This window comes from Paenibacillus sp. EKM212P (genome assembly GCF_011066115.1).
In the GTDB taxonomy this organism is placed as follows: Bacteria; Bacillota; Bacilli; order Paenibacillales; family Paenibacillaceae; genus Paenibacillus; species Paenibacillus polymyxa_B.
This window is the reverse complement of record NZ_JAAMNR010000002.1, coordinates 1-115,343: the sequence shown is the minus strand read 5'-3', so window position 1 is coordinate 115,343 and position 115,343 is coordinate 1. Positions and strand designations below refer to the sequence as shown.

At 44.3% G+C, this 115,343-nt stretch carries 103 protein-coding genes and 7 pseudogenes (1 of these 110 running past the window's edge); 59 read left to right on the top strand and 51 right to left on the bottom strand.

Annotation, left to right across the window (positions count from 1 at the left end):
* Window positions 1-1,084, bottom strand: the 5' portion of a protein-coding gene (locus G9G54_RS06645) for an aminopeptidase (protein ID WP_165176911.1). The gene continues 149 nt to the left of window position 1, outside the view; the window shows 1,084 of its 1,233 coding nt (coding positions 1-1,084); its start codon is at window positions 1,082-1,084; its stop codon lies off the left edge, out of view.
* Window positions 1,085-1,246: 162 nt separating this feature from the next.
* Here G9G54_RS06645 and G9G54_RS06640 point away from each other — a divergent pair, with 162 nt between their 5' ends.
* From G9G54_RS06640 to G9G54_RS06600, 9 genes are all read left to right on the top strand, one after another.
* Complete coding sequence (locus G9G54_RS06640) at window positions 1,247-1,543, top strand: hypothetical protein (RefSeq protein ID WP_061828288.1); 297 nt, start codon at window positions 1,247-1,249, stop codon at window positions 1,541-1,543.
* Between the two features lie 126 nt (window positions 1,544-1,669).
* Window positions 1,670-2,473 (top strand): MBL fold metallo-hydrolase, encoded by an 804-nt coding sequence (locus G9G54_RS06635; RefSeq protein WP_165176909.1) that lies wholly within the window; start codon window positions 1,670-1,672, stop codon window positions 2,471-2,473.
* A gap of 137 nt (window positions 2,474-2,610) precedes the next feature.
* The gene (locus tag G9G54_RS06630; protein ID WP_013310435.1) at window positions 2,611-3,630 is read left to right on the top strand and encodes an aldose 1-epimerase; all 1,020 of its coding nucleotides are present in this window, start codon (window positions 2,611-2,613) and stop codon (window positions 3,628-3,630) included.
* 155 nt (window positions 3,631-3,785) lie between these two features.
* Window positions 3,786-4,487 carry a FadR/GntR family transcriptional regulator gene (locus tag G9G54_RS06625; RefSeq protein WP_023988876.1) on the top strand — a complete coding sequence of 234 codons (702 nt, stop codon included), beginning with the start codon at window positions 3,786-3,788 and terminating at the stop codon, window positions 4,485-4,487.
* Between the two features lie 101 nt (window positions 4,488-4,588).
* Window positions 4,589-6,133, top strand: a complete 1,545-nt coding sequence (locus G9G54_RS06620; RefSeq protein WP_165176907.1) for a 2-isopropylmalate synthase — start codon at window positions 4,589-4,591, stop codon at window positions 6,131-6,133.
* A 164-nt stretch (window positions 6,134-6,297) separates the two neighbouring features.
* A complete protein-coding gene (gene fumC / locus G9G54_RS06615) occupies window positions 6,298-7,686 on the top strand; it encodes a class II fumarate hydratase (RefSeq protein WP_025722755.1) in 1,389 nt (462 codons plus the stop codon).
* A gap of 200 nt (window positions 7,687-7,886) precedes the next feature.
* Window positions 7,887-9,353 (top strand): potassium/proton antiporter, encoded by a 1,467-nt coding sequence (locus tag G9G54_RS06610; RefSeq protein ID WP_061828294.1) that lies wholly within the window; start codon window positions 7,887-7,889, stop codon window positions 9,351-9,353.
* Between the two features lie 221 nt (window positions 9,354-9,574).
* The gene (locus G9G54_RS06605; protein ID WP_165176905.1) at window positions 9,575-10,696 is read left to right on the top strand and encodes a phosphodiester glycosidase family protein; all 1,122 of its coding nucleotides are present in this window, start codon (window positions 9,575-9,577) and stop codon (window positions 10,694-10,696) included.
* Window positions 10,697-10,737: 41 nt separating this feature from the next.
* Window positions 10,738-11,742, top strand: a complete 1,005-nt coding sequence (locus tag G9G54_RS06600) for a copper amine oxidase N-terminal domain-containing protein (protein WP_165176903.1) — start codon at window positions 10,738-10,740, stop codon at window positions 11,740-11,742.
* Window positions 11,743-11,867: 125 nt separating this feature from the next.
* Here the strand turns inward: G9G54_RS06600 and G9G54_RS06595 are convergent, their stop codons facing one another.
* A complete protein-coding gene (locus tag G9G54_RS06595; protein ID WP_165176901.1) occupies window positions 11,868-12,407 on the bottom strand; it encodes a helix-turn-helix domain-containing protein in 540 nt (179 codons plus the stop codon).
* 271 nt (window positions 12,408-12,678) lie between these two features.
* Here G9G54_RS06595 and G9G54_RS06590 point away from each other — a divergent pair, with 271 nt between their 5' ends.
* Window positions 12,679-13,092 (top strand): DoxX family protein, encoded by a 414-nt coding sequence (locus G9G54_RS06590; protein WP_165176899.1) that lies wholly within the window; start codon window positions 12,679-12,681, stop codon window positions 13,090-13,092.
* Window positions 13,093-13,141: 49 nt separating this feature from the next.
* Window positions 13,142-14,008, top strand: a complete 867-nt coding sequence (locus G9G54_RS06585; protein ID WP_165176897.1) for a VOC family protein — start codon at window positions 13,142-13,144, stop codon at window positions 14,006-14,008.
* Window positions 14,009-14,081: 73 nt separating this feature from the next.
* On the opposite strand, the gene glsA is transcribed toward G9G54_RS06585, so the two are convergent.
* Window positions 14,082-15,020: a glutaminase A gene (glsA, locus tag G9G54_RS06580; protein ID WP_061828299.1), complete on the bottom strand. Its 939-nt coding sequence runs from the start codon at window positions 15,018-15,020 to the stop codon at window positions 14,082-14,084.
* Between the two features lie 135 nt (window positions 15,021-15,155).
* On the opposite strand from glsA, the gene G9G54_RS06575 reads away from it, so the two are divergent.
* Window positions 15,156-16,214 (top strand): DUF1835 domain-containing protein, encoded by a 1,059-nt coding sequence (locus tag G9G54_RS06575; protein ID WP_165176895.1) that lies wholly within the window; start codon window positions 15,156-15,158, stop codon window positions 16,212-16,214.
* 107 nt (window positions 16,215-16,321) lie between these two features.
* On the opposite strand, the gene G9G54_RS06570 is transcribed toward G9G54_RS06575, so the two are convergent.
* Window positions 16,322-16,624, bottom strand: a complete 303-nt coding sequence (locus G9G54_RS06570) for a hypothetical protein (protein WP_180984610.1) — start codon at window positions 16,622-16,624, stop codon at window positions 16,322-16,324.
* 292 nt (window positions 16,625-16,916) lie between these two features.
* Here G9G54_RS06570 and G9G54_RS06565 point away from each other — a divergent pair, with 292 nt between their 5' ends.
* The 5 genes and pseudogenes from G9G54_RS06565 to katA all read left to right on the top strand — a co-directional run bounded on the left by G9G54_RS06565 (window position 16,917) and on the right by katA (window position 21,609).
* The gene (locus G9G54_RS06565) at window positions 16,917-17,822 is read left to right on the top strand and encodes an NUDIX hydrolase (protein WP_165176893.1); all 906 of its coding nucleotides are present in this window, start codon (window positions 16,917-16,919) and stop codon (window positions 17,820-17,822) included.
* A gap of 28 nt (window positions 17,823-17,850) precedes the next feature.
* On the top strand, window positions 17,851-18,333 hold the full coding sequence (locus G9G54_RS06560; RefSeq protein WP_023988856.1) for an NADAR family protein: 483 nt from the start codon (window positions 17,851-17,853) through the stop codon (window positions 18,331-18,333).
* A gap of 5 nt (window positions 18,334-18,338) precedes the next feature.
* Window positions 18,339-19,197: pseudogene (locus G9G54_RS06555) on the top strand (TIGR02452 family protein).
* Window positions 19,198-19,258: 61 nt separating this feature from the next.
* On the top strand, window positions 19,259-19,861 hold the full coding sequence (gene cysC, locus G9G54_RS06550) for an adenylyl-sulfate kinase (protein ID WP_165176891.1): 603 nt from the start codon (window positions 19,259-19,261) through the stop codon (window positions 19,859-19,861).
* Window positions 19,862-20,151: 290 nt separating this feature from the next.
* Complete coding sequence (gene katA / locus G9G54_RS06545) at window positions 20,152-21,609, top strand: catalase KatA (protein WP_165176889.1); 1,458 nt, start codon at window positions 20,152-20,154, stop codon at window positions 21,607-21,609.
* A gap of 119 nt (window positions 21,610-21,728) precedes the next feature.
* Here the strand turns inward: katA and G9G54_RS06540 are convergent, their stop codons facing one another.
* The 7 genes from G9G54_RS06540 to G9G54_RS06510 all read right to left on the bottom strand — a co-directional run bounded on the left by G9G54_RS06540 (window position 21,729) and on the right by G9G54_RS06510 (window position 29,699).
* Entirely contained in the window at window positions 21,729-23,039 is a 1,311-nt protein-coding gene (locus G9G54_RS06540) for an MATE family efflux transporter (protein ID WP_165176887.1), read from the bottom strand.
* A complete protein-coding gene (locus tag G9G54_RS06535; RefSeq protein WP_165176885.1) occupies window positions 23,006-23,848 on the bottom strand; it encodes an ABC transporter ATP-binding protein in 843 nt (280 codons plus the stop codon). Before G9G54_RS06535 ends, G9G54_RS06540 begins: the two co-directional genes overlap by 34 nt.
* Window positions 23,841-24,677, bottom strand: coding sequence for an ABC transporter ATP-binding protein (locus G9G54_RS06530; RefSeq protein WP_165176883.1), 837 nt, complete (start codon window positions 24,675-24,677; stop codon window positions 23,841-23,843). Before G9G54_RS06530 ends, G9G54_RS06535 begins: the two co-directional genes overlap by 8 nt.
* A gap of 8 nt (window positions 24,678-24,685) precedes the next feature.
* Window positions 24,686-25,540 (bottom strand): nickel transporter permease, encoded by an 855-nt coding sequence (gene nikC, locus G9G54_RS06525; protein WP_165176881.1) that lies wholly within the window; start codon window positions 25,538-25,540, stop codon window positions 24,686-24,688.
* A complete protein-coding gene (gene nikB, locus G9G54_RS06520; protein WP_165176879.1) occupies window positions 25,537-26,481 on the bottom strand; it encodes a nickel ABC transporter permease in 945 nt (314 codons plus the stop codon). Before nikB ends, nikC begins: the two co-directional genes overlap by 4 nt.
* A 1-nt stretch (window position 26,482) precedes the next feature.
* Window positions 26,483-28,018 (bottom strand): nickel ABC transporter substrate-binding protein, encoded by a 1,536-nt coding sequence (nikA, locus tag G9G54_RS06515; protein WP_165176877.1) that lies wholly within the window; start codon window positions 28,016-28,018, stop codon window positions 26,483-26,485.
* Between the two features lie 208 nt (window positions 28,019-28,226).
* Window positions 28,227-29,699 (bottom strand): DHA2 family efflux MFS transporter permease subunit, encoded by a 1,473-nt coding sequence (locus tag G9G54_RS06510; RefSeq protein WP_165176875.1) that lies wholly within the window; start codon window positions 29,697-29,699, stop codon window positions 28,227-28,229.
* Window positions 29,700-29,827: 128 nt separating this feature from the next.
* Between G9G54_RS06510 and G9G54_RS06505 the strand changes: the two genes are divergently transcribed.
* On the top strand, window positions 29,828-30,397 hold the full coding sequence (locus tag G9G54_RS06505; protein ID WP_165176873.1) for a TetR/AcrR family transcriptional regulator: 570 nt from the start codon (window positions 29,828-29,830) through the stop codon (window positions 30,395-30,397).
* Between the two features lie 201 nt (window positions 30,398-30,598).
* Complete coding sequence (locus tag G9G54_RS06500) at window positions 30,599-30,850, top strand: YolD-like family protein (RefSeq protein ID WP_061828313.1); 252 nt, start codon at window positions 30,599-30,601, stop codon at window positions 30,848-30,850.
* Window positions 30,851-31,056: 206 nt separating this feature from the next.
* Here G9G54_RS06500 and G9G54_RS06495 read toward each other — a convergent pair whose 3' ends face one another.
* Window positions 31,057-31,386: a DUF3817 domain-containing protein gene (locus G9G54_RS06495; protein ID WP_165176871.1), complete on the bottom strand. Its 330-nt coding sequence runs from the start codon at window positions 31,384-31,386 to the stop codon at window positions 31,057-31,059.
* Window positions 31,387-31,894: 508 nt separating this feature from the next.
* On the opposite strand from G9G54_RS06495, the gene G9G54_RS06490 reads away from it, so the two are divergent.
* Window positions 31,895-33,949: a stalk domain-containing protein gene (locus tag G9G54_RS06490; protein WP_165176869.1), complete on the top strand. Its 2,055-nt coding sequence runs from the start codon at window positions 31,895-31,897 to the stop codon at window positions 33,947-33,949.
* 87 nt (window positions 33,950-34,036) lie between these two features.
* Here the strand turns inward: G9G54_RS06490 and G9G54_RS06485 are convergent.
* The 6 genes and pseudogenes from G9G54_RS06485 to G9G54_RS06460 form a co-directional block, all read right to left on the bottom strand.
* Window positions 34,037-35,001 (bottom strand): annotated as a pseudogene (locus G9G54_RS06485) (aldo/keto reductase).
* 493 nt (window positions 35,002-35,494) lie between these two features.
* A complete protein-coding gene (locus G9G54_RS06480; protein ID WP_165176867.1) occupies window positions 35,495-36,892 on the bottom strand; it encodes a HAMP domain-containing sensor histidine kinase in 1,398 nt (465 codons plus the stop codon).
* Window positions 36,883-37,542, bottom strand: a complete 660-nt coding sequence (locus G9G54_RS06475) for a response regulator transcription factor (protein WP_068938789.1) — start codon at window positions 37,540-37,542, stop codon at window positions 36,883-36,885. The genes G9G54_RS06480 and G9G54_RS06475 overlap by 10 nt, the downstream gene beginning before the upstream one ends.
* Before the next feature lie 37 nt (window positions 37,543-37,579).
* A complete protein-coding gene (locus tag G9G54_RS06470; protein ID WP_165176865.1) occupies window positions 37,580-38,338 on the bottom strand; it encodes a lantibiotic immunity ABC transporter MutG family permease subunit in 759 nt (252 codons plus the stop codon).
* 1 nt (window position 38,339) lies between these two features.
* The gene (locus G9G54_RS06465) at window positions 38,340-39,071 is read right to left on the bottom strand and encodes a lantibiotic immunity ABC transporter MutE/EpiE family permease subunit (RefSeq protein ID WP_165176863.1); all 732 of its coding nucleotides are present in this window, start codon (window positions 39,069-39,071) and stop codon (window positions 38,340-38,342) included.
* Between the two features lies 1 nt (window position 39,072).
* Window positions 39,073-39,780 (bottom strand): lantibiotic protection ABC transporter ATP-binding protein, encoded by a 708-nt coding sequence (locus G9G54_RS06460; protein ID WP_165176861.1) that lies wholly within the window; start codon window positions 39,778-39,780, stop codon window positions 39,073-39,075.
* 149 nt (window positions 39,781-39,929) lie between these two features.
* On the opposite strand from G9G54_RS06460, the gene G9G54_RS06455 reads away from it, so the two are divergent.
* On the top strand, window positions 39,930-41,057 hold the full coding sequence (locus G9G54_RS06455; RefSeq protein ID WP_165176859.1) for an NAD(P)/FAD-dependent oxidoreductase: 1,128 nt from the start codon (window positions 39,930-39,932) through the stop codon (window positions 41,055-41,057).
* A gap of 77 nt (window positions 41,058-41,134) precedes the next feature.
* On the opposite strand, the gene G9G54_RS06450 is transcribed toward G9G54_RS06455, so the two are convergent.
* Window positions 41,135-42,001, bottom strand: coding sequence for a MurR/RpiR family transcriptional regulator (locus tag G9G54_RS06450; RefSeq protein WP_165176857.1), 867 nt, complete (start codon window positions 41,999-42,001; stop codon window positions 41,135-41,137).
* Between the two features lie 182 nt (window positions 42,002-42,183).
* Here G9G54_RS06450 and G9G54_RS06445 point away from each other — a divergent pair, with 182 nt between their 5' ends.
* The 3 genes from G9G54_RS06445 to G9G54_RS25975 are packed head-to-tail and all read left to right on the top strand — an operon-like array spanning window position 42,184 to window position 44,377.
* Window positions 42,184-43,203, top strand: a complete 1,020-nt coding sequence (locus tag G9G54_RS06445) for a Gfo/Idh/MocA family oxidoreductase (protein ID WP_165176855.1) — start codon at window positions 42,184-42,186, stop codon at window positions 43,201-43,203.
* Window position 43,204: 1 nt separating this feature from the next.
* Window positions 43,205-44,230: a Gfo/Idh/MocA family protein gene (locus G9G54_RS06440; protein ID WP_165176853.1), complete on the top strand. Its 1,026-nt coding sequence runs from the start codon at window positions 43,205-43,207 to the stop codon at window positions 44,228-44,230.
* Window positions 44,231-44,254: 24 nt separating this feature from the next.
* The gene (locus G9G54_RS25975) at window positions 44,255-44,377 is read left to right on the top strand and encodes a hypothetical protein (RefSeq protein WP_274597335.1); all 123 of its coding nucleotides are present in this window, start codon (window positions 44,255-44,257) and stop codon (window positions 44,375-44,377) included.
* 257 nt (window positions 44,378-44,634) lie between these two features.
* Here the strand turns inward: G9G54_RS25975 and G9G54_RS06435 are convergent.
* Window positions 44,635-45,033, bottom strand: a pseudogene (locus tag G9G54_RS06435) (helix-turn-helix domain-containing protein); the annotation flags it as partial.
* A gap of 48 nt (window positions 45,034-45,081) precedes the next feature.
* Entirely contained in the window at window positions 45,082-47,316 is a 2,235-nt protein-coding gene (locus G9G54_RS06430) for an alpha-galactosidase (RefSeq protein ID WP_165176851.1), read from the bottom strand.
* A 243-nt stretch (window positions 47,317-47,559) separates the two neighbouring features.
* On the opposite strand from G9G54_RS06430, the gene G9G54_RS06425 reads away from it, so the two are divergent.
* From G9G54_RS06425 to G9G54_RS06375, 11 genes are all read left to right on the top strand, one after another.
* Window positions 47,560-48,399: an AraC family transcriptional regulator gene (locus G9G54_RS06425; protein WP_165176849.1), complete on the top strand. Its 840-nt coding sequence runs from the start codon at window positions 47,560-47,562 to the stop codon at window positions 48,397-48,399.
* Between the two features lie 137 nt (window positions 48,400-48,536).
* Window positions 48,537-49,394: a GRP family sugar transporter gene (locus G9G54_RS06420; RefSeq protein ID WP_165176847.1), complete on the top strand. Its 858-nt coding sequence runs from the start codon at window positions 48,537-48,539 to the stop codon at window positions 49,392-49,394.
* Between the two features lie 119 nt (window positions 49,395-49,513).
* Window positions 49,514-50,569, top strand: a complete 1,056-nt coding sequence (locus tag G9G54_RS06415) for a LacI family DNA-binding transcriptional regulator (protein WP_185156279.1) — start codon at window positions 49,514-49,516, stop codon at window positions 50,567-50,569.
* A gap of 52 nt (window positions 50,570-50,621) precedes the next feature.
* Window positions 50,622-51,794 (top strand): Gfo/Idh/MocA family protein, encoded by a 1,173-nt coding sequence (locus G9G54_RS06410; protein WP_165176844.1) that lies wholly within the window; start codon window positions 50,622-50,624, stop codon window positions 51,792-51,794.
* A 36-nt stretch (window positions 51,795-51,830) separates the two neighbouring features.
* Complete coding sequence (locus G9G54_RS06405; RefSeq protein ID WP_165176842.1) at window positions 51,831-52,559, top strand: ThuA domain-containing protein; 729 nt, start codon at window positions 51,831-51,833, stop codon at window positions 52,557-52,559.
* A gap of 49 nt (window positions 52,560-52,608) precedes the next feature.
* On the top strand, window positions 52,609-53,715 hold the full coding sequence (locus G9G54_RS06400; RefSeq protein ID WP_165176840.1) for a Gfo/Idh/MocA family protein: 1,107 nt from the start codon (window positions 52,609-52,611) through the stop codon (window positions 53,713-53,715).
* Window positions 53,716-54,014: 299 nt separating this feature from the next.
* Window positions 54,015-55,052 (top strand): aldo/keto reductase, encoded by a 1,038-nt coding sequence (locus G9G54_RS06395; RefSeq protein ID WP_165176838.1) that lies wholly within the window; start codon window positions 54,015-54,017, stop codon window positions 55,050-55,052.
* A gap of 101 nt (window positions 55,053-55,153) precedes the next feature.
* Entirely contained in the window at window positions 55,154-55,726 is a 573-nt protein-coding gene (locus tag G9G54_RS06390) for a TetR/AcrR family transcriptional regulator (RefSeq protein ID WP_165176836.1), read from the top strand.
* 308 nt (window positions 55,727-56,034) lie between these two features.
* Window positions 56,035-56,787 carry an SDR family NAD(P)-dependent oxidoreductase gene (locus G9G54_RS06385; protein WP_165176834.1) on the top strand — a complete coding sequence of 251 codons (753 nt, stop codon included), beginning with the start codon at window positions 56,035-56,037 and terminating at the stop codon, window positions 56,785-56,787.
* Between the two features lie 47 nt (window positions 56,788-56,834).
* Window positions 56,835-57,917 carry an alkene reductase gene (locus G9G54_RS06380; RefSeq protein WP_185156278.1) on the top strand — a complete coding sequence of 361 codons (1,083 nt, stop codon included), beginning with the start codon at window positions 56,835-56,837 and terminating at the stop codon, window positions 57,915-57,917.
* A gap of 179 nt (window positions 57,918-58,096) precedes the next feature.
* On the top strand, window positions 58,097-59,095 hold the full coding sequence (locus tag G9G54_RS06375; RefSeq protein ID WP_165176832.1) for an NADP-dependent oxidoreductase: 999 nt from the start codon (window positions 58,097-58,099) through the stop codon (window positions 59,093-59,095).
* 253 nt (window positions 59,096-59,348) lie between these two features.
* Here the strand turns inward: G9G54_RS06375 and G9G54_RS06370 are convergent, their stop codons facing one another.
* Window positions 59,349-60,956: a mannitol dehydrogenase family protein gene (locus G9G54_RS06370; protein ID WP_165176830.1), complete on the bottom strand. Its 1,608-nt coding sequence runs from the start codon at window positions 60,954-60,956 to the stop codon at window positions 59,349-59,351.
* A complete protein-coding gene (gene uxuA / locus G9G54_RS06365; RefSeq protein ID WP_165176828.1) occupies window positions 60,957-62,033 on the bottom strand; it encodes a mannonate dehydratase in 1,077 nt (358 codons plus the stop codon). It abuts the gene before it with no gap.
* A gap of 162 nt (window positions 62,034-62,195) precedes the next feature.
* On the opposite strand from uxuA, the gene G9G54_RS06360 reads away from it, so the two are divergent.
* From G9G54_RS06360 to ppsA, 3 genes are all read left to right on the top strand, one after another.
* The gene (locus tag G9G54_RS06360) at window positions 62,196-62,849 is read left to right on the top strand and encodes a GntR family transcriptional regulator (protein WP_165176826.1); all 654 of its coding nucleotides are present in this window, start codon (window positions 62,196-62,198) and stop codon (window positions 62,847-62,849) included.
* A gap of 612 nt (window positions 62,850-63,461) precedes the next feature.
* Window positions 63,462-63,833: a hypothetical protein gene (locus tag G9G54_RS06355; protein ID WP_165176824.1), complete on the top strand. Its 372-nt coding sequence runs from the start codon at window positions 63,462-63,464 to the stop codon at window positions 63,831-63,833.
* A gap of 466 nt (window positions 63,834-64,299) precedes the next feature.
* A complete protein-coding gene (ppsA, locus tag G9G54_RS06350; RefSeq protein WP_165176822.1) occupies window positions 64,300-66,912 on the top strand; it encodes a phosphoenolpyruvate synthase in 2,613 nt (870 codons plus the stop codon).
* Between the two features lie 323 nt (window positions 66,913-67,235).
* Here the strand turns inward: ppsA and G9G54_RS06345 are convergent, their stop codons facing one another.
* Complete coding sequence (locus G9G54_RS06345) at window positions 67,236-69,389, bottom strand: amidase (protein WP_165176820.1); 2,154 nt, start codon at window positions 69,387-69,389, stop codon at window positions 67,236-67,238.
* Window positions 69,390-69,681: 292 nt separating this feature from the next.
* Between G9G54_RS06345 and G9G54_RS25495 the strand changes: the two genes are divergently transcribed.
* A complete protein-coding gene (locus tag G9G54_RS25495) occupies window positions 69,682-69,819 on the top strand; it encodes a hypothetical protein (protein WP_155765218.1) in 138 nt (45 codons plus the stop codon).
* A gap of 8 nt (window positions 69,820-69,827) precedes the next feature.
* Window positions 69,828-70,196, top strand: coding sequence for a monooxygenase family protein (locus G9G54_RS26130; protein WP_185156283.1), 369 nt, complete (start codon window positions 69,828-69,830; stop codon window positions 70,194-70,196).
* Window positions 70,197-70,443: 247 nt separating this feature from the next.
* Here G9G54_RS26130 and G9G54_RS06335 read toward each other — a convergent pair whose 3' ends face one another.
* Entirely contained in the window at window positions 70,444-70,665 is a 222-nt protein-coding gene (locus G9G54_RS06335) for a hypothetical protein (RefSeq protein ID WP_155765217.1), read from the bottom strand.
* Window positions 70,666-70,713: 48 nt separating this feature from the next.
* On the bottom strand, window positions 70,714-71,712 hold the full coding sequence (locus tag G9G54_RS06330) for a methyltransferase domain-containing protein (protein ID WP_061828343.1): 999 nt from the start codon (window positions 71,710-71,712) through the stop codon (window positions 70,714-70,716).
* 486 nt (window positions 71,713-72,198) lie between these two features.
* On the opposite strand from G9G54_RS06330, the gene G9G54_RS25485 reads away from it, so the two are divergent.
* The 5 genes from G9G54_RS25485 (at window position 72,199) to G9G54_RS25480 (ending at window position 76,923) form a co-directional block, all read left to right on the top strand.
* Window positions 72,199-72,366, top strand: coding sequence for a hypothetical protein (locus G9G54_RS25485; RefSeq protein WP_238807816.1), 168 nt, complete (start codon window positions 72,199-72,201; stop codon window positions 72,364-72,366).
* A 10-nt stretch (window positions 72,367-72,376) separates the two neighbouring features.
* Entirely contained in the window at window positions 72,377-72,841 is a 465-nt protein-coding gene (locus G9G54_RS06325) for an IS110 family transposase (RefSeq protein WP_165176814.1), read from the top strand.
* Window positions 72,842-72,976: 135 nt separating this feature from the next.
* A protein-coding gene (locus G9G54_RS06320; protein WP_238807814.1) for an IS3 family transposase occupies window positions 72,977-74,274 on the top strand; the annotation gives its coding sequence in 2 pieces (ribosomal slippage) (window positions 72,977-73,250 and window positions 73,250-74,274; 1,299 coding nt in all).
* Window positions 74,275-75,631: 1,357 nt separating this feature from the next.
* Window positions 75,632-76,654, top strand: a complete 1,023-nt coding sequence (locus G9G54_RS06315) for a hypothetical protein (RefSeq protein ID WP_165176812.1) — start codon at window positions 75,632-75,634, stop codon at window positions 76,652-76,654.
* A 2-nt stretch (window positions 76,655-76,656) separates the two neighbouring features.
* Window positions 76,657-76,923, top strand: a complete 267-nt coding sequence (locus G9G54_RS25480) for an acyl carrier protein (RefSeq protein ID WP_238807812.1) — start codon at window positions 76,657-76,659, stop codon at window positions 76,921-76,923.
* Here G9G54_RS25480 and G9G54_RS06305 read toward each other — a convergent pair.
* Window positions 76,898-77,743 (bottom strand): PIG-L deacetylase family protein, encoded by an 846-nt coding sequence (locus tag G9G54_RS06305; protein WP_165176810.1) that lies wholly within the window; start codon window positions 77,741-77,743, stop codon window positions 76,898-76,900. The two genes, G9G54_RS25480 and G9G54_RS06305, sit on opposite strands and share 26 nt — an antisense overlap.
* A 114-nt stretch (window positions 77,744-77,857) precedes the next feature.
* On the opposite strand from G9G54_RS06305, the gene G9G54_RS06300 reads away from it, so the two are divergent.
* The 10 genes from G9G54_RS06300 to G9G54_RS06255 are packed head-to-tail and all read left to right on the top strand — an operon-like array spanning window position 77,858 to window position 86,848.
* Window positions 77,858-78,106 (top strand): acyl carrier protein, encoded by a 249-nt coding sequence (locus G9G54_RS06300; protein ID WP_061828348.1) that lies wholly within the window; start codon window positions 77,858-77,860, stop codon window positions 78,104-78,106.
* 1 nt (window position 78,107) lies between these two features.
* Window positions 78,108-79,424 carry a hypothetical protein gene (locus G9G54_RS06295; RefSeq protein ID WP_165176808.1) on the top strand — a complete coding sequence of 439 codons (1,317 nt, stop codon included), beginning with the start codon at window positions 78,108-78,110 and terminating at the stop codon, window positions 79,422-79,424.
* On the top strand, window positions 79,417-80,526 hold the full coding sequence (locus tag G9G54_RS06290; protein ID WP_165176806.1) for a hypothetical protein: 1,110 nt from the start codon (window positions 79,417-79,419) through the stop codon (window positions 80,524-80,526). Before G9G54_RS06295 ends, G9G54_RS06290 begins: the two co-directional genes overlap by 8 nt.
* Window positions 80,498-81,667: a radical SAM protein gene (locus G9G54_RS06285; RefSeq protein WP_165176804.1), complete on the top strand. Its 1,170-nt coding sequence runs from the start codon at window positions 80,498-80,500 to the stop codon at window positions 81,665-81,667. Before G9G54_RS06290 ends, G9G54_RS06285 begins: the two co-directional genes overlap by 29 nt.
* Window positions 81,668-81,717: 50 nt before the next feature.
* Window positions 81,718-82,707, top strand: coding sequence for an ABC transporter ATP-binding protein (locus G9G54_RS06280; RefSeq protein WP_165176802.1), 990 nt, complete (start codon window positions 81,718-81,720; stop codon window positions 82,705-82,707).
* Window positions 82,704-83,513, top strand: coding sequence for an ABC transporter permease (locus G9G54_RS06275; protein ID WP_165176800.1), 810 nt, complete (start codon window positions 82,704-82,706; stop codon window positions 83,511-83,513). Before G9G54_RS06280 ends, G9G54_RS06275 begins: the two co-directional genes overlap by 4 nt.
* Before the next feature lie 3 nt (window positions 83,514-83,516).
* Window positions 83,517-84,329: an ABC transporter permease gene (locus tag G9G54_RS06270; protein WP_231109362.1), complete on the top strand. Its 813-nt coding sequence runs from the start codon at window positions 83,517-83,519 to the stop codon at window positions 84,327-84,329.
* 35 nt (window positions 84,330-84,364) lie between these two features.
* Window positions 84,365-85,315 (top strand): methyltransferase domain-containing protein, encoded by a 951-nt coding sequence (locus tag G9G54_RS06265; RefSeq protein WP_165176798.1) that lies wholly within the window; start codon window positions 84,365-84,367, stop codon window positions 85,313-85,315.
* The gene (locus tag G9G54_RS06260; protein WP_165176796.1) at window positions 85,308-86,279 is read left to right on the top strand and encodes a 3-oxoacyl-[acyl-carrier-protein] synthase III C-terminal domain-containing protein; all 972 of its coding nucleotides are present in this window, start codon (window positions 85,308-85,310) and stop codon (window positions 86,277-86,279) included. The genes G9G54_RS06265 and G9G54_RS06260 overlap by 8 nt, the downstream gene beginning before the upstream one ends.
* On the top strand, window positions 86,270-86,848 hold the full coding sequence (locus G9G54_RS06255) for a hypothetical protein (RefSeq protein ID WP_069291976.1): 579 nt from the start codon (window positions 86,270-86,272) through the stop codon (window positions 86,846-86,848). Before G9G54_RS06260 ends, G9G54_RS06255 begins: the two co-directional genes overlap by 10 nt.
* An 863-nt stretch (window positions 86,849-87,711) precedes the next feature.
* Here G9G54_RS06255 and xerS read toward each other — a convergent pair.
* The 3 genes and pseudogenes from xerS to G9G54_RS06240 all read right to left on the bottom strand — a co-directional run bounded on the left by xerS (window position 87,712) and on the right by G9G54_RS06240 (window position 90,664).
* The gene (gene xerS, locus G9G54_RS06250; protein WP_165176794.1) at window positions 87,712-88,782 is read right to left on the bottom strand and encodes a tyrosine recombinase XerS; all 1,071 of its coding nucleotides are present in this window, start codon (window positions 88,780-88,782) and stop codon (window positions 87,712-87,714) included.
* Window positions 88,783-89,068: 286 nt separating this feature from the next.
* Window positions 89,069-89,355 (bottom strand): annotated as a pseudogene (locus G9G54_RS06245) (immunity 53 family protein).
* A gap of 340 nt (window positions 89,356-89,695) precedes the next feature.
* On the bottom strand, window positions 89,696-90,664 hold the full coding sequence (locus G9G54_RS06240; protein WP_165176792.1) for an NAD(P)H-dependent flavin oxidoreductase: 969 nt from the start codon (window positions 90,662-90,664) through the stop codon (window positions 89,696-89,698).
* 207 nt (window positions 90,665-90,871) lie between these two features.
* On the opposite strand from G9G54_RS06240, the pseudogene G9G54_RS06235 reads away from it, so the two are divergent.
* A pseudogene (locus tag G9G54_RS06235) lies at window positions 90,872-91,240 on the top strand (winged helix-turn-helix transcriptional regulator).
* Between the two features lie 732 nt (window positions 91,241-91,972).
* Here G9G54_RS06235 and G9G54_RS06230 read toward each other — a convergent pair.
* The 10 genes from G9G54_RS06230 to G9G54_RS06185 form a co-directional block, all read right to left on the bottom strand.
* Complete coding sequence (locus G9G54_RS06230; RefSeq protein WP_165176790.1) at window positions 91,973-92,146, bottom strand: hypothetical protein; 174 nt, start codon at window positions 92,144-92,146, stop codon at window positions 91,973-91,975.
* A gap of 182 nt (window positions 92,147-92,328) precedes the next feature.
* A complete protein-coding gene (locus G9G54_RS25475) occupies window positions 92,329-92,640 on the bottom strand; it encodes an SDR family NAD(P)-dependent oxidoreductase (protein WP_235309795.1) in 312 nt (103 codons plus the stop codon).
* A 494-nt stretch (window positions 92,641-93,134) separates the two neighbouring features.
* On the bottom strand, window positions 93,135-97,136 hold the full coding sequence (locus tag G9G54_RS06220; protein WP_165176788.1) for a GH32 C-terminal domain-containing protein: 4,002 nt from the start codon (window positions 97,134-97,136) through the stop codon (window positions 93,135-93,137).
* A 190-nt stretch (window positions 97,137-97,326) separates the two neighbouring features.
* A complete protein-coding gene (locus G9G54_RS06215; protein WP_165176786.1) occupies window positions 97,327-99,600 on the bottom strand; it encodes a GH32 C-terminal domain-containing protein in 2,274 nt (757 codons plus the stop codon).
* Window positions 99,597-101,474, bottom strand: a complete 1,878-nt coding sequence (locus tag G9G54_RS06210; RefSeq protein WP_238807810.1) for a PfkB family carbohydrate kinase — start codon at window positions 101,472-101,474, stop codon at window positions 99,597-99,599. Before G9G54_RS06210 ends, G9G54_RS06215 begins: the two co-directional genes overlap by 4 nt.
* A complete protein-coding gene (locus G9G54_RS25470; RefSeq protein ID WP_165176770.1) occupies window positions 101,452-101,832 on the bottom strand; it encodes a PfkB family carbohydrate kinase in 381 nt (126 codons plus the stop codon). Before G9G54_RS25470 ends, G9G54_RS06210 begins: the two co-directional genes overlap by 23 nt.
* A gap of 24 nt (window positions 101,833-101,856) precedes the next feature.
* Complete coding sequence (locus G9G54_RS06200) at window positions 101,857-103,482, bottom strand: ABC transporter substrate-binding protein (protein ID WP_165176784.1); 1,626 nt, start codon at window positions 103,480-103,482, stop codon at window positions 101,857-101,859.
* A gap of 125 nt (window positions 103,483-103,607) precedes the next feature.
* Window positions 103,608-104,504: a carbohydrate ABC transporter permease gene (locus G9G54_RS06195; protein WP_061828394.1), complete on the bottom strand. Its 897-nt coding sequence runs from the start codon at window positions 104,502-104,504 to the stop codon at window positions 103,608-103,610.
* 13 nt (window positions 104,505-104,517) lie between these two features.
* Window positions 104,518-105,471, bottom strand: a complete 954-nt coding sequence (locus G9G54_RS06190; protein ID WP_238807802.1) for an ABC transporter permease — start codon at window positions 105,469-105,471, stop codon at window positions 104,518-104,520.
* A 304-nt stretch (window positions 105,472-105,775) separates the two neighbouring features.
* A complete protein-coding gene (locus tag G9G54_RS06185) occupies window positions 105,776-106,744 on the bottom strand; it encodes a LacI family DNA-binding transcriptional regulator (RefSeq protein ID WP_165176780.1) in 969 nt (322 codons plus the stop codon).
* 407 nt (window positions 106,745-107,151) lie between these two features.
* Between G9G54_RS06185 and G9G54_RS06180 the strand changes: the two are divergent.
* Window positions 107,152-107,463, top strand: a pseudogene (locus G9G54_RS06180) (Tn3 family transposase); the annotation flags it as partial.
* A gap of 289 nt (window positions 107,464-107,752) precedes the next feature.
* On the opposite strand, the gene G9G54_RS06175 reads toward G9G54_RS06180, so the two are convergent.
* Window positions 107,753-108,874 carry an NADH-dependent flavin oxidoreductase gene (locus G9G54_RS06175; RefSeq protein ID WP_076295893.1) on the bottom strand — a complete coding sequence of 374 codons (1,122 nt, stop codon included), beginning with the start codon at window positions 108,872-108,874 and terminating at the stop codon, window positions 107,753-107,755.
* 169 nt (window positions 108,875-109,043) lie between these two features.
* On the opposite strand from G9G54_RS06175, the gene G9G54_RS06170 reads away from it, so the two are divergent.
* Window positions 109,044-109,472 (top strand): MerR family transcriptional regulator, encoded by a 429-nt coding sequence (locus G9G54_RS06170; RefSeq protein ID WP_061828399.1) that lies wholly within the window; start codon window positions 109,044-109,046, stop codon window positions 109,470-109,472.
* Window positions 109,473-109,821: 349 nt separating this feature from the next.
* Here the strand turns inward: G9G54_RS06170 and G9G54_RS06165 are convergent, their stop codons facing one another.
* The 7 genes from G9G54_RS06165 to G9G54_RS25450 form a co-directional block, all read right to left on the bottom strand.
* A complete protein-coding gene (locus G9G54_RS06165; protein ID WP_160790819.1) occupies window positions 109,822-110,247 on the bottom strand; it encodes a MarR family winged helix-turn-helix transcriptional regulator in 426 nt (141 codons plus the stop codon).
* A gap of 119 nt (window positions 110,248-110,366) precedes the next feature.
* A complete protein-coding gene (gene nfsA / locus G9G54_RS06160; RefSeq protein ID WP_165176778.1) occupies window positions 110,367-111,107 on the bottom strand; it encodes an oxygen-insensitive NADPH nitroreductase in 741 nt (246 codons plus the stop codon).
* A gap of 112 nt (window positions 111,108-111,219) precedes the next feature.
* Complete coding sequence (locus tag G9G54_RS25970; RefSeq protein WP_165176777.1) at window positions 111,220-111,498, bottom strand: SDR family oxidoreductase; 279 nt, start codon at window positions 111,496-111,498, stop codon at window positions 111,220-111,222.
* Window positions 111,473-112,438: an NAD(P)H-dependent flavin oxidoreductase gene (locus G9G54_RS06150; RefSeq protein WP_165176775.1), complete on the bottom strand. Its 966-nt coding sequence runs from the start codon at window positions 112,436-112,438 to the stop codon at window positions 111,473-111,475. The genes G9G54_RS25970 and G9G54_RS06150 overlap by 26 nt, the downstream gene beginning before the upstream one ends.
* Window positions 112,439-112,476: 38 nt before the next feature.
* Window positions 112,477-112,719 (bottom strand): hypothetical protein, encoded by a 243-nt coding sequence (locus G9G54_RS25460; RefSeq protein ID WP_238807798.1) that lies wholly within the window; start codon window positions 112,717-112,719, stop codon window positions 112,477-112,479.
* Between the two features lie 95 nt (window positions 112,720-112,814).
* On the bottom strand, window positions 112,815-113,195 hold the full coding sequence (locus G9G54_RS25455; protein ID WP_238807871.1) for an LLM class flavin-dependent oxidoreductase: 381 nt from the start codon (window positions 113,193-113,195) through the stop codon (window positions 112,815-112,817).
* A gap of 14 nt (window positions 113,196-113,209) precedes the next feature.
* A complete protein-coding gene (locus G9G54_RS25450) occupies window positions 113,210-113,383 on the bottom strand; it encodes a hypothetical protein (RefSeq protein WP_238807797.1) in 174 nt (57 codons plus the stop codon).
* Window positions 113,384-113,867: 484 nt separating this feature from the next.
* On the opposite strand from G9G54_RS25450, the gene G9G54_RS06140 reads away from it, so the two are divergent.
* Entirely contained in the window at window positions 113,868-114,221 is a 354-nt protein-coding gene (locus tag G9G54_RS06140; protein WP_061828404.1) for a winged helix-turn-helix transcriptional regulator, read from the top strand.
* A gap of 58 nt (window positions 114,222-114,279) precedes the next feature.
* Here the strand turns inward: G9G54_RS06140 and G9G54_RS06135 are convergent, their stop codons facing one another.
* The 3 genes and pseudogenes from G9G54_RS06135 to G9G54_RS25440 form a co-directional block, all read right to left on the bottom strand.
* Complete coding sequence (locus G9G54_RS06135) at window positions 114,280-114,573, bottom strand: hypothetical protein (protein WP_165176773.1); 294 nt, start codon at window positions 114,571-114,573, stop codon at window positions 114,280-114,282.
* A 194-nt stretch (window positions 114,574-114,767) separates the two neighbouring features.
* Window positions 114,768-115,091, bottom strand: coding sequence for a hypothetical protein (locus tag G9G54_RS25445; RefSeq protein WP_238807795.1), 324 nt, complete (start codon window positions 115,089-115,091; stop codon window positions 114,768-114,770).
* Between the two features lie 18 nt (window positions 115,092-115,109).
* Window positions 115,110-115,343: pseudogene (locus G9G54_RS25440) on the bottom strand (hypothetical protein); the annotation flags it as partial.

Below are 115,343 nucleotides of genomic sequence, written 5' to 3'. Positions count from 1 at the left end.
TATCCTTGCCGCCTTTAAGGTTAAATGCATAAGCATTACCGATGGCCAAATGGTTAGAGGCATTTTCATCAAACAACGTATTATAAAATAAAATATTTTTATCAGAGATAGGTGACTTATGAGGTACGAGAGCAACCTCACCCAGATAGTGTGAACCTTCATCCAATTCTACGAGATGCTGAAGAGTTTCCAAACCGGTCTCTGCCTGTACATCGACAATACGTCCATTTTCAAAAGTCAGTGAAAAGTTGTCGATGATATTTCCGCTGTAGCTAAGTGGCTTGGTGCTGCTGACCTTACCGTTCACTCCCGTTTTGAGCGGAGCTGTAAACACTTCCTCGGTAGGCATATTGGCTACAAAAGTATGTCCCTGTTGGTTGACGCTTTCGGCTGCTACCCATAGATGATCTTTTGCCAACTCGATGGTGAGGTCTGTGCCTGGAGCCAGATAATGCAGCTTTTTATAGCGTTTGGCATTTAAAATATCAGCTTTGCTGGAAAGGGTTTTCAAATGCTCTTTCCACGCCTCCACAGGGTTATCCAGATCCACACGCACGGTGCTGAAAATGGCATCCCACAGTTTATCCATTTGCTCTGAAGCTGGCAGATCAGGGAATACTTTGGCAGCCCACTCTGCTGAAGGATAAGCAATCAGAGACCAACTGAATTTGTCGGCCATTTGATACTCACGATATTGACGTAATTCATGTGACCGCACACGCTGGGCAGCAGTAATTCGGCTGGACGGAATTCCCTGAAGCAAATCCGGATTTTCTGCAATGACATGCAGTACAGCTGCGCCATTTTCGACCTCTTCAGTCATTTCGGCTGCGTACCATTTGGGAGCAATATTAAAAGTTTCATCAGGAGCTAGTTCATACTGTAATCGAGTAATAGTCTCATCACTCCATTTTACTGTAACCAGCTTGGCCCCAGCAGTATACGCTGATTTGACGATAAGTCTCACGAGTTCGGCGGACAAAATTGGTGCATGAACGATGAGTGTCTGCCCAGGATGGACATTGGCGCCGACCCGAACGGCTAACTCGGCATATTTTTTCAATTTTTGTTGAAAATCTGACATGTAACTTTCCTCCATTTCACGAAAAGCCTTAAACAAGGCTTGGGTAACTTGCACAGTTTTTTTGCAAATTCCACACATAGCTTATATATTGTACAATGTAACGAAAAGGTTCACAAATCAGTTTTGGTACTATTTAGTGAAAATGAAAGGGCGGATAGATGAATGACAGAGCAAAATTCACCTCAGGAAGTGAAAGAAGTACATATTCAACAGGCACAAATGACAAAAGATGAGAATGGTGCTTATCTGGGCCAAGTGGTATTTAAAGTAGAGGGACAGAGTTCTGTATATGAAATCACATTCCACAGCAAAAGGGGAAAGGAATGGGATTACAGTCTCCATTTTGCGGGAGAGCCACGGGTGGAGGAAGAGATGCTGCAAATGGATAGCTGGATTGAAGAGAACGATGATTTGTTCGACTATTTGCTAGATACGGCATGGAGCAAATTACCTGAGTAATGTAAACATGGTCTATTTTCGTGACAAGCGGATTATATTTAGCAGTGTCCGCATAATCTGCTGACATGGGGGAAGCCTAAAGGTCGATATTAACAGGAAATTCCATGTGAATAGGAGGGTGAAGCTTTGGCAAATCATCTGTTCACCGAAGGAATGACGGCAAATGAAGAGGCTGCTCCCGATCTCCTGAGCTTACGGACGCTGTTTGTAAATATGTGTTTTATTGGGGAGCCGGGAAGCCGTTCCTGGGTGCTGGTGGATACGGGGATGACAGGATTTACAGACTCGATCATACGCCTGGCAGAGGAACGGTTCACTGGCCCTCCGATCGCTATTGTGCTTACACATGGTCATTTTGATCATGTAGGATCGGTTATTGAGTTGGTACAGCATTGGGGTACACCTGTTTATGCACATCCTTTGGAATTACCTTATTTGACGGGAATGAAGGATTATCAAAAACCTGACCCTAGTGTAGGGGGAGGTTTAATGTCGGGCATTTCCTTCTTATACCCTAATGATGCTATAGATCTCGATGATCGCATCACATCACTGCCCCCAGATGGCAGTGTCCCCGGTGCCCCTGGTTGGAAGTGGCTGCATACGCCAGGACATACACCTGGTCATGTATCGCTTTTTCATGAGCGAAGAAGGTTAATGGTGGCCGGTGACGCTTTTATTACGGTGAAACAGGAATCGGCACTGGCCGTTATTTTACAGGAAAAAGAAATACATGGGCCTCCTGCGTATTTTACGACAGATTGGCAAGCTGCGCAGCGTTCGGTGGTAATGCTAGCCAAGTTAAAGCCTGAGATTGCAGTCACAGGACATGGTCATTACATGCATGGTGCTGAGCTGACAGATCAGCTGGAGCGACTGGCGGGAGATTTTGAGCACATGGCTGTACCCAAACAGGGCCGTTATGTGTAATGATGTGTGAAGGACGATGCCTTGCGGGGCATCGTTTTTTGTGTGGACGTGGAATTTTTTTGCTCAGCATGGTATAGTCAAGCCAAAAGCTAAACGCTTTCATTAAACATCGTCATTTCATCAAGGAGGATTTTTTGATGACACAACAACATGCTGCAATTGGTGATCTTTATTATGGAATACCGGCGATTCGTCTTAAATTTGGACGATATGAAGCAGTTGCCCTGCCGGGAAACGGCGCAAATCTGATTTCTTTTCGTGACAATGAAACGGGATATTCTTTTCTGCGTGAGCCAGATGCTGAGAGCATAGAGGCTTTTAAGCAAAGCCCGTCCGTTTACGGAATTCCTTTCCTGTTTCCTCCGAATCGGTATGAGGATGGAAAATTCCTGTGGAATGGTGTTACATATGAGCTGCCGATAAATGAAGAGGCGACCCACAACCATCTGCATGGCTTTTTACACACTGTTCGGTGGGAGGTTGAGGACTACGGTTCTGGGGAGCAAGGTAGCTATGTGGTAATGAATCAGCATGTAAGGGAAGGACATCCCATGTTCCGCTATTTACCCTTCACCTTTACCATGAAGTTAACGTACAGCCTGGACGAATTTGGCCTGCATCAGCGTTATGTGATCCATAACGAGGGCGATCAACCGATCCCCAACTTATTTGCCTTTCACACAGCGATTCGCGTTCCGTTCGTACCCGATAGCTCGCCTGAGGATTACAAGATTAAGGTCACAATCGGTGAGCGTCGTGAGCTGACGGAACGGTTGTTGGCCACAGGTCAGTTCCAGCCTTTATCTCCGGAAGAGGAACTGCTGAAGACGACGGGAGTTAGTCCTTATTTTGCCTCTATGGATAATCATTACACGGCAGCTCCGCAAAATGGACGCAACTACATGGAACTGACACACAGTAAGACAGGTGCTACCCTCGTATACGATGTAGGCACAGCTTATAAGCATTGGATGATCTGGAATAACAAAGCGAACAAGGAATTCATCTGTCCTGAGCCGCAAATGAACATGATCAATGCACCGAATCGTCCGGACCTGCCAGCAGAGGAGATCGGATTGATTGCACTGGCTCCAGGCCATATTTTTGAAGCAACCAGCCGTTTGTATTGTATTACACCTAATAAATCGAAATCCTAACATTTAAATTTATCCTTATAGGCCTGTATCGTGTCCAACGGTGCAGGCTTTATTTGGGTATGTAAAGCATAGGTAAGGACCAATGGGGAAGGAGGACGAAAAAGGTTGCAGAATGACAAGCAGTCGTAGTATGATACGAAACAGGAGATGATCAGATGAATTTTCCTTTTCAAGCCGTCAAACGCAAGCAAATCGCCGATGAAGTGGCTGAACAGCTGCAACGAAAAATTGCTGCTGGTGAATGGAATGTGGGCACTAAGATTCCAACCGAGCCTGAGCTCATGAAGCTATTCGGAGTTGGGCGATCTACAGTACGTGAAGCGGTTAGCGTTCTGGTACATGCCGGTCTATTAGAGAAAAAGCAAGGACACGGAACTTTTGTCTGCCAACCGACAACTTCTCAAGAGCCATTGGATTACCGTCTAAGCCGTGCTGAAATTATTGAGGTTTATGAAGTGCGGAGTGTGTTGGAACTAGAGATTGCCAGATTGGCTGCATTACGTCGTAATGACGAGGATTTACACTTAATGCGTGCGGCGCTGGACCGTCGTGCTGCAACTTTGGCCGCTGGAGATTTGTCTGGGTACTTAGATGCGGATATCACTTTTCACTTGGCTGTTGCCGGAGCTACACGCAATAAGGTGCTTACAGACGTATATGGCAGCTTTGTAGAGGCCATTCGCAAGGCGTTGAACAATCTCATTACCGATCCAGCGATGCAAAATCATTTTACTTTGCAGCATGAAAAAATATATGAAGCAATCCGGGATCAGGATGGCAAGGCTGCCGAGCTGTATAGCATTCAACATTTGGACGGCACCAAGCTGGAGCTGCAAAAGCATATGGGAAGTTCATAATTTTTTTATCCTTAAACATCAGATGATCAGATGAATGATAAAACGGATTTTAAGCCTTCTACTCGAACATCTCCTAAAATCAATCAAAAGGTGGTATCTGTATGCGTAAAATATGGGTGTTGGACACAACGTTAAGAGATGGAGAGCAATCACCAGGAGTTAGCTTAACCAGCACAGAAAAGGTGGAAATTGCTCTTCAGCTGCAAAAATTAGGCGTAGATCGGATTGAGACTGGCTTTCCAGCAACCTCGCCTGGTGAGATTATCAGCATGCAGGAGATTGCCAAACAGGTTACCCAAGCAACACTGGTTGGTTTTGCACGCTCGAAGGAACAGGATATTGATGCAGTCAGAGAGGCGCTACAAGGAGCTGAGGATGCCTGTCTTCATTTGTTCCTGGCTACCTCGCCCATTCACCGCCAACATAAGCTGCGAATGGATAAAGCGAAAGTATTAGAGACCGCTGCAGCTGCCATTCGTTATGGACGCAAGTATTTCAGCAAGGTAGAATTTTCAGCAGAGGACGCCAGTCGTACCGAGCTGGACTTTATTTGTGAGGTCGTGGATATGGCGATTCGTGCTGGAGCGACAGTCGTCAATTTACCGGATACGGTGGGATATGCCTCGCCGGATCAGTTCGGTGAAATGTTTAGAATTGTAAAGCAACAAGTGCCCGGTATCGAAAAAATACAACTTAGCACACATTGTCATGATGATCTTGGCATGGCAACAGCTAACACGCTGGCGGCCATCCGTAATGGTGTAGATCAATTTGAAGGTACCATCAATGGAATCGGTGAGCGAGCCGGAAATACACCTATCGAGGAAGTTGCACTGGCCCTTGATACCAGAACCGAGCTTTATGGTGCACAAACGAGTCTGGTTTTGGAGGAGCTGTATGCCACCAGTCGCCTAGTGAGCAAACGTACGGGGATGTCGGTACCGGGAAACAAGGCCATTGTTGGAGCCAATGCGTTTGCTCACGAGTCCGGTATACACCAGGACGGAATGCTTAAAGAGCGTACAACGTATGAAATCGTGTCCCCTGAGCGTATTGGTCTGAAGACGAGTAAACTTGTGTTGGGCAAGCACTCGGGTCGACATGCATTTAAAGAAAAACTGGCGGATATGGGGTTTGATGCTTTGACGGAAGAACAGCTGCAAGAGGCGTTCCGCAAATTCAAGGCCTTGACGGATAAGAAAAAACAGGTGCTAGATGAAGATTTGCACGTCCTGATGGACGAAAGCCGCAATGCCTCACCTCAAATGTACACACTGGATTCCATTCAGGTGTCTTATGGCAATCAGTCGGTTCCAGTCGCATCCATTCGGTTGAGTAAACAAGATGGGACAGCAATTGATGAAGTAGCAATGGGTAACGGTTCTGTAGATGCGATTTTCCATGCTATAGACAAGGCCAGTGGTGAAGAGGTGGAGTTGGAGGATTATTCGATCCAATCTGTAACATATGGCAAAGATGCGTTGGGGGAAGTACACGCTATTTTGAGGCAAGGTGAGTACACCGCTCTGGGAAGAGGCACAAGTACTGATATTTTGGAAGCTAGCGCCAAAGCTTACATCGATGCGCTGAACAAGCTACTGGGCAGAAAAGAAGTCCATGGCAAAAGCAATATCACCATTAGTTGAACCTAGTAGCCATGCTTGTAAATGAAATTTCCTTTCGCCTCCTCTGGCCGCATCGTAAAAAAGCGCTTGCAAAATAAATGATAACATTTGAAATTTAATGTATAATAGGCAAGAGAGAGCACCATATTTTGTCTGAATTACATAGGCCAAGAGGGGGAAATGAGTTGAACTACCGCATCGAAAAGGATACGTTGGGCGAAATCAAGGTACCGGCAGACCGTTTGTGGGGAGCGCAAACACAGCGCAGCAAGGAAAATTTCCCGATTGGCTCGGAGAAAATGCCATTAGAGGTCATACAGGCGTTTGCGGTGCTTAAAAAAAGCGCGGCGATCAGTAACTATAAGCTGGGTAAGCTATCACAGGAGAAGCAGGACGCCATTATTTATGCAGCGGACGAAATTCTCGCAGGGCGGGTTGATGACCATTTCCCGTTGGTTGTATGGCAGACAGGAAGCGGTACGCAGTCCAATATGAATGTAAATGAAGTGATTGCTCATCTGGGAAGCCAATGGTTACAAGAGCAGGGAAAAGATACGAAGCTGCATCCCAATGACGATGTAAACATGTCGCAAAGCTCAAATGATACGTTTCCTACGGCGCTTCATGTAGCGGGTGTCATTGCAGTGGAGGACCGTTTGTTGCCTGCCATTGATAAGCTGAAGGAGACTTTTCAACAGAAGTCAGAGCAATTCAAGGATATTATAAAAATTGGGCGAACCCATTTACAAGATGCGACACCGCTTACGCTGGGTCAGGAAATAAGCGGCTGGTATGCCATGCTGGACAAGAGCAAGCGAATTATCATTGACACGGTGCAATACATGAAGGAGCTGGCGATTGGCGGAACCGCGGTAGGGACAGGAATTAACGCTCATCCAGAGTTCGGCTCCCGAACCTCTGCGGAAATTTCCAGTTTCACTGGCAAAACGTTCACTTCCGCACCCAATAAATTTCATGCACTGACCAGCCACGATGAAGTGGTGGCCGTACATGGAGCAGTCAAAGCGCTCGCGGCTGATTTGATGAAAATCGCCAATGATGTTCGCTGGCTGGCAAGTGGTCCGCGTAGCGGCTTGGGCGAAATCACGATTCCTGCTAACGAGCCAGGTAGCTCCATTATGCCAGGTAAGGTGAATCCGACTCAAAGTGAAGCACTGACGATGGTCGTTACGCAAGTAATGGGTAATGATGCAGCTATCGGCTTTGCTGCGAGTCAGGGTAATTTTGAACTGAACGTGTTTAAGCCAGTAATCATCTACAATTTTTTGCAATCTGTTCATCTGCTGGCCGATTCCATGATTGCTTTTAACGACAACTGTGCGATTGGCATCGAGCCTGATCTCGCTAAAATTGAGCACAATTTGAATAATTCGCTGATGCTGGTGACGGCATTGAATCCACATATCGGATATGAAAATGCCGCTAAAATCGCCAAACTTGCACATGCAGAAGGGCTGTCCCTAAAAGAAGCGGCACTCCGCAGCGGGCTGTTGACTGAAGAACAGTTCGATCAATATGTTGTACCTGCGCATATGATTCATCCTAAAGCCTAAAGCACGACGATAGTCTCTGCTTAAGCCTTATAAAAAATATACAAACCAGCTCATGGAGTGCGATTTAGCACAAACCATGAGCTGGATTTTTTGATTTTATTATATAATTTTTTATTTAGGATTAGTATTCTGTGTGATTTGAGGGTATATAGATAGAAGGCGAAAAATTGAACATCTATTTTCAAGATAGGAGAAGCCGTATGGAACAGACAACCGTTATTAATTTGATTGTACTTTTGCTGTCCGGCTTGCTGCTGGTTGGCGTGCTGACTACCAAATTTTCCAGCCGTTTCGGTATGCCTGCGCTCGTTTTGTTTATTGCCGTAGGTATGGTGCTCAGTCAGTTTATTTATTTTGATAATGCCTTTATCACACAGCTGGTGGGCATTCTCGCGCTCATTGTAATCTTGTTTGAAGGCGGGATGCAGACAAAGTTTGCAGATGTTAAGCCGGTTATTCGACCTGCAATGTCATTATCAACGTTAGGGGTCATCATTACGACCGTAGTTATTGGCGTATGCGCCAAGTTTATTTTAGGCGTAAGCTGGATGGAATCCATGCTGTTTGGCGCTATTGTCGGATCGACCGATGCGGCGGCCGTGTTTTCCGTTCTAGGAGGTAAAAACATCAAAAAACGAATTACCTCAACGCTCGAAGCGGAATCCGGCAGTAATGACCCGATGGCTGTATTTCTCACAGTAACATTGATTGAGCTGATACATCACCCTGAGCAATCCATTTGGATACATATCTTGTTATTTTTATGGGAAATGGGTTTCGGTTTAGTCGTTGGTTTTGTACTCGGACGCATAGGTGTATATGCGATTAATAAAATGAATTTTGATTCATCCGGTTTGTATCCTGTGATGGCGCTGGCATTTGCGGTCTTGACGTATGCGGCGGCATCGTTACTGGAGGCAAGCGGATTGCTGGCGGTTTATGTCATGGCCATTGTCTTGGGAAATTCCGACTTGACCTACAAGCGATCCATTATCCATTTTAACAATGGTTTCGCCTGGATGGTACAGATTATGATGTTTGTCCTGCTCGGGCTATTGGTCTTTCCCGATCAATTGCTGGGCATTGCGTGGCAAAGCTTGGCGCTCTCCTTCATCCTCATGCTCGTGGCTCGTCCAATAGGCGTATTCCTAAGCTTACTTTTTTCCAGGTACTCTGTGCGCGAGAAGACACTGTTATCCTGGGCAGGACTGCGGGGGGCAGTACCTATTGTACTAGCAACCTATCCTTTGCTGGATGAGATGGATGTAGGACCCTTGTTTTTTAATGTTGTATTTTTCGTCGTGCTCACTTCTGCGATTATTCAAGGTACCACTATTTCGTGGCTAGCGGTGAAGCTTGGCTTGATGGACCCTAACGAGACGTCATCTCCTTCACTGCTGGAATTAGTTTCTCTGGGAAAAACCACTTCGGAAATCAACCACATTCAGGTACAAAAAGGGATGTCGATTGCGGGCAAAGCGATTCAGGATATACAGTTGCCTGAAGATATTTTATTCACAGCCATAATTCGGAACGAGCAAATTATTGCCCCGAGAGGCACGACGGTGATTGAACCGGGCGATACATTGTATGTGCTTAGTCCCAAACTCAAGCGACAGCAGATGAAAGAACTGTTCATGCTGCTCGAACCAGAGGCTGCTCCGTAAAAAGCGTAGAGTACCCTTAATTACAGTCCTTCACATTCATGTGGAGGACTTTTTCCTGTGTTTTTTTCAGAGTGGATGAATCTGTTAAAAAATTGACACTATCATTCTACAAAATTAGTTTATGATATTGTCGTTAGATGTCGCTGCCTATCGTTACGGATCATTTGATGGGCCATAGTGATGAATAAAATAGAAGTCACTAATAACAGGAGAGATGATGAATGAAACCGGAAGTCTTGCCACAGCGTGCAGCAGCTCGCAGGCAGAAAAATAGAAAAAAGAAACGAAAAGGAAAATTCGGTCGCTTTATGCTGCGACTTTTTATTGTATTCCTGTTAGCAGGAATAGGGGGTGGTGCGTGGTTGTTCTTAACGTCATCTGGCAAGGACATGCGCTATTTGGCTGCGGATACGCTGATCACCACCCAACATCGTCACTGGGCGAAGTACTTTATCGGTGAAGCAGAGGCGAAAAAACGTGTGGCTGAATATTCGGCCCGTTTTGAAGCGATGGGTGAGGAGAAGGACAGACACACAATCAATTTGCCTGATCTGATACCGACCAAAGTACAACAAACGCCGCTGGTTGAAGTGGAAGAGGTATCGGGCCGTAACTATCATGGCTATGTTATGACGGTTCATGACCCCACTAAAATTCGGCTCGGGGTTCCTGCCAAGGTCGGCCGGGGAGAAAGGGTATCTAGTATGGTCGAGCGTTTAGGGGCTGTTGCTGGCGTAAATGGCGGTGGCTTTGCCGATCCCAACTGGAATGGGAATGGTTTTAAACCGATTGGCGTTGTCATTTCCCAGGGAGAGATATACTACAATGATATGGGCAAAAATGCCTCTGTTCAAATCGTAGGTATTGATAAACAGGGAAAAATGATAGCCGGTCACTATTCGTTGTCCGAGTTGTCCAAAATGAATGTGCAAGAAGCGGTTACTTTTCAACCACGCCTAATCGTGAATGGGAAAGGTTTGATTCGCAATGCAAGCGAGGGGTGGGGAATCGCTCCCCGTACCGCAATGGGGCAAAGAGCAGACGGGGCCATTATATTCGTGACCATCGACGGTCGTCAGCCTGGGTACAGCATTGGTGCCAACTTGTATGATATGCAAAATATTTTGCTTAAACATGGAGCGGTTATCGGTGCTAATCTGGATGGAGGTTCTTCAACGGTGCTCGTCAAGGATAATGCCATTGTAAACAAGCCTTCTTCTGAATACGGAGAGCGGTATTTGCCGACTGCGTTTCTCGTATTTGAGCATCCAGAGACCGTTAGTATCCCGAACATATGGGAAGGTTTGAATCCTGGAGACATTGACGCAGCCAAAAAGAGATAGATCAGGAATGAACAAGTTCATTAAGTGAACGGAGACTGATGATGAAGCTAAAACGAGCAGAATTTCAGCGATTGTTTGTCGCCTTGTTAATGCTATCCTTACTCTCGACCACAATGCATCAAGCGGTTGCCGAAGCTGCTGAACAGGGTGCCATAGCGTCTCAATCAACGCAGTTCATAGATATTGTTATAAACGGTCAACCTATAGACAGCAAGGCTAAGCTTCTACTGATCGACGGAAAGCTCATGGTTCCGCTTAAACCTTTCGCCGAAGCTGTGGGTGCAACCTACCATTGGGATGTCAAAAAGAAGCAGGTCACGCTACAAAAGTGGGCAGAACCCTTGGTTCTTAAGGAGCGATCACGTAAGAACCAGCAGCAACTTACCTTTGAAGTTGTAAGTAAAGAAGTATATATACCTCTGAGAGATGTTTCGCTTGATTTAGGTTATACGTTGGAGAAGACAAATACACAGATTCAGATTCAGCCTCCGATTCACGGTAAACTAAAAGAACAAATATATGAGGGAGATCTCGTGGCAGCACGCGAAGCGTTAATCCGCATAAACAGAAGTTCTGTCCATCCTTATATAGAAGCACACCGTCCTAACACTGAGCTTCTGTCCAGTGTTTACATGTTCCCCCAAGGTGAAGCATTACGGTATTTTACAGTGAACGGGGATGTGCTGAGTCTGGTTGAAGTGAAGGACGGTTTTCCGATTGTCACCTATCAAGGGTATGTGGGAGCTCCCTTTGATAAAGAATTTACAATGGAATACGACCCGCTGGGGCGTTTTTTGGAGAATAAAGCCAAAAATCAGTGGGGAACTTATCCGAAAATAAATAAGCCGCTGATCTACGAGTTCACTACAGGATGGGGAGACAGCAGTACCACTTTCTATGGGCGTATTACTACGGATAAAAAAGAAGAACTGCTGGGTACTACTGGTGATCCGATAACTGGACTCCCGGCCGATACCAAACAAATTATGAAAACCTTCAAGCTACCGTGGGAATCGCGTACAGATGTCCAGCAGGCGATGGAATAAGTTAAGAGCAGCAATAGCAAATGAAAATATAAGAAGCGCGGATCGTTGAAGTAAAGATACTTCCGGTACGCGCTTTTTTCGATAGGATTTGTATTTTTGTTGCTTCGTGCTTGCGTAAATATCGATTAAGCGTCATTATCTGCTTCGAGAAACACGGAGATCAGAATTCGTGCGTTGTTTTCTCCTACGTTTTTGGCATAGTGGGGGATAGCTGCTCTCCAGCTAAAGGAATCCCCTGCTTCCAGAGTAGCCGAATCCTCGCCTTGCTCCACGTATACCGTGCCCTCCAAGATAAAATGAATCTCATCCCCCCCATGAGCATGCTCCTCTTCTGTAGACGAGCCTGGCGGCATGTCCACCAGCATCATTTTAACGTTTCCTTGCCCTCCCAAATGATCAACCTGGAGGTTGTTTTTACCATATAAGGTTTTACGACGCTCGTCCTTGCGAATCACTTGCATCCGTTCCTCTTCTTTAAGAAGCAGAAAAGCAAGGGGAACCTTAAGCGCATTTGCGATACTGTCCAATGTTGCGATGGAAGGGGAGGTTTTATTATTTTCTACTTGACTCATAAACCCTTGCGATAGTCCGGTTCGTTCACATATTTGCTGGATGGATAAATTTTTACGTTTACGAGCGGCGCGTATGTTGCATCCTATACCCATAGAGCGTTCCTCCTTTAAGGGAATATAATGTATACTAATTTAATATTTATCATACCAAATAATTTGTTGACAGACTACAGTTTCTTATGATAAATTCACATTACAAAATAATTATTCCTATTACTAATAATTTGAGTTTGATTCATCCAAATGTGTTGCAGCTTAGATCGGGACGGTATTATTTTTTTAACCAAATTATTAGTAATATAAATTAATTATTCATATGCACTTGTATGAGTGTAATAAACAAACAGAATGGAGAGAGATAAACATGAGTTCAGCAAGCAAAAACATTTCTACAATTATGCGGGTGGCGCTGGGAATTTTGTTTTTGGCACACGGAATTGCTAAATTCCAAATGGGGTTGGGTAATGTGGCAGGCTGGTTTTCCAGTATTGGCGTTCCAGGATTTTTAGGTTATGTCGTTGCGGTGATTGAGTTGGTCGGCGGGATTGCATTGATTCTTGGATTGCTTACCCGCTATGTATCTGGGCTATTTGTAATTGTTTTGATCGGTGCCATTTTTACAGCAAAATTGTCCGGCGGATTGATGGGGAATGATCAAGGCGCTGGCTATGAGCTGGATATTGCTTTTATTCTGGTAGCTCTTCATCTGGTATTTGCACCAACGACTCGCTTGTCTCTGGATTCTTTGTTCAGCCGTCGTGAGTCAACCAAACAATAATTTTTGATTAGCTTTAGTCCTCCAATCCATGTAGAAAGAGGGAAATCTCATGACAGCACATATTCATGACAACACCAAAATCGGGCAGGTTTCATTAAAGGTTAGTAACTTGGAGCGTTCTATTCAATTTTATACAGAGGTCGTTGGTTTTCAGCTGCTGCGTCAAACGGCGGAAACCGCTGAATTGACTGTCGATGGGAAGCATGCGCTACTGATCCTTAACTATATTGAAAATGCAGTTATTCTGCCGCGTCAATCTGCTGCCGGGTTATATCACTTTGCTATTCTTGTCCCAAACCGTGTAGCTCTGGGCCTGTCTTTGCGTAATCTGCTGGCTCATGAGATTGAAATCGGACAGGGAGACCATGATGTAAGTGAAGCCCTATATATCCATGATCCCGATAATAACGGAATTGAAATCTATGCAGATCGTCCCCGTGATCAGTGGAAAAAGGATGCAAATGGATTTTACATTATGGGAACAGATCCCGTGGATGCAGAAGACTTGGTTGCGATTTCCGAAAATCTACCTTGGCAGGGACTACCGCAGGGAACGGTAATCGGGCACGTCCACTTCCATGTGTCTAATTTGCTCAAAGCACAGCAATTTTATTGCGATGTGCTTGGCTTTGATATTACTTGCCGGTATGGCTCTTCAGCCTTGTTCGTTTCCGCAGGTGGTTACCACCACCATATGGGCTTGAACATATGGGCAGGTGAAGGAGCACCACCAGCTCCTGAGCACGCTGCCGGATTGGATTATTTTGAATTGATCGTACCAGATCAGAAGGAATTGGATGCCATTGTCGCTCGTTTAGAGGCAGCAGGCTATGGAGTGCAAGAACGCGAGGGCGCCAAGTATGTAGCTGATCCGTTCCGCATTCAAATTAAACTGATTAACGGTCAAATCTCGTAACAAAGAAGGCACGTAACAAAAAAGGGTATTCCTATTAAGCCGTAAAGGCTGGGAATACCCTTTTTTCGTATACTTAGAACAAGCTCCAGTCCAAATCCCGAGACATCTTCTCCAGCAAGTGTACACCAGCTGTACTGTTGCCCATACGGTTCAGAGAAGGTCCAACCAGTCCAATGCCATATCGTCCGGGTACCATCGTCATAATACTGCCTGATACGCCGCTTTTGGCAGGTAGTCCGACTTGAATGGCGAATTCCCCTGAGGCGTCATACATGCCGCATGTCGTCATAAATGTTTTGGCGATCTGTACATAGCGGCGGGGAATCAGCGGTATACCTGTCACTGGATCTCGACCATTGTAAGCTAATACAAGTCCCATACGAGCTAAATCAGTACAGTTCAATTTGACAGCACAATGTCTGAAATAAACTTCAAGCACATCCTCCACATGACCTCTTAAAATTCCTTTTTCCATTAGAAAATAAGCAAGGGAACGGTTCAAATGGCCTGTAGCTGATTCTGAATCGTAGACATCCTGATCATATTCCAATGTGTCATTGTGGGTAAGCAGGCGGAAAAATTGGAGAACACGGGCAAATCTCTCTTCTGGACTGTTCCCGCGAATCAGAGAGGAGACTGCGATTGCTCCGGCGTTAATCAGTGGGTTAAATGGAATGCCCGGCTCAACTAGTTCTAGCTTTAGCATGGAATTAAAACGGTCTCCGGTAGGCTCCATACCCACCTTAGAGAAGACAACGTCCTCTCCATTATCCATCAAGGCCAGAATGAGCGTAAATACCTTTGAGATACTTTGCATCGTAAATTGGATTTCCGTATCCCCGGCTACCACGGTCTCGCCCGCACCGTTCATTACAACAACACCCAGCGCGTCGGCTGGTGCTTTGGACAGCTCGGGAATATATGCTGCTACCTTGCCATGAATATACTCATGACGGCTTTGTTCTACCCATTCCGGCAGTTTGGTCTGTAATCTCTGCCACTCCGATGTCATTTAGTTTCCTCCAGTCGAGTAACCAATCTGTGGTATTTTATTGTAGAGTAAGAAGTGATAGCTATACGCCTATTCTAAAGATATTTCTGGTCGAAAGACAAGTTTCAATTGAATTTGATAAGAGGAGGTAGTGATTTGTTGTTATCTCATAATGAACCGAATTTTGATGAAGACTATGATGAGGTTTTTAAGGGTCGAAGACTTAGAGGTTTTGTACGTAGTGTACTGGAGCAGGCTGCAGCCTTATCAGACAAAAATCCTGAATGGGCTAACCCCATATTGAAACAGTGGGCAAATGATGTGGAAACGAGCCGAAATGAGCGTCTGGAGCATGAACGCACCCGGGAGAGGCATGTGCATCTATTGTTTTCTCAGTCTGCCGCAGGCTCGATGAAGGTAGGACTTTCCGGTGCAGGATTGCGGCTTGAGAGTATCGTTCTGTCTTTTAATGATCAGTTTTCCATAGGACCATTGTGGAGGTTGGAAACATCAGAAGGACAAGAAAACCGTCACAGCTGGTTGGCTGAACGGATGATGCATTATGAGTTTTTTCATTACGCCAATTGGGAGCAGCGTATTAAACAGATGATGGTTACCCTTAGTGAAATTCCGGATGATAAGTCGATCACAATCTGGTGTGGATCTAATGCTGACGAGCAGGTTGGATTACGCTTTGCATTATATCTCTTGCGCAACAGAGCTACACCTATTCGGGTCATTAATGTCACGGATACCTTGGAGCGGGAACCGGATGATTATTTATATAATGAGAGTCCATTCCCTTTATCCATGGGCGTGGTGCATTCGAAAGAAATCGAACGGTTCATTAAGCGAAGTGAAGATGAACTTTATGTGGTGTGTATGGAAGACCGACGTCGATACGAACGGGAGTGGTTGGAGCTTAGCGAGCAAGATAGTGTCCTGAGATTATGGAACAATGACCGTATTGTTCATGTGCCGGAGGATTATTTGGATCAGGCCTTGCTGGATATGATTAGCCAGATACAGTTAGCTGATAATCTGGAATTTGTGAACACCGGAAAAATAATAGGTCAAGCTTTAACGCAGTGGTCGCAGCCAAGAAGCGATACTTTTTTGGAATACCGGATTCAACAGTTGATCGCTTATGGCAAACTTGATTTTCAGGGGATGCCGGGAATGATGAATCGTTATGCTGTGAAAATAAAAGAGTAAAGCGAAAAGAAATCAAATAAAACTGCCGACGAGATCGGCAGTTTAGTTTAAAGATCTTCTGATGATCAGGTTATTCATCGGAAGGTTATTTTGCTATGTAATTAGAATCAATAGTAGCTGCTTGAATTCAATGAACTTATGATAGCAGGCAACAGAGCAACAGCCATAATGATATAGATCACAATTACAATAGCTGCCCAAAGAAGGCCTGCTTTAGCATAGTTAGCTTTGCTCGGATTAGTCGAGCCGCTAAATGCCCACACAAACAGCATAATAAGTCCAACTACCGGTATAGCCATCAGAAGTAAACTGATCATCCACTCCTTGAATGATACAGGAGGCGGGTAAACAGGGGCTGGTCTCGATGGTGCTCCTTGCTGATTGTATTGCGGATTAAACTGGTTAGACAATTAGATCTTCTCCCTACGTGATTAGTATGTTGTGTTTCCTATATTGACCAAAACATCATACATGATATGACAATAAGCAACAAGTAAAATTCAGTAAACAGTCTAATAGTACTATCAAACGGTTAAAAATAGGTCTATACACCCTATTGACGAAGCACTTTTTATATATTATTGTATTGATATTAACATTTTGTTTTTATCAATTGATTCAAATTAAAAGTTACATAAAGCATTCGTCACTTTTGAATTAAAAGCGACAAATGAACCATATATGAACAGGTAGGTGACGCAAGTGATAGATGGATCGAAACATAATCACAGCGGCTTGACGGAAGAGGAATTTTTGGCCCTGTATGATGCGAATGAATATGAGCGCCCATCCGTAACGGTAGATATGCTGCTATTTACGGTAATGGATCAGCTCCAACAAAATTACCGGAAGCTGCCGGAGAAGACCCTTCAGCTTCTTTTGATCCAAAGAGGGGAGCATCCCTATATAGGGCAATGGGCGTTGCCGGGTGGTTTTGTAGGTATAGATGAAAGTCTGGAAGAGGCTGCACGACGCGAGCTTAAAACGGAAACGAATGTGGATCAGATTTATATGGAGCAGCTATATACTTGGGGAGATGTGGCACGTGATCCTCGTATGCGGGTAATCAGCTGCGCTTACATGGCATTGGTGGATCACGATTCCTTGGAGGTACAGGCGGGGGATGATGCCGATGATGCCCAGTGGTTTGAGCTGGATTACAGCGTAGCTCAGGAAACGCGGACGAAGCAGCCGGAAGGTTACACATGGGAACAAGACATTGATATCACATTGAAGCATGGGGACATCCATCTATCAGCCAAAGTAAAAATAACTGAAATTCTTAAGGGAAGAACCATTGAAATCAAGCGAGAGGTGCTGGAGTCACAAGGAATTGCTTTTGATCATGCCAAAATTATTGCGTACGGTATAGAGCGTCTGCGCAGCAAAATAGAATACACAGATATCGCGTTTCACCTGATGCCAGCTCTAATTACACTGAGTGAGCTTCAGCAGGTGTATGAAATTATTCTAGGTAAGGAGCTGTTGGCCGCAGCTTTTCGTCGCAAAATAGCTGATCTCGTGGAAGAAACCAATGAGTATAGAAAGGCGGCTGGACATCGTCCGTCCAAGTTATACCGATTTAAGCCTCGGTCGCGTTTTATGTAGCATAAGGAATATGAAATGAGGAATCTTCATGGAAAAGTTTACATTTTTTTATCGCAGTCATTCGCCATTTTCGCAATGGTATCCTTCTGATTTTGTCGTGGATGGATTGGAGTTTAACTGTGCCGAGCAATATATGATGTTGAAAAAAGCACAGCTTTTTGGGGATGAAGAGGCGGCCTTGAAAATTATGCAAGCACCTACCCCAAGGGAGCAAAAAGCCCGGGGCCGCAGTGTGCGCGGATTTGACCAATCCTTGTGGGAGGCCAATTGCCGGCAATTTGTATATGACGGTAATTATGCTAAGTTTACACAAAATCCGAATTTGCTCAAGCACCTGCTTAAAACGAAAGGAACCACTCTGGTTGAGGCTAGTCCAACCGACACCATTTGGGGTGTAGGCTTAGCTGAGAGCGATGCTCGTATACGGAACCGCAAGCTATGGCGTGGCACGAACTGGCTTGGGGAAATATTGACGAATTTACGTGAGGATGTATTGCAAAAGGAGGAATAGTCACCATGATAAATACAATGAATTCCCGGAGTAGCCGGGATGCACGATCACATATGGCGCAGGAGACACTATCCATTTTGGAGAATGGATATTACACGAATATCAAACCGGTTCAAGTAAATATGACAAAAGAGATAGGAAATGCGGTCACAGGCTCGAAGTTATATACACCTTCTCAACTGGTAGCTGTAAAGCAAGAAACAGAGCAAAGAATAAAAAGTATATGGGGGCCTTCTTCCCGCATAGAAGAACAGACGATTATTGCAAAATTGGAAATTACGGGAGAAAGCACGTTACAGGCGGCATACAGACTCCAGGTAGAGGAGAAGCTGACCCATGTGGCGTGTTTGAATTTTGCATCAGCTAAAAACCCGGGAGGTGGATTTCTCGGAGGCAGCCAGGCTCAAGAAGAAAGCTTGGCTCGTTCGTCAGCATTATATCCTTGCATTTCACAAATGGAAGAGATGTATGGACATAATCGGAAGCTGCGGAGCTGTTTTTATTCAGATTATATGATTTATTCGCCTGAAGTTCCGGTATTTCGGGATGATCAGGGAACATTGTTGGAGAAGCCATATCAAGTCGACTTCCTGACCGCACCTGCTGTAAATGCTGGAGTTGTGCGAGCTGGAGCGGATCCGTTACGTTCTTGGAATGGCTAAGCAAAACGGCGTAGAACATCTTGTGCTGGGAGCCTATGGTTGCGGAGTATTTCGCAATAAGCCAGAAGAGGTTGCCCTCTGGTTCAAGCAAGTGCTTGTAGATGAAGGATATGGTTTGCTGTTTGACCAGATTGTTTTTGCAGTGTTGGATCACAAAGCAGACCAACATACTTTAAACAGCTTTAAAAATGTTCTTTCTTGAAGTGAAGGCAGTGCATAAAAACTGTTTTACTATAATATCTCATGAAAAAGGAAGGTGCTGAATGAATCCATCTTCGAATATAACCTGGCATGTGTCCGATATTGATAAGCAAGCGCGTCAGCTTTTGAATGGACATAAAAGTCCGGTGCTTTGGTTTACAGGGCTGTCTGGCTCGGGAAAATCAACGGTATCCTCCACACTTGAAAAAGCGTTATACGCACGAGGCATACACACGTTTATTTTGGATGGAGATAATGTTCGGCACGGTTTAAATCAGAATCTAGGTTTCCTGCCCGCTGACCGTAAAGAAAATATCCGCCGTATTGCTGAAGTTGCAAAGCTAATGGCACATGCGGGTGTTCTAACGATTTGTGCCACCATTTCCCCATATTGTGAAGATCGTGAAATGGTAAAGGAGATTTTACAGCAGGAAGGTTGCTATGAGATTTATATACAGTGCAGCCTGGAGGAATGTGAGCGACGCGATCCAAAAGGAATGTACAAGAAAGCGCGTGCCGGAGAAATTCATCATTTTACGGGGGTTGATGCTCCCTATGAAGCACCGCTGGAACCTGATCTAATCGTATCTACTGAAGGTCGAGAGGTAATCCAGTCGGTTCAGGATATCTTGGATTTTCTTGATAGGAAGCAGCTGCTAATATGATTTTATGATGAATTCTACATGAATATTGTCTGAAAGCCTCAATTGCAAAACTTCGAGAAGTGATCAAAGTAATCATCACAGAACGTAAAAATTGAAGCGTACTTATTGGTAAATTAATACAGTACTGCATATACGGCAAGCCTTGTGAGGCTTGCTTTTTTATTTATGATTTTAAACTAATTCTAAATCCTAGATTATAATAATTATAAAAAAGTATTGATTTTTGTTTGTGCACAATTTATAGTGAAAGGCACATAGTTAACCAATTCATTCAAGAGGTGATTTCAATCATGAGTAACCAACCAACGAACCTGACTACAAGCTGGGGCGCTCCTGTTGGAGATAATCAAAATTCGATCACAGCAGGCTCACGGGGTCCCACACTAATTCAGGATGTGCATCTGCTGGAGAAATTGGCGCATTTTAACCGGGAGCGTGTGCCGGAACGTGTCGTTCATGCAAAAGGTGCAGGGGCGCACGGATATTTTGAAGTCACTAATGATTTGTCTGCATATACAAAAGCAAGCTTCTTGTCTGAAGTGGGCAAGCGTACACCGATGTTTATCCGTTTTTCTACTGTGGCGGGTGAGCTGGGCTCGTCCGATACTGTACGCGACCCACGTGGTTTTGCGGTGAAGTTTTATACAGAAGAAGGTAACTATGATCTCGTGGGCAATAATACCCCTGTGTTTTTTATTCGGGATGCCATTAAATTTCCTGACTTTATTCATACGCAAAAACGTCATCCCCAAACCCATCTGAAAAACCCGAATGCGGTCTGGGATTTCTGGTCCTTATCTCCTGAATCGCTGCATCAGGTAAGTATCCTTATGTCTGACCGCGGTATTCCAGCTACACTTAGACATATGCATGGTTTCGGTAGTCACACGTTCAAGTGGGTCAACGCCGAAGGACAGGCAGTATGGGTGAAATATCATTTTAAAACGGAGCAAGGTGTGCAAAATCTTGATGTGGATTTGGCTGCGAAAATTGCCGGTGAAAATCCGGATTATCATACAGAAGACTTGTTTAATGCCATCAAAAAAGGTGATTTTCCTGCATGGAAACTTCATGTGCAGATTATGCCGGTAGAAGATGCAGATACGTACCGCTTTGATCCATTTGATGTGACAAAAGTATGGTCTCAAAAGGATTATCCGCTGATTGAGGTTGGGCGCATGGTGCTGAATCGGAATCCTGAGAACTACTTTGCTGAGGTAGAGCAGGCGACATTCTCTCCGGGTTCATTTGTTCCTGGAATTGAAGCATCCCCGGATAAAATGCTGCAAGGACGCCTGTTTGCCTACGGCGACGCACATCGCTACCGTGTAGGTGCAAATCATAATTCGTTGCCGATCAACCGTCCGCATGCAGAAGTACACAACTACCAACGCGATGGTGCATTACGCAGTGACAGCAATGGCGGAGGATCTGTTTATTACGAGCCTAATAGTCTCGGTGGACCCAAAGAATCACCTGCGCACAAAATTGCTCCTTTTGAAGTGTCTGGCGAAGCGCAAAGTGTAGCCTACGATCATCATGATCACTACACACAGCCAGGCGACCTGTACCGCTTGCTCAGTGAAGAAGAGCGTGCACGTCTGGTCCGAAACATCGTAAATGCGATGAAGCCCGTAGAAAGTGATGAAATCAAACTGCGTCAGATCGGTCATTTTTATAAAGCTGATCCTGAATATGGACGTCGTGTAGCCGAAGGTTTGGGCTTGACCGTTCCTCAAGGCGAGTAGAGGTATCTGCAAACTCTAACCTGAAAGCCGTATGAATATATAATAAAAGGATGTCCCAACACCACGTACATGGTGGATGGGACATCCTTTGTTTTGAGAGCGATGTAAATCAGGTGCTGCTATATCCTCTGCAAGCGAGGTAAATAGATTACAAGAAACAGCGACCGTCCTAGGGCAAATACAATAAAGGACAGCCAAAGTCCGTGATTCCCATAATGGGGAACGCACCAGAAGAGAGCGATCAAAAAGCAGAGCAATGAGATCAGCATCGAATTACGGATCGGATACGTTACCGTCATCCCCGTAAACACACCGTAGAATACCAGTCCCAGTCCGGCTGCCAGCGGAAAGACCACAAGCCATCCATTATAAGGGCCTGTAAGACTAATCACTGTGGCATTATCCGTAAATAGTGAGATAAGCGGCTCTTTCAGTGCGAAATACAATCCTCCCGTCACTACGCTGGTCACCAGTGTCCAGAACCAGGACAAGTGAATAACTTTTTGTAGCATTTTACGATCCCCGGCACCCCGAGCCTGACCCGTCATGATGCTACTGGCGTTGGCGAACCCATCAAAAAAGTAAGCCATAATATAATGGATCTGCAACAAAATAGCGTTCGCCGCCAACTGATCGGTTCCAAAGCTCGCACTGCGCGCCGTAAACAGATTAAACATCGTCAGCAGACAGGCTGTACGGATCATAAGATCAAGGTTTGTTGCCATGACACTTTTCAACTCTGAAGCTCCAAACCAACCTCGCCAATTCATCTGTCCGCTTTGCTTCCATTCTTTCCAAATCGATGAGCGGAACACCAGGACCAGACCCAATACACATGCAAGAATTTCTGCAATCAGAGTAGCGCTTGCCACACCAGTGACATTCCAATGCATGATCTGTGTAAATACAATAGCTAATACCATATTGATCACATTCATCGAAATTTGCAAAAACAATGTAGCCTTCACGCGGGACAAACCCATCAGCCAGCCTAGCAGCACATAGTTCACCAATGTAAGAGGGGCTCCCCAAATACGAATGTTAAAATAAATTGCTGCCTGCGCCGCCACATCCTGAGCCGGATGGATTAGCTGAAGAGAAGCTAGCAGAATTGGCTTTTGTAATACAATGAATACCGCACCAATGAGTAAAGCAATGGCCAGTGGGCGCATGAGAGCAGCTATGCTCTGGTCGTTATTTTGTGCCCCCGCGGCTTGTGCCGTGAAAGCTGATGTGCTGACTCGCAGGAAGCCAAACAGCCAATATAAAGTATTGAAAATAAGAGTGCCCACCGCTACACCGCCTAAATACGCGGAATGGCTCAAATGACCGATTACAGCTGTATCCACCGCACCGAGCAGCGGGGTTGTAATCGTCGAAATAATTAAAGGGATAGCTAAAGCAAGATAGGCTCGGTGGGAAGGCAACATGTTGAAAAAACCTCCAGTAATGATTGTGTATAGGGATGGCGATCCGAGTGAAATAATGATTCCTTGGGAAAGTGCTCAAGCACACTGCCTTCTTTCATGACCATGATTCGATCACTCATAAAGTGCACAGCCGCCAGATCATGTGAGATAAACAGATAAGCCAGTCCTAGCTCATCCTGCAAATCCTTGAGCAGATTTAAAACGGTGGCTTGTGTAGTCACATCCAAACTAGCCGTTGGCTCGTCCAATACGATAAAATCCGGCTCTGTGCTGATGGCACGTGCGATGGTTACACGCTGCTTTTCCCCACCACTGAGCTGATGTGGAAACTTGTCCAGATAGCTGGCTGGAAGCTTTACCATATCAAGCAAATGTTCTGCTATATCCCGACGTTCTGAGGACATACCCGCCATAAAGGAAGGAACATAGTACTTAAGCTGGTCCAGTGGCTCCAGCAGGGAGTGCAGGATGGTTAGTCTGGGGTTCAAAGCCGCAGATGGATGTTGAAATACTGCACCCAGCCTGCTGCGAATCCGTTTTAATTCGCTCCGCTTTAGCCCACGGATAGACTGTCCATCCAGTCTAAGCTCACCTTGATCAAATGGGTCCAGTGTCAAAATACAGCGAGCGAGTGTACTTTTCCCACTGCCGCTTTCCCCGACGATGCCCAGACATTCTCGGGGGGAGATCGTCAGAGCAACATCTTGCAGCACCGTTTTGCCTCCAGCGTAAGCCTTCGTCAAACCGGAGACGGTCACGACAGGATTAGACGTGTCTTGCCGCTGAGCGCAGGCGGCTTGATTATTCATGTAAAGCGCTCCTTTCCATTGCGTTCTGTTCTTCAGTGCTGTTGTAAGGTAAACGTGCTGGAGCGCCCGGAGACAGCGGCGGAATAGCCGCCAATAGACGACGAGTATACGGGTGGGCCGGATGATTCAGCACCGCTTGCGTTTCACCAGTTTCAACCAGTGAACCTTTGCGCATCACTGCGATTCGATCTGCATACTTGCGTACATGACGCAGATCGTGAGTGATCCACAGGACGGAAATACCCGTTTCCGTCCGGATTTGGTCAATGAGCTGGAGCACCCGATGAGCTGTGAGCGTATCCAGCGCGGTTGTAGGCTCGTCGGCAATAAGCAACTTCGGCTCCAGTAGCAGTGCAGCCGCAATAGCTGCCCGTTGCAATTGACCGCCGCTGAGCTGAAACGGATAGCTGCGGTACACGCGCTCGGCGGGAAGCTGTACGCGCTCCAGCACCTCGATACAGCGTTGTTTGCGCGCCTTGCGATCTTGTTTGCCATGGGCGCGCATAAGCTCGTCCAGTTGGCTGCCCACACGCAGAAAGGGGGTGAAAGCCCCGTGGTAGTCTTGAAAAATGTAAGATATTTCACTACCAAGCAAAGAACGTCGTTGTTTAGCGGATAGGGCTAGCAAATTATTGTCCTTCCACGCAATGATTCCTTCCGCTGTAACAGAAGAGGGGAGAAGGCCGCCGATAGCGAACGCCGTCATGCTTTTGCCGCTACCGCTTTCGCCGGCTAGAGCACACCATTCCCCCGGACGAATGGCAAGCTCCAGTTGCTCTACAATCGTTTTTACATTTGTCCGAATCGCTAAGCCTTCAATAGTCAGCATGTGCCAGTTCACTCCTCTGTCCGGGTTTTAACATCATAACGGTCGCGCAGTTTGTCTCCCAATACGTTCGCCAGTAGCACTGTTAGCACGACAGCTATCCCTGGAACCAGCATCAGGTGGGGAGCCATTTGAAAATACGCTCGTCCTTCATTCAACATACTACCCCATTCGGGAATTGGCGGCTGTGGACCTAAGCCCAAAAAAGATAGGGAGGCAATCATTAAAATGATTTTGCCGATATCCAGCGTAGCCAGCACAAGAACATTCCCAATTGCATGGGGGAGAATATGCCGCATGACAATCCGCAGGGAGGAGGTACCCGCCAGTATGGATAACGAAATGTAATCCTTTTGCTTTTCTGCCAGAACGGTACTACGCACCAGCCGTGCATAACCTACCCATTTTACCGCAGTCACCGCGAAAATAAGATTTACTAAGCCTGGTCCGAGCAAACCGCTTAGTACAATGGCAAAAATATAATCAGGTAATGTCATGAAGGCATCGACCACCCGTTTGAATACACGATCCATCCAGCCTCCAATAAATCCTGAAAGCAGACCAAGAGGGACCCCGACAACCAGCGAAACGGCCAAAATCAACAAACTGGTTCCGACAGTCGTCCGAAGCCCAGCTATCACTCTCGATAGTACATCTCTGCCCAAATGATCCGTTCCCAGCCAGTGCGTAGCGCTGATCGATTGTAGTCGATTCCCCATCTGGATACGATACGGATCTTGCGGTGCAAGAAACGGAACGACTGTAATTGCTGCAAGAATGAGCAGGATGGAGAGCGACACGATCCAAGTTTTGGACAATCGTGTTCTAGTGAGCTGCCCGTTTTCCGCATGTACGGATTTTATCATGATAAACGTTTCTCCTTCAAAGCGATTTCAGGATTGACCCAACGGTAGGACAGCTCTACCAAGATGTTGATACATACAATGAATGCAGCCATAAATACGGTATAGCCCTGAATAATGGGGTAATCCCTTGCAGCAATGGCATCCACAATCCATTTGCCCAGCCCCGGATAGGCGAATAGTACTTCAATTACGACTGTGCCTCCCAGTAGGCTGCCTATACTCTCACTGAATACCGTAATGAGCGGAACTAGACTGTGACGAAGCATGTGCCTGAAAAAAATGCGGATGGGGCTGATTCCACGCGCTTGCGCCGCTTTGATAAAATCTTGCCCCGAGCTTTCAATCAGACTTGCCCGGATCATTCGTACATAAACGGCCGCCATTGCCAATCCCAAGGTAAGAGAAGGGAGTACCAAATGAAAAGCGGTTCCTTCACCCATAGACGGCAAAATGCGCAATTTAACTGCAAACCATTCGATAAACAAAAGCCCCAGCCAAAAGCTGGGAATTGAGGAGCCGATTAAGGCAAACACACGACTGGCTCTGTCAATCCAGCGGTTACGGTATAGCGCTGCCATCGTTCCCAATGGGAGAGCTATCAGCAACATAATGAATAGGGAGCCTCCGGTCAGCAGTAGCGTATAGGGCAGTTTTTCCATAAACTCTGTGAATACCGGACGATGGGTTAAATAAGATTGTCCAAAATCAAACTGAAGCAACTGAAGCAGCCACTTACCATATTGCACAGGCAATGGTTGATCCAGCCCCAGTTGACTGCGCATATCCATAATTTGCTGATTGGACACAGCTACATCATCGACTCGGAGAATGCTCCGGACGGGATCGCCCGGAACAAGCTTAAGCAGACAGAAGCTCACAAAGGAAAGAATAAGAAAGAACAAAACCAGTTCAAGAAACTTTTTGACGATAGATTTGAACATGCTAGTTTACATCCAGGTTCTGGGTCAGCAAGTAGTATTCACTTTGACTAGTTTCCCAGTTATGTACGTAATCGCGATAGGCCACTACGTTGTTTGGATGAACCAGAAAGGATTGCAGATTTTCTTGGTCAATCAGCGTGACAGCCTTCAGCGCCAGCTTGTTGCGTTGTTCCTCATTCACGGTTGTGTTCAGCTGTGAAATCATACCCGTGAGTTCCGGTACATGCACACGCCCATAATTCAGTGCTCCTTCAGGCATGTAAGCCGCATTCAGAAAATAGCTTGCATCGCCGCGCGGGGCTGTAATGCTACTATAAGTCGCTAAATCCCAATCTTGATGAGCGGCAAGATATTCGTCAATATTATCAACCTGACGGATATCAATCGTAATGCCAAGTTCTTTAGCGTTAGCCTGAATAAGCTGAGAGATGAGTGGAAGCTCCGCTCTCGACTGGTAAGTTAGCAATGTAAGATGAAGCGGCTTGCCGTCGGGGTTCGCAACTTTTCCGTTCTGTACTGTATATCCAGCTTGCTTGAAGCCTTCTCGGGCAGCATTCAAATCAAACTGTTTCGTAATATATTCCGGTGAAAAAGGAAAGTTGGGCAAGAACGGGCCTTGAGCAGGGGTTCCCTGACCAGACATGATACCACTGGCGATCTCATCCCGGTTAATCAGGTTATCAAATGCTTTACGTACAGCCGTCTTTTTCAGATCGTTATTGTTCATATTGTAAATAAGCTGATGTGTTCGCAAACTAGGAAGCGAGTCAACCTTAACGGTAGAATCAGCTTTCAATAGCTCCAGGCTTTCAATTGGCGGGCGATACACAATATCAGCAGTTTTGGCTTGAAAAGCAAGCTGACGTGCATTGGCGTCTTCGTTAAACATGAATTTGGCATGTTTCAACTTTACTTCACCGTTCCAATATTGTTCATTGCGATCTAAATTCAGTTCACTTCCAGCACGGAAGCTGGCAACCTTGAACGGTCCCGTCCCTGATGGGAAGCCATCTGTAGCTGTGGTGTCTATAATAGCGGTATTCGGATGAACCAGCTCAGACACAAATTCTGGGAAAGGCTTGTCTGTCGTAATGGTCAAAATCTGTCCATCCGCATGAATATCACGGATATGTAGCGCATTTTTGACCGATGGATTGAGCTTTAGCGCTCTTTCCAAAGAGGCTTTGACAGCAGCGGCATTGACGGCTTTACCGCTGTGGAAGTTCACACCTGGTCGGATGTTGAAGGTCCAGTGCTGTCCGTCCTTGCTGTCCCATTTCTCTGCAAGCCAAGCTTCCAGCTTGAGATCCTTGTTCACTTTGATCAGTGTTTCACTTACTCCAGCACGAACAGCTGTGTAATTTACATCTGAATGAGGATCTATAGAAGGGCTTTGCACGTTAAACAATAAGGTGACACTTTTATCTTGTGGTGCAGCAGATGGAGAGGGTGAAGCTGACGGAGATGAAGCACAGGCTGCCATCATCACTGCCATTACCGCAGGTATAAATAGTTTAAAATACGAACGCTTAAACAACAGGGAGTCCTCCTTAATAGTAATCGTAATTTTTACGCTTTAATTCATAAATCATATCGTAACCAAATGAAGGAGCTTTGTAAATATGTAATTGATGAATGTGTATGTAAATCCATATAAAAAAGGCTGCATAACCAATAGTGAGATGGTTAGCAGCCTTTAAGTATATTTAGATATGTTTAATTTGGAATGGCAAAAATTTTATGAATTAATGCATGGGTGCTTTGGCAGTGCCATGTTCAACATGAACTCTGCGGATGAAAAACGCAAGGATCAACCCGATCACACTGATGATCATCGCAAAGAAAAATGAATTTTGTGATCCGATTGCCATGGCATTGGCCATTTCATTTACGGATTCAGGCATACTGGATTGGCTCAAATAGCTGTCCATGCCTTTCGAGAGAATGCTTACCGCTACGGCTGTACCGATAGCACCAGCAACTTGTTGGAGCGTGCTCATAATGGCCGTTCCGTCTGGGTATAGATCCATAGGGAGCTGGTTAAGTCCATTTGTCTGAGCTGGCATCATAATCATGGAAATGCCGATCATCAAGCAACTATGAAGCACAATAATGAGTACGAGAGTTGAAGTTGTTGTAATGCCGGACATGAAAAACAAAACAGCGGCCACAATCACAAGGCCTGGAATAACAAGCCATTTGGGACCAAACTTATCGAATAGGGAGCCCATAATGGGAGACAAGAGACCGTTGATAATCCCACCAGGCAGAAGTACCAAACCTGCTGTTAGAGCAGACAGAGCCAGCCCTTTTTGCAAAAAGAGTGGAAGAATCAGCATCGTAGAAAGGATCGTCATCATACATAAGAACACCATAATAACGCCGATCACGAACATAGGATATTTAAACACACGCAAGTTCAACATAGGCTGCTTCATCTTCAACTGACGTACAGAGAACAGTATCAACGATACCAGACCGACAATCACAGGAAGCAGAACCATCAGGCTAGCCCAACCTTCGCCACCTTCTCCAGATTTACTGAAACCAAACACAACACCGCCGAAGCCAATGGAAGACAGGAGGATAGATAAAAGATCAATTTTAGGCTTGGTCGTTTTTGAAACGTTTTGCATAAATAAAATACCGCAAATCAGCGAGAGAACCAAGAACGGAAGAGAAATCCAGAAGATCCAGTGCCAAGACAGATTTTGCAGTACCAGTCCTGCAATGGTAGGTCCCACCGCAGGTGCAAACATAATGACCAATCCGATGATCCCCATAGCCGCGCCTCTCTTTTCAGCCGGGAAAATGATCAAGATGGTGTTAAACATCAACGGCAATAACAGCGCTGTACCAATGGCCTGAAGAATACGAGCGATCAATAGCACTGAAAAAGTAGGTGAAAGTGCAGCAACGAGGCAACCAGCTATTGAGAACAGCAACGACGTAACAAACAGCTGTCTTGTCGTAAAGGTTTGAATCAGCAATCCCGATACAGGTACTAAAATACCGAGTGTCAGCAGATAAGCGGTAGTCAGCCATTGGGCTGTTGCAGTTGTAATATGCAAAATCTGCATCAAATCATTCAGTGCAATGTTAAGTGCCGTTTCACTGAACATTCCAATAAAGCCACTAAGGAGCAGGGCAATCATAATAGGTAGCACCTTGAACGTTTTGGGTTCAGAGGGTGAACTTGTTTGACTCTTTGTACTCATGTTGTTTTTGTTCCTCCAATAAATTAATGGGTATTGAATTATAACGATCGGTCTATATATAATAAACATGTTGTTATTTTTTTGTCAAAGTATAAGTTATAACTACTATATAATGAAGGATGCTGTATATGGCTGCTAAACCCGAATCATACGAGAATATCGTACAAACCGCATCGAAGCTCTTTTTTCATCAGGGATATCACGCGACCGGACTGAATCAGATTCTTGCGGAGAGTGGATCACCGAAGGGCTCACTTTATTATTATTTTCCGCGTGGTAAAGAAGAATTGGCTTTGGAGTGCATAAAAAGAGGGAATGAGTTTATAAAGCAAAAATTAAAACAGACACTGGACGGGAATGATAATCCAGTATTAGCCATTCAGGATTTTATTCGTAATACAGCTGAGGAGGCAGACCGTACCGGCTTTAACGACTTCATGCCGATTGGTTTCTGGGCTGCTGCGGAAACTTCCTGTATTAGTGAATCGCTACGTCATGCCTGTGTGAATACGTTTACAGATTGGCAGCACATCTATATGGAGCGCCTTCAGGATTCGGGCTGGGAAGAGGAAAAGGCACACAGTCTGGCGGTACTTATCATTTCGATGCTCGAAGGTGCATTGATTTTGGCCGTTACGCAACAGAGCAGTGCTCCTATTTATAATATCGTGGATTACATTCCACAGTTGGTCAAATAATCCTGTCTCTTCGATTTTCAATCTCTCCTAATGAGCTCCAACAAGCAACTTTAGAGAGCCGATGTTCTCGTTTTTGAGAACTCGGCTTTTTTGTGGTTTTGGGACGTAATTTTACTCACATTACCAGCACCAAATGATGAAAAGTATGGTAAAATAGAATGAATTTGATTTTGATTTTGCACGAAGGAAGGGTGATAGCAAGTGGCAAAAGCGAAGGTACCCAAACGGCCTACTCGGGATGAATTTGTACTGGAGGAAATCGGGAATCAGCTTGTAGAAGCACAACGAGAGCAATCCGAAGTTGTATTGACCGTATGGGGACGCGAAGAAACAACCCGTGGACAAATTGTTAAAATGGACCCGAGAACAGGAAAGGTTCATGTAGAGAGTAATGGAGAAACGGATAAAGTTCCTTTTATGGATATTATGAGTGTAAATTACCCGAGAGATTAGTTGTTGTGATTACATAAATATAGCAGATAGGGAAGAAAAGAATGACAAAGTTAGAGTCTCCCTTACTGCGTGGGAAAGTAACAATTTACAATTCGCGTATACAAAAACAACCGAGTGGTTTAGCGCCATCGGTTGTTTTTGTATACTGCTGCATGAGTGGGAAGAGAAAGCAACGTTATTGTGTTGGCACTTTCCCTTGTACATGCTTATGTAGCTTTTATCGGGCTGGTATGACTGGAACGTGCTTCGGCTTTCTTAAGCACCTTACGATCAAAAATGAAGGGACCAAACGGCAACAGCGAGGCAATCAAGGCTGCAAGACCTTGTAGTAGCGTTATTTTTCGCAGAATCAGCATGACCACAGTCGCTAGAACATAGGCCACGAACAGTACCCCATGGATCATACCCACCCAGCTTACCATTTGTGGCATTCCAGCTGCGTATTTAAGTGGCATAGCGATACACACAAGCAGCAGATATGAAATCGCTTCAATATTACCAATAACACCAAACATCTTAAAGGCATTTTTGAACATAATACACCTCCTTCTCCTATTGCTTAAAATTTAATATATCCTATAATGCAATGTTATTAAACGGTAGAAAGTTACGATATATCGAATATTTATAGCTGAATCCAAAGGTTATGTCAGAGCTTTCACATGATTGAAGTATCTCCCGCCAATGCTTCATTTCGCTGATTCCAACGTCCCACAGCTTAGCGTCCCCGGAAACGATAATCGTAATTTCGTTTAAATTGTTGAAACAAACAATGGGGCTTAGAAAGATGGCTTGGAGTAAGAAAAAACACTAAGCTGGTGTAGTTCGAAGGCTTAGAATATATTGTTTGCGCGACCCCTATCTGTAAAAAAGCTAGTGTGAAGCCTAAACATTTTGTATGGAAATTCCGATAACAGTTAAATGAATGTCTGTTCATTATAGTGTTAATTTTAAAAGCTGGATTGCAGCAGAAGGGTTTGTAAGCTTGACTTATTAGTTTTGACAAATAAAATTTCCATACTGGTATCAAGGAGAGCTTAGATCATGAATAAAAAACGTTTGCGTCAATGGATGGCTCCGTTCGCAACGGCTACACTGATTTTGAATACGGGATATGGCATTTTGGCACCCGATGCAGTGGCTAGCGCGTTGCCGACTGAGAGGCATAACTCAAATCTGACAGGACTGAATACAGCACAGTTACATACCAAATTAGCAACCGCTCAAGGTCGTCATGTGCCGGTTACTTCAGGCACGAAAGTGACTACGTTAACAAAAGGTTATGGTCAGAACACCTATCTCAACCAAATGCTAAAAGTAATGTCGAGCCAAATGGTTACTGCGAATATCGCGCCGGCAGAGGTAAGCAATCTGACAGCGGTTCCTACAGAAACAACAAAAGTAAATTTGTCCTGGACCAATCCGTCGGACCTTAATTTCGACCATGTAAAAGTGGTTGGTGTCACTAACGATGTGTATGTAGATAATATTAGAAGTAACTCTTATATGTTGAGCGGTTTACAGCCGAATACGACCTATACCTTTCGAGTGAAGACGGTGAATAAGAGCGGAGATGAATCACAAGGTACGACAGTACAGGCCAAAACGGCTTCCATTGATGTCCCTGTAGATAAGACACCTCCAGGAGAGGTAAGCGGGCTTACAGCGACGAATGTCGGATATAACGCTTTTACCGTAAATTACATATTGCCTAAGGATGCTGACCTGAGCCAAGCGATCATCTATTTAAATGGTAAGGAAGTGCAGCGAACTACAGGGACGTCCTATACGTTCAGTGGATTGATTGCCTCCACAAATTATACAGTTCTGGTCAAGACTATTGATAAATCCGGCAACATCTCTGGAGGAATCAGTATTCCGGTTACGACCTCAGCGCTCAGCGTTGATACCGTGCCCGAAGTGACAGGAGCTTCAGTGACATCAGTTAATAACTATAGCGTCACTGTTTCCTGGACGAGACCCAGCGGAATTAGTACAGTCAGTCTGTATAAGGACGGGCAACTGGTAACCGATTCATCAGGATCATCCTATACATTCAACAATCTTTCTTCAGGGCAGGCCTATTCGTTCACGATTAGGTCCAAGCGAAGCACAGGTGCATTGTCCTCCGGTGTGAGACTGACTGCCACAACGGACAGTACGTCCTCCAATTCGTCAGAAGTGTCCAATCTTGAAGTAGATAGCAAAAGTGACACCTGGATCAAAATCACCTACGATATGCCGAGTAAAGCCGACAAGGTGAAGATATATGTTGATGGAGATTATGAGGGAACTACAAGCTCTGAGTCCTATAAAATCACGGATTTGCGAGAAGGACGCTGGTATGAGATTAAGGTCGTGACTGTCAATAGTAATGGAAGAGAATCTAGCGGTGTAAAGATATCAGAACGCACGGATTCGGATGGTTACTATTCTTCTTCTTCATCTAGTTCATCGAATTATGAGAAAGCGAGAGATTTGATGCGAATTGCAGAAAACAGTCTGAATGCCTCGGACTGGCGTTCTGCCAGAGATGCAATCAGTGATCTGCCGAGCGGAACCCGTAAAAGCGATTTGCTGGATCGGTTAGAAGCTATTCGCAATAGAGCGATTGGTACTAGTAGTTCATCATCCGGGACGAGTTCTACTACAACAACAACTTCTGGTACAACGTCCTCATACCCTAACAATGCGGTTTCCTCATATTCAACTTCGTTCACCCTGACACCAGGAGCTAAATCAGCTTATGTCGATGGTCGTGCTACGACGATGGCTCAGGCCCCGCGAATCATAAATGGGGCGACGATGGTTCCGCTGCGCTTTATCAGTGAACGGATAGGTTACGAGGTAAATTATGAAAAGGCGACCAAAAAGATCATTCTGACTCGACCTACAGACGGCAAACAAGTAGTGCTTCAAGTCAAGAATTCTACCCTTGCTGTGTATGAGTTGAACAACTCCCGGAGTTATTCGACGAATATCACAGCTCCGGTTATTGTTAACGGCTACACGCTGGTTCCATTACGAGTGATTAGCGAGCTTTCGGGGTATCAGGTGAACTATAATACTGCATCCAAACAAATTACGATTACAAAATAAATACTTCTACACAAAAAGGGTTCTAGAGTTTTCACTTTAGAACCCTTTTTGTGTATTAGGAAGTGTATGTAGAACAATGACAATCTGTTACTCTGTAAACAAGTTATCTTGATTGAAAAGAATATCGAGTTGCTTAAGCTCGTCACTTGTTAGTCGAACACCCAGAGTTTGAAGATTGGACTCGATTTGATCAGGCTTGGTTGCACCTGGAATAATTAGATCAACGGCTGGACGCGTTAATAGCCAAGCTAGCGCAATCTGTGCAGGATCTGCACCCTTGTCTTTCGCGAATGCTTTGAATCGATCCACGCGTTCCAAATTTGCTAGAAATGCTTCTTTTTGAAATAAAGGATTATTCATTCGTGAAGTGTCATTAAAAACATCATCCTTGTTATATTTACCGGCCAACAGACCTGATGCGAGCGGGAAAAAAGGAATCAGTGAAATTTCGTGCTCTGAACAATAAGGAATAACGTCGGCTTCTGCATGACGGACCAGTAGTGAGTATTCAGCTTGAAGAACATCCAAGTGTTTATCAGCATTAAAAGCCTTAAGCTGCTCAAAACTTAAATTTGAAGCGCCAATGGCTTTGATTTTCCCTGACTTTTTCAGCTCTGCAAGTGTGTCAGCAGCTTCAGCCAGCGGGGTACGGCTGTCGGGAAAATGAAGAAAGAAAATATCAACATAGTCTGTCTGTAATCTCATCAGGCTATCATCCACAGCCTTACGTAATGCAGCTGGGACTGTTGTCGACTTCCAGATGGCCTTGATTAAATTGCGGGTTAGAAGAAGCTTTAGTAGAGAATTACAAGATGTTCACGGCCACCATGTTCACGGATGGCTTAACCGTTTAACTCCTCAGAGTGGCCCATTCCATACAAAAATGCGGTATCAATGAAATTGATTCCTTTTGCAAGGACAGTTCTAATTAATTGTTGGCTTAGAGTATCATCGACTTTTGGATACATCATTGAATTACCTACCACACCTGCTCCAAAACCAAGTTTAAATGCTTTTAATCCTGTTTTTCCTATTGCTATTGTATTGTTCATGTTTATAAACTCCCTTTTGTATGATGTGGAATCCTTGGAGGGACTCTAATGCACATCTTACAACCTGGTGTAAACACTAGGTCAAGCAGAACAATCCAATTTTAAAATAGATTAAGTTTGGGTCTTAAGTGGCAAAAAGTTATGACCAAATTTTTGCCCGGTTTGCAGTTTCAATTCAATCATATCCTTAATTTCCTGAAGTTCTTGCAGCTACTGATCTATCTTTTTTTGGTAATCGTAAAGCCTATCATACCATTCATTATTTGATATGTTGCTCTCATCTAATTGAAGCTGGATAATAGGTTTTAACTCCTTCACCGACATTGGTTGTGTCAGGAGTGTCTTCATTCCGATGCAAAATGATAAAACGCTACTGATATATAAATGTCAGTAGCGTTTTATATCGTTTAAGCATAGAACAAGGAAGAGGCGTATGCCTGATGAAATCGAACTAACCTAGATAGTAGATGATCTTTTTTTAAAAATTTGACGATCATATCGGTAATGACCTGAGTGGAATTTTAATACTTACCTGTCCGCCGCCTGTCTGGGTGGAGTTGGTGATGATCAGCTTTCCACCATGTAGGTTGACAATGTATTTTGTTATATACAGGCCCATCCCGTAATGCCCGCTTAATCTTCTGGACGAGTCACCCATATAGAACTGCTCGGCGGCCTGTTTGAGGCCTTCTGGAGAGAAGCCTGGGCCTTCGTCTAAGATGCTGAACCGAATGCAGTCTTCCACAGACTCTACGGTCAGCTGGATCTCGCTATATTCAGGCGCCTGATCTACCGCATTAGAAGCAACATTCATAATGGCTCGCTCAAGTAGAACTGGGTCTGCATACAGCGTCTTAGGGAGGTTATATGCAGCGAATGCTACAGATATTTTTTTGACAGCAGCCAAGGCTATTATCTGATCTTTCACTTTCGTTAAATAGAAGTCAGCATCCATCGTTTCCGCCCGCAGGGTGACAAGCGTTTCCGCTTTTGAAATTTCAATAAGAGTCTTAATATACTGCTCCATCTGTCTGGTGCTTTCCGATATATAATCCGTATAGTTCTTTTGCTCTTCGGACTGATCGGTCTCGGACAGCAGCTCTACGTTTCCACGAACGATAGTGAGTGGTGTTTTGACATCGTGTGCCAGGGCGGATATTTGCTCGCGACGTGATCTTTCCAGATTCCACTGTTTGTGAAGCGAAGTCTTTAACGTTTCTTTCATTTTATCCATGGAATGCAGCACCTGATCGATCTCCATCACGCCACTGAATTCGATTGAGAAGTCCAGATCCTGTGCTTGAATTTGCTTGGTGGCCTGCTGCAACCCACTCATCTTACGTGCCAGCTTTCGTCCGAAGGAGGAAGCCAGCAAGGCACCTCCCCCCAGAAAGGCGATACAGAACACGGCAAAAAAGGACAATTCCGCGTTCGGCAGGTATTGACGCAGGATAGGAAGTTCAAACTGAGCCGAGACAGAATAGCGCATCACAGTAACTTTATCATTATGTGAGACTTTTACATAGTTATAGGGAAATTGATAAGCAGTATCGTTCTGCTGCGTAACACTCCAAGCAGTTTGAGCCTGCTTTTCAGAAAGGTTTCCCTCATTGAGGCGGCCTTCCGAAGTGAATGATGCGTATTTATACAGTTTCTGCCGAGAATCCGGCTGTAGGGTCTTGCCAGCTTCAATGATTGTCTTGTCCTCCCGCACCTGATTCTCAGCATAGTTCGCGGGGAGAATGGTCCCACAAGACATCAGGACATAGAAGATGAGAACCAGGAACAGAGCGAGCGCAATCGTCCCGATACAGAACATAACTAAATAACCCAGAAAAATGGTTCGTAGTTTGGTTGTCTTGCATGTTTGCTGTACTTTGGTTACTTCCATCGGTACCCGATCCCCCAAACCGTCTCCACTGGCGAAACCTCTACTTTGCCAAGCTTAGCTCGGATATTTTTAATATGCTCCACGATGGTGGCGGAATCGCTGTCCCCATCCAAGCCGAAGACAGCTTCGTAAATCTGCTCTTTAGGGAACACCTGTCCCCAGTTCAGGGCTAGAAACTTACATATCTCATATTCGCTTTTGGTAAACGGGACTACAACATTCTGAACGGTGATTTCCTTGCCGGACAGATTGAAATGAACTTCCCCGATGCAGAATACATTACGCCGTTCACGATTCTCCCGTCTGAGATGGGCGTTGATTCTTGCACGCAACTCTCCAGCACCAAACGGCTTGACAATATAATCGTCCGCCCCTTCCCCAAGCCCTAACATCACATCGTTCTCCATGGATTTTGCGGTGAGGAACAGGATCGGGCAGTCTATTTTGCTGCGAATTTCCCGACAGAGTGTGAACCCGTCCATGGTAGGCATCATCACGTCAAGCAGGATGAGGTCAAAGGCTCCAAGCTGCATGGTGAGAACCTGTGGGGAGTCGGAGACCACCGTGACAACATGGCCATCTTTCTGCAAAATATTTTGAAGGAGTGCCAAAACGGCGGGTTCATCATCAACGGCCAACAAGTTTGCCATGCTTAATTCACTTCCCTTGCTTTCTTTACTCTAGTCTTTATTCCGACGAATTGTGTCCTTCCCAACGACAAATCCATAATCCTAATAATACCATGATGACTACGGTCCCTACTACGCAATATCTGACTCCCGAATTAAGCCGTATAGCTTCAGGAATAGATACTGCTGGGTTTATACCGTATTGCACCCAGATCGTGATGAACCGGGCAGCCCAAGCAGAAGGGATGAATATCCAATTATGATCCCCCAGCCCTGTAAGAAGCAAAGCGGACAATAGACTCTCCATAATGCCTAGACCGATGGAAGCTCCCTTGCCGAACCGCAAACTAATGAAAAAATGCAGAAAATAGAGGAATACACTGGACATAAACAGAATGCAGGCAGCCAACACATAAAACTTCAAGCCATACGGTGACTCTCTCATAAGATATATATAGCCAGCCCCAAAGCCACCGGAGGCAAGCAGCACACTGCCAAATCCCAAGATCAGGAGCAGGCTGAGCTTGCTCAGGAAAGGTAGCAGCTTCACTGGCGAGATCAATAGCTGCTGGAAATTGCCAGCGACTGCCTCCTGCTCAACAGCAATGGAGCAGACAATACCAATCATGGTAGGAAGAACTACGGCCAAGACCTGCAAATAGCCGTCCACCTTTGAAATCGGTGAATATGGAGTAAAGGAATAGTAGGCTAGAAAGATTGCTATGCCTAAAAGCGGCACAAACAGTTGCACAAGCAGTAAGGGCTGCCTTCTAAGTTTAAGCACATCGGATTTCAGATAGCGGAAAAAAGAAATCATCTTATTTAGCCTCCCGCTTGCGGAAGGACATCGCCGTCAGTATCGACAGAATTATAAACAGGCAGATTGTGATCACTAGGCCGGGCACAATCACGCCTTTATCCAAAAGCGGATCTCCTGAAGGAACGGTAAGCCCATTAGGTAGCACTTTAATGACGGCGCACATTAATCGGGCTGGAATAGCATAAGGGACCGCCCACCACACAGAGGACGTAGCGAACAAAATGGTGCAAGATACGTTGCCCAGCATGTTAATAATTAGAGTGGCAAACATGCCTATTCGGTCCGTCAGGAACAGGCAAAGTGGAACTTGCCACAAAAAGGTGATGAAGAGGATTAGAGTTGCAGCAACGCTTCCTGCTAGTGTCACGGAAGTTGAGAATACGAATCCGCCAAGAGTTATCCCTATAAATAGGACAATAAAGGAAACCATTAAGAGTCTTACGCAACCCCCGATTTTACCGTACCATACCTGAGCCAAATCTACAGCCATGCCGAGGACAGCACGGTATTTCAGCTTCTTGCCATCCTTTTGGATCACTCCTGAGCACATTAAGGTGAGAGTACCTGGCAGCAGCATGAAATACCACCAATTGTAGCTGGCGCTTTGGAGCATACGTCCCCCCATGAGTACGGTACACAGAAGAAGAGTAGCGATGGGGGCAAGCCAGACCAACTTTTTTGTGAAGGTACGCTTTAATTTTAGATGTTCGGCGGCTATATATTGCTGCATCCTACTCATCCCCTTTTCGGTATTCCTGTGCAATCTGCATGAACAACGATTCCAGGTTTTGCCCTGGAGTGACCGCCTCTTGATAAGCTAATACGCCACCGGCAATGATACCGACATGGTCAACGATTTGTTCGACTTCGGATAAAATATGGCTGGAAAGAATTACGGTAATTCCTTGCTTCGGGAAGGAGCGAACCAACTCGCGTTGCTCCTGAATACCAATGGGGTCTAGTCCGTTGGTTGGCTCATCTAAGATCAATAGCTTGGGATGATTGAGGAGAGCAATGGCAATGCCCAGCCGCTGTTTCATACCCATCGAGAACTGGCCCGAGCGCTTTTTCCCGGTATGGGTCAAATCAACAATGTTCAGCACTTCATCAATCTGCGAATCAGGCAATCCCAGCAACGTTGTACGAACTTTGAGGTTCTCTCTAGCTGTCAAATTCTCATAGAGTGGAGGGGATTCGATCAGTGCGCCGATCTGAGCAAGATCTTTTCGGGACCAGGGTTTTCCTTGAAATAAAATCTCACCGGATGTCGGGCGTAGCATACCGGTTAACATTTTCAAGGTGGTTGATTTTCCAGCCCCATTTGGACCAAGTAGTCCATAGACGGAATTCTCCTGAATAGACAGTGTGACGTTGTTCACCGCCTGTTGTCGTCCGAAGGTTTTGCAGAGATTTTTAGTCTGTAAAATAATGTTATCCATATCAGTTCATCCTTTTCATTTGTTCTGACAACTACTTTAAAGATCAATTCTAAGAACTTTATAAGGATTTAAAATATTAATTTCAAACTTTATGCATTCATGCACTATTCGCTATAATGGATACAGTGATGTAGGAAAGGGATGTAATCATGAAGAAGGTCATCGTAATCGGATCAGGAATTCTGGGGGCATCGACAGCATACCATCTAGCAAAAATGGGTGCTAATGTCATTATTGTAGATCGTAAAGATAAAGGACAGGCTACTGATGCCGCTGCTGGCATTATCTGTCCCTGGCTATCACAGCGACGCAATCAGGCTTGGTACCAGCTAGCCAAAGCGGGAGCACGTTTTTACCCTGGGTTGATTGAAGAACTCAAAAGCGAGGGAGAAACAGAAACTGGCTATGCTCAAGTGGGGGCTCTCAGTATTCATGATGATTTGGAGAAAATCAAAAAAATGGAGAAGCGGGCACACTTACGACAAGCGGATGCACCGGAAATCGGTGAAATTACCCGGCTAAATGAAAAAGAAACCCATGAACGGTTTCCTTTGTTAGTAGAAGGTTATCATTCTGTTCATATTAGCGGTGCCGCCCGAATAGATGGGCGTGCGCTGCGGGATGCGTTGGTCCGATCAGCACAAAAAAACGGGGCGGTCCTTATACAAGGAAATGCTACGCTTCAATATGAGTCTGACCATGTAACGGGAGTAGTGGTCGGTGCACGAAGCTTCTCGTCTGACAAGGTCATTGTTTGTGCAGGTGCATGGGCAAATCAACTACTGTTGCCCTTGGGCATTCATTTTAAGGTTAGTTATCAAAAAGCACAAATTATGCATTTGCAGGTTCCTAATAGGCAAGACACAGGCACTTGGCCTGTAGTCATACCGCCTTCTGATCAATATCTGCTGGCTTTTGATAAACAGAAGATCGTAATAGGGGCGACTCACGAAAATGAAATCGAAGGTTACGATACGAGAGAAACAGCAGGGGGGATGCAGGAAATTCTGGATAAAGGTTTAGAATTGGCCCCTGATTTAGCAAACAGCACTTTTCAGGAGGTAAGAGTTGGTTTCCGTCCTTTTACACCCGGTTTTCTACCGGTGATCGGAGCTGTTCCAGGCTGGGGTGGTCTTATAGCGGCAAATGGGCTTGGAGCATCCGGGTTGACCATGGGCCCCTTTATTGGAAATCAGCTGGCAAAGTTGGCACTTGGAATGAATTTAGATATCGATATCAATGATTATGATATTCGAAAAGCAATAGATGAAAGTTGATTCTTGACTGAGGAGAACAATATATATACTGAAAAAGTCGCCATATTGGCGACTTTTTGTTTTAGTGCATATTCATTTTATACGTCATTCATCATGTCATTGAGATGCGAATTCTCCAACGATTGTGTTAGGGTTTGCATGTTTTTCAAGTAGTCGATTTTATAGATACAGGAATAGATCACATTTAATACATAGTCAAAAGCAATTTGCGACGAAAATGTACCAATCTTGGCATGTTTTACTTCATCATTAGGCACCCGGATACAGATATTAGAGAGTTTGGCCAATTCACTTTGATTGGTTGCTGTAATTGTGATAAAAGGGATATTTTCATGTGCGAAATGCCGTGCTGCTTTTAAAAAAATCGGCGACTTTCCGTGATAAGTTAAAAACACAGCGCAGTCCTGTGTCGTAAGATTAGCCGTATGGTAAGCCCATTCAGACAGCTCCGTAGCTATAACCACATACTTGTTTATTTTTACCAATTTATTTTGAAAACTTTTCGCACGGATTTGTGAATCGCCCAACGCATATATAAAGATCCTTTTCGCTTGATCCAGCAATAGGGCTGTTTGCGACAATGAATCATCATCCATGAATGTAAAGTTTTTTTCAATCGTTTCTTTCATTAATTCTGCAATTTCTTTCGCCACTTGAAGTGGGGATTCATCATAACCGAAGGGATAGTTGGGGTCTACATTGGAAATGTTCTGGGTGTTCTGCTGAAACTCCCGAGCAAGTTTGATTATAAACTCCTTGAAGCCTGATAGCCCAAGTTTATGTGTTAATCGATTAATTGCGGAATGCGAAGTATACGTTGCCTTTGCAAGCTCCTGAATATTTAAGTGCAGGATACTTTCCTTATGAAGCAAAATATAGGATGCAATGCTTTTTTCGTTTGGTGTAAAGTTTTGCATTTCTGATAATTGTATTAGTATTTTCAACAGGTTCACCCCGGCTCAATTGAATAAAACGTTCGAAAAATAATATGAAATAAACATTTTGTTTAAAAATAAACAACCATTTTTAAAAATAATCGGTTGAATGTACCATTTTGGTGGCGAATCCTTTACGATCAACGTTCTTCTTTTATAATAAATGAAAAAGAGCCTAAGGGGGAAATAATATGCTTACCATTGGTTATATTGGAAATGGGAAAAGCACGAACCGTTATCATCTTCCTTTTTCATTGAACAGAGCTGAATTGAAAGTGAAGACGATATATGCCCGTAATCTAGATAAAAGGGAGTGGAAAAAAATCCCTGAAGTGCTGTATACAGATAATATAGAATCTTTAATGAACGATAAGGAGATTCAGTTGATTGTTATCTGTACACCTGTAGAATCCCACTACTCTTATGCGAAAATGGCGCTAGACCACGGGAAAAATGTACTTGTTGAGAAACCTTTTATGTTAACCAAAGAAGAAGCCGTGTCGATCTTCCAATATGCTAAAGAGAAAAATCTGGTTATACAATGCTATCAGAATAGACGTTACGATTCGGATTTCCTCACTACCCAGAAGGTTATTGAATCAGGAAAGCTTGGAGATTTACTGGAGGTGGAGATGCATTACGATTATTATCGCCCTGAGATCCCGAACTCCACTTCTCATTTTTCCAGATATAACAGTTACCTATATGGACATGGCGTTCATACCATTGACCAGGTTCTTTCCTATTTTGGAAAGCCGGACACAATCCATTATGATGTTCGTCAATTGCTGGGTACTGGGAGAATGAATGATTACTTTGATCTGGATTTTTATTATCCCTCGCTCAAGGTATCCATCAAATCCAGCTTTTTTCGCTTAAAAGAGCGGCCGGGTTTTGTTGTATACGGCAAAAAAGGCGTTTTTTTAAAGCAAACGAAGGATCGTCAGGAGGAGCATCTGAAATTATACTATCTGCCTAAGGGACACTCCGATTTCGGCATCGACCAGCCCGAGCATTACGGCATCTTAACATATCTGGATGATAAAGGCGAGTATCATGAAGAAAAAGTCGTTTCTGAAAAGGGAGACTATGCTCGAGTATATGACGATATCTATCAGTCGATCGTACTTGGTAAAGAAAAAGTGATTAAAGACGAAGAGACGATAATTTGTATGGAAATACTTGAAAAAGGTATAGAGGAGTGCAACTAAAATGAAGTTGGGAATTGTCGGAGCAGGGATGATCGTAGGGGATCTATTGAGCTTTATTCAGGATATCCCGACTATTTTATTAAAGGCAATTTGTTCTAGACCTAGTCATGAGGAAAAATTACTGGATTGGCAACATAGATATGGAATCTCTCAGATTTATTCGGATTACAGCGAGATGCTGATGAATCGTGAAGTGGATACAGTTTATATCGGGCTGCCTAATCATCTTCATTATTCATATGCCAAAGAAGCATTATTGAGTGGCAAACATGTCATTTGTGAGAAGCCGTTTACTTCCAATTTGCAAGAATTCCTAGAGCTAAAAGAAATTGCTCAGCAAAGAAAACTGATATTGGTGGAAGCCATAACAAATCAATATTTGAAAAATTATTTGTCCATGAAGGAGTATCTACCTAAACTGGGTGAGATCAAAATCGTTGAATGCAACTATTCTCAATACTCATCTCGGTATGAAGCCTTCAAAGCGGGGATAATCCAGCCTGCGTTTAATCCAGAAATGTCTGGTGGAGCCTTGATGGATATTAATTTATATAATATTCATTTTGTTGTTGGATTCTTCGGGAGCCCTAAGAAAGTGGAGTATTGGGCGAACATGGAGCGTGGAATTGATACTTCAGGAATGCTGCTGCTTGATTACGGTGATTTCAAGTGTGTCTGCATAGGTTCAAAAGATAGTACGGCCCCCAATGCCGTGAACATTCAAGGCAATAAGGGCCATATACACATGGCAAGTTCAGCTAATATATGCGACTACTTTGATTACACTGCGAATAAGGAAACGCCAATTCGGGTGGACTTTAAAGATCATTCGCATCGAATGTATGACGAATTCGTTGAATTTGACCGTATCATCCGAGAAAACGATTTGGAAAAAGTTTCGGATATGCTTGAACATAGTGAAAAGGTCATGAAGGTCATCGAGGAGGCCAAGCAGTCCGCCAATCTTGTATTTGGCCCTGATCCACTTTCACTGTGTTCAACCCCTAAATTTCTAAATGATAATTGAATGTTTTAACTTATATGTCTATTAATGAAGAAATCAAGCATATTTATCAATGGCAAGCATTCTGTATCAGCCATCTCTGCCAAGGAGGAGCGGGTACGCTTTGAATTGATCCAGCTGATGCACAACCTGGTCAAACGTCAGGTGTGAGGTAGAAATCCTGCCTTTTGCTGCTTCCGAGTAGATCGGGGCCATTTCGTACAGCCCTCTCCCGCGCCTGCTACAGACCGGGGTGAGACGCTGCTGCCGAATTGGGCTTGAAGACCGAAGACCGCCTAAATAATGTTGGGGAATTCGTCGGCGTTCCAGGTTTAATAGGAAACTCGCTGCGAAGTTAAACGAAGCATACCGAAAAAGGGACGGCCCAAGGCCGTCCTTTTTTCTTCTTCACCGATCGGTCCAGATACTCAGTCATTCATGACCTGGTCGTATTTTTCTTTCAATCGCTTAATGTCCGCTCTTGGAGGAGCCCCAAACATTCGGGAGTATTCGCGGCTGAATTGGGAGGAACTCTCGTATCCGACCCTGAAAGCGACGTCTGCGGCGTCCGCCGATTCAGCTAATAAGAGACGGCGGGCTTCCTGGAGTCTCAGCTGTTTTTGGAACTGAATTGGGCTCATGGCGGTTACCTCTTTAAAATGCCGATGGAACGAAGAAACACTCATGCTGGCGGTGTCTGCAAGATCTTCGATCCGAAAAGACTGGTCCCAATTCCGGACGATATAGTCAATAGCATCTCGGATTCGATAGGTGCTGCTTCCTTCGACTGCAATCTGAGCCAATTCGACGCCATAAGGTCCCTGCACTGGAGAAAAGAACGGGTCTTTGATCTAATTCTTCAAGTCATAATCCAATCATGAGGAAATCTCTTTTGTTAAAGTAAATAATTGAGATGAGAAATCGTATTTCTCCGCAATATTAAAATCCTGTCCCGCCTTATAAGGCGGGGTGAGTATAAGTCCAATGTTCATTAACTCGCTGCCGGTAAAACGTTGGCCCAGCTCTTCCACAAAATATACTGCCATTTCGTCCAGCCCGACTAGCTTTAGTCGTAAAAAAGCTTGATTCGGACGCGAGAGCACCTGGTACCAACCGACGAGAGCATGCTCACATTCTGCATCAATGACCATCCAGGCAGTCTCATTTTTTTCAAAGGGACTTAGCAGACGATAAAAGGTTCCCTGTGTAATTAATCGTCGGTGACGTTTATACACTTGTATTTGTTTTTTAATTACATCGCATTCTTCTTCGGACAAAGCCAATGGGTCAAGTTCATAACCGAATATACCAAAGTAGGCGACATTGGATCTGGTTTGCAGCGGTGCGGTTCTGCCTACCTGGTGGTTCGGGATGGTTGACACATGAGCTCCCATACTGCTAAGCGGATAGGCCATGGATGTACCATACTGAATCTTCAGACGTTCTATAGCCTCACTATCGTCGCTTGTCCATGTTTGCGGGGCATAATAAAGCATCCCAGGATCAAACCGTCCTCCACCGGAAGCACAGGACTCAAACAAAATCTCAGGATGTTCGGTAATCAGCCTCTCATATAAAGCATATACACCCAAGACATAGCGGTGAAAAAATTCGCCCTGTCTTTCCTTGCCCAGAGATAACGAATAGGCTTCTGAAATACAGCGATTCATATCCCATTTTACGTATTCGATCCGAGCAGAAGAGAGCACGTCATCCATTAACTTAAACAGGTAATCCACAACAGGCGGTTGGGAATAATCAAGAACATATTGATGGCGTCCATGCTTGCGTTGACGGCCGGGTGTTCCCACAACCCAGTCTGGATGCTCCCTCATAATATGAGAGTCGGAGTTAACCATTTCCGGCTCAAACCAAAGACCGAATTTCATCCCGAGCGCATTGATCTTCTTTGCCAAATTCGAGATCCCGTTCGGTAGCTTTTCAGGATTTTCAAACCAGTCACCGAGGGAAGAGGTATCATTGTTTCTTCGACCGAACCAGCCGTCATCCAAGACAAAGAGTTCAATCCCCAGTTCACCTGCTTTTTTTGCCATATCAACTATTTTCTGCTCAGTAAAATCAAAATAGGTCCCCTCCCAGTTATTGATCAATACAGGTCGTTCCCGCTCGGTCCAACTACTGCGAATTAAGTGTTTATTGTACAGGCTATGGTATGCTTGGCTCATGCCATTTAAACCGCTCTCAGAATAGACCAGAACTGCTTCAGGCGAATAAAAACATTCTCCTGGCTTCAGGGTCCAGCAGAATTTGTCAGGATGAATGCCGATCATCAATCGGGTAGTTGAATAGCTGTCCACTTCCGCCTGAGCAAGAAAGTTCCCGCTGTAAACGAGATTAACCGCATACACTTCTCCTTGGTGTTCCTGTGATCCGGGTTTGGCAAGCGCCAGAAATGGGTTGTGAACATGACTACTAATTCCTCGAGTGCTCCCAATCGACTGTAGCCCAGGTCTCAATGGTGTACGCTCCACATGACGTTCCCTACCCCAAGCCCCTGATAAATGAATAATTTCATATTCGGAGTCAGGGAGATCAAGACTCAGGCTCATTAGACGGTTGACTCTCAGTGGATTATTCCCGGAATTCATTATGGATACGGATCTCGTGATCACGGGCAGTTCGCTGAAGATGGTGTAAGCAAGCACGGCCACCGCTCCTGTAAGAGAATCGGTCAGCGTTATGAGGAGTGTCGCTGCTTCATGCGCTTCCTTACAAAACGTAGCTGGAAGATGGGGGATTTTAGGCTTCTCAGCGATTATCTCGTAACGGTCATAAGTGAACTCCATTATATGAGATCCATCCTCCTGTATGATCTCAATTGCTGGCTCTCGAAAGTCTCCACTTCCCGCAGAAGGAAATTCCTGCTTAATACTTTCCAACGATGTCACCAAGTCACTATCAAACTCACCGACAGACACGGGACGGTAGCTTCGCTCGATAAAACGGTCATATTGACCCAGGTACTCTATTTTTTTGCCGTAATATAAATGCTCCAATTGCCCGTTCTCCATGACACGGAAAAGATAACTGCAGTATTTGTTCGTTAAGTGAAATGTCCGTTCCTTTTGGTTAACTTGTAGACTAGCCATGTACATAGCCCCTTTCAAAATATGTCGAACCACTTGAAAGCGTTATTATTGAATCAGCATAACAAAGGTAGTGATAGAAAATACATGACTTTTTTTAAGTCGAATATAGGAAAAACAAAGAATCTTACAAAAAACTATAGTTTAGAGCTAAACCTTTTCTGGATATTTGTCATCCTTAACTTATGCTATACTGATAAATTAACAAGCATAGGTTCTTTATTTGGGAAAATGGGGAGGATGCCAATGGGCGAGAATATGATTCAATATGTTGATACGTATACCAGTTCAGAGCATAAAAATATATCAGATTTGATTTTATATAACTGTGGCACAGAGCTCTGCTTATCCAATCAGGATTTTGGACCCATCGCCCGCGATTTTAATCTGGTTCATTTTGTGCTAAAAGGACGAGGTAAGTTGGTGATTGACAACAAAAATTACGATATAGGAGAAGGACAGGCTTTTTTAATTCCGGCCAATAGGGTAGCTTATTACCAGGCGGATGAAGCCGAGCCTTGGGAGTACTGTTGGGTCGGCTTTATGGGCATTAAATCCGACATCTACCTGCAGAACATATCACTTCCAAGCCAGAACCCTTATGTAATCGATATTGAAGATATTACGTTCTTTCATTCCACGATTCTTGAGATGTTGCGGATCGGAGATAACACACTTTCTTCATCGTTGGCTATACAGGGGTATTTATTCCATATTCTCGCCAAACTTGTGCACGACTTGGGAGAAACGATGTCGGTAAAGAAGCAGCTTCCTTATTCGGTTCAAGCGATAAACTTTATTGAGAAAAACTACATCAGCGGCATCCAGATTAGTGAAGTAGCGGAGTACCTCGGTCTACATCAGAATTATCTGACCTCCGTTTTCAAACTTGAGACTGGTGAAACGCCTAAACAATATCTGATAGACCTCAGGATTAAAAAAGCGTGCGAACTGCTGCAACATACAGACTATTCGATTCAGGTCATATCAAATTCGGTCGGCTATACCGATCAATTGACCTTTTCACGAGCTTTTAGAAATGTAATGAGTATATCTCCCAGTGCGTATAGAAAACAATTTCTTTGATTTTGCTATATTAATCTATAAAAATATTTGTATTTAGAAGCGGTTTTTTTTGCTATCGTAAAACTGTAGATTTTTTCCTGCATGGCATATTTAACAATTGTAGGAAGAGTACTTTTTACGGGAGGAGAATTCCGCACGTGGATTTCATTATTGCTTTTATTCCAGCCGTTGGCTGGGGAGTTATGCCGATATTGGCACATATAACAAAAGCCAGTCCCCGAGAACAGCTGACAGGTACCGTGATTGGTGCTGTGCTGTTTGCCCTGTGCTTGTATATCATTCACCCTACCTCATTAGCACCGATTCATTTTGTGGTAAGTTTTATATCTGGTATTTTCTGGGCTGCTGGACAATTGCTTCAGTTTCAAGCTTTTCAAAAAGTAAGCGTATCGATCGCCATTCCTGTGATTTGTGGTCTGCAGTTGATAGGGACGACGCTATTTGCCGCACTTATTTTGGGTGAATGGATAACAGGGTACCAATATGGGATAGGCGTTGGTTCTCTTCTGTGTATATTGGCAGGGGTTCTGTTAACCAGCTATCAGGGCAAGTCTGCTGGGTTGTCCAAGCCTTTGCCGGTACCCATTATCATAATGTTGGTTTGCTCGGGGTTAGCTTTAAGTAGTTATGTCGTTATTAATCAGTTCTTTCATATATCGGGACTATCCGTCATTCTGCCGCAATCGCTCGGTATGCTATGCTCAGCCATGGTCATGAACCTGAAGGGCAAAAAGCGGCTACGATTCTCTCTGGTGGTTCGCAATTTACCTACAGGATTGGTTTGGAGCATCGCGAATCTAGCATTATTTATTTCCAACGGGCTGATCGGCATGGCGGCTAGTTTTCCGATCTCTCAAGCGAGCATTGCGATTGCTTGTGTTGGCAGCATTTTAATATTTAAGGAAAAGAAGAGTTTAAAGCAATGGATAGGGATACTTGCGGGAATTACAGTACTTATGATTGGAGTAGGAATGATTAGCTTGCTTAAGCCTTAAGGAATCGAGACCCTGTCCTTTGAGTAACGAAAAGAGCTTATCCATCTATGGGGTACGCTTTTTGGGGATTGACAGAGGTATGGCTGCATGAGAAAATGTACGCGCGTACATAAAATGATTTGGAGGTGGGTAATATCGTTTCGCGCAAGGAAGTAGCAGAACTTTCCGGCGTGTCTGAAGCGACGGTATCTCGGGTCTTGAATGCAGTAGGTCCTATCAAAGAGGATACGCGGAGAAGGGTTCTGGACGCAGCTAATCAGCTTGGATATGTACCCAGTGCGCTGGCTCGTAACTTTGCCCGAAGTAAGAGTGGCCATCTTGGTGTAGTTATGCCTTATGTCCCGAAGGCGCACCTGTTCTCAGCCTATTTTTTCTCTGAGATGCTGAGCGGTATCGGAAACAAGGCCAGAGACAGCGGGCTCGATCTGCTTCTATTGTTCCGAAAGCCGGGGGAACGTATTGATTACAGTAGTCTTTTCCGCCAGCAAAGAATCGATACCTGTATCATCCTTGGAGCCAGGGATGACCACGATGAGGAGGAAGCTCTAAAGAGACTTCAGGAAGAAGGACGTCCGTTCTGCGTCATGAATCACCATTTTGAAGGGCAATCGTTCTGTGAAGTGGATGCAGACCATGTAGAAGGCAGCCGGGCGGCTGTAAGTCACCTCATCGAGCAGGGATACAAGCGGATTGCCTTTCTCAACGGCCCGGACATCTATTCCAACAGTACTGAGCGATTGAAGGGTTACCGTACCGCGCTTCAGGAGGCCGGTATTGAATATGACCACGATCTGCTTCTGGAAGGTAATTACAGCCGTCGAAGCGGGCTCGAAGCCTCAGCTATAATCGCAGACAAATTGAATGATATTGATGCTGTATTTGCGGCGAACGACCGGATGGCCCTCGGGGTAATGCAGGGTCTCCGTGAGCGCGGACTGGCAGCTGACCGGTTTCCGGCGTTTGTAGGCTATGACGATTCGGATGCGGCTGAGATGGCTGTTCCGCCGCTAAGCAGTGTCCGCGTACCTTTTTATGAGATGGGGGAGCTTGCAGCCTCGAAGCTTATACCCGATTCTCTGAATCTTATTCCAGCCTTGGAACTAACCGGGCGCGACTCGATAAGAGAACTCCTGTCCACAGAGCTGATTATCAGGGCGTCATCCATTCGTCCATAACACCATTCGTCAAAAATTCGTTGAAACTCAGACCCATAAGGAGGATCACGACATGTCTAATCGTCTTCGTATCGGAATGGTTGGCTACAAATTTATGGGCAAGGCTCACAGCAACGCTTACCGTAGTCTACCCATGTTCTTCCCAGATGCCCCGCTGCAGCCAGAGATGTCTGTTATCTGTGGACGCAACGAGCAGGGGGTTCAGGCAGCTGCCCGCCAGTACGGCTGGACCGAAAGTGTTACGGATTGGCGTGATCTAGTTAAACGTAACGATATTGACCTCATTGACATTAACGCCCCGAGTAATGCCCATAAGGAAATTGTCGTTGAGGCAGCCCTTCATGGCAAGCATCTATTCTGTGAGAAGCCACTTGCGCTCTCGCTGGCGGATTCACGTGACATGCTGCAGGTAGCAGAGGAAGCAGGGGTCAGACATATGGTAGGCTTCAACTACCGTTTTTCTCCGGCTGTCCAGCTGGCTAAGCAGCTAGTCGAGAGCGGACGCCTAGGCAAAATTTATCATTTCCGTGCCTTCTTCCTTCAAGACTGGATCATGGACCCGTCCTTCCCCCTGGTATGGCGGCTGCAAAAAGAAGTGGCCGGTTCTGGCTCTCATGGTGATCTTGGCGCCCATCTGATTGATCTCGCTCGCTTCTTGGTCGGCGAGTTCCATGAAGTGATCGGCATGAGCGAGACATTCATCAAACAGCGCCCGTTGGCTTTGGAGATGAGCGGGTTGAGCTCCAAAAGGAGTACTGAAGCAAATGCTCCGATGGGAGAAGTGACAATCGATGATGCCACGTTGTTCCTGGCACGCTTCGCCGGAGGTGCGCTGGGCAGCTTCGAGGCCACACGTTTTGCTGCCGGACATCGGAGCACAAATTCATTCGAGATCAACGGTAGCCTAGGCAGTGTGCGGTTTGACTTTGAACGAATGAACGAACTGGAAGTGTATTTCACACAGGATGAGGAGGACGTTCAGGGCTTTCGCCGCGTACTCGCCACCGATCCGGCACACAAGTACTCCGAAGCCTGGTGGCCTCCAGGACATACGATTGGATTCGAACATACCTTCACCCATGAGATGCTTGAGATGTTGAGTGCCATCTCTGAAGGACGGCAACCGTCGCCGAACTTCCACGACGGTGTTGCTTGTCAGGCTGTGCTTGAAGCGGTAGAACGATCCATAGAGGAACGCCGCTGGGTATCCATTGAAGAAATGTAGTATAACAATACATTCCGAAAGGTGAGTGGATTACAGATGCGCAAGGCACTGATTGTATGGGGTGGATGGAACGGACATGAGCCGGAGCAGGTGGCGGCCATTTTTGAACGCATTTTGAAGGAAGAGCAGTTCGAGGTGGAAGTGTCTAATACCCTGGAAGCCTACCAAGATGCTGAGAAACTGCTTGACCTGGACCTGATCGTTCCAATGTGGACCATGGGACAGATTGAGCAGGAACTGGTCAATTATGTTTCAGCTGCGGTTCAAAGCGGCGTAGGTCTCACAGGCTGCCATGGCGGCATGTGTGATGCCTTCCGGAACAATGTGGACTGGCAGTTTATGACAGGCGGGCAATGGGTTGCGCATCCCGGCAATGACGGCGTAGAGTACATGGTGAACATGAAGCGCGGCTCCAGCCCACTTCTAGACCATATTGAGGATTTTCAGGTCAAAAGCGAGCAGTATTACCTCCACGTAGACCCGGCAGTTGAAGTGCTGGCAACCACACGCTTTCCGATCGTACCAGGCCCTCATTCAGCCAATGGGCCAGTGGATATGCCCGTTGTATGGACGAAGCGCTGGGGGAACGGCCGCGTCTTCTACAATTCGCTGGGCCATCACGCAGATATCATAGATATGCCTCAAGTGACCGAGATGATGCGCAGCGGGTTTCTGTGGGCAGCAGCAGGCAAACAGGCGGTGGCCAGCCGGGGCAGCTCTCTGGCAGAGGCTTATACAGGCATGACAGACAACCAACAGCGGTAATAAAAGAATGCCATTATCCATTTTTTCTGAAGAAGAAGGGAGTCTAGGCATGAACAAAATGAAAGTAGGCATTATCGGGTGTGGTAAAATTAGCGGAATTTACATGGAAAATTGCCATCGTTTCGACATTCTGGAGCTGTACGCAGTAGCGGATCTGGACCAAGGTCGGGCAGAGGAGCAGGCGGTAGCGTTCAACGTTCCGCATGTATATTCGGTAGATGAGATTTTGGCTGATCCGGAGATCGAACTCATCATTAATTTGACCCTTCCGGGCGTTCACGCCGACGTATGTCTCAGAGCTCTTGAGGCAGGCAAGCATGTCTATGTGGAGAAGCCACTTGCCGTCACCCGTGAGCAGGGGCAGGCTGTCTTGGTTCTTGCTCATCAAAAGGGACTGCTTGTCGGTTGCGCACCAGAGACCTTCTTCGGTTCCGGTATACAGACATCATTGAAGCTGATTGAAGACGGAGTCATTGGGAGTCCGGTAGCCGCTACGGCTTTCATGATGAGCCGTGGACATGAACATTGGCATCCTGATCCTGAATTTTATTATGAAGTCGGCGGCGGTCCAATGTTTGATATGGGCCCTTATTATTTGACGGCTCTGGTGCAATTGCTGGGTCCGATTGCTGCCATTTCGGGCATGACAGGCAAGGCGCTGGATCAGCGAACGATTACGAGCGAGAAAAAGAGAGGCCAGACCATCCCGGTCGATATACCCACCCATGTGGCCGGATTGCTGCGCTTCAAGCAGGGGGCTGTCGGCACGCTCATTACCAGCTTTGACATCTTTGGTGGAAGCACTCTGCCACCGATCGAGGTATACGGCACTCAGGGCACGCTACAAGTGCCTGACCCGAACACGTTCGGAGGGCCAGTTCGCTACAGGCTGCTGGGCGAGCAAGAATGGACAGAGGTACCGCTGCTGCCGGGCTACCAGGAGAATACACGGGGCATCGGTGTTGCCGATATGGCCTACGCTATCCGCAGCGGACGGCCTCACCGCGCCAGTGGTGAATTGGCTTATCATGTGCTGGAGGCGATGTGGGCGTTCCACGATTCCTCCGATCAGCAGACCTTCTATCCAATGCAGAGCACATGTCTGCGCCCGGCGGCTTTACCGGAAAACCTGCCCTTGTATACGTTAGATGCGTAAACTAATGTAAATTTTACATCCCGCTTTGAACGTTCATTACTACTGAAAAGAAGACTTCAGCTCCGTTTTGACCGCGGCTTTGGAGTCTTCTTAGTTCATTTTCAGGAAGGATCTTAATTTCGGGCATAAAATCATTCTTTACCGATCATTCTAAATATGTTATATTGTTGGCGTAGGAGGAATACACGGATAAGAAGCCAAGAGTTATGAGGAGTGGTGTGAGATCTTGCCGTGAACTCTTCTACGAATATTAGAACCATCATTCTAATTATAGCAGATGGAGAAGGGATGGATTGAACATGGAATATCGTGTATTAGGAAATACAGGCCTTAAAATAAGCAGTTTTGTATTAGGTACAGGTACTTTTGGTTTTTGGGGCAACAATACGGAGAAAGAAGCTGCAGTCATGTTAGATGAGGCTTTGGCTGGAGGCATTAATCTGATCGATACAGCGGATGTCTATTCAAGTGGTCAATCCGAAGAAATTCTGGGTCACATCCTAAAAGGACGCAGACAGGATGTTATTCTGGCCACGAAAGGCGGAATGCCCATGGGCAGTGGGCTTAATCAATCCGGTAACTCAAAATATTGGATTAAGCGTGCAGTAGAGGGAAGCTTGAGAAGGTTGCAAACGGACTATATCGATTTGTATCAACTACATCAGCCAGATCTCCATACTGACATTGAAGAGAGTCTTGACGCACTTACGGACCTGGTTCGTGAAGGGAAGATTCGCTATATTGGTACATCCAATTTTCAGGCATGGCAAGTGACCGAAGCACAATGGACTAGCGAACGCAAAAATACCGCACGCTTTGTATCCGAGCAAGCCCCGTATTCCATATTGAATCGAAGCATCGAATTCGATTTGCTTGCTGCAACCGCTAAATACGGAATGGGCGTAATGGTTTGGAGCCCACTTTCGGGTGGTCTACTAACGGGAAAATACCGCTCGGGAGAAGCTGTTGCCCCAGATTCAAGAGCAGCAAGTTCTCTAGGGAAACTTTCAACTGTTGTAGATCCGAATCGAGAAGAAAATCGCATCAAGTTGGAAGCCGTTGCTAAGCTCCAAACCCTTGCAAATGAAGCAGGATTAACTTTGCCACATCTTGCCATGGCATTTACACAAGCTCATTCGTCAGTTACTTCTGCTATAGTGGGGGCAAGAACAATTGAGCAACTTCGTGAAACGTTAAAAGGCAGCGACATCCAATTAAGCACTGATATCCTGGATGCGATAGATGCTATCGTTCCGCCAGGAGTAACCCTGGATGCCCTGGAAAAAGGATGGACGCCTGATTGGTTACAAGCAGACAAACGAAGAATTCTGGGTTAAATATATAAGACAGACCTCATAGCTGTAATGTATTCACATATTTTAAATCTAGTTTGCCGATCCTTCACTACATTGTATAATGATTATTCGAGGTGATGACGATGGCAAGATCAAAAGAATTTGAAGTTAATGAAGTATTAGATAAAGCGATACACCTGTTTTGGGCACAAGGATATGAGAAAACTTCAATGCAAGATTTGGTTGAGTTTATGGGCATTCACCGAAGAAGTATCTATGATACCTTTGGGGATAAGCATGCCTTATTTATGAAAGCTCTCGAACGATATGAAACGAAGCAGACCAGCAAAATGAGGTTTCTGATTGAAAAACAAAAACCGATCAAAGAATTAATTCGGGAGTTGTTTGAGGCGACAGTAAGAAATGAAGGAGAACCTCTAGGGTGTTTTCTCGTGAATTCAGGCGTGGAACTCGGCGTGTTGGATCCTGAAGTTGCATCCTTAGTTGATGAGAGTTATTCGCGAACTGAGGAACTCTTGACTAACCTTGTTCTGAAGGGTCAACAATCGGGTGAGTTCAAGGCTGACTTGGATCCTGTAGTTATTTCTCATTATTTAATGAATGCGTGGTTAGGGCTACGTACGTTGGTTAAGACAACAACGGATCAGCAAAAATTAAAGAATATTATTGATATGACACTGACCGCTTTAGATTAAAAGTGGAATTACAGCATGACAGGCAAAAGGAGTCACCTAAATAGAGGACTGTTTGTTTCCGTGATACAAGTTTTTTCTTGTCCCTCTAATGAAAGAAAGAACTTGTATCTTATGCCTCATACAAGTCAAGGAATACCGCTCCAAAATTAAAATTTTAGTCATAAAAAAATTCTTTACTGTTCGTTCTAAAATTGATATGCTAATAGCAAGTTAGATCTAACTTTTTTTACCCTAATAAGAATGATCGTTCTAAAATCATCTTTAAAACTCATTTACACTAATCTGCATGTTATGAAGGAGAGAATATTATGAAGTATACAGTTATTACAGGAGCAAGTTCAGGGATTGGATATGAAACGGCATTGGCGTTTGCTGCACGTGGCAAAAACTTAATCTTGGTAGCTAGAAGATTGGATAAATTAGAAGAACTCAAATCAGCAATTCTGGATATGGATCCTACTATAAATGTTATTGTTCGTACAAGTGACCTATCTGTTACAGACCAGGCCTACACACTATATAACAATTTAAAGGAATACCAAATTGAGACCTGGATTAACAATGCGGGGCTCGGTGAAGCTTCTTTTGTAGCAGAACAGAATTTAGATAAAGTTGAAACTATGCTAAGTGTTAACATTGAAACCTTGACGATCCTTTCTACACTATATGTACGAGATTATGCTGATGTAGAAGGAACTCAGTTAATTAACGTCTCATCCGCACTCGGATATGCCATTGCTGTTGGGAGTGTTGCTTATTCTGCATCTAAATATTACGTTAGTGCCTTCACAGAAGGCCTTGCAAAAGAACTAGAAATGAAAGGTGCAAAACTAAAAGCAAAGGTTTTAGCACCATCTATAACGGAAACGGAATTCGTGAAGAAATCATTAGATACTGAAGAATTTGATTACAAAGCAAACATGCCTAAGTACCACACTGCCAAACAAATGGCGGGCTTCATGGTGGATCTTTATGATAACAACGAAGTGGTAGGTATTGTAGACCAGAACTATGATTTCAACCTGAGAGGCCAAATCTATCCAATCATTTCAGAATTTTAAATTCAATTCGTATATCTTTGAATACATTAAAAGAGGAGAGTATCCGAGTGAAAAAGTTGTGGAGTAAAACAAACATTGGAACAATGGAATTACCTCATCGTTTAGCCATGGCACCAATGACACGTAGTAGATCGCAAGAAGATGGTACACCGGGAGAGCTAACTTCCCTTTATTATGCTCAGCGTGCAATGGGACTCATTATTACGGAGGGTACACAACCTTCTGATGATGGTCAAGGGTACTTATGGACACCTGGGATTTATACGGATAAACATATTGAAGGATGGAAAAAGGTGACCGATGCAGTGCACGAAGCAGGTGGATATATGTATATCCAGTTAATGCATGCTGGTCGCATGTCGCACCCTGATAATACACCACATCATCGCCAACCTGTTGCGCCATCTGCAATCGCGCCCGGTGTAGAAATGTTTACTGCTAAAGGTATGCAGGACATCCCCGTCCCTCGTGAGTTAAGTAAAAAGGACATACAAACTACCATTGCGGATTTCCGCAAAGCAGCAGCAGCGGCTATCAAAGCAGGCGCGGATGGCGTTGAAATTCATGGAGCCAATGGTTATCTGATTAATCAATTTATCGGAGAAAACTCGAATATACGGACAGACGAATATGGGGGATCTATAGAAAATCGTGCTCGCTTCGCGATTGAAGTAACGAAAGCCATCGTCGAAGAAATTGGAGCTGATAGAACAGGCTTCCGTATTTCGCCAGGGACACCTCTTGGTGGGATTCAGGATGGTGAACAAGACCCTGAACTTTATCGCTACCTTGTAACGGAATTAGCTCAATTGGATTTAGCTTACCTTCATGTTATGCATCTTGGAAATGAAAAGCTGCTCCAAGACATTCGCTCAATCTGGACAAATCCATTGTTAGTCAATCGTGCTGGACGAGCTCTAGAAGATCTTAGCTTGGATATAGAAAGTGGCCTTGCTGATTTGGTGCCTGTTGGTGTATGGTCATTAGCCAATCCAGATTTAGTGGAACGACTTCAAAAAGGTGCGCAACTAAATGAAGCAGATCCGTCTACATTCTTTGGTTTGGGAAGTAAAGGTTACACGGATTATCCTACGATGGAAGAATTAGAATCGCAAGAGGGTCTACAATAACATAAAGGCCGAAACATGGCGTACAACTGAAAATTGTACGCCACGTTTTTAGTCTAAGATGTTCGATGTTTTCAAAAAAACACATTTAGTAAATAATGGTATAGCGAGCGGGTCAACCTAAAAACTCGATTGCGTTCATGGGTATGCTATCTCCAAATTAGCAAAGGAAGAGGATGAATATGAGAGCAGCACAAGTACAGAAATATTCAAAAATAATCCATGTGGAATTAAATGATGTAAACATACCACAGATCAATAGCCATGAGGTACTTGTCAAAGTAAAAGCTGCAGGTGTAAATCCACTGGACATTCTTAATCTGAATGGCAGTGTTCGGATGATTGCCGACTATAAGTTGCCATTAACTTTAGGGAATGAACTATCTGGGGTTATTGAAGCTGTTGGTGATGATGTTTTGAATTTTAAGGTTGGTGACCCTGTTTATACAAGGTTGCCGCTTAATAAAATCGGTGCTTTTGCTGAGTATGCGGCCGTAAATGAAGATGCTTTATCCATCATGCCTGAAAATCTATCTTTTATTGAAGCAGCTGCTGTACCCCTTACTGCCTTGACTGCTTATCAAGCATTGCACGATGTACTCCATGTCCAGCCGAATAAAAAGCTATTCATTCCTGGAGGAACCGGAGGATTTGGCGCTATGGCAATCCCTATTGCCAAATCACTGGGATTATTTGTTATTACAAGTGGAAGTGAAAGAGGCAGATCACGTATACTGTCGATCGGGGCTGATCAATTCATAAATTATAAGGCAGAGAATTATGCTAACATACTGTCCGATATCGATTATGTGATCGACACCTTGGGTACCAAAGAGATCAAAGCTGAACTGGGTATTTTAAAACCACAAGGGAAATTGGTATCATTGAAAGCCGGACCTAATTATCGCTTTGCGGTTGACAATCATTTTCCAATGTGGAAAAAAGCATTGTTTGGTCTAGTGGGTGCTCGCTTAGATTCTTTAGCACGTAAGAATCAAAATGAATATCACTTTTTATTTGTGCAAGCCAATGGAAGTCAATTACAAGAAATCACTAAACTTGTTGAAAAAGAAAATATCAAGCCCTCTATAGATTCAATTTATACGTTTGATGACATTAACAAAGCGTTGATTAAAGTGTCAACGGGCCACTCCCAAGGCAAAGTGATTGTGACCTTCTAAGTAATATTACATTTTTTTATGATACTAGAATGTTCATTCTACTATTTGCTTCTAAAACGTGCATTCTAGCGAGTTGAAAAACGGTATTCGCGGGTGAAGCAACCCGGGATTTGATATTACTTTGCGAACCCAAAAAAGGGGAGAAGAACAGATGATTAGTCATGTTGAATTTGATTATTTAAAGAATTGGTTCTCATTAATGCAATCCCCCTGACTAAAGTTTCTGGCAGGGGGGATTGCATTAATGTAAGTTCTAGTTCACATACTTCTCTATCGTGCTTCGGACTGCTCCGGGACCTGCCAGCATTTCATAAAACATGGTTTCAATCTTGTCACCCAAGCCAATTTCATATAATCGGACACCGAACAGTTTGTCATCCTCGAGGAGGCAGCGAACCTCGGAGGTCTGATCGCCCAGCTTCGTATTCTGCAAATATCCCTGCAACGTATCCAGTAACGGGTCCGGACTGAGTGTGAAGGGTTCTCCTTGATCATCCACTCCCAGCAAATAGCGACACCAGATCGCAATGGTCAAGGGGATAGCAGTCAAGTTCGTAGGATCAAGCCCTGCTGTGCTAGCATAAGACTTTATGGTTTCCCCAAAACGGATGCTCATCTTTTGAGACGTATCTGTTGCAATCCGCTGTGGCGTATCCGGAATATAGGGATTGGCGAAGCGTTCCTGCAATACCTCGTCAATAAATGGTTTCGGTTGGATAATTCCGGGATCAATTACAACAGGTAAGCCTTCCTTGTAGCCGATGGTTTCCACCAGACGACGTAATGTCTGATCCTTCATTTCATCTGCGATGAGCTCGTACCCAAGCAGACACCCAGCGAGGGCCAGCGCTGTATGCAGCGGATTGAGACAGGTAGTGACTTTCATCTTCTCCACTTTGTCCACCGTATCCCGATTCGTGAAGATGATGCCAGCTTCCTCCAGTGCAGGTCTCCCGTTCGTAAACTTGTCTTCAATGACCAAATACTCGCTAACCTCAGCATTGACAAAGGGAGCCGTATACGTATGCCTGGAGGTAACGATCATCTCCATGTCAGCTAACCCCAGCTTCCGAAGAGCAGACTGTACTTGCAAGGAAGGGCGGGGGGTGATTTTGTCAATCATGGTTAGGGGGAAGGTTATTTTCTCCTCATTCTGCAGATAGTCTGCAAATCCTTCCTTTACCAGGCCTCTGCGAGCCCACTCCTTGGCGATGGCAATCATACTATCCTTTAACAGATCACCGTTATGGGAGCAATTATCCATGCTCACAAAGGTCATTGGATGCCGCCCTCTCAGATAACGCCGATAGGCAAGCGAAGTAGCCAGGCTCATCACATGCATCGGCTGTTCAGGACCATTCGTCAAATCCCTCTGCACAACAGCCAGATACTTGCTGTCGGGCCCGGTCAGGGCGTATCCTTTTTCCGTGACAGTAAAGCTGGCCATCTGCAGGGACGGATTCTCAAATATTTCAATCAGACGGAGGTAGTCGTCTGGACGATTTTGCTCTGCTGCGAGTCCCTCAACAATGCTTGCGACCACGCTCTTGTGAAATCTTCCGTCTGCACTCATCAACACCAGTAAGGTTAGATTGTCGTAAGGCTTATAAGCTTTGTCGATCATTTCAAAATCAAAGGCTTCGGCCGCAATAATACCTGTATCCGCTTTCAAGTTATTCAGCAGTTGTTGCTGCGCATTGGCTATCAACCCACGAAAAATATTGCCTGCGCCGAAATGCACCCATTGCGGTCTAACTCGGGTGTTATTGGCTACAAGCTCCAGATCATATTTCGGCAGTTCAATGCCTGCTGCTCGCCAGGCCGCTTTGTCTGAAAGGCCTTTCCGGTCAAGTTGGAGCATTTATTTCACTCCTTTGCCTTGAGAGAGACTATCCCAGACACCAAGCAAGTACATAACCCCCAGTGCACGGTCATACAAACCGTAGCCAGGTCGACAATTCTTTTCTTCCCCCCATAGATGTCTGCCGTGATCCGGGCGTACATATCCCTGATAGCCGTTCTCGTGATAAGCTCTAACTACTTCCGGTACATCGACGCTTCCGTCCTTCCCGCGGTGTGACACTTCAATAAAGTCGCCATTCTCAAACACCTTGACATTACGAATATGCGCAAAATGAATACGATCATGAAACTCTCGAATCATGGTTGGCAAATCATTCTCAGGATTGCTCCCCAGTGAGCCTGTGCAGAAGGTCAGACCATTATATGGGCTGTTCACTGCATCTAGGATGCGGTGGATGGTCTCACGACTACGGACAATTCTCGGCAATCCGAAGATGGGCCATGCCGGATCATCAGGATGAATGGCCATCTTGATGTCAACCTCCTCGCAGACCGGGATGATGCGCTCAAGAAAATACTTCAGGTTGTCAAACAACTTGTCTTCTGTGACATCCGCATAAGCAGCAAAAAGTTCATCCAGTCTCGCCAACCGTTCCGGTTCCCAGCCAGGCATGGTGAACTTCCCAGCTCCCTTGAGAATCCGATCCACCATTTGGCGGGGATCATCGGTAATGGCAGCCTTTTCATAAAAGAGGGCATTGGACCCGTCAGGCAGTTCCTTGTATAGCTCTGTTCTGGTCCAGTCAAAGACAGGCATAAAGTTATAGCAAATCACCTTAACTCCCACTTTGGCTAATTTTCGAATGGTGTCGATATAAATGTCAATATATTGATCGCGGGATGGTAGGCCGATTTTGATATCATCGTGGACATTTACACTTTCTACGACCGCCGTACTAAAGCCCTTGCTCGTAATCTGATCAGCAACCTCCTGAATTCGCTCCATTTCCCATACTTCACCGGCTACCTTATCATGTAAAGACCAGACAATGCCCATAACTCCCGGAATTTGCCGGATATGATCCAGTGTAATATTGTCGTTGCCTTCCCCATACCATCTCCAGGTCATATTCATAACGATACCTCCCTGATTATATTTCATCTGTCTTGTATACAAGATTGAGTTGATCATAAATTATAGGGTTTGTTCTTGTCAATGATAATCTCAGAGGAGTCCGTCACCTCAAAATGCTTTATAATAAGTCTACTAGATTTATAAAGTGAAGGTAGGAATGATATGTTTACAAAAGAAGAAATCATGCAACTGTTGAAAAAAGATATTTTGTCACTGACCTTAAAGCCGGGTACTCTTCTCAGCGAGACGACTTTGTCAGAACGCTTCCAGCTGTCCAGAACTCCGCTACGCGATGTATTGAAGTGGCTTGCGCTTGAGTCCTACATTGATATTTATCCCAAGAAGGGGAACATTGTGTCCTATATTGATCTGGAGTCCGTTGAACAAATTATTTACTTAAGAAGCGCATTGGAAAAGGAGATTATGAAGGAGCTTTCTTCGCAAATTGCATTAAGCGATGTACAGAAGCTGAGCGATATTCTGGACAGACAGAGAGCTGTGATTGAAGAAGATCATGCTACGGATCAATTTCTCAGTTTGGATGATCAGTTCCACCAAACCATGTTCCAATTGGTGGGGCGGGGATTTCTTTGGCAGCTCATTCAGCAGTCGAATGTTCACTATATCAGATATCGCAAGCTGCATATGCTGGAAACAGGGAAGCTGATAGGCATCTGGCATGAGCACCAAGCTATGCTTGAATACATGCTGAATAAGGAAACAACTAAAATGGATGATCTGGTTCATCATCATCTCAGAGAGGATATCCATTCGCTCGATTTTCTTCGGAAGTTCGCTGATTATATCAAGAAATAAGGCAGCTAGCTCAAATTAACATCTATGAATATTAAAGAAGTGAGGAATTCATGGGGCTGTTCCACAAGTTGGATATGTCGGTGAAAGAGCGGGTAAGAAATGCGAGACTGCAGCAAAATTTATGGGCGGAAACGTGCTGGCTGTGTCATTCCGTTTTTGCTCGTGAGTATTGTTATATACCCTCAGGCGGGGTCAAACTGGAGGAATCATCATAGGAGTTTTCGTCCTTGTATACATGATAGGTGAAATCCTCCTTGAATACACTCTATGTATCATGAGCTATCCCGATCTTTTGACAGACTCGCAATTTAAATTCATGAAAAATCAATTGTACATGGAGATGTATAATGTTCCGGCTGTTTACCCAAATTCAATTTAATTTATTTGAGCGAGGGAGCATTATAAATAGTTTGGGGAGTAAAAGTTCTTAAGGCTTGATTCGTATAGAATGAAAGAGTAGTCGGGTATATTGTTTTACGCAACCGCTCCCGGGGAACTTCCTAAACTGCTGCATCAAAAGAAAAATTATTTACAATTTAAAAAATACTGAAATATTTCCATGATGTAAGTGAAAAATGCCAGACCGATTCTAGATTATAAGGGGGGAACGATATGTGCAGATATGCAATGTACGGCCCATATAAAGATATATTTGCATGCTTTACCTGCAGGAAGGTATATAAGCAGACATCAAGGTTTGAAATGCCGAAGGATGAATATGAACGGATTGTCCATGTCTGTCCGCAATGCCAGGCATCCATGCATGACATGGGTCATGATTTTCAGGCCCCCAAGCAAACGGATATCAAGCAGTGGAAAAAGGTAGAGCTACTATATCAACAAGGATACGCTTACCACTCCTGCGGCTGCGGCGGCCCCGGGTACAGACCCTCTCGGCTGTCGAAGGTACCTGAATTTCTGGAGAACCAGCGAACGTTCGAGAATAAGGGAGAGGCGCTGCTGTACCGGCTTTTGCAAAGCTAGTTGACTCGGGCTAATTATTAACATGTGAGATGAAGTGTATTATAGAAACTTATATGTTTTCCCATTTTCCAAGTGCAAAGAAGAGCAGCCCGGAAAAAATATAAGAGGTTCACTATACGTGCTTCGTTCGCTGAACTAACGGGCAGGTTAGCTCAATAAGAACCTGCCCGTTAGTTCAGGATTTCTTTAGGCTGCATAGAACCGATATGGAACTATGCAGTAACTGAGTTCAGCCCGAGCCACGGTTTTTGATTTGGCTAATGATAGTGGAAAATCAAAAAAAGAACCTGGATAGTTTTATCAGGTTCTTTTATATTGCATATAAAACAGACACGATGATATAATCAGATTGCGACTTCTTAATTTAAGTAGGCATAATCATCACATCTTACAATTTAACTTTACCATGCCGCTAAACTCTTGTCAAATGTTTTTTTCTCAATTTAATAGTTAGGAGAGATATTGAATGAGTTCTTTGGTTCTCGGTTTTCAGGAAATGGAAAAAACGCAGTTTTTGCTCGTTGGCGGAAAAGGGTTGAATTTAGGGGAATTATCAAAAATTGAAGGAATACATGTACCAGAAGGATTTTGTGTTACAACAGTGGGGTATCAAAAAGCCATCGAACAAAAAGAAACGTATTATGCATTGTTGGATCGACTAACAAGGCTAAAAGCAGAAGATCGTGCTCAAATTGGTGAAATCAGCAGGCAGATTCGACAAATCATTATGGAAGTAGAAGTTCCTGCCGATGTTGTGGAAGCAGTTACTCACTATCTCTCCCGGTTTGGAGAAGAACATGCTTACGCAGTGCGTTCCAGTGCGACTGCTGAAGATTTGCCACATGCCTCTTTTGCTGGTCAACAAGACACCTATTTAAATATCATCGGCAAAGAAGCAATCTTGCAGCATATCAGCAAATGTTGGGCTTCCCTATTTACGGATCGCGCGGTTATCTATCGTATGCAAAATGGATTTGACCACAGTCAAGTTTATTTATCCGTTATCGTTCAAAGGATGGTTTTCCCGCAGGCTTCAGGAATTTTATTTACCGCTGATCCGATTACCTCCAACCGGAAGCTGCTATCAATCGATGCTAGTTTTGGACTTGGAGAAGCATTGGTCTCTGGCTTGGTCTCTGCCGATTGTTATAAAGTACAGGAAGAGGCAATCGTCGATAAGAGGATAGCAACCAAAAAATTGGCTATCTATGGACGAAAAGAAGGCGGAACAGAGACAAAGCAGATCGAACCTGATCAGCAAAAGACTCAAACCCTTACTGAACAACAAATTTTGCAACTGGCACGTATCGGAAGACATATCGAGGCTCATTTTGGTTGCCCACAAGATATCGAATGGTGTTTGGCCAATGATACTTTTTATATAGTCCAGAGTCGTCCAATCACGACTTTATACCCGATCCCTGAAGCAAATGATCAGGAAAATCACGTTTATGTATCTGTCGGTCATCAACAAATGATGACTGACCCGATAAAACCATTGGGATTGTCTTTTTATCTGTTAATAACTCCTGCACCCATGCGTATAGCCGGTGGAAGGCTGTTTGTTGATGTTACACAAATGCTGGCTTCACCTGTCAGCAGAGAAACTTTCTTAAATACCCTTGGACAATCTGATCCGCTCATAAAAGACGCATTTATGACCCTAATAGAGCGAGATTTTATAAAATCGTTACCAGATGATAGAACAGAACGGAGTCCCGGTAATAGCAGTAAAGGTAGGTCGTCTGCAGGTTTTCAAGCACAAATCGAAAACGATCCGGCAATCGTTTCTGATTTGATTAAGAACAGTCAAACATCGATAGAAAAATTAAAACAAAACATCCAAACGAAATCAGGAGCAGATTTATTTGATTTTATTCTGGAAGATCTCCAAGAATTAAAGAAGATCTTATTTGACCCACAAAGTTCAAAGGTTTTTATGACTGCTATGAATGCTTCGTCATGGATCAATGAAAAAATGTACGAGTGGTTAGGTGAAAAAAACGCAGCAGATACGCTTTCTCAATCTGTACCAAACAACATTACTTCGGAAATGGGTCTGGCGCTATTGGATGTCGCAGATACGATTCGTCCTTATCCGGAGGTAATTGATTATTTACAACATGTAAAAGATGATAATTTTTTGGATGAACTGGTTAAGTTGGATGGTGGACAGGAAACTCAAGACGCTATCTATGCTTATCTCAACAAATACGGAATGCGATGTGCCGGTGAAATCGATATTTCGAGAACTCGTTGGAGTGAAAAACCAATTATACTTGTCCCCATGATTCTCAGTAATATCAAAAACTTTGAGCCTAATGCTGGCAATTGGAAATTTGAGCAGGGGCGACAAGAGGCTTTGAAAAAAGAACAAGAGTTATTAGGTCGATTGAAGCAATTACCGGATGGTGAACAAAAAGCCAAAGAAACAAAACGAATGATCGACCTGATCAGGAATTTCATCGGTTATCGTGAATATCCCAAATACGGCATGGTTAATCGCTACTTCGTTTATAAGCAGGCTTTACTAAAAGAAGCCGAACAACTCGTACAAGCTGGCGTTATTCACGAGAAAGAAGATATATACGATCTCACTTTTGAAGAACTTCACGAAGTCGTACGCACAAATAAACTGGATTATCAGATCATCCGTAAACGAAAAGACGATTATAAATTATATGAAAAACTAACTCCCCCGCGTGTAATCACGTCTGATGGTGAAATCATTGCGGGTGAGTACAATCGAGAAAATCTCCCAGCCGAAGCGATTGTAGGTCTGCCTGTTTCTACCGGAATTATAGAGGGTCGAGCACGTGTCATCTTAAAGATGGAAGATGCTGATCTGGAAGATGGAGATATATTAGTCACCGCCTTTACTGACCCCAGCTGGACACCATTGTTTGTATCTATAAAAGGCCTAGTCACCGAAGTTGGTGGACTGATGACTCATGGAGCCGTTATCGCACGTGAATATGGCTTACCCGCAGTTGTCGGAGTGGAGAATGCTACCAAACTGATAAAAGATGGGCAACGAATTCGTGTGCATGGAACAGAAGGGTATATCGAAATATTGTAATGGCTGAATGCGCTAAGTAATAGCCTCTGTCATAATGGACAGTATTAAATGCAACCTGTCATGGATAAAAGGGCGGTTACCCTGTTTGTCCTTTTATCCCATGACACAAAATGATTTATACATAGCTGACCTGATAATCTAAATCTGTTGTCCTTACGGCAATAGGTACAAGTCCTTGTCCTCAACAGTATCAGGTGTTAAATACCCAAGTGTGCCCTCAGAGTCGAACCTGCATATTCGCTTCTGAACAAGCCTTTTTCAACCAACTAATGATAATCTTACGGTCAGGGAACCCACAATTATAGTCAGTTCTATGATGTCCTTTATCGTTGGGGTAAATTGACAGACTTGACTTGAGCAGAGGTATTTCCGTAAATATCCTTGGCCAGCACGAGAATATGCAGCGTATCAGCTTGGGAGGCACCATCCTGTTTGTATTTAGTAGTTGGAAGCGTTGCTGACCAATTGGCTTTATCTTCTGTAATAACGACACGAATGCCATTGACATAAACTTTAAGCTGGGCGATATCACTTTGATCTGTGACTGAACCTTCCAAAGCGAGAACATCATCCGTGATCGAAGCATTCAACTTAAGTACAGGGGTTCCTGTTTCCTTGCGTTTAAAGGGTGGGAGAGTGGTTTGCGGGTTATAGGAAAAGGTTTCATCCTCAAGCGCTGGCGTACGTGCTGCAATAGGACGGTTTTTGGTCGCCTGCTCATAGGAATAAGCGTAACGAAGCAGGTCATTATCGCTGTATGCGGCACCTGCCATCGTCAGATTAACGGGCATACCGGTATCCTTCATAGCGCCCATACTCACAGACACACTTGGGATCCCGTACTCGCGTAGAATGAAATTCGTATTGGAGAAATAGTTGCCATTCTCCCAAGCCTCCTCGTAGGACGTTTCATTCACATCGGAGTCAGCTTTGCCGATATTCGAATTTGCCGGGAATGCAATAAAATCAAGGTTGTTTTGCTTCATCCAATCTTCAAAATCAATCTTTCGTACATTTTCAAGCCCCCTCAGACCTTCCTGAAACTGAGGAATTTGTTCGTAAGGGGTGACGCCTTTCTTTATGGTTTCAATGAATACGTCATAGTGGCCAAGGTCTCTGCCACGTTCGGCATCTACCGAACCGGGCGGATTCGGGAAGACGGTTGCAGGGTCGATATTTGCCCATGACGGGAAATTTGGATCGCCCACACTTTTAAGGAATTCCTCAGCTGCATAAGGATTAAGCAACCCGAATTCCTTTTCAGCCCACTTTGCCGGCATCAAACCACGCTCTTCAGGTGTTTTCGCTGTTGGCCGGTCCTTCTCGCTATTCGCCTGCAAGGGGAAGTCAACTTCCACAACCTCAGCTCCAAGAGCAGTTAAATCCTTTACAGCTTTTTCCCATAATGCCTGTATCGAAGGTCTGAATTTGATCGGAGTTGTGGTTTCATGGTCCTTACCGACATAAATTTTCGGAACGCCAATGCGATTGCCTTTCAAAGCTTGAATGTCTCGCAGCTCTAAATAGGATTTGGGACGGACACTGTTGACAGAAGGGAGCCGAACGGCTTTCTGCTCTCGCCAGAAATCGCCCTTGGTGATCTTATCTTCTACAACGATCACGTCAAGCAAGCGGAGCATGTCCTCGACAGTCCTCGTATGTGGGACAACGACATCACGTATAGGGAAGAGCGGCCAATTCCCCCGAATGGAGATTAGGCCCCGCGATGGCGTGTAGGCAATTAAACCATTGTTAGATGCCGGTGATCTTCCAGAGGATACCGTTTCTTCTCCCATACCGAAAGCAGCAAGGTTGGCGGCTGTTGATACACCAGATCCGTTAGAGGAGCCAGAGTACCAGGCTGCAGCCAAATAATCTGGGTTGTACGGACTTTCAGCACGGCCATAAACGCCTCTTTGCATTCCCCCTGCTGCCATTGGCGGCATATTGGTTTTACCAATGAGCACCCCACCGGATTTGCGTATCTTTTCTACTGTAAAGGCATCGTCCTTTGCCATCAGGTTTTTGAAAGCCGGAGATCCAGAAGCGACAGTGAGTCCCTTAACCTTGTAGCTGTCTTTAACCGTGTAGGGGATGCCTTGCAGAGGACCAGTCTTAATACCTTGTGCCCTTAGTTGATCAGCTTGAGCAGCTTCTTTTAGTACGTCGGGGTTCAGAATAGGGATGGAATTCAGTCGAATGCCACTAGAATCATAGGCATATACCCGGTTAAGGTACAGAGCAGTGAGCTCGACACTTGACAGTGCCCCTGACTTCATCGCTTCCTGCATTTGAGCAATCGTAGCCTCTTGCAATTGAAATGTAACTAGGGAAGAGGCGGGTTTATGGGATGAGGGTGAGGGAGCGGCGGATGCAATCGGGCATCCCGTGAAAGTTAAAATGATACCAACTGTGATCCATTTGCAATAGTTACCGATTACATTCCTTGTATTCGCTTTTAGCGTTCGTGCGCACATAGCATTTCACTCCTTAAATTAGGTAGGATCAGGAATTTAAAAAGAGGGGGATGAGAAAGGCCCTATTACAGTATAAATGTTTCTAATTATATTACTTATTTTCATATTAAATGTCAATTTTTGTAATGATAAACACAAGGAAATTCGCTACTTTTAATGTGAAATCTAGTAATCCATGATTCAGATTGTTGCATCATCGCTGAAGACAAAAATCAATCTCCTCCGAAAAAGAATTTTATATTTCGTTTAATCCCAGAGGAAGAGATGTTGAAAATTACAGACATTGGATTTCATGTGGACCAACGTACAGGCTTTCGATCCTGCGGGTCACCTCAACAAAGAAGGCCTGACGAAGAACGAAGTCTATCACATTGCCAGCAACATCAAGTTTATTGAACAGAGAACCATGTTGGGTGAAAAGGAGAAGTGAAGTGAGGAATTCAGAAGGGAAGATATAAGGCCGAGATCGATGGGGAGTCTATCGTATTTATTATTGGCATGCGAGTAAATCGTCTGTGGGCGATAAATAAGTGGTTACCTGTTTCCAAAGCAATGGGGCCGATTAGAGAACTATACATGAACAAAGATCTGGGGTTTCTCGGGATTGGCTGGCGAGGTGAACCAGTACAACAGCTGCACGTTGATGTCCGCCCACCATCATCTGAAGTAGGAGCAGTTCATGCATATGTTATCAAGGACAAAAAGGAAGTCTATCAAGCGCTGAAGAGGTTTTGGCCAAAAGCACACCGTGCAATAAAAGACATGCGCCCTATCTACGGAGAAGTAAGCCCCGTAAATATTGTCTAGACAAAACAGCGGTTCTCCGATATTGGAGAACCGCTGTTTAAAAATTGTAGCCGGCTGCGGATCGACCGTCGGATTATACAAAAATGAGGGCTATGATATTAATACAATGCTAAGTATCAACATAAATAAAGGAATTCCACTGTCGGATAACGCTACCGAATTTGCCATGTCAGCTGCCGTTGGGATTAGCGACAATTGTAATTTCATTTTGCAAGATAGCTCTTCTTAAGTCAGTTTCTTATCCGGTCTATAAATAAAACAGGGGGAACGAGTCTGGAACTGTAATCTTGAAAATAAATCGAGTCTTCCTTGTGTTGTCGCTTGCCAGCTCTTTAACCGCCTCCTTCTGCACCTTATGCTCCATCGTTTCTAACGCATCACTTTCCACAAGCAGATATGGAATCGAGCCAGCGGTCATGAGGTAGCTTTCGCCGCATGACGTACAGTCGAATGAGAACTCCCTCTTCACAAGCGTTTGCTTGCACTGCGGACACGCCCAGTTAACGTCTGTTAATGGTCAAGCATTACTCACCGCTGCTCCTCCTTCAACCATGGCTAGGCTCTCCTTCGGTGCCGGAGGCATCTTCACCAAATGGACAATTTTGAATACTCTTCTACCTGCGACCATATCGGTATGATTTTGCGTGCCGGGTGCCTCCAGCCATTCCCATACTCGATCTTCCCCTTCTAAGGAGCCTTCAAGCGCATGCAGGCGGGTATCCAGAGCATCGTCTCCCGATTGTAATACATTGCCTGTAATATCCCGGATCAACGAGGTGTGAAAGCCTAGTCTTTGCCACTGCTCTTCATAGCGCGGCACGTCGGAAGCGCTCATAATATCCGCATACAAAAATGTCCCACCTGGCTTTAATACACGGTAGGTCTCCGTAAAGAACAGCTCAATATGAGGGTACAAATGCGAGGACTCGATGTTCAGCACAATGTCGCAGCTTTCCGTTTTAACAGGCAGCTGCTCCGCGTCGCCAATACAATAGTAAGCCTGCTCATATCGGTTATTCCTTTGGCAAAATTGAATATTGGACGGTGTCAGATCAATGCCGACCACGCTGCCGGTCCCATAGTTTTTGCATAGCTCGCTCACGTTGCCTCCCCGTCCACAACCGATTTCCAGGATATCCTTGCCTGAAACATCCAGGCCGCCAATAATTTCGCGAAGCAGCTGGATACTGCTGTGGTTAATACCTTGAGGGCCGCCCGGTAGTTCGTTATCGGATGCATAACCCCAGTTAATAAAGGTGGAAAATCTGGACAGTCTTTTCTCCTCAAGCGACCGGTTAATAGAGTCAAACATGCCGATGATCGCTTCCTTTTGCGCCGCGCCTTCGGCAAGCTTCTCCGCTACAGGACGGTCAATTAACATACTTGCGAGGCCCTCTTTCCAGGCGTATTCGAGGCCGCAGGTCTCGCAGATCAAACAGTTGTCCGCCTCATAAAGATCACTCTTGCATTCAGTGCATACCAAGGTAATACCGGACAAAGGCCAAGTCGTTTTCATATCTACATCTCCTCATCGTTTTAGCCGCTTGCGCTGCTATAATTATTTATCGCCTTTCTCCAAATCAAACGGACATTTACCAGAAGAAGGATCGGGACGAGCACCGCCCCATCATAAGCCCTTCATCCAGCCTGTTCATAAAGAAAAGTGGACCAAAATTCGTAATAATTATCTGCATTCATAATCTTTACTCCCCATTTGTTGCTTTTTCTGATGCGCGATATTTTATCCTTACTTACCTGGCGCTAGGATGAACACTTTACCACGATCAATCCCCCCTTTAAAATTTAGAATTAATTTCAAGAATATGAATTAAATATACAACTTTTATGCATATGTTTCCAGTTATTTTACAATAGTGATGAATAATCTCTGCCAACGTGTCGAGGGACAAGAACATTGCACCGTTTAAAGTCACTAATATATCGGCTTTTCGTATTATTAGGACAACCAGAAAGAAATTTTCTGGTTTGCCTATTTTAATGGGTGTTTTACAATGGTGGTAGCCCGGAGAACGAGGGCGGCTTAGGGACAAAGAACCTGTACAAAATCCATCCAACGACCATGTTTGAGCTGGTTGAGGGCTATGACCTCGTATCACAAGCTAAGCTGCGGGTTTGGAAACCAGGTGGGAATGCCGGTAAATCGAATTAGGGAGGTTTTTATGCAACCCGTTGTTGGAATTGATGTGGCGAAAGGATGTAGTGTTATTCAGGCCTTCAAAAAGCGTAACGAACCATATGGAAGGATGGAGACCCTCCAGCATGGTGAAGAAGGTTTCGAGCGGCTAGGGGAAGTGCCTAGCAAACTGAAAGAGGCAAGTGGTGTGGAGCCTGTCGTTGTCTTCGAGGCAACCGAACATTACCATCGAGGTTTGGCAGGATATCTGAAACGTAGCGGATGGATTCACTACATCATCAATCCTTTGCAAGCGAAACGATCCAAAGGCACACAACTTCGAAAAGTGAAAACCGATGCAGCAGATGCTTGGCATATTGCCGAGATGTATTACCGTGGGGATGTTAAAGCGCATCGCGAGTGGGAAGAGTCCTACAGTGAGCTTCAGCACTTGACCAGGCAGCATGAGTTTTTGACAGCTATGTACGTGCAGGCGAAGCTAAACAGCTAGAATTATTGAAAAATAAAAAAAGTCCACTCCTAAGTCATGAACTGTGACCCGTAAGATGGACAGTTTGAAAAAAGTACCCTCTTACGGGTCTTTTGCGTTTTAATCAGATTATAAAAGTTTGTGGGGATGTAGATTATGAAGAAAATCGGACGGGTTTTTACGGAGAAAGAGATCAAGGTACTGGAGTCGAATCCATCCGTTCTTCGCGTATCAGAGAATATCACGTATTCCCCTGCCTTTAAGATTGCGGCTGTACAGGCCAATCAAGCGGGGCATACACCCATGGAAATCTTCGTACAGACAGGATTTTACTTGGAACTGATCGGACAGGAGACGCCAAAAAGATGTCTGGAGCGTTGGCGGAAAACATATGCTTCTTCAGGTGAAGCTGGGCTGCTGGAAGAGCGTAGGGGAAGGGAAGCTCAGAAAGACCGGTTAGTCGTGAGCTATCGGCTGAGGAAAAGCTCCGTCTTGCCGAGGCTCGTATCAAGCTTTTGGAAGCCGAGAATGAACTCTTAAAAAAAGCTAGAAGCGCTCGAAAGGCACAAAGACACAATGAATTACTAGCGTCTTCCGCGCGCTTTCAGCTCATCAATCAGGTTGTTCGTAAACATGGACTGAAACGCGTGATTTGCTATCTTTGTAAGCTTGCTGAGGTAAGTACAAGCGGGTATTATCGCTGGTGTGCGGCGGAAGAACACCGCCAGCTTCGAGAGGCTGCCGATGAACGAGACTTTTTACTTCTGAAGGCGCACTTTGATGCACTTAGAGGGAAGGCTGGCGCGCTGGTCATCAAAATGAGGTTAGAACGGCTTCATGGAATCATTTTGAATCATAAGAAAATTCGCCGTTTGATGCGGAAATTCAGACTCGTTGCTGTGATTCGTCAAGCGAATCCCTACCGTAAAATGGCTAAAGCGACGCAAGAGCACCGCACCTGCCCGAACCTCCTGAAGCGTCGGTTTGACCGGGGAGAGCCTGAAATGGTATTGCTCACCGACATTACTTATATGCATTATGGAAATGGCCAACGGGCTTATTTGTCCTGTGTAAAGGATGGTGCAACAAAAGAAATTTTAGCTCACTACCTGTCCTCTTCATTTGAATTGTCTCTTGTTCAACGAACACTGAAGCGGCTGTTTAATCGTTTGGAAGTACATCCGGAGGCTATCTTTCACTCTGATCAGGGATTCCATTACACACATCCTGAAGTTCGTTCCATTATCGCTAAAGCTGGGTTTAAACAATCACGAAAAGGAAACTGTTGGAATAATGCTTCGATGGAGACGTTCTTCGGGCATATGAAGGATGAATTAGAGTTCAGGGATTGCTTATCCCTACAAGAGCTGCGAGTTCGTGTCAACGAATACATCACCTATTACAATACCGAACGGTTCCAATGGACATTAAAAAAGATGACTCCTGATGATTGATGAATAGGGACCCTTTTCAAAAGGATCCATAAATGGGGTCACAGTTCATCACCAATAAAGATATGTTAATTCTATATATAGTAAATGTAACTTGACTAAATACATATGGATGGATTTGATAGATAAAAAAATCATGAGTTTTAACAATGAAAAAAATGACCTCTAAATCATTGCGGAGGGTTGGGACTGGCTATAAAAGCATTACAAAGCACAAATGCATAAAGCCAAAAGGCACCTGAAACCGTAATTTGGTTTTTGGTGCCTTTTCTATTAAGACTGTAGTGAGCCACCTCTTCGACGATATCACCTTACCGTAGACGCGATGAACTCCAAAATCAGCGAAGTGTCCACCATGATGGATCATATTGTTTAGTAGACCTCGCACGTGGTGGTAAGCGATCTAGAGATACAACCTGTGTTCTCCAGGAGAATGTCAAAGAGATAATAAAGCTTTAGAAAGCTAAAAGGAACTGCTTTTCCTATTTATTCATTTCAAAAACGAAAAATTATTCAGAGAATTAGTCAAAAAATCCAAATGTCTAAATTTTATTTGATAAATTGGATAGTTTATTGAAAATCATAACATCATTTGGGTATTCAATGGTTTACATTTTATTTACTGAATAATTAAATGCGATAAGGAGAACTCAAATAAAAACGGCCGTTTTCAGATGAAACACTATCAAAATGTGCATATGTAAACTAAAAAGTTTATTTTAATTTAAAAAATAATGCTAATGTAAAAAAAAGTTTGACATTTGTACACATGTGGTTTATTTTGTTAAATATGGGCATGTTGTTTTGAGTGCTCTTGTAGTTTTCTTGGTTGCTTCTATAGAAAGGTGGACGTAATATGTCCCGAACGAGTTGAATCAATTCTAATATGGATCTTATTTAAACCCAAAGGAGCGTGAGCAACATTAACAAAATGCACTTATCAGATGATATTAGCAGCAGAAAAGGATCAGGAAATCTGTATTACAGGGAGACATATAGGCCCCAATTTCATTGAAAGTTGAGGACTAGAACTCTATGCCCTTGGCGGAGAACTAAAGGTCGTGTCGCTTCAAATCAATGATCTGGTAAGCATCTGGGAAAATGAGACGGTTTAGACTTTAGCAATGGCTTGATTCGACGAAATGGTTACAGTCCGGTTTTGGGCACCCCCGGATCTGAACTTGGTGCCCCAAACTAATTAACGAAGCAATCACTCCTGAAAACGAATAAGGACTACAGCGTTGCGGTGGTCCAGGAAGTTTGACTCTATCTGTGCTGTCAGTCTGTAGTTCTTAGCTAATTGACACTAAATCAAATTCTCTCCCAAGGGGGTGTCTAATTGCGATCCAAGATATTACCGATGCAGTATCCGGCAATCACCTCGTGGCAGTGGCAGGCAAATACGTTTGCCGTCCTAGCCAATTACCCGCAAGCAAAGCCGTGGATAATGACACATTTCATTCCTCTCCAGCTCACCTTAAATGAGGGAAGTTCCTATGTGGACTTCTACCGTACTCCTACCTTTGAATTTTGTCCTTGGCTGCTTCGCCAACATTTAAGTCGTCAGTTGGTTCGAAATTTCAACAAGGATATATGTACTTTTCTGATGGATTGTATAGACATGAATAATTATATTTATTTGCTTCTTGATCAAGCGCAGTTTTTGGATATTGAATCTTTCTTCTCACATGACTCATTTATTTTTGGTTATGACGAGGAGAGGGACATATTTCATATCGCCGATTTTACATTCGCGGGGGGGAAGTACTCATTTAACGAAATCACATTTGAGCAAATGAGACGTGCCTACGAGGGAATCGATGACGATGGAGATTGGTTGTATGCGGGGAAGGGTGGTCTCTCTCTGTTACAGTTCAACGAACGAGCAGCTTATGACTTTAATCTAAACTATGTTATTGAGCACCTTAAGGACTATTTAAATGGAGCAAATCCCTCCGACAAATACAGAGAGTTGGGTTATATAACAAATCCATGTGTATGGGGAATTCGTGTTTATGACGAGCTAATTTTGGATATAACCCGCATACGCAGTGGACAAATTGAGGAAGATAATCGCCCGTTTCAAGTGATCTATGATCACAAGATCTTGATGTTGGAACGAATTGACTTCATGAATCAAACTGGTGTTCTAGGGGAAAGTAATCAGCTCAAGGTTCGCTATCAGATGATTGCTGACGATGCTCTATTAGCGCGAAATTTGATTATCAAATATTCACTGACGAAAAACGAAGATAACCTCAAAAAAGTGGAAGTGTTAATTAGGCGTATTCAAGCCTGTGAGCGCGAGGCTATCGAACTTATGATCTACAACTTGAGCCTTGTGTCAAACATAACTCCAATGGGCGTAGAGGAGGAGGTCTAACGTTGAGAAAACAACCCTGTTTGGAACGCATCCAAAACCTTATTCATCAAAAGATTCCGGACTACGATAAACAACGTATAAACGCTAATGCGTTACTTGAAGAGATATGGATCCAAATGAATTCTATGCAGATGATTACATTCGTCGTGGAGCTCGAAACCGAATTCGGTCTAGAGCTCCCGGACGAACTGGTAGGTAACATGGCAGGCAGTCATCTAACCCTTGGCGACTTGGCTGATCTTATTAAAAGTTACCAGGAACGCTTATAGCAAGCGGTACTTGATCATGCACACTCACAACATGCAGTCTGAAGCAATATGAGTTTGGATCAGGCTGATGCTCTGGCGGACGGCACGAATGCGCATGTTGAATCACTTGTCTAAGCATCTCCCATCGGGAGTGCCATAATAGACGGATCTGGGAGCGGTATTCCAGGATGGCCGCAGTCTTCTGTTTCAAACTGCACTTGGGAAGTGAAATGTAGACTGGATGTAGATTCCGAGCTAGGTCAATTTCCCATTTTATATCTTGACCATAGTTTAAATACGGTAGATCTTCGTAGTAAATCAAACGGGCAGAGACTTCCAGATCACTAATACTTCGTACAGCCTGTTCGGCCGCAACCCGCACGATACCGTGATCCACATGTCTTCCGATTGCAAGCGGAATATAAATATGATCGTAGTCTGTAAGACAGAGTCGTGTCAAAAGCACTTTTGTTGCCTCAGAAATCACGTCCAGCTCGGTCTCGTAGTCACTACGGAACAGATCGTCCAGCTTTTCATATGAGGGGGCACCGCTGCGATCTTTACGATAGATACATTCCGGCATGTTCAGATGAATCGTGTCCACATCGAGAAGATCACATGCACTAATGTCCTCTTCTCGCCGTACCTTCATCACGTCGGAGCTTAGTCCGAACTTTTTGTGCAGGATGCGAGCAAGTAGGGATAGATCTGTGCCAGTACCAGTGAAAACAGTTGCTATGGTCACATGATAGCCAGTATGAACAAGCAAATCGATATAATCGCCGCAAGAAATAATAGCATCGTCCAGATGGGCGGAGACAAACAGACAGTGGTGATTCAAGGCTTCAAACCCTCCCTTTAACAGTGATAAGTAATATATTGCTATTATACCTTTTATTTATTTTTTTTGGAATTAAATAAAAAATCGAAACTACAAGTTGAAAGGATGACGTTTATGTTTGAAACATTAAAAAATATCATTGCAACTGTGCTTGAGGATGACTCGCTTCGTGAAACTCTCACAATGGAGAGCGACCTGATTAACGACGTCGAGTTAGATTCCCTACAGATGATAACGTTTATTCTCGGAGTTGAAGATGCTTTTGGGGTGGAGATCGTTTACGAGGACCTGGACTTGGCTTGTCTGCGCTCAATCGGTGCCTTCATGGCATTCCTAAAAGGCATGAATCAAGAGGTCGGGTAGTATGTTGGTTGCCAGCACCTTTGATTCGGAAACCTATTGGCGTGAAGAAGGGAGTAGCAGGTTGCCTTTTATTCCTGATCCTTCACGGTCGCGGGTGGTAATGGCTATGGATGAATTGCTGGCTTCCTTATGCGGCCCGGAGGACACACTGTTGACCCGCTTTGAGATGGATGAGGCGCACATGGATTATTTGGCGCACATCGGCTTTCATTTTAGACAGCTTAGTGCGAATGTCCCAAGCCATGAACCAAATCTATTTCGCGCTCTGTACGAAGTTCCAGAGACCGACGAGCGGCTGAAGCAGTTTAGTGAAATGACTCCCTTTTCAGTCGTACCTTACGTTCACGAACTTCTCGACAGGTACAACTATTCGAACAAGCTGCCCACCCTTCAAGACGTTAAACGAGTAAATTCTAAGTTGTATTCCGCCGATCTTGCTAAGAGACTTCTGGGCAGCTCCTATAGCCAGCCAGTGTTCAGCGCGGATGAATTGGCTGCAGTAGGGCGAGAGCTTATGGGGTTGTCGAAAGGGGTCCTGTTAAAAGACCCCTTTGGCGTAGCTGGAAAAGGCAATATGCTGTTTAAAAACCTATCATCTTTGGAACGTGTAGTAAGCTATTTGCGCAAACAAGAGCAAGCCGGTTCCTCAACGGCGTTTCTTGTCGAGCCGTTCCTTGACGTGGAATATGATTTTTCCTGCCAATTTTCAATTGATGAGAGCGGGTCGTACCAGATCGTCGGCTTGCAGCAAATCATCAATCGACAGTTTGCTTATGTGGGGTCACAAGCGATGCAGGAGGAGAACAGTCATTCGCTAATACGGAACGGTTACTTCGATGTCATTGAGAAGCTTGCTTCCTCACTATACAAGGACAGGTACTTCGGCCATGTTTGTGTTGACTCCATGATACTAAAGGACGGCACAATCGTGCCGATTGTAGAAATCAACGCCCGTCAATCGATGGGACTGGTCAGTCATCGACTGGGCGAACGGCTGGAAAATGGGAAGCACGGGACATTTACGTTCCGAACGGTAGGCAGTCGCCATCGGTTTGATTACGGGCAGTGGCTGCGACAGCTGGATGATGACGGCGTTTTATACCCTAATCATACCGGTGAGGGCATCATTCCGCTTTCCCCGGCGTGCATGTTTGCTGGCTATGGGGAATCAGATTACCCACAGACATTAAGCGAAGGCAGTTTCATCAAGGGTAGGCTTTATCTGTTTGTAATCGCGCGAGATGTGCAGGAGCAGAAAAGTTTAATCGACAAGCTAAAGGAACGTTTTGAAGTCCAGGGAGGCAAGTGGTATGGATAGTCATTTGAAGCCTTGTGTCACTATACTTGGATCCGGTAACTCACTAGGTGTGTACATGCCCGCCGTACAGCTAGGCATTTACCTGGAGCGTTCCGGCATTTCAAACGAAGTCTGTGTGCTCGAAAATGTGTATGTCGACGGCTTAAAGAACAAAGTGCCGGCTTATCGTAAAGCCTTTCATGATAATTTCGCTATCGCTCGGAAGAGTGTGGAGTTGGCTCGCGATATTTCAGATTGCCTGGATCCCACCAAGGTACAGCTGCTGCTGGAAGATTGGTCCCGTGAGCGCCGGACGTCGTTCATTGCGTTGACTGGGTTCTGGATCCCGATTTTGGAACAATATGAACGGTTTGTTGGAACTCGGCTCGAGGTCGACATGCTTCATCTCGATGCTACGCTTTCGCCATCTTATTTGGTCTATGGATCTCGAAGCGAGCGGTACAACCACATTTGGTTTTACGAACCGACCAAGAAGCGTTTTGAATTACAACTTCCGATGACGGACGAAGCACCGATCCCGTTTCGCCAGCGAGAAGAGAGAATGGTGGTCCATGGTGGCGGCTGGGGGATTGGGACCTACCCGCAGGCTGTTCGAGACCTGCTTGAAGGCGGTATGGAGCTGGATGTTCTGGCTTATTTTGACGAGGATATCCAGCCTGATCCACGCATTTGCTATTATCGGAACGACCCATCGTGGAGTCCGTGGCTGAGGAATAGACGGGGGGAATTCGGTTTTCCTCCATTTGCTCAGATTCAACATGGAGAGACTCCCATTTACTTAGACAGCGGAACTACTCCCCTGTTATTTGAACGAATTCGCCGTTGCACAGCCATTGTCAGTAAGCCGGGGGGCTATTCCTTGATGGAATCGTTCGCCGCTGCGACGCCTATGGTTTTTCTTGAGCCCTTTGGAAGACACGAAACCGCCAATGCTGAATATTGGATTAAGCAAGGATTTGGCGTGTCCTTTACGGATTGGAAGACGCAGGGATTCAACATCGAGATATTGGAACGTGCTCATTGTAACCTACTACATGCCCGCGAGCGTTGCAAAACTTATGGAGGTGTAAATTATGCAACCCAAAACGAGTCGAAAGTTTGATGAGCGTGTGTTTAACGATCTGAAGCGTACAATTATGAATATGTCCCGGGTCAGTCGGCTTCGAGCGACCGATAGTCGCTATGCGATGGAGATCCCAGAAGATATCGGGATCAAGCTGAACAACGGGTGCAACTTGCGTTGCAAGCATTGCTACGAGTGGAACTCGGACGGCTTTCACTGGGACATGTCCAAGGAGGAGCAAGGTAAAGAAATCGATGTCGCGTTGGTCGATAAGCTCCTTGTCTTTACCCATGAGAAGAAGTCGAAAGTCTATCTTTGGGGCGGAGAACCGCTGTACCATAGCAAGTTCGATCAGATTGCGAATCTGCTGGAACGCGATCAGCGGACGACGACGATTTGTACAAACGCGATTCTTATGGAGGAAAAGTTAGATTCACTGCTTAAGATCGGTGAGGGACTTGTCGTACTAGCCAGTCTGGAGGGATTCGAGGCTGAGAACGACGCGATAAGGGGCAGAGGGACCTACAAAAAGGTGGTTAGTGCCATAGAACGTCTGCTGGAGTTGCAGCGTCAGGGCATTTTCAAGGGCAGAGTATCCGTCAGCTTGACGATGAATGATCTCATGATTCCCAAAATGTTTGATTTTATGAAGTTTTTCGAGGAGATGGGCGTGGATTCGGTCTACTTTGTATATCCGTGGTATATCGCACCTGAGTCTGCTCAGGAGATGGACAATTTCTTCATCAAAGAGTTTGACTGGCTGGATCCAATCCGTCAGGGTAGCTGCAGTTGGAATTCATTCACTTATCATATCTCCGGCGAGAAGGTGGGGGCACTCAAGGAGGAGGTTCTCCGCATCTCCGAGCAAACATGGGGAAGCCGGGTTCGATTTATGCCCGCATTGGAGCAAGACGAGATAGAGGATTTTGTCACTGGCGTGCAGAGAACCGGGATGAAGCGGAAGGAATGCTTGGCGATCTCCACCCGAATGGACGTATTGCCGAGCGGAAACGTCACTCCGTGCAAGTTCTTTCCTGAGATGGCGGTCGGCAACATTAGTGATGTGGATGTGAAGGAGGTTTGGAAGGGGGAAAATTTTGCCAAACACCGAGAGGTATTAGCTTGCGGACTGATGCCGGTCTGTTCCCGATGCGGGTTACTTTATCATTATGGCCGGTAAACGTTATCGTCCACCTTCTAGTTCGATTTAATTGTTAAGGAGGAGCGCAATTGACAGCGATCCATGTGGTGCAGTTAGCTAAAAACTTCACCTATTACACCAAAGAGGTCGGAATGCTTCATTCCATTAAAAACCTCTTTTATCGGAAAAGTTTGACGAAGGAAGCGGTGAAAAATATCTCCTTTTCGATCGAAGAGGGGGAAATGGTTGCTTTCCTTGGGCCTAATGGGGCAGGCAAAACGACGACGCTAAAGATGCTCTCTGGCATCTTACATCCAACTAGCGGCGAACTTACTGTACTGGGCTTCAAGCCTTATGAGCGAAATAAGGAATTCAAGAAGCAGTTCGCTATTGTAATGGGGCAGAAGAGCCAACTATGGGTTGACTTGCCTGCGGCGGAATCCATTTTGCTAAACAAATATATCTATCAGGTTGACGATCGGCATTACAAACAAACACTGAACGAACTCATCGAACTGTTGGACGTCAAGCACATTATGAATGTTCAGGTAAGGCGTTTATCGCTAGGTGAGCGTATGAAGATGGAGCTCCTTGCGGCGCTTATTCATAAACCGAAACTGCTTTTCCTGGATGAGCCGACGATCGGGCTCGATATTGTTACACAGAAAAAGGTGCGGGAGTTTTTGAAGTATTACAATGAACAGCATAGGACAACGATTATTTTGACAAGTCATTACATGAAGGACATCGAGGATCTGTGCAAGCGGACGATCATTATTAATGATGGCAGGCTCGTCTTCGACGGGGATCTGAAGCGAATCGACGATGTTTTGAACGACACGAAAATCATACAGTTAAAATTTAAGCAACACGTAGCGACTGGACAGCTGCAGTTGTACGGGAAGGTGCGTCAATCGGACGGATTTCATGCCACGCTGGAGATAAGTAAGGAGCGCATTAGCATGGCTTCCAGGGATTTGCTTGAACACTACCCGATTGAAGATATTACGATCGAAGATATTCCTATCGAGGAAGTCGTTGTATCCTTGTATCAGCGGGATGATCGGGTATCCGGATGAGTGCCTTTCCCAAATACGGACGCGTGTTCCAGTTAGGCGTTCAGTCTTCACTCGAATATCGATTTGACTTTCTCTTTTCCTTGATCAGTGCATTCTTTCCGATTCTGATCCAATATTATATTTGGTCAGCGGTCTATGGAAGATCGGAATCGTCGGAATTTTTCGGATATACCTATGGCCAAATGATTTTATACACGATAACGGCAGCCATCGTGACGAAAATTGTGACAACGGATATAGGTCAAAACGTGGCCACCGAGATCAAGGATGGTGGGTTGAATAAATATTTGGTTCAACCGGTCAGTTTTTTCGCTCTGAAGCTATTTACTATGCTGGGGCAAAAGATTTTCTTTTTTTCAGCCATGCTATGTATCTTGCTGTTTACACTCGTTTACTTGACCGGAACTTATGGTATACGGATTCCCTTGGCACATATTCTACTCTTTATGGTGTCAATGGTCATGTCTTTGTTGTTAAACTTTCTTATCTCTTATACGCTCGCGGCTGTTGCATTTATATTGTCTGAAATCTCCTATTTTTTTGAAATGACCGGCTTATTTGTCATCATTTTAAGTGGTGGTGTTTTTCCGATTGAGGTGTTTGGTAAGACCATAAATAAGATTTTAGACTACTTGCCATTCAAGTATACGATCCATTTTCCTGCGAATGTTATTAATGGCAGATTGTCAATGGACGAGGCAGTACAAGGAATCGGGATGCAGTTCTTCTGGATGATCGCGCTGCTTGCCTTTTCACGGATCGTATGGCGCGCCGGAATGAAGAAGTATCTCGGATTGGGGGGCTGACCGGTGAGAGGATGGCTGGGAACGCTTCGCAACTACCTAATGATTTACTTTTTGTTCATTAAGAACTGCTTTATTGCTCAAATGGAATACAGGACGAACTTCATACTCGGGATTGCTGTGGAAATCGCATACTTGTTTGCCAAGCTGCTTTACGTCGTAGTAGTCTATGAGACGGACTTGCATATCGGATCGATCACGCCTGATGGTATCTTGATGTTTGTCGGCACATACACGATTATGACCGGTCTTTATTCCGGGCTCTTTTTCCCTAATTTCGTCAGGGTATCCGAGTATATACGCAGCGGGACGTTGGATCTACTCATGGTTAAGCCAATTTCACTACAGTTTTTGGTTTCGCTTCGATACATCGATCTTGGGATGCCAATTCCGAATTTCATCGCGGGTGGAACGATGGTTGTGATCAGTTGGAATGCATTAAATATCCCGGTAACGGCATGGAGTTTATTCTCATTTTTGTTTTACTTGGGGACAGCGTTGATCATTACTTACTGTCTCATGTTCATCCCAGCCTTGTTATCCTTCTGGCTTGTTAATACGGGAGGGCTGGCGGGAATTTTCTATTCCATTTGGGACGCCAATAATATGCCAATGCCGATCTATTCACGTTTCATCCAACGAATCGGCGTGTATTTATTGCCTTTTCTCGTCATTACGAATTTTGCGCCTATGATGGTGATGAATCAGCTGACACCTGCTTTGGCGGTATGGGGCGCTATCGTACCAATTGTGCTCCTTGTAATCGTTCGCTTCGTTTGGAGTCGGGCAATACGTAATTATAACAGTGCAAGCGGCTAAAGGCTGACAACTTAATTGAGGGAGGGAGGAATGACATGCATATGCTTCGTTGGCCGGCAACCGGCATTGCCTTAGTATGTCCTATTTGCAAGTCAAAGCTAAACACATCGGATCAGATGTTGGTGTGCGGGGAGTGCGCGGTCAGTTACTTCTTCGGTGATGGTGGTGTTCCGTTTATGCTGGCTGATCTGCAAGGGCAGGAAAGCGGGGAAACTGCAGTCCTCAAAAAGGATATCATGAAGATGTTCACTAACTATAATCGGTCCTTGGACGAGAGTGGCTTTTCCCGTTTCTCGACATTTATCAATTGGGGGTTCGCCTCCGAGTTCAATCAGGCCCCAGCAAGTGTCAATCGAAACTCCATCCGGCTTCTGCAGGAGTGCTTGGATGGTTTATATCTCGAGGATAAGAACATTTTGGAGGTAGCCTGTGGCAGAGGGGGAGGCGTGCGAGAGCTCTGTCGAAGTTACGGTGTGAGAAGCGTTGTTGGCTTAGATCTGACCGAAGCCAATATTGCATTTTGCCAATTGACCAACCGTTTCCCAAATGCCTATTTTTGTGTTGGGGATGCCGAGAGGCTTCCTATCGGTTCGTCATGCTGTGATTTTGTCCTCAACATGGAAGCGTCTGATCTATATCCATCGATTAAGTCTTTTTATGACGAGGTCTTCCGGGTGCTGAAACCGGGCGGGACTTTCGTTTATGCGGACGATTTGCCAACCTGGAAGTTTGACGATGGTGAACGATATTTGCTTGAACTGGGCTTCGAGCTGCTTATATCACGCGATATCACGGGGGAAGTTTTGCTTTCAAGTGATCAAGTTCTAAAGAATCGCATAGCCGCTTTTGGAACTGAAGATCAGATGGATACTGCGATTTGGAAAACAATTGGTGTGCCAGGCACGTCCTTGTACGATGAAATGAAAAGCGGGGAACGCCAGTACAAGATCATGCATTTCCGAAAGCGGACTCATCACAATGTATGAGAACCACGTGACGATCGTCGATTATTCCGTCTATCTCCCGAAGTCCCGTACCCATGTCACGAAAGCGATTCAGCAGGTGAAGGCCGACGGCGTAGAATTTCGAATGAGCGATTCGGAATACTTGAACAAAGGCTTTGAGCTGGTGTCCATAGAAGAGGAACTTGAATTGGAACAGATGATTGCTACCGTGTGTAGGCCAATTCTGCGCCGGGCTCTGCAGATGAATGTACAGATCGCGGCGGTCATGTTTGCTAGTGTAACGAATAATGAAAACGGTGAACGGAATCTTTTTGATCGCCTAGCAGATGAATTCGCCCTTGAGGCAGTCCCATTTATCCCTTTGGAGGAATATTCTTGTTCCACGATGCACTTATCGTTGTGCCTGGCGTCGAACTACTTCATGGCCCCGCGTCAGCAAGGTGAAGGAATCTTGTTCATCACTGCCGACAGAGCCATGAATTCTTATGAACGGAGCGATCCGTTCATGGTGTTCGGTGACGGCGCGAGTGCTGCTTTATATATGAAGGGGCAGCGTCAAGGACAGCAGACACTTGCTTCGGTTATGAGAGTCGACGGCCTCGTATACGATCTGGCTCCAGATCGTATTCAATTATATTACTCAACGTTTTATTTAGGGGTCAGACAGGCAGTAAGAGCAGCATTAAGCGAGTCCGGTATTCACATTGCTCAGATCGCCGTGATCTTTTGCACCAATTTGGGGCTACACGTATGGAGTATGCTGGCTCAAGTGCTGAGGGTGTCCCTGGAACGCTTCTACAATCTAACCCTCTCCAAGGACGGACATATTCATAACACCGATATCCTAAATAATATCGATCACGCTATCCGTTCAGGTTTCTTGAAAGAAGGGGACTTGTATATGACGATTTCCGTTGGCTTTGGAGGCTATTACGGTTGTGCGATTCATCGGTATGCCAAGAAGGTGAACGAGCTATGTATTTGACATTTCATCATGCTGAGGCCGCTGTGGGATTAGAAATGCCATGGGGACGGATAACCGATCTAATTGAAAAGAATAGGAATTGGACCGAAGGAATTGACTTGCTCTGTTACTGTCATCAGACGGACTTTGAAGCTGGTGTTAATGGCTGTGCTAAACTGAGACAAGAATTAGGACTAAATGAGGTTATGCCCATTTCCGTCGGGCAGTCTGGTAGCCTTTCTCTATCTAATGCATTAACAATATTAGACTGGATGTTCAATAGCGGTACAAAAAATCATGCTCTTTGCGTCATTGCCGACTCATTCATTCCAGATCATATCGACAAACAAGGGAGTTGCTTGAGTATGACCGCACTGATCGGTGTGTCGACTATGGCCGGTGATTATCGAGTTGAAAGCTGCCGTAAGCTTCCAGGCACCAACGTTAAAGCAGGAGCAAAAAGCGCAGTTGAACCGATCCTAAAGCTTGGACTGCACCAATCAGAGTTTACAAGCGATCTGGAGATGGAAGTCGTCACGTTCGATGCTGGAGTCTTCGGTGCAAGCCAACTGAAGTTACGACGAACATAATTTCCTCGTACCCACCATCTTACCAAGGCCATTTAGGAGAAGGATTGGTTTTTTCCATGCGCTCCATCGTGACCTCGGAATATTGCTTCTTGTCGAGGGACAAGAACATTGTGTCATTGAAGTCGCTATTTTAGCGGCTTTTTTATTTTATCGGTAAAAGTTCGTGTCCCGAGCCAAGGACAAGAACTTTTACCGATTGCCGGAATGGACAAGAACATAGTCCGATTGCCGATTAGATGTGTATCGCTATTTTAGGAGGATAGGACGACTTTTATTGTGGGATGAAGTTACAGGGAGTTGAAAGTGCTTTTTACCGATCAAGGGGTTCGGTGAATTTTAAAGTCAGATTTTGAATATTGAGAGTTAGTAAAAAAGGACCTCAGAAACTGAAAAATTTCGAGGTCCTTTACTGCGGATTTGGATTGAAAACGACGTTGACGGCAAGTATCATCTAAGAAGACTCCCAGCGGGTGACCTTTTTTTGTAAAACCTTTACAAAAATGCGTAACAGGCAGGAAGCCCTTGATTGGGAGAAAGCGAATGCTATGAGTCTATGGAAAAAAGGCAATTCAATGAGTAGACATCAACAACCACGTCCATGGGAAGAATAGAGGGAGATGAGCGTATTGTATCTAAAAGCATTTGATCTAGATTTACCTTATATAATTAATGATGAAAATGTTGAATCAATGAAGTGGGGCTTTTATAAAGTTTTATTTATCATGAAATAAATTAGAGATGTATAATTTATCAAATAATCTTGAAAATCGCAATGCTCGTTATGAGTGAATGCGCCGCTAGACATTTAGTCAAAATCCGTATTTTGTGAAGATGTTCAAGAGAAACCGCGTAGCGACACGGTTTCATCGGTCCATATTATTCACAGCATTACGCATCTCTTCATCTGTTAAGTGAGTATATATCATTGTTGTCTGAATGGAAGAATGCCCTAATTGATTCTTTAGTCTTGGGACATCGTTATTTTCAAGATGATATCGCGTTGCAAATGAATGCCTGAGCGAATGCACTGTTAGAGAAGGTTTCCCAAAGGCAGTGGCATATTTTTCAATCAGCTTTTCAATTGATCGTTGTGTCAGACGACGGCTTTTTCCTTTACGACCTACAGGAGCTGCAATGAATAAATAGTTTTCTTGTTTATCTGGTAAATATCTTGTTTCTCTGATCTGCAGATAACTTTCTAAATCCATTAAAGCCTGTTTGCTAAAGTAAACGTATTGTTCTTTATCACCTTTACGTACCACTCGAACTAAAGCTTTATTCATATCTAAGTCATCCATATTAATTCCTGCAACCTCAGACAATCTAAGCCCTGAACCTAATATCAGCGAAACGATTGCTGTATCACGCTCACGATTAAACTGATGAAACGTAAAAATACGCTTGTTTTCTTTATGTTTTTCACCAAAATCATAAGCTACAAATTGCCTGAATAATTCGAAATCATCATTTCTTAGAATTTTTCCTTCAATACGGTTTGCAATGGTTTCTTGGCTTTCTTTGATAGCATTCAAATCCATTTTGGCCATTACATTTCGTTGAATATAAGGCTTCAAGTCGCTTGTTTCAGCCTTATTCTGAAGGTAATCAAACAACGATTTTAGAGAGGACAATTTGCGATTTATCGTAAGTTTCTTGTTTCCAAGTTGATAATCCAGGAATGACAAGAAGTTTTCCACTTCACGTATTGTTAATAACTCCAATGTTTCTAAGGTTATTTCTTTCCGATTTGATGAAGTTAGATTCTCTGCAATAAGCCAATCGAAAAAAATAATGTAATCATGACAGTAATTAAGAAGTGTTGTTGGAGATAACTTGCGTTTTTTGCTATCTATAAATTCTGTTACATACCAAGGTAAATCGGACAATTTTTCATCAATACGTTGCATGTAGTGATTTTTCATTAGTTTATCCATTTATGTACAAACCTCCATGGATTCATCATAACCCATCGTTATTTATTCGTCAAATTATTATTTTACGTAATTTTAATATTCATCTTACATTATGGCATGGTAATTCGGAATATCCCTATGAATAGGAGAATTTTGTTTTTTTTCAGCACACGTTCAACCCAAAGTCTTTTGGCTTCTGCTTTATCTTGAGCTAGCTTCGTTCCACAGTTAAGAAAACCCGCCTAAGCATGGGTTAAAAAGTTCTAAGGCTTAACATCTGTTTTATCATTCTCTGCGATACCGAGTATTAATCTAACTTTACCCATCTATAGAATATAGATAGCATTTCACCTAGATTTCCTGGGCCCCCTGCAGAAAATAAACTGCTCTCGATATTGCAGTGAATCCAGTCATCATCGCTTCTCTCTATTATAAGCGCATTAAATTTTTTGTTTCTAGTTCTGTTTCTTTTAAATTAATTTTAATTTGCCATCCTGGATTATCAAGCGTTGTTATTTTTATTCGTTCTTGATGCTCCCAATCTTCATCGCAGTGTAAATAATACCATTCTTGTAACCAAGTTAATATATCCAATCATTCGGTGAACGGAGCTTTAATAGGACGCCCTTCATAATACTTCAGTCTGATATTATCATAGACGGCTCTAATTGCTCTTTATCGAGTGGCTGATACTGGTTTTCAAATAATACCATGGATTAGAGGTAACCGCGGCTTAAGAGCAGGCTTATCTCCCGACGGAATACCGATACATAGCCCCACCCACGGAATCAAATATTTAGGTAAATTCGTTTGATTAGCTGCCTTAAAGATGGCCTCCCGTTGTTCCGCCGTCAGGGTTTATTCGCATAAGAACGAACAGAGGTATGATTTTGAAGTAATTCAAGCGTATTATTCAAAGGATGGGTCTCCGTTTTTACTTAATACCAGCTGCCAACTCATCAACCACTTCTTGTACAGTTTGGATCTTTTTGCTTGGCGTAATTCCAGTACCAACAGTGATAATACCACCTTCGCCGTTACCTTCAAGCATACCGATACGGATTACACTTGAACTACCCCCAACCTTAGCAATTTCTTCACGAGATGCGCCCTGGTTATCCATAGCCACCAATTTTTCAGCAAACGGTGTAGGCAACGAACGGTAGTAAGCTGGTAAAGTACGGTACAACAACAAATCTGCTGCAGATGAATCCACTATCATTTGCTTTACTGATTGTGCTGCAGGGTTTTCAACAGTAGGAATAAAACGGCTTCCTAAAAAGACACCTTCTGCCCCCAATTCAAAGGCGCTGGCAACACTGCGAGCATCACCGATTCCACCAGCAGCGATAACTGGAATATCAAGCACATCAACGATCATAGGAGTTATTGTAAACGTACCAATGATACTTGTTGGCAATGTTCCACCCTCATCAAATCCAGTAACAACATAAACGTCAACACCCATAGCTTGAGCAGCCTTTGCATCTTCGATCGTTGGAGTCAAAGGACGATAAACAATTTTAATGCCCGCTTCCTTTAATGGGGTAATGATCTTTTCAGTCAATGTTCCTTCAACACCATTAAGAAGAATAACTTGAACACCTTCTTCAATGACAACTTCTAAAATTGGCCAAGTGAACTTCATATCTGCATCAGTAATCAAAGTTGTACCAAATGGTTTATCCGTCAGTTCCTTTGTTTTACGAATCTCGCGGCGCATACGTTCTGCGGTTTCCTCTGGAGAGGTTGTAATTGTCGTTTGACCGGCATTCGGACCAAGAATCCCTAAACCACCCGCATTACTCACGGCAGCAACAAATTCGGCATTCGTAATCCAACTCATAGGTCCTTGTAAAATGGGCTTTTCAATACCAAGAATTTCTGTTACACGATTTTTCATAATTATTATCCTCTCTTTAGCACCATTATTGGCATAATACTGTAAAGCTTAATTGGTCTGCTCTCCGGGTTATGTTACAATAATCATTAGCTTGCTAATTAGTTAGCAGCCTTGGCACTATCATAAGTCCATACGTTTCATTTGCAAAGAAGGCAATTTAAATGAACGTAGTACATATTTTTGTACTTTTAGACTGGGAGCGATATCATGAGGGTATGTAATGAAGGATTTGAAAAAGAGTTTATTGATGAAAAAAGAAATATGTACGCAATAGCCTTTACGCAAAATGTACTTTCGGGGCGATGGAAATATTTCATTATCTGGTATCTGGAAGGGGAAAGACGCCGGTTTACCGAGATAAAAAATTTCCTGAGAGGCTTGTCGCAAGGCTCGCTCACCAAGTAACTCAAGGAGCTGGAGGACGACGGAATTATTCAGCGCGATGTGTATCCGGAAGTTCCGCCACGGGTCGAATATTCGCTGACAGAGAAAGGAAACAAACTGCTGCCTGTCCTAAAGAAGATGGAGGAATTCGGTAAAGAATATGGGGAGAAGCCTGAATTAGATGAAGGATAAAGGCTACCCCCTAATCAGCCAGCACATAAAATCTCGCCATCTGGACCAAATGTATGTTCAGGATTGCTCCTTCAGCCAGCCATTCTAGTCCACCTCAAAAGGAATGGCCTTGCCACTACTTCTAATTGCATAACATATCGAGTAACAGTAAGTTAAGCCAACCTTTGGGGCTAGGCCCAAAATATCGAACCTGGTCAAATCGGCAATAGTACCATGTTCTTGTCCATTGCGGGCAAAGGGACCAAGTTCTTGTCCTTTGCTTAGGACAAGAACTTGTACCTATTGGCGTTTTTTGTTCGCCCTCTTTACTTTATTTTAGCATAATAAAAAAAACCTTTGAAAGCGACAGACATGGTCTAGTGTGTCCTGCATTCTTTCTTTGTCCCCAACTCTTCTAATGAAGCTATTTAAAACCCCTAACAATTAATGTTAGGGGCTAACTTCAAGTGAAACCAGTATATCGCGCCCGTTGTGGCCAAAGAATACGTCCAATGATCCATTTATCATTTTACTTTTAAAAAGTGTATAACTCACTTTATTACCAAGGTAAAAGCAAAGCTTATCAAGAACATCGAAAAAAATCCTATTTCAAAATTATTCTTTGCATATTGATAAGTCTAACAAGGCAATTAATTAAAATCTTGCATTAAGTCATCAATCACTGCGTTTACAGTTCTAATCTCTTTAATTGGAGTAATACCTGTGCCGACAGTAATATAGCCATCCACTTTGTTACCCTCTAGCATTCCGATACGCAGACCACTTGCTCCGCCCATTGCTTTTGCTCTTACTGATCACCCCTTGTTCCACCAATTCTGCGAACCGTGCTTGTTCTGCGGGCAACTGTTCCGCAATTTCTTCCTGCGGTGCATCTGGTTGAATTTTGACATGAACGAGAAAACGCATGTTTCACTCCTCCTAATATGTTAATATACTGTAAAATCCAAATCTCATTTATTATAGTTTCACACGATCAATACCAATACTTTCACTACAAGCATCGAGTAGGGTATTTTTATTGAAATAAATGTGGGTACAGGGAAGGAACTCCTCTGGCAAGACCCTGCTGTACCTCCCGACTTGTAGCATCAGTCAACAATCTCGTAGAGGTCGGCTTCAATCCCATCAATTGCGGTTCTAGAGATGTCCTTTGGAGATGATTTAGGCGCATGGATGCCAGCTGTCATGTCCGTGTCCATAAACGCTACATGCAATCCGGCACCCCTAACGTTCTTAGCAGCTAATTCTAAGCGTAATGCTTTTGTTACTCCCCATTGAGCAGATTTTGCAGCTGAATATGCCCCTCCTTCGTCTATATTGATCCAAGATAATACGGATAGGATATTCAGAATCGAACCCCCTCCATTCTTCTCAATCACTGGTGCGAACGTGCGAATCATTGAAAGTGTACCAGAAACATGAGTGTCGAATTACAAATGAATAGCATCCAGCCAACCTGTGAGCAGAGAAGCACCCGTTGCTGAACCAGCGTTGTTAATTAGAAGGGTAACATCCCCTGCGATCTCTGCTGCAGCTACCACAGATTTCGGAGCAGTAATATGAGTTGTAGTGGAATAGCACCAGGCAGATCGACTGATTCTGGGTTCCTCGCACCAGCGTATACTTTAGCTCCTCTTGCTAAAGTTCAAGAGCTAGATGTTTGCCTAAACCTCGATTTGAACCGCTGACAATAGCAACTTGTTTTGAAATATCTATTTTGCTACCCGAATCATTAAATTAAATACATTTTTATCTCCCATCCAAATAAAATTGGTTCAGCTTCGTTTTACAAGTAGCTGCCGTTCTCCTTTGCCATTTCGAATGACAAGCTGCTCTGACTATTCGGTTTGCTTGGAGTGACTGCAGGACTCACGGGTGTTCTGTATTGACAAGGTCAGTTGTTGGTCTTCTTCTTTACCTGAACAGGTACGTTGAAATCATCGACGTTAATATGTCCAAACCCGCCTTTGGAGTGGTCAACCACCTTAATGTAAAGCTCCTCGCCGATATAATCCGACGCATCCCAAATCTTTCGTTGATATTCTTCATAATTGGTCGCTGTCTCTTTAAATAACTCTTTGCCGTCCGACGCCCGAACCAGCGCAACATACAAACGGTCTATATCCCGGCCGCCGCTGATAAGGAAGTTGATCTTACCGTTCCCACCAAGGACGAAATTTTGAGATCTTAGCGCTCCTGTCAAGCTGTCGCCGCCGGCTTGCTCGTTGAAGCCCCATAAATGGTAGCCGCCCGGAATTTTATGCGACGGGTTGAAGTAAATGGTGTCCCAGAAGAACTGGGTATTGGTCACATGGACATTCTGGAAGGCGTCTCCTTCCGTAATCCATCCTGTTAAGTCGCCTGTAGCAAAATCATGGTTAGGCAGCTCTGTAATATCCTTATACACGGAGTTATCCCAGTTATCGGGCACATAGACCGGAGCAGCCGTTTTACCCGTTAAGGCATTCATATCCCATACTTGCATAGACTTGACAGTGATATCGCCATCGGCCCAGATTTGCAAGCCCAAGGAGTCGTATCTGCCTACATAGACACGAGTTGTCAGCTTCTTCTTGTAATTTGCAAAGGCTTCAATGACCGAGCGATCGAGAAAGATATGGAGTTTCAAGTTCTCTCCGTCAAGATCTACATATCCTCCTTGAATGCCGTCCACACGCACATCCGGATCAATGCTGCTCTTGGTTCGATCCACATTGAATGTCCCATTCTTCTTGTCGTAGTAAATGAGCGTCTCTTCTTGGCCTTTTTCCGAGCGTCGCACCTTGAGACCGAATTTCTGGGCCTCACGCGGATCAATCTCCATCACAATCTCTAGCATGTCGCCTTTGACATTTTTAATCAATTGATTGGCACTCTCCAAATTTTTGTCCGAAAAATCAACCCATTTTTTCCCTCGAAGGCTCTGCAGTTCTTTAATCGGTTCGACATGCAATTTATCATGCTTATCGAGGCTTAGGGAAAACGGCAAAGATAAATTATGAGCCCATCCGGATTGATATTCGGCTTGCGGTGTTCTTACATTTTGCACCATGGAGAATACGACCGTTCTTCCGTCAGGTGTGACCAGACCGCTCTCTGCGGTTAAATAGCCGTCACCTACATCCATTTTGGAGGGTGCCTCCTGATCAGGAATAAATTTAAAGTTATCCCGGTCCCAGGTCCCGATCCAGTAAAAGACCTCAACATCTCTTTGCACATCGTTCGCTGGAGGAACATGCTCCGGCTTTTCATGGGGATTAATCATGAAAATATATTTTTGCTTGCCCGTACTATCCGTGCCTAACGGCAATAACACTGGCAGCTCCCATACCGTACCCAACTCCGGATAACGGCTTCTGTCACTAACGTATAATGGCCCCTTATATTCCCAATTGTACATATCGTCGGATACATACACCAAAGCTGTGCCGCTTCTGAAGTCTGGAAGGCCAGACGTCACTAACTGATACCACTTGTCCACCTCTTTGTCGTACCATACAAATGGATCGCGGAACTCATTGTGAATGCCTTTTCCATTCTGCTCCGTTACCGGTTTAGGATATTTCACCCATTTTTCCAAATAGGGATCGGACAAATCCGCCGGAGTTGCCAGCCCGGTTCTTTGGTTCGGCGACAGGGAGTCGTTGCCGGCGGTATAGAACAGAACGGGGTTGCCGTTTCGATCATACGCTGCACTGCCTGACCACGTGCCGTCCGGATCTAGGGTGCCCGCTTCGGGCGCAAGAGCAGGTCTTACATTTTGCCAGTTCACCATATCGTCACTCACCCAATGCCCCCAGTGGATTTGATGCCAGTATGGACCTTGCGGGTTATGTTGATAAAATAAATGGTATTTGCCGTTATAATAAATCGGTGCATGTGCTTCATTCATCCAGTTTTGCGGAGGCATCGCGTGGTACTGGGGACGGTGCTGATCTCCGTCAAACACACTTGGATCCTCATCAATGTCCGAATTCGGAATTTTCGGAATCGAACCTCCATGAAGCGCCTTCACGCTCTCATATCCAGCAAGTATCTCCTGGTTCGTAAGGGCTTTATTATGCAGCTTCACTTCATCTAGGAGTCCGCTGAACATATTGAAGGAGAACAACCCTGCCAACTCTACAGGTTTATTATTTTTCCCGATGATCAGGCTTTCGGTAGATGGTGTGATCGGAACGTTGACGGGGGTTGCTTGGGAAGCCACTTCCTCACCGTTTAGATATAACTTAATCTTTCCATCTTCTTTACTGAAAGTAGCGGCCACATAATTCCACTTGTATTTTTCCAACGGGTGATCCTTAACCCATACCTGAATCCACTGGCCGCCAATTCCTACCTGCATCGACCATGTACCGTGCCGATACATTCCAAGAGAAAAGCCCTCTGCTTTATCCTGATCGGATTGGTTTACGATCGCAGACAGCTTGTTTCCGTCTCCCCATTCATAGCTCCGCGGTGCAACCCAAGCTTCGATGGTTAACGCGTCGCTTACAGGCACAGTATCCTTTGCATTGACCTCAATATAATTCGAGTATCCATCAAACAATAAGGCGCCGCCTTTTATTCCACGCGGAGTCCATCTTGGATCCTTCGATGCCATATACCTGGCGTTGTTAAATACATAGTTCACATCATGCTTAAGATTGCGTACATTCTCCAACACTTTTTTTCCTGCGCCTTCATCAAGGTTTAAATAGAAAATGGTACCCACACCACTTGCTTGGAACCCATCAACGGCAATGCTGGCTTCATTGGAATGATCGACAACCTTTACATAGAGCTTCTTGTTGTAGTGTTCCTGTACTTTCCATGAGATTTTCTCGTTCGCGCTGACATCCCCGGTTTTCATAAGCAATGTGTTGCTGTTCGCATCGTAAAGTGCGACATATGCGTTTTCCGGTTTGAGGATATCCAAAATAGTGAAGTTAATTGTTCCGGTTCCCTGAAGCGTGAAAGTATTAGAGGTGATGAAGCCCTTACCTTGCACGGAGGATCTGGCATAGAAGTTCCCTTCTTTGCTCGCATGAGCTTCATCGGTCACTTCAAAAGCATCTCCCTCAACCGTCCAGCCATCGAGATTTCCGGTTTCAAAGCTTGGATTATCGATTTCATAGCGTTTGAAATCTGGCTTGATATCCGTCGCAACCATTCCTTCAGCTGGCTCCGATTCATGGTACACGGAGAATGCGTCCGCAAAAATGATTCCCCAATCTGAGGTTGCATTATCGACGACCTCCACATACAGTTTCTTGCCCAATTGTGTGGAAAGATCCGCCTTGTATTGCACCATATTGGCAAGCCGCATGCCCTGCGCAGGATCCGGGAAGCCAACGTCGGCGAATGCGCTATTTCCGTATCGGGCAATAACTTGTCCCGTATCGACTTCCACAATATTTATAAATACCTTGTCTGGGTTCTTCGCACCGCCAAGCTTGAAGCTGATCCAGCCGCTTCCGCCCAGCTCGAAAGTGCTGGAACGAAGTACACCTGTCGCAGATTCGTCATACTTCCAGCCGTTTAAATGATAAGCGCCTTCCTGGTTATACGGTATTTTTTCCGCCCACCAAGTCGTTTCGTTTGTCACGCTATTCGGACCGAACGCATTGCCTTTGACAACGGTCCATCCCGTCAAATCTCCTGTTTCAAATCCAGGATTCCGGATTTGATAGACCGAATCCGTAACTGACAATCCCACGTCATTCTTAGGAATATTCTTGATTTGATAAACCGCATTCGTAACCGACGAGCCTACGTCATTTTTAGGAATGAGCGTGTTCCCAGCAACAGTTCTAGATTCAGCTACTGCGGAGATTCCTGGAACAACAAGCTGGAGCACCATAGCCCATATAAGCATTCCCGATATCCAATATTTTCTTATTTTTACCTTTTTCATTCTAGATCCTCCTTCGAAATTTCTTGCACTTTCAAACATCGATACTTCATTTCGAAATGCTCTCCTAGTACAAAGATGAAAGTCAAGAAGAAAGGAGAAAATATATGAAACGTTTCCAATTAGAGAAAAGCGAAGTTACTTGATCATTTGCTGCATGACCCCATTAGTAAGGAGCGCCTAAGCAATCGTCTTACCAAATGGACTGCATATCCCATATATCCAAGGATTTAACAAACGGTTCTCCATCTCCCCAAATCTCGAGTCCCAAAGCATCCATACGGCTCGGGTACACCCGGGTTGTCAGGCTTTTCAATCCGTTTGCATAGGCTTCGACCATGGAGCGGTCCAAATAAATATGAAGCTTCAGATTCTCCCCAAGTAGCTCCAGCTTACCGCCCTGAATCCCTCTGCACTTTTCTCCCGGATGCAGTGTCGTTTTCGACCGGTCGACCATGAGCATCGCTTGATTCCAATCATAATACAGCAGAGTTTCTTCCTCTCCGTCCGGCGTACAACGGACCTTGATTCCGAATTGTTTGGCGCTGCCGGGCTCCAATTCCAATTGAATCTCAAGCATGTCACCATGAACATCCCTGAGCTGTACATTAATTTCAGCCAATGACTGTTCCCGAAGTGATAGCCGCTTGGCGCCACGCAGCGATTGAAGCTCCTGAATCGGCTCTATACCCAGACGTCCGTCATCCCTCAAATACACGCTTAACGGCAAGCCGCCGTTATGAGCCCAGCCCGACTTATATTCCATCTCGGACGTCCGGTCGCCTTGGGCTATCGTAAAGACGATATTTCTGCCGGTCTTCGGATCAACCATTCCGCTCGGTCCGGTAAAATGGAAATCCCCGACGTCAATCAATTGAGGCTCTTCTTGATCGGGGATGAACGAAAGATTTTGCTTGTCAAGTTGCCCGATCCAATAGAACACCTCGACATCCGCTCCCTTTCCTACAGGGCTGACAAGCAGGAGATGTTTGTTCACCCCCTGCTTGTCACTGCCAAGGGGAAGAAGCACAGGGAGCTCCCAGATGGGTCCAAGGTAAGGAAACTTCTGAATATCTGCTTTAAAAAACGGCCCTTTATACGTCCAATTCAGCATATCCTGTGACGCAAATGCCAGTGCTGCTCCGCCTTCGATTCCGGACCCAACCAGAGCATACCAGCCGTCATCGTCCTTCCATACGAACGGATCCCGGAAATCCCCAAATGCGCCCATTCCCTTCTTCTGCACGATCAACGGCTCCGGATGTTTGACCCAGTGAACCAGATCCGGGTTTCCGTCAAGGGTATAGGTGCTTCGGGCAAGCGCCACGCTCTGATTCGGCGAAGCGCTGTCATTACCTGCCGTAAAGAACAGGACAGGCAGGCCGTCTGCATCATAGGTTGCGCTTCCCGACCAGATCCCGTCCGGTGCGAGCTGATCCTTTTCGGGCGCCAGGGCCACGGGTAGATCACGCCAATGCACCAAATCCTGACTTACCCAATGTCCCCAATGGATCTGATGAAAGAACGGCCCATGCGGGTTATGCTGATAGAACAAATGATATTGCCCGTCAAAATAGATCGGTGCATGGGGTTCGTTCATCCAATGGGCTGGCGGGCTAACATGATATTGCGGTCTGTGCCGATCAAGCAGCAGTGGCGTCCGATCCAGCTTGATCTCGTCATAGTTTAATTGCGGCCGGATACCTTCGTGAAAGGTATCCAGCACATGCCGATAAGAAGCGGCCACTTCTTCCGCGCTCAGCGCCCGATTATAAATCTTGAGTTCATCAACGATACCGCTAAACATGTGCAGGCTGAACACTTCCGCCAGCAGGCTGCTATGGTTATTCTTGCCGATAAGAAGATCCGAGTCCGTCGCCTCAGCCAGGCGGGAACCACGAGGCAAGGCTGCCGAAGCAATTTCACTGCCGTTCAAATACAGCTTGATTTCGCCTTGGTTCCCATCGAACACTGCATTCACGTATGACCATTCATTCTTGGGCAATTCATGGCCGTCCGGCGACCAAAGTTCCTTCCAGTCCCCTCCTTCCAGCCCGACTTGGAAGGACCAGGAACCGTGACGGAACATACCGAGCAGATAACCCTGCTTACGATCCAGATTGTAGCGGTTCACAATAGCGGACAATTTGCCATCATCCCCCCATTCATAGGAGCGTGGGGCTACCCATACTCCAATGCTTAGCGCTGATCGATACTCTGACTCGGTGTTCTGATTTCCCTCATCGAACGAATGCGCAATGTAAGTCGAATAACCGTCGAACAGGAGCCCATTTCCAACTACTCCCTGTCTCCACCGTGGAGGGCAAGGTTTAGTAAACTCCGCTTGGTTAAATACGTACTGGATATTATCCTGGACTTGGGATACACTCTCCAGAGCGCTTGTACCGGTTTCTTCATTGAACGCCCAATACATGATCAATCCCCGATTATCGGTTGCATGGCTCATACTTCAACCCTCCTTGATGCCTGCTCCGTAGGGCCATTGGGAATATGAATGGAGTTAAGAGCATGCATATGAAACGAGTTCAGTACAACTTCCCCTGTTTTCGCACTTATCTCAATACGATCCATCGGAGCATCAGGGAATATTTGATCCGTCAGTGCAACCAAACCCTCATTTGCGTACACTTCAACCGCGTTGCGATCCAGCCAGATATGCAGCTTGATCTTTCCATTCTCCGGAACCATTCTAGCACCGTGCTTGCACCCAAACGACGGGTGGAAGTCAGTCAGGCCCGATTTCGAACGGTCGATGAATAGCCATTGGCGCACAGGGTCATATCCGATAATAGTCTCACTTTGCCCAGAGGACTTCATTTTAATATGAACCTCGTCCCCGGAACGAATGTCGATATCCGCTTCAATTTCAAGCAGAACATCATTCATTTTTTGCGTAAACGGCACCGCCGGCGTAACCTTGACCTCATTCCAGCAGAGCGTTCCTTTTCGCAGCTGCTCTATTTCCCGGACAGGCATTTGAGTCAGAACTACGCCCTCGTCTCGGCTGGTCAATGATAAGATGCGAGGTAAAGTCATTGCGCCTCTCCAGGCTCCGGTAGGCGTTTGGTTGGCATATTTCCAGTTGCTCATCCATCCGATGATCACGCGCCGTCCGTCTTGCTCAGCTATATCCGACCAAGTGACCCCCGCATAATTGTCCCGGCCATAATCCAGCCACAGGATATGATCGGCCGGATTGTCATTGATGAACGTATTTCCGTCGAACTCTCCGATAAAGTATTGCGTGCGTGAGCCTTCCGGACAGTTGGGATTATCCCCGATGCTTATGATAAGTACCCATTTGGAACATCCGCTGTCATCAATCGGCAATTCAAAGAGATCAGGGCATTCCCAAACTCCGTCATGCGAGCCTTCACTCTTTCCGAATTGGCCTGACAACGACCATTCACGTAAATTGTCCGAACGATAAAACCGAACATGGTCTCCCGCGACTAGAGCCATAATCCAGCATTCACTTGGCGAATGCCAGAACACCTTGGGGTCCCGGAAGTCGACCAGATCATGCTCGTCGAGTATTGGGTTCCCCTCATATTTGTGCCAAGTTCGGCCTTTATCGCTGCTGTAAGCCAGGCTTTGCCGCTGGCGAGGTTGTCCGGTCTCCGGACAGCTGTCTGCATGAGTGAAGAGTGCGATCATTCCATGGGAACCATCGAACAGTCCGCTGCTATTGTTCCAGTCAACCACACAGCAACCGGAGAAAATAGCGCCATGCTCATCCGGGAACAGAGCGATAGGCATATGCTCCCAATGAACCAGGTCTTGGCTTACAGCATGACCCCAGTGCATTGGTCCCCATTGGTTACTATAAGGATGGTGCTGATAAAACAGATGATAGACTCCCTCGTAATAGACTAATCCGTTGGGATCATTCAACCAATGGGAGTGAGGTGAAAAATGAAAACCCGGCCTAAATCTATCATCATCGTGCTGTTTATTTGTCTCGATTATCTGGGTAATTTCATCTGTCGTCGGCATAGATTGAAGAGCCCCTTTCCGTGTGGTTACTAATGCACCGCCGGCATTAGCAAAAGTTAGCATACCGATGATTTGCTGTTTGGTCAGCTGATTCAAAGAAACACCGGCTTTCAGTATCTTATATAACAAGCAGCCCAGAAAAGCGTCGCCGGCTCCTGTCGTATCAATGGCCTCTACTTGAAAACCCGGCACATATCCGTCATGACCCGCTAATCGGTAATAGCAGCCTTTTTCCGCTAAAGTTACGACGATCCAGGTGATGCCGAATTGTTGTTGCAGCTCTAACGAGCCTTTTTCCACATCAGCAGTTTTCAATCCTATCAAACGGGACATCCTGCGTGCGCAAGTATGTATCCGCTCCTGGCTTCCGGTAGAAGCTGAACGATCGGTCTCCGTTGTCATCCAGATGGACAAATGCCAGCGTTGTATTGGCTTCATCTGTAAACGAAAGCGCAGACACGTCGATGCCGCCGTTCATCAAAGTATCGTGCAGCAAGGAACCGAATCGATCATCCCCAACTTTGCTAATCAATGTCGCTCTAGCTCCTAAGCGGGATAGAGCAGCTGCTACGTTAGCCGGAGCCCCTCCAGGATTGCATTCAAACTGCTCGTTGCCTCTCGCTGTACGACCTGATGGCGTAAAGTCTATCAATACTTCCCCAATGGTTATTACATCAAGCACAGTTTCTCCCCACCTATCCTTTGATTATTTATTTTTTAAATTTGCATTATAACGGTCCAGCCCTTTTTGATAGATCTCCATTAATTCGTTCAGCCCCATCTTCTCGAGTGTCTTCACATAGCTGTCCCACTTTTCATCTACGTCGCCATCGACGATGAACTTGCCTCTTTGGGTATTTACATATTTAATAAGTTCTGGCTCAATCCGATTGATTTTATCTAGTTCATCCGGTTCAAAGAAGATGCTCGGATAGTTTTCCTTTTTCATATATGGAGTGTAATATTTCTCCAGATAATCAGCACGCTTCTGAGCTCGGAGTTCCATATCAACAACTTTTCCGAAGTCATCGAAAGTAATGACGCCCGGATTTCCTGTGCCTGGAGCCACTTTTTGACGGAATTCACCTGCGGAGACTCCTTTGGGAAGCGGCAGGTTCACCAATTTTCCTTTTTCGTCCTTCTTGAATACGACATCCAACGGACCCCAGTGAATTTGAGCCGCCATGTAAGGGTCAAACTGTTGATCGATCCAACGCATCGTCATTGCCGGATAACGGTTCTCCTTTGTAATCACGAAGCTACCTCGTCCCGGTCCTCCGCCGTTGCTGCGACCAACCATTTGATCTCCATTTGGGCCTTTAAGCGGGGACAGCAGAGCATAATCCTTACTACGCTCCGGTCCGACAACTTCTTCGACTTCCCACCAAACGTAGGAGCCGAGCGTTTCATCTGGTGTTTTGCCTTTTGCTAAATACTGAGCGGCATCCTGGGTGAACGATTCAGGGTCAATCAGCCCCTGCTTATACCAGTTATCATGAATATATTTTAATGCTTCCTTATATTGAGGTTGCGAAGCGGTAAAGATCACTTTACCTTCGCGGACGATCCGATGTTCCAAATTATCCGGAAGACCGAAAGCTCCGAATATGCCGGCAATGTCACTACACCACTGCATATGCATAAAGCTTAATGGGATTTCATCAGCCTTGCCATTGCCGTTCGGATCCTTCGTTTTAAAGGCAATCAAAGTCTGAGTGTATTCATCCAGCGTCTGAGGTACTTTCAGGCCCAGCTTATCGAGCCAATTTTTATTGATGATGTGAAAGAAGGGGTTGGTATCGAGCTTATTCTCTTCCCACGACGGCAGCCCATAGATGTGACCGTCTGGTGCTGTGATGGCTAGTTTAATGTCAGGCCGACGATCGAGAAGCGCTTTCAAATTAGGCGCATATTTATCAATTAAATCCTCCAGCGGAATGATGGTTCCGTCTTTACCGTAATTGATTAGATCGTAATCTGTGAATCCGGCTCCGTAAAATGCGTCTGGCAAATCTCCGCTGGCCAACAACAAATTTTTCTTCTCTGCAAAGTCAGTGTCTGGAATGTTTTCCCAGTCAATCTTTACGTTTGTTTGTTTTTCCAGCCGCTTAAAAATTTCCATTTTCGAGTAATCCGGCGCTAAAGCAGCTTTCGGGGAGACCATCTTTAAGGTCACCGGTTCTTTAACAATCGGAAGACCGGTTTTATTAAAATTCGCATCCTGATCCGGATTTACCATCTGATTTTTTGACTCGCCACCGCCTCCCGAACATCCGCTAAGTGCAAACACTCCGGCCAGCATTAGAATTCCAGCACTTTTGAATAATTTCATCGTACATAACCTCCTTTATGTCATTCCACAAGCTGAAAACTTCCCTTGCCCTTGTTATATATTTGTCTGAATGCTGGATCTATCGATTCTGTTGCACATTCCCCCTTTCAGGCACCATGACAATGTTAGCCTTTGATCGAGCCGATCATCACGCCTTTAACAAAGTATTTTTGCAGGAAAGGATACAAAATCAGCAACGGTAGACTGGATACCATGATGACACCATATTTGATAAGCTCTGTAACGCGCATCTTCGCTGCGTAAGATTCCACGTCTATCATCATGCCCGAGTTGGCCTGATTCTGGACAAGAATGTTGCGCAGAACCAGTTGCAACGGATACTTGTTTTCGTCGTTCAAGTAGATCAAAGCGTCAAAGAAACCATTCCAGAAGCCGACAACATGATATAGTACCATTACGGCTATAACGGACTTAGACAAAGGCAATACAATGCTCCAAAAAAATCTGGTATTGGAACAACCATCGATTGAAGCTGCCTCCCACATTTCATCTGGGATGGTCGACTGAAAAAAAGTCCTTACGATAATGACATTAAACACACCTCCCGCTCCAGGAATAACAAGTGCCCAGATCGTATTCAGCATGTGAAGATCTTTGATCAGCAAATAGGTTGGGATCAGCCCTCCACTAAAAAACATGGAGATCAGTAAAAACCACATAATCGCCGATTTTCCCGCCAGTCCTTTACGAGCTAACGGGTAAGCTGCACATACGGTCACGGCTACTCCGATTAACGTTCCTAGACCCGCATATAAAATCGAGTTGGCATAACCAATCCATATAGATGAATCACTAAATATCCGCCCGTATCCATCCAGCGTAAAACCCTTTGGAAAAAACCATACTTCTCCTGAGTAGATGAGATTGGGGTCACTAAGTGAAGCAATCAGCACAAAATACAACGGGAATAATACAAGCAGCATAACTATGGTCAACATGAAGTAGTTGACGATGTCAAACCACATGTCTCCCTTGCTTTTTCTCTTTAATAATTGATTCAAAATGAACTCCCCCTTACCACAGGCTGGTTTCAGTCAACTTTTTGGCGATCCGGTTGACGGTGATTATCAGGATAATATTTACCACTGAATTAAACAGTCCAATTGCCGTAGAAAAGCTGTATTGTGCCTTTTGAATCCCGATTTCATAAACATAGGTCGGAATGATATTGGAAGTGGCATAATTCAAATCGTTCTGCATAAGGAAAGCCTTTTCAAAACCGATGCCCATAATGTTACCGAGTGCGAGAATCAATAAGATGACGATCGTCGGCAAAATGCTTGGAATATCCACATGCATTACGCGCTTCCATTTGCTTGCTCCATCCATAATCGCGGCTTCATGCAATTCTGGATTGACCCCTGCCAGTGCAGCAAGGTAAATGATGGTAGCAAAACCTGTCTCTTGCCAAACCGCTGATAAAATATACAAAGGACGGAACCAACCTTCGTCGGCCAAAAACATAATGGGGTCTCCTCCGAACAAGGTGATGATGTGATTCACGATTCCGCTGTTTGGAGATAGAAAAACATTAAGCATACCGACGAGCACTACGGTAGAAATAAAGTGTGGTGCGTAAATTACAGTTTGTACAATTTTCTTGTATCTTTTGGCCAGCATCTGATTCAACATAATCGCTATAATAATCGGAGCTGGGAAGCTAAACACAAGCGATAGAACACTGAGTGTAAGTGTATTCGTCATAATCGTCCAGAAGTTATAGGAATCGAAAAAATCAATAAAGTGCTTAAAGCCTACCCACTCGCTTCCCCAGATTCCCCGACTTGGTGAAAAATCCTTAAAAGCAATTTGTATTCCATACATCGGATAGTACTTAAATACGAGATAAATAATAATGATTGGCAACAAAAACAGATACAGTTCATAATCACGTTTGACCTGGTTCCATATTTTGCGATTTGGCTTGATCGTGGAATGATCCAACTCACTAGTTCTTGAATTCACCATTACACTCCCTTTCTTGTAAAAGGATATTTTCATTTTTGAAACGTTTCCAATTTATTATAAGAAAAACGTCAGTCGGTGATCCATACCATAAATCCACCGAATGAGCTGAAGTTTTTCCAATGTAAAAAAACTTGCCTAAGATAACGGGAGATGATACATTTGCTGATTCAAACTTATTCCTTCGATCTTTTAACAGAGTAGTCTGATTGTCAAATGAAACGTTTCCAATTTTCTATAAGAGAAAGTCAAGTTTGCATATCCAGACTGTGATCCGACTTTACGAGCTAATATCTTTACAATAAAATCATGTAGTTTCGCCTTGTCTGAAGATAACGGGGAGACGATACACTTGCTGATCTAAAGTTATACCATCGATCTTTTGATACAGTAGTCTGATTGTCAAACGTGCCATCTCCTCCACTGGCTGCCTGATTGTAGACAATATCGGATGAAAATAACGATGATCCTGAATGCCGTCGTAACCGATGACCTTTACATCCTCGGGAATACGAATCCCCTGCCTACCTGCTCTTTCTATATATTTGGCGGCAAACATATCGGTAATAGCGAAAATGCCGTCCACATCCTGATGCTTAGATAGAAATTCGCCAAAATAGGCTTCGTCGTCCACAATAGGATCTGGTTTCTCGTATACAACATAGTCTACACCTAATTTTTTCGCCTCATCAATGAAACCTTTTCTTCGATTCATGGTTTCACTAAAAACGGAAGTTACACTTCCCATAAAAGCCGGTTTCTGGGCCCCTGCTTTAACAAGTTCCCTCAAAGCTAGACGGCCTCCCTCATAATTATCTGAGGTTACACAAGTGATTTTTTTGTTGAAATGTCTGTCAATACTTAGAATCGGAATGTCATTGCTTACGCTATTTTCTATATCATTGTAAGTAATGCCGACAATACCAGCCACTTTGTTTTGCCGTAGCATATCCAGGTAATACAGTTCCTTTTCTGGCTTGCCGCCGCTATTACATAACATGAGCTTAAAGCCTTCCCGATCCAACTCATCCTCAATGTAATAAGCTAGTTCAGAAAAAAAAGGATGCCAGATACTTGGAAGCAGCAAGGCTACCATCTTGGATTTCCTCATTTTAAAATTTCGAGCGACTTCATTAGGAAAATAATTCAGTTCTTGTATAGCTTTCTCCACTTTCCTTCGTGTATCTGGTTTTACAGAGCCCGAGTTATTAATAACTCGGGACACCGTTCCCACAGCAACACCAGCTACCTTAGCTACATCTCTAATACTTGGCATTTAACCCCCCCATCTCTCTTATGGGAATTATAATAGCACTAAGTTGGAAACGTTTCAATTATTTTTTGAAGCGCTTTTTTTCTGACTTTTTTCATTGCCTACCCCGCATATGAATTTCGTGCCACCTGATTCAATCACACCTATTCGCTTTTTATTCTATTTTTTTACAAACTTACTCAATGTACTTTTCGAAGCGACACAAACATGTATGGCAACTCTATAAAATTAAAACTTAATTATTTCAGATTAAGTTGATGCGAACTGTAGCTCTTTATTGTATTAGAAACGGCGGTCAAAATGACCGCCACCGCAATGTAAAATAGATAATCACATCTATTATTTCTTCTTCAAAAAAATAAAATCTCCTTTTAGAGACCGATTCTTCTCTCGAGCTCTTCCGGTTTAAGATTGGTGACAACATCGATGCGCTTGATGGAGTAAACGTTGAAAAAGGTAGACTACATATTAATCGGCTTGAAAAAGATGTTCCAGAAGAGGCGAAACAATATAGCGCTGCTCTCTACGGCATGTTGCCACGGGTAAAGCTACCAGACCTACTTTTAGAAGTAGCAAGTTGGACTGGGTTTGACGAGCAATTCATTCATGCTTCAACCAATCGTCAACCTAAATCCGAAGAAAAACCGATTGTTCTGGCATCGCTCATGGCTATGGGTACCAATATAGGCTTAACAAAAATGGCTGATGCAACGCCTAGTATCTTAGAAACATTACATCCGCTGAACCAAGGATAGCATAAAAGCCGGTTATACCCTTAACGTGTGAAAACCGGCTATTTTTGTACTCAGAATTCCTTAGCGTTGTAAATCTGCGTTTTGCTGGTGGTACCCCTTCAAGATCGAAATATTCGCAGTATGTGTGTCCGCAAGAGTAAGAATTGCCCTACCGAACTACGGATGAACGGAGCACCTTAGAATTAGCAAAAGAAACCCGAAGTCTCATAAAAGACGTGGGTTTCTCGTCAATCTGAGTAGCCTTTAGGACTACTTTTTATTTCCCAATATTAAACCAACCGGGCATTGCTTGAATTACATTCCAGAGTTTTTCTGGAATATTAAGCTGGTTGAGTTTCGAAACGTTCAACTCAGAATCTACCTCGGCTTCACGTCCATTTGCGACCTTTTCAACCCAGTTAGGATCCATAATTAACGCATGCCCAATGGCGACTAGCGGCAATCCTAATTCCGCAGCTTGAAGAGCATCATCCGGTGTTAGTATGGAACCAGCAGCCATCACAGGTATCTTACCGTTTGCTCTTTCAAGAATTAATTCAAGCCGTGTTTTTTCATCTTGACTATCTACTGGCTTTGAAGACACATTATCTAATGAAGCATGAATATAATCTAAATCCTGTTCAACAAGGAAATCAATTAATTCATACGTGTCTTTCATACGTAATCCGTCCACTTTGTGGGATTCTTCAGGGGAAAGCCGGAAACCAATCATAAATGGTTTTGCAGCATGTTTTTCAATGACATTTTTGATTTCGTTAATAATCGCCAATGGAAAACGCAAGCGATTTTCAAGTGATCCTCCCCATTGGTCCGTCCGTTGATTCGTTGCTGGCGACCAGAAGTTTTGAATTAAAAATCCATGTGCCCCATGAATTTCGACGCCATCAAATCCGGCTTCAATCGCTCGTCTTGTTGTATCTCCAAAAGCACGTACAATCGACAAAATCTCCTCATGTGATAGTTCTCTTGTTTCTGGAGTTGAACCTAAATTAGTAATTTCGGGTTGCAATGCACTCGCACTAACTGCATCCAAATCGGGCAAAGCTTTATTGCCAGCATGAAAAATCTGTAGGATCGCTGGAGAGCCTCCACTTTTCGCTGCTTCAGCTAATTTTCGTAAACTTGGAGTAAATTCATCATTGTACCCAGCGAATTCATTCGTAAAACCTTGCCCATTAGGTGTAACATGAGTACACCCTGTAATGACGAGTCCTACTCCGTTCACTCTTTGTTTGTAATACTTTACTTCGTCATCCGAAATGGTAAGATCGTCATTGCTTGACCAGGTGGTCATAGGTGCCATAACGATACTATTCTTCATTGTTATTCCACTTCTGAATGTGAAGGATTCAAATAACCTACTGTATTTTTGATTCATTTCCTTAACCTCGCTATCATATTTTATTTTCTGTTTCAGTGTAATTGGTTACCGTTACAGTAGGTCAAGTATTTATTTTTATATGATTACATATAGAATTGTTGTGCTTTCATTCTCTTTATGATATATATTTAGTTACAGTAACTGTAACTAAAGGTGGGACAAGTAGATGTTGTATTCAATGACATACGTAGTGGAGAATTTAAATGTATCTGCAAAGACACTTAGGTTTTATGAAGAGCAGGGGATATTACCAAATATATCTCGTGACGAAAAAGGCCGTAGAGTTTATAACCAACAACAAATAGATTGGATTTCTTTTATTCGTTGTCTCAAAGAGACAGGAATGCCTCTTTCAAAAATCAAGGATTACAAGGAACTTTATGAATTGGGAAATAGCACCTTTTTGCAAAGAGAGGAGATGTTGATACAGCATAAATTGGAACTTCAGAAGAAAATTGACGAAAGTTTTAAACACATGGAAGAAATAAACTATAAAATTGCCATGTATGAACTTCAGAAAGAAGAGGTTATGAAAAACCCTAACTATAACTTTAAATGTCACGGTCACGGCCTGGAGATTAAGACGGTAAATTAATGTAATGTATTTGCGCTAACGGGAAACGATAGTTCAATCTCCAACTAAGACTAGGCTGCCGATCAATGTCGGCAGCCTAGCTCTGTCTTTGCACATTACCCAACAAGATAAATGAAGGTTTATTCCATACGTTTGAGACGCTGGTATTTCTCCAATCATAGCGAAATTCCTAGAGCTTATATTTAACATATTTATCCATCTACTTTGCCCTTGTGACAGCGACGCTGGTACTACCCCTTCTTCGGATGATTACACATAGGGATGCAGCCAATAATAATGCACCCTTTCTCGTTGTGTTATTAAATCAGCAATGTTTAGCTTGCTAAATATATTAAAAAAGATGGAGAACTCATGATAGATTATTCTCCATTTGTTGCATTAATTGTCTTAATATCAGCCGATCTTCCGTAGAAATGGATTGAAGTAGTTTTTCCTGCTGTTGTCTCCATTTGATCTCAACCGGTGTCTCTAATTCTTTGCCTTTGTCCGTTAGGAAAATGCGCATTATCCTTGCATCTTGTTCATCACGTTTACGATATATAAATCCGTTCTGCTCCAATGATTTAACCATGTTCGTTACCGTAGGCGGTTCGCATTTTAAGTGTTCACATAGTTGCATTTGTGTTACCCCATCACCCAACCACAGACGATACAGCAAATTATCTTGCCCTACATAAAGGTTAAGTTCCCTGAGAGATTCACTATAATTTCGACGCATTTGGGAGGAGATTCGATCTAACGACTGACGAATATCACAATCCACTTGATCTGTCATTAATTCATCATCCCTCGACTCGAATGTTATTTAGCGGGCTAACTATATCACGACGAATTTGATGTGTCAAATTAATTTATGGTGAACTTCCTTCTGGTCAAAAAAGTTTCTTCCCTGCTTCATTTTTTGGCATATCCCTGTTTGTGGAGATAGTCCATCATTTGTGGCTGAATACTTCTTTGCAGATGATCATGGATGTGGTCACTCCATCCTTTTACTTTTTTCGCTGAGAAAGGGGCCTTTACAGGTCGATTTTCATAATACTTCAACATGGTCTTATCATAAGTTGCTAATTTCAGTTTATCGAGTGTTTGATACTGGTTTTCATGTAAAACCATGGATTTAGGCAACCTTGGCTTGAGTTCAGGTTTATTTCCAGATGGACTACCAATACATAGTCCCACCAAAGGAATCACATACTTCGGTAAATTCAAAATTTCAGATAATTCATTAATGTTACTTCTCACACCACCAATAAAAACGCCACCAAGTCCAATAGATTCTGCTGCGGTTAAAGCATTTTGCGCCATAAGCCCGGCATCAAATGAACCGATTAAAAGAAATTCTATATATTCAAGGTCAACTTCAGGTGCGATTTGATGATTCCGGTGGAAATCTGAACAAAAAATCCAGAACTCTGCGGCTTCTTCAATATAAGGTTGATTAACCGAAAGTTGCATTACCATTCTTCGAAGATCTGGATCTGTAATTCTAATAATAGAAACGGCCTGCAAAAGACTGAATGATGATGTTTGATTAGCTGCCTTAAAGATTTCTTCTCGTTGTTCTTGTGTCAGTGGTTGATTTGTATAAGAACGAATGGACGTATGATTATGAAGTAATTTAAGGGTATTATTCATATGAATATCTCCTTCAATGTTATTATCATAAATAAAAGTGTTAGCAAAAATAGCAATGAGGTCTTAGTTATAGGTGGCCTCATATACTAACTCAATACAAAATTGCGTTACATTACAGACAATCCTCCATCAATTCATGATGAGCACCCGTAATATAAGAGGCTTCATCACTCGCAAGAAACAAAGCAAGGTTCGCTACCTCTTGAGACTGACCTAATCTTTTGATGGGAACTTGTTGTGCCCGTTCTTCAATTGCCTTTTCACTTAGAGCTTTAGTCACAATGTTTGTTTGTATAGGTCCTGGTTGAATTAGATTTATCCGAATTTGATCAGTGTCAAACTGTAGGAAAAAAATTTTGAGATCTTCATCCGATGGTTTTAACAATTTCATCAATCACTTCTTGACACGTTAGAATTTGCTGAATACCACCAGCTGACTCGGATACACTAACGGTCCCATTAACCAGATCGCCATCTAACATTCCTATTTTGAACCCTTCTCCATAATATTTGTATGCTTCTGCAGGCTTTCCTTGATTAATGAGTTCTAACGCTTTTTTGCCCGCTTCTGTAGGAATGGTTCTCAAATGTCCTGTACCTGATTTAAATTCAATAAACTCTTCACTTTTTACCTTAATGATGGCTTTCTTTGTTTCCATACTAGCTGGATTTTCTTTGGTCACTATAAACCTTGTTCCCATATATACACCTTCTGCACCCATAGATAGTGCTGCTTTCGCTCCCCGACCATCTATAATTCCTCCAGCAGCAATAACAGGGATTTTTACAAGTGAAGTGATTTGTGGAACAAGGGAAAACGTACTAATTTTATAATCACTCATATGGCCACCAGCTTCATAACCTGTAACGATGAGTGCGTCCACTCCTGATTTCTCGGCTTCTACAAGCTTCTCTACAGTTGGACTTAAGTCTCTGTACACTACCTTAATATCTTGTTCTTTAAGCCGTTTCAGTTCACGATCGACCACATTTAGCCCAATGGCAATAACGTTTTTGACATTTTCTTTAACCAATACATCAAAAACTGCATTAGTAAAGGGGTCTTCTGTAGCCCCTCCCATCGGGAAAATGTAATTTACTGCAAAGGGTTTATTCGTTAAAGCTTTTACCTTGCGAATTTCTTGGGTTAACCGGTCTGCCATATCTTCTGCACTTGTTGCCTTTTCGGTTTGGCCGGCATTTGGCCCGAGTACGCCCATTCCACCTGCATTGGATACTGCTGCAACAAATTCCGCAGAGGTTACCCAGGTCATTGCAGCTGAAATAATAGGATATTCTATACCCAGTAGTTCTGTAATTCGGTTTTTCATGATTGATTTCTCCTCTTTTTAAAAAAAATTTTCAATTATTACTTCGTATACCTGTTTTCAGGGTAAGGTAGACCCAAATTCCCTCGAAGTGTGTCGTCCTCATATTCCTTGCGGAAGATGCCTTTATCTTGCAAGATGGGAACTACCAATCGGATAAAATCTTCAAATCCGGCTGGATGATCCTGTCTTATGAGCAAGATATCCATAACGCCCTCTCGATACCAATGTTCTATTTTCTCGGCAACCTGCTCCGCAGATCCCATCCATTGAGGTTTCGGCACTCGATAACCTTTAGGTATCCATGATTCGATTTCCCTTAGCTTGTCTAAGGCTTCTTTTTCCGTTTCACCAACGATGGGATTATGAGAAGGCATAATCAGTAGATCGTTTGGTCTCCAGGAGCCATGATGACTTCGGCATGCTGTGCAGCTATATCCATGAATTCCAAGGAAGTACCGGCTTGAAAGATGACCGGTCTGCCTTGTCGAGATCGACTAACATTTAATGGTCCCTCCACTGAAAAGTAATTCCCGGTATAATTTATTGGATGCATCTTACTCGGGTCATAGAATACTCCGCTTTTCTTGTCACGTATAAAGGCATCGTCTTCATACGAATCCCAGAGGCCTTCAACAATCTCTAAAAACTCCTTTTTCATGGGATAAAGATCTGCTTTCCTTAAATGGGACCGACTGTAATTGGCTAACCCTCCCGGATTAGAGGTGATCACATTCCATCCTGCTCGGCCCTTGCTAATCTTGTCGAGTGAGGCTATTTGTCTAGCAACAGTAAATGGATCAGCATATGTTCAAGTTGCCTGGCTTTTTGAACGTAGTAATCAATATTTTCACTGGCATCTGCTGGAATAGCGGGGTGTCTCCATCCCGTGTAATTCCAACCAACGCCATCAATAATCCCTCCTATTTTTAACTTTCTTTCTTCCATTGTTGAATGATCTCCCTTTCATGAGGTTCTTTAAAGTTACAGTCAAAAAAGGAAAGCAGGTTATCTAATTGCTCTGGAAAATCATTTACCCCAATAATCCTCTGGACCTTAGCAATGCCCACATGGTCCAGCCATCAGCTGCAGAAGTCCTAATGTTTTGGAGACTTTTCTTAGCATCACTTCCGTTATAGACATGAACGAAGTCTAAAATCGAAAGCTGTAGTCTATTTCCTGTATTCACTTATCAGTAACTCCTTTCTGTGTTATATTTATTTAGCTTACTAAATATAAAAACGCAATCTTAGTTACCCTATTAAACTATAAAACGAAAACAAGAACATTATCCTTTCGCATTTTAGGTTAATTAAAATTAATTGTTTTGGTTTGTTGACACAATCATAAAGTCATTATGTTCATTTGCAAAGAGGGCAATATAAATGAACATAGTACAACTTTTTGTACCTTAAGATTAGGAGTGATATCAATGAGGGTCTGTAATGAAGGATTTGATAAAGAATTTATGGATGAAAAAAGGGATATGTACGCGATAGCATTTACCCAAAATGTTCTTTCAGGACGTTGGAAATATTTTATATTATGGTATTTAAAAGGAGAAACACGCCGTTATACGGATATAAAAAAATTTCTTGGAGGTTTATCACAAGGCTCTCTCACAAAGCAGCTTAAAGAGTTGGAGAACGATGGAGTTATTAAACGTAATGTTTATCCGGAAGTTCCTCCGCGAGTAGAGTATTCATTAACAGGCAAGGGAATCAAATTACTACCGATCCTTGAGAAGATGGAGGAATTCGGTAAGGAATACGGCGAAAAACCTTAATCTGATGAAGTTTTCAAACAAGCTTATTACCGAAATTTTGAATCCAAAGAAAACATTTTTATTTAAGTCTTTCCATCATCTCTTCGACAATTTGAAAAAGCCAATGAACATGTTCATCATTGGGTTTATTGAACCATTTATCCCAATCTAAACCCGAATGAGGATACTGTAGGGCAGGGTATTCAACTGGATTGGTGAATGGTCGGTACTTCATCACGTTATCTTCCAGTGTTTGAAATCCTAACTCTTTAACAAATTTCTTTGTCATTGTGGACTTCCCTGCACAACAACCACCATTTAACCAATATACATGCTTTAATTGTTCCTTCAAATATTCATCATTTATTTTCATTGTAATCCTCCAGCCTCATGGTTTAGTTTATTGAGTTGCCTCAACAAAGACCTCTTCTTTTACTTCCCGTTTTACGGCTTCAATCAGTGTTTAGACAATCTTTTACATATGTGAAATTTGCAACTTTCCCCTCTAAGTCTTCCTCATCCTGGTCACTTCCTCTTCCACCATGAGCTCCCTTCTAAAGGAAGTCTTTATGCATAGGTATACTCTGGTCCCAATCGTTCGATAACTTGATCCAACTGTTTGGTTAGATAAGGCGAAACGTCACCAATGCCAGCCACTGCTTCTAACAAGGGAAAGGGTTGCCCACTCCACGGGCCTCGTGGATCAAAGACTTGTCTACCGATTCGCAATCCTCCTGTTTCCTTGAAGATGTTCAATCGTTCCAATCCTTCAATAAGCAGCCCGACCGGCAGCGTTTTGTTCCTACGTCGGGACCATTCTGCCAAGAAGGACATGCCGCGTAATATATCATATTCAAAAAACCTCGGAAAGCAAGGCTTCAGCCATTCCATATCGATGACGCTTCTATTTTATTTAGAACATACAAGACGATGCTCAATTAAATAACGTGCGCCTTCATCTAAGAAAACGACTTCCTGTTCAGTAAATTCACGGTCTGTATGCCATAAGATAGCTTCAAGCGGAGGAAGTGTTGAAACAATAGAGCTCTTTTTAGAATGAGTATAAGCTTCAGGGTCGCAGTTCAGCCCGCCATCAGGTAACTGATGCTTTAAGAGCCATTCGCGAATCCAAGGCAGTTCCTT

What these genes read in the sequence shown, in the direction of transcription:
- G9G54_RS06360 (WP_165176826.1), top strand. Translation starts at nt 62,196, where the DNA reads ATGTTTACAAAAGAAGAAATCATGCAACTGTTGAAAAAAGATATTTTG.
- G9G54_RS06355 (WP_165176824.1), top strand. Translation starts at nt 63,462, where the DNA reads ATGTGCAGATATGCAATGTACGGCCCATATAAAGATATATTTGCATGC.
- G9G54_RS06620 (WP_165176907.1), top strand. Translation starts at nt 4,589, where the DNA reads ATGCGTAAAATATGGGTGTTGGACACAACGTTAAGAGATGGAGAGCAA.
- G9G54_RS06345 (WP_165176820.1), bottom strand. Translation starts at nt 69,389, where the DNA reads ATGTGCGCACGAACGCTAAAAGCGAATACAAGGAATGTAATCGGTAAC.
- G9G54_RS06290 (WP_165176806.1), top strand. Translation starts at nt 79,417, where the DNA reads ATGGATAGTCATTTGAAGCCTTGTGTCACTATACTTGGATCCGGTAAC.
- G9G54_RS06600 (WP_165176903.1), top strand. Translation starts at nt 10,738, where the DNA reads ATGAAGCTAAAACGAGCAGAATTTCAGCGATTGTTTGTCGCCTTGTTA.
- G9G54_RS06495 (WP_165176871.1), bottom strand. Translation starts at nt 31,386, where the DNA reads ATGTTCAAAAATGCCTTTAAGATGTTTGGTGTTATTGGTAATATTGAA.
- G9G54_RS25450 (WP_238807797.1), bottom strand. Translation starts at nt 113,383, where the DNA reads ATGGAAGAAAGAAAGTTAAAAATAGGAGGGATTATTGATGGCGTTGGT.
- G9G54_RS06215 (WP_165176786.1), bottom strand. Translation starts at nt 99,600, where the DNA reads ATGAGCCATGCAACCGATAATCGGGGATTGATCATGTATTGGGCGTTC.
- G9G54_RS06275 (WP_165176800.1), top strand. Translation starts at nt 82,704, where the DNA reads ATGAGTGCCTTTCCCAAATACGGACGCGTGTTCCAGTTAGGCGTTCAG.
- G9G54_RS06190 (WP_238807802.1), bottom strand. Translation starts at nt 105,471, where the DNA reads ATGGTGAATTCAAGAACTAGTGAGTTGGATCATTCCACGATCAAGCCA.
- G9G54_RS06470 (WP_165176865.1), bottom strand. Translation starts at nt 38,338, where the DNA reads ATGATTTCTTTTTTCCGCTATCTGAAATCCGATGTGCTTAAACTTAGA.
- G9G54_RS06230 (WP_165176790.1), bottom strand. Translation starts at nt 92,146, where the DNA reads ATGCGTTTTCTCGTTCATGTCAAAATTCAACCAGATGCACCGCAGGAA.
- G9G54_RS25970 (WP_165176777.1), bottom strand. Translation starts at nt 111,498, where the DNA reads ATGAAATTGTTAAAACCATCGGATGAAGATCTCAAAATTTTTTTCCTA.
- G9G54_RS06490 (WP_165176869.1), top strand. Translation starts at nt 31,895, where the DNA reads ATGAATAAAAAACGTTTGCGTCAATGGATGGCTCCGTTCGCAACGGCT.
- G9G54_RS06395 (WP_165176838.1), top strand. Translation starts at nt 54,015, where the DNA reads ATGGAATATCGTGTATTAGGAAATACAGGCCTTAAAATAAGCAGTTTT.
- G9G54_RS06390 (WP_165176836.1), top strand. Translation starts at nt 55,154, where the DNA reads ATGGCAAGATCAAAAGAATTTGAAGTTAATGAAGTATTAGATAAAGCG.
- G9G54_RS06595 (WP_165176901.1), bottom strand. Translation starts at nt 12,407, where the DNA reads ATGGGTATAGGATGCAACATACGCGCCGCTCGTAAACGTAAAAATTTA.
- G9G54_RS06325 (WP_165176814.1), top strand. Translation starts at nt 72,377, where the DNA reads ATGCAACCCGTTGTTGGAATTGATGTGGCGAAAGGATGTAGTGTTATT.
- G9G54_RS06370 (WP_165176830.1), bottom strand. Translation starts at nt 60,956, where the DNA reads ATGCTCCAACTTGACCGGAAAGGCCTTTCAGACAAAGCGGCCTGGCGA.
- G9G54_RS06455 (WP_165176859.1), top strand. Translation starts at nt 39,930, where the DNA reads ATGAAGAAGGTCATCGTAATCGGATCAGGAATTCTGGGGGCATCGACA.
- G9G54_RS06150 (WP_165176775.1), bottom strand. Translation starts at nt 112,438, where the DNA reads ATGAAAAACCGAATTACAGAACTACTGGGTATAGAATATCCTATTATT.
- nikB (WP_165176879.1), bottom strand. Translation starts at nt 26,481, where the DNA reads ATGTTCAAATCTATCGTCAAAAAGTTTCTTGAACTGGTTTTGTTCTTT.
- nikC (WP_165176881.1), bottom strand. Translation starts at nt 25,540, where the DNA reads ATGATAAAATCCGTACATGCGGAAAACGGGCAGCTCACTAGAACACGA.
- G9G54_RS06430 (WP_165176851.1), bottom strand. Translation starts at nt 47,316, where the DNA reads ATGGCTAGTCTACAAGTTAACCAAAAGGAACGGACATTTCACTTAACG.
- G9G54_RS06185 (WP_165176780.1), bottom strand. Translation starts at nt 106,744, where the DNA reads ATGCCAAGTATTAGAGATGTAGCTAAGGTAGCTGGTGTTGCTGTGGGA.
- G9G54_RS06330 (WP_061828343.1), bottom strand. Translation starts at nt 71,712, where the DNA reads ATGAAAACGACTTGGCCTTTGTCCGGTATTACCTTGGTATGCACTGAA.
- G9G54_RS06460 (WP_165176861.1), bottom strand. Translation starts at nt 39,780, where the DNA reads ATGGATAACATTATTTTACAGACTAAAAATCTCTGCAAAACCTTCGGA.
- cysC (WP_165176891.1), top strand. Translation starts at nt 19,259, where the DNA reads ATGAATCCATCTTCGAATATAACCTGGCATGTGTCCGATATTGATAAG.
- G9G54_RS06505 (WP_165176873.1), top strand. Translation starts at nt 29,828, where the DNA reads ATGGCTGCTAAACCCGAATCATACGAGAATATCGTACAAACCGCATCG.
- G9G54_RS06480 (WP_165176867.1), bottom strand. Translation starts at nt 36,892, where the DNA reads ATGGAAGTAACCAAAGTACAGCAAACATGCAAGACAACCAAACTACGA.
- G9G54_RS06560 (WP_023988856.1), top strand. Translation starts at nt 17,851, where the DNA reads ATGGAAAAGTTTACATTTTTTTATCGCAGTCATTCGCCATTTTCGCAA.
- G9G54_RS25475 (WP_235309795.1), bottom strand. Translation starts at nt 92,640, where the DNA reads ATGATTCGCACGTTCGCACCAGTGATTGAGAAGAATGGAGGGGGTTCG.
- G9G54_RS06475 (WP_068938789.1), bottom strand. Translation starts at nt 37,542, where the DNA reads ATGGCAAACTTGTTGGCCGTTGATGATGAACCCGCCGTTTTGGCACTC.
- G9G54_RS06140 (WP_061828404.1), top strand. Translation starts at nt 113,868, where the DNA reads ATGAGGGTCTGTAATGAAGGATTTGATAAAGAATTTATGGATGAAAAA.
- G9G54_RS25445 (WP_238807795.1), bottom strand. Translation starts at nt 115,091, where the DNA reads ATGGAATGGCTGAAGCCTTGCTTTCCGAGGTTTTTTGAATATGATATA.
- G9G54_RS06540 (WP_165176887.1), bottom strand. Translation starts at nt 23,039, where the DNA reads ATGTTGCCTTCCCACCGAGCCTATCTTGCTTTAGCTATCCCTTTAATT.
- G9G54_RS06530 (WP_165176883.1), bottom strand. Translation starts at nt 24,677, where the DNA reads ATGCTGACTATTGAAGGCTTAGCGATTCGGACAAATGTAAAAACGATT.
- G9G54_RS06165 (WP_160790819.1), bottom strand. Translation starts at nt 110,247, where the DNA reads ATGACAGATCAAGTGGATTGTGATATTCGTCAGTCGTTAGATCGAATC.
- nfsA (WP_165176778.1), bottom strand. Translation starts at nt 111,107, where the DNA reads ATGAATAATACCCTTAAATTACTTCATAATCATACGTCCATTCGTTCT.
- ppsA (WP_165176822.1), top strand. Translation starts at nt 64,300, where the DNA reads ATGAGTTCTTTGGTTCTCGGTTTTCAGGAAATGGAAAAAACGCAGTTT.
- G9G54_RS06255 (WP_069291976.1), top strand. Translation starts at nt 86,270, where the DNA reads ATGTATTTGACATTTCATCATGCTGAGGCCGCTGTGGGATTAGAAATG.
- G9G54_RS06510 (WP_165176875.1), bottom strand. Translation starts at nt 29,699, where the DNA reads ATGAGTACAAAGAGTCAAACAAGTTCACCCTCTGAACCCAAAACGTTC.
- G9G54_RS06630 (WP_013310435.1), top strand. Translation starts at nt 2,611, where the DNA reads ATGACACAACAACATGCTGCAATTGGTGATCTTTATTATGGAATACCG.
- G9G54_RS06200 (WP_165176784.1), bottom strand. Translation starts at nt 103,482, where the DNA reads ATGAAATTATTCAAAAGTGCTGGAATTCTAATGCTGGCCGGAGTGTTT.
- G9G54_RS06265 (WP_165176798.1), top strand. Translation starts at nt 84,365, where the DNA reads ATGCATATGCTTCGTTGGCCGGCAACCGGCATTGCCTTAGTATGTCCT.
- G9G54_RS06170 (WP_061828399.1), top strand. Translation starts at nt 109,044, where the DNA reads ATGTTGTATTCAATGACATACGTAGTGGAGAATTTAAATGTATCTGCA.
- G9G54_RS06535 (WP_165176885.1), bottom strand. Translation starts at nt 23,848, where the DNA reads ATGAATAATCAAGCCGCCTGCGCTCAGCGGCAAGACACGTCTAATCCT.
- G9G54_RS06640 (WP_061828288.1), top strand. Translation starts at nt 1,247, where the DNA reads ATGACAGAGCAAAATTCACCTCAGGAAGTGAAAGAAGTACATATTCAA.
- G9G54_RS06400 (WP_165176840.1), top strand. Translation starts at nt 52,609, where the DNA reads ATGAACAAAATGAAAGTAGGCATTATCGGGTGTGGTAAAATTAGCGGA.
- G9G54_RS06585 (WP_165176897.1), top strand. Translation starts at nt 13,142, where the DNA reads ATGACAGCACATATTCATGACAACACCAAAATCGGGCAGGTTTCATTA.
- G9G54_RS06315 (WP_165176812.1), top strand. Translation starts at nt 75,632, where the DNA reads ATGCAGTATCCGGCAATCACCTCGTGGCAGTGGCAGGCAAATACGTTT.
- G9G54_RS06410 (WP_165176844.1), top strand. Translation starts at nt 50,622, where the DNA reads ATGTCTAATCGTCTTCGTATCGGAATGGTTGGCTACAAATTTATGGGC.
- G9G54_RS25495 (WP_155765218.1), top strand. Translation starts at nt 69,682, where the DNA reads ATGTGGACCAACGTACAGGCTTTCGATCCTGCGGGTCACCTCAACAAA.
- G9G54_RS06425 (WP_165176849.1), top strand. Translation starts at nt 47,560, where the DNA reads ATGGGCGAGAATATGATTCAATATGTTGATACGTATACCAGTTCAGAG.
- G9G54_RS06440 (WP_165176853.1), top strand. Translation starts at nt 43,205, where the DNA reads ATGAAGTTGGGAATTGTCGGAGCAGGGATGATCGTAGGGGATCTATTG.
- G9G54_RS06285 (WP_165176804.1), top strand. Translation starts at nt 80,498, where the DNA reads ATGCAACCCAAAACGAGTCGAAAGTTTGATGAGCGTGTGTTTAACGAT.
- G9G54_RS06445 (WP_165176855.1), top strand. Translation starts at nt 42,184, where the DNA reads ATGCTTACCATTGGTTATATTGGAAATGGGAAAAGCACGAACCGTTAT.
- G9G54_RS06295 (WP_165176808.1), top strand. Translation starts at nt 78,108, where the DNA reads ATGTTGGTTGCCAGCACCTTTGATTCGGAAACCTATTGGCGTGAAGAA.
- G9G54_RS06240 (WP_165176792.1), bottom strand. Translation starts at nt 90,664, where the DNA reads ATGAAAAATCGTGTAACAGAAATTCTTGGTATTGAAAAGCCCATTTTA.
- G9G54_RS25975 (WP_274597335.1), top strand. Translation starts at nt 44,255, where the DNA reads ATGAAGAAATCAAGCATATTTATCAATGGCAAGCATTCTGTATCAGCC.
- xerS (WP_165176794.1), bottom strand. Translation starts at nt 88,782, where the DNA reads ATGGATAAACTAATGAAAAATCACTACATGCAACGTATTGATGAAAAA.
- G9G54_RS06590 (WP_165176899.1), top strand. Translation starts at nt 12,679, where the DNA reads ATGAGTTCAGCAAGCAAAAACATTTCTACAATTATGCGGGTGGCGCTG.
- G9G54_RS06610 (WP_061828294.1), top strand. Translation starts at nt 7,887, where the DNA reads ATGGAACAGACAACCGTTATTAATTTGATTGTACTTTTGCTGTCCGGC.
- G9G54_RS06385 (WP_165176834.1), top strand. Translation starts at nt 56,035, where the DNA reads ATGAAGTATACAGTTATTACAGGAGCAAGTTCAGGGATTGGATATGAA.
- G9G54_RS06605 (WP_165176905.1), top strand. Translation starts at nt 9,575, where the DNA reads ATGAAACCGGAAGTCTTGCCACAGCGTGCAGCAGCTCGCAGGCAGAAA.
- glsA (WP_061828299.1), bottom strand. Translation starts at nt 15,020, where the DNA reads ATGACATCGGAGTGGCAGAGATTACAGACCAAACTGCCGGAATGGGTA.
- katA (WP_165176889.1), top strand. Translation starts at nt 20,152, where the DNA reads ATGAGTAACCAACCAACGAACCTGACTACAAGCTGGGGCGCTCCTGTT.
- G9G54_RS06175 (WP_076295893.1), bottom strand. Translation starts at nt 108,874, where the DNA reads ATGAATCAAAAATACAGTAGGTTATTTGAATCCTTCACATTCAGAAGT.
- G9G54_RS06135 (WP_165176773.1), bottom strand. Translation starts at nt 114,573, where the DNA reads ATGAAAATAAATGATGAATATTTGAAGGAACAATTAAAGCATGTATAT.
- G9G54_RS06220 (WP_165176788.1), bottom strand. Translation starts at nt 97,136, where the DNA reads ATGAAAAAGGTAAAAATAAGAAAATATTGGATATCGGGAATGCTTATA.
- G9G54_RS06260 (WP_165176796.1), top strand. Translation starts at nt 85,308, where the DNA reads ATGTATGAGAACCACGTGACGATCGTCGATTATTCCGTCTATCTCCCG.
- uxuA (WP_165176828.1), bottom strand. Translation starts at nt 62,033, where the DNA reads ATGAATATGACCTGGAGATGGTATGGGGAAGGCAACGACAATATTACA.
- G9G54_RS06465 (WP_165176863.1), bottom strand. Translation starts at nt 39,071, where the DNA reads ATGCAGCAATATATAGCCGCCGAACATCTAAAATTAAAGCGTACCTTC.
- G9G54_RS06375 (WP_165176832.1), top strand. Translation starts at nt 58,097, where the DNA reads ATGAGAGCAGCACAAGTACAGAAATATTCAAAAATAATCCATGTGGAA.
- G9G54_RS06625 (WP_023988876.1), top strand. Translation starts at nt 3,786, where the DNA reads ATGAATTTTCCTTTTCAAGCCGTCAAACGCAAGCAAATCGCCGATGAA.
- G9G54_RS06300 (WP_061828348.1), top strand. Translation starts at nt 77,858, where the DNA reads ATGTTTGAAACATTAAAAAATATCATTGCAACTGTGCTTGAGGATGAC.
- G9G54_RS06405 (WP_165176842.1), top strand. Translation starts at nt 51,831, where the DNA reads ATGCGCAAGGCACTGATTGTATGGGGTGGATGGAACGGACATGAGCCG.